Below are 115,343 nucleotides of genomic sequence, written 5' to 3'. Positions count from 1 at the left end.
AAAAACGAAATGTTGAATACAACCATCGCTGCCTTGCTTGGAGGCCCTGAAATGATCCTTGTTGGAGTTGCTGTTTTATTATTGTTCGGCGGCAAAAAAATCCCTGAACTAATGAAAGGATTAGGTAAAGGCATAAAAGAATTTAAAGCCGGGCAAGAAGAAGAAAAACCAGAAGTACCAAAACAAGCTTAATAAAGCCGTTCGTAATTCAGATTTTACTGGTATTCAGCATAAGTTTAACCCATTTGTAAGGATTTTCCTTACCATACGACTAACGTAATATGAAAAAGTTAAAATTATTGATGATACCATTTATGGCACTTGCGTTAAACGCATGTAGCCAGGGCAAGCCTACGGGTACAAAAATGGAAAATAAAACCAGCTTGTATCCAGAAGCTAAACCTGCAGCCGATTGGAAAAAACTCCTTTCGGCCAATGCCTACGAAATTATGGTGAACAGCGGAACAGAAACGCCATACAAAAACCCTTATTGGAATAACCATAAAAAAGGAGTTTATGTGAGCGCGGCTACAGGTAAACCCTTATTTTCTTCAGAAACAAAATTTGAATCGGGAACAGGATGGCCTAGTTTTTTTAAACCGATTGATCCGAAAGCAATTAAAATTGTAACCGATAAATCGGATGGTATGGTACGGGATGAAGTGGTTGAAGCCAGCACCGGTTTGCATTTAGGGCATGTATTTGATGATGGACCAGCGCCAACGGGTAAAAGATACTGCATGAATTCTTATGCTTTAAAGTTTATCCCTTCCAAATAAGCTGCCATGATGAGGAAATACAATACGTGGTTACTTGGACTTGTTTTTCTGAGTGCCTGTGCCAATGGCCAAAACCGTAAAAGTGAAAATGCTTTTGCAAAATTACCAATCGCTAAACCAGATGAAAAAGTTGCCACCTTTGCAGGAGGCTGTTTTTGGGCACTTGCCGAAGGACTTAGCGAGCTTAAAGGAGTTAATGAAGTAGTATCAGGTTATGCAGGCGGCACGGTTAAGAACCCTAGTTATGAAGAAGTTTGTAGCGACAATACCGGGCATGCAGAAGCTGTACAGGTATATTACAACCCAAAACTGGTTAGCTATGCTGAACTGGCAGAGTCATTTTTTTATGCACATGATCCTACTACGCTGAACAGGCAAGGGCCTGATGAAGGTGAAGATTACCGCTCCATTGCATTTTACCGCACACCAGAAGAAGAAAAAGAATTAAAAACAGCAATTGCAAAGGTGAATGCAAGTCATCACTATGCCGATCCGATTGTGACGACCGTAACACCGATAAAAATTTTTTATCCGGCAGAAAATTACCATCAGGACTATTTTAAGTTACATCCGGGTAATTCTTATATTCAAGGTGTATCGGCACCAAAAGTGATGAAGCTCAGAAAAAACAGAAAGGCCTATCTAAAACCTGAATATCAAAAGTAAAATTTTATAATCCTGAATAGTAATCGTAACCTTGTTCTGCCCAGTAATCCCTTGGTCTGCTATTGCTAAAACTCATCGTTCCGATTCTTTTCAGGTTTTTAATGCCATACTTAACAGGAACAATCAACCTTAGCGGTGCGCCATGATCGATACTAATCGGTTTTCCATTCATTTCATAAGCCAATATTGTTTGCGGGTGCATGATGCTTTCTCGCTCAAGGCCTACATAATAAGCTCCGTTTGGTGTTTCCAATCCCATATATTGTTTTTTGGCTTCCTCTTCAAGCTTAAAATGTGCTAAAAAATCACTGAGTTTTACACCGGCCCAGTGTTGTATCTCATCCCAGCCCTCCACGCATTTAAAATCGTAAACAATTTCTGTTTTGGGCAATGCTTTTATTGCCTCCAGGCTGATATACTGGTTAGTTTTGTTTTTAAATTTTACCGTGAGTTTCCAATCATCTGCATCAAAATTTTCATCATCTTCAATACCAATTAAGCTGTTTACCCTTGGCGTTTTAGCGGCATCAGCTACAGGATACGTTTTAACGAGGTGTTTGTTGCTGAAAAAATTGCGGAAAAAGAGTTCTGTTTTATTCAATGCCCTACGCAAAGGAGCACGCGTGCCACCAGTAATGCCAGGTGTTTCTTCGGGAGCAGCTAATAGCCATTTCCAGCTGGCAACAGCACCAAGACTCATTGCGCCGAATGCTCCAAATGAAATAAAGGTACGTCTTTTGATCTTCTGCTCAACCGTTAATGGAGCCTTAACTTTCTTGTTAGCGTTTGCTTTCATCTTTATTCTCGGTTTTTTCAGTTATTACTGGTTCGTGTTTAAGTTGAGGCTTTTCTTCTATTACTTCAAATCCCGCTATAACAGCCCTAAAGTTATTCCATCCGGCAAGTGCTACCTGAACAATGTGGATGATAAAGAAAAATACATAGCCAATTGTTAAGGCGAAATGCAGAATCCTGGCGAAATGATAACCACCACATAACCAGCAAAGCCAATAAAACTGTATCGGTTTATATATGGCTAAACCTGTGGCTACTGAACCCATACCCATTAATATAATTGAAGTATAGGCTATGCGCTGTGCGGCATTGTATTTTTTTTGCGGCGGAACAGTTTTACGGATATGAAGATCGTGAAGGAGGACCTGCCAGGCTTCTTTAAACGTGTTTTTGTTGGGTAATAACGCTTTCCAGGCACCCGAAAAAATAGTGTAAAGGATGTAAAGTAAACCATTTATGAAAAAGAACCACATAAAGAGAAAATGGAAAGCCATTCCTTCGGCCAACCGACTCGAAATGTGAAAATAATCGTAAAACCACTACAGGGAAAAATTTAATTAAACTGTAGCCAAAAATTGAAATGCCATAGGCATCATTGGCCCAATAAATAAAAAGTCCGCTCCAGATCATCACTGCCAGAACAGGAAAATTAACCCAATGCGTCCACCGCATTAAAAGCGAGTGTTTTTCTTTAATTACTTTCATGGTGGCAGTTTTTTAGTTGATAAACGCAATAGCCTCTCATTTGGATTTATTGGTTAATGTGTTACTATCCAGATATTTTAATCTGGTTGCAGCGGTAATCTTGCCTGTTTTATTCTCCTGCAAAAAGGCTATGAGTTCTGTAGGTTGTTGTCCGCTCAATTTATTGATTTGTACAGAGCCTACGCTTTTTCCTTCCAATGCAAAGGTTTCAAACTGAGAAACTATTTGTACATGGCTTAGTGTTAGTCCTTTATTTTCGCCTTTTAAAATCCGATTGCTTGCTTTTGCCAACACCAAAGCTACAGCGAGCGAGTAACCGTCGGTTGGTTGATCTGTATTATAATTCAATGTAAATTTATCTTTGTCACTTTCACTTAGTGCCACCGCCAAATTGCCTGTTGATGGATTTGCCAGGGCGGTTTTAATACTATTGCGAAACGTATTTTCTTCTGAGCCAATAAATTCTTTACTTCCGTTTACCACAACCTGGGGTGTGTACACAGTTTTAAGCTTTAACCAGTTTGCATACTGGTTTTGCCGTGCAGAGAATTTTGAGCTGCTAAAACTATCTTTCCAGCCTAGCCTGTCCCAATAATCTACATGAAAAGCCAATAAATACACTGGCTTGTTTTGGCTTTCTTTTTCAATCTGTGCTAATAGTGCATCGGCCGGAGGGCAGCTTGAGCAGCCTTCTGAAGTAAAGAGTTCTACAACTGCAAAACCTCCTTTTTCAGGTGAATTTAGATTGGTTTTTTGATCGGCAACAAAAGCAACACTGAGGAAGCCTAGTACCAAAAGAGGCAATGCTATTTTTCTGATCATGGTTATTAATTTGAGTCTTAGTCGTATTTAATACCAAAGCCTTACAAAAAAATAAAAAATAATATGTAAGGATGTTTCCTATCGCGCGACTAACCTATTAAGCACTATATTTATATAAGATACGTAAAAAATGCAAAACGAAACAGATAAAGTCCCTTTACCCAAAAGCAGACATTCAGATCCGCTTATTTGGGTAGAAAAATATGCCGATTATCTTTATGGATTTGCCATGGCAAGGTTAAGGGATGAAGAGGTAGCCAAAGATTTGGTGCAGGATACCTTTTTGGCTGCTTTGCAGCGTTTAGATCGTTTTGAAGGAAATAGCGAGGAGAAAACATGGTTAACAGCGATCCTTAAAAACAAAATTGCTGATTTTTACCGTAAGCAATCCACGGGCAGACTGAGTGATTTAAAAATAACGGATGCCGAAGGGGAGCAGCAAGAGTTTTTTGATCCTGAAACAGGGCACTGGACTGAAAGAAACTATCCCAGGGCATTTGGTTTGGAGGTGGATGATCCGTTGATGATGAAAGAGCTGGGCAGCATTTTAAATGAATGTTTAGCCAAACTTCCGGGCTTATGGTTTTCTGTATTTTCGATGAAACACATGGATGATCTGGCTTCTGAGCTGATTTGTACCGAACTAAAACTCACGGCTGCAAACTTTTGGGTAATTATGCACCGTACAAAACTTAACCTGAGGGCTTGCCTTCAAAAAAACTGGAACTGATATGACGAGCGCGCTAAAAAATATTATTTATAACTGTAAACAGGCTACTTTTTTGATTGAGAAAAGAATTTCAGGCAAAATTACAGCTGCTGAAACACTACAATTGCATTTACACCTGGCCGGTTGTTCGGTTTGCAAAGTTTATCAAAAACAAAGTATATTGATTAACAGGGTGTTTGCAGGCTTTGAAAACGCTGATTTTAAACTGGACGAAGCCTTTAAAAAGACTTTAACAGAGCAGATCGAAAAAGAAATGAATAAAAATTAATTTTTCTTGTAAGGTAATGGCTATCGCATCGACTAAGGGATAAACAAAACACAAAAACATGAAAAATCAAATCTTAAAATCAGCAGCAAAATTGTTTATGGCCACTCTAGTTGTAACCAGTCTTTCATTACCAGGTTTCGCTTCGGTTAACAGTCCGTTACAAGAAAAAATGTCTAAAATGAAACAAGGTAAAATGGACGGCAAGAAAATGGACGGCAAGAAAATGGACAAGATGGACAAAATGAAATCCGATTCAATGAAAAAAGCCAAAATGGAAAAATCAAAAATGGCTAAAGGGAAAATGTCGAAAAGTAAAATGTAAAGAAAACCGGGCAGGGGGCTTAATCCCCTGCCTTTTATTAAATAAATATAAAAATGAAAAGAATTGTACTATTTGTTGGCTTAATTGCTGCATTATCCTTTCAGGTAAAGGCTCAAAAGGGTTTAAAAGAAGGCGATAAAGCCCCGATGTTTACGGGTGTTGATCAAAATGGCAAAACGGTAAGTTTAAAAAGTGCATTAAAGGCACATCAATCTGTGGTTTTGTTCTTCTATCGCGGGCAATGGTGTCCATATTGCAATAAGCACATTAAAGAGCTACAGGATTCGTTGAGTTTATTGAGCAATAAAGATGCTTATGTTATTGGAGTTACACCAGAAACCAAAGAAAACATCGATAAAACAATTAAAAATACAAGTGCTGGCTTTTCTATCCTCCAGGATAAAAACGATGAAATTATGAAAGCCTACAATGTTAATTTTATGATGGATGAGGCTACCTTTACTAAGTACAAGGGTTACGGGATAGATTTAGATGCCAATAATGGCAACAACCGCCATACTTTACCGGTGCCAGCAACCTATATCATAGACCGCTCCGGAAAAATTAAATATGTTCATTTCGATCCGAATTATCAAAAACGGGCTTCTGTAAAACTGTTGCTTTCGAAGCTTTAGGTTGATTTGGTTTCAGACTCTATAGACTTTCGACTTCGCTACCATGGATAGGTTTCAATAAAGCGGTCGCCATTGTTGTTACGAAGCAATCTTAAAGTACACGCTAGTAGCGATCGTTTTAAGATTGCTTTCTAGGCTGAAAAAGCCTTCTCGCAATAACAATACCGATAGGATATCCATTTCCTTAAAATCATGTCACTCATATTGATTTTTTATACCATAAATTACCCCTCAGGATGACAATTACGATGTTTACCCTGAGGGCTGAGGTAAGAAGGCGAAGCGTAAAGGCGTAAAACGGGAGGCCATTAAGCAATTGTATAAAACTTCCGCTCCAAAATAAATCCTTCTCTTGCTTTAGCAACTTTTTATGCGTTTCTTCTAAATCGCTGAAATTTACCTGCGTTCGCCAATTTGCTGCCGCCACATGGAATAATACAATCCTTTTTTCTCCAACAACTCGTTGTGGCTACCTGTTTCTGATACTTTTCCTTTTTCGAGTACGTAAATCTTATCCGCGTGCATAATAGTTGATAGTCGGTGCGCAATAAGAATGGTCATTTGCTCTCTTCTATCTGAAATTTCTCGGATGGTTGCTGATATTTCTTCTTCAGTGAGCGAATCGAGAGCCGAGGTAGCTTCATCGAAAATGAGTAAACGTGGTTTTCTTAATAAAGCCCTTGCAATAGAAATCCGCTGTTTTTCTCCACCTGAAAGTTTCATTCCATTTTCGCCTAGCACGGTATCAATACCCTGGGCGGCTTTGGCAATAAGCGCGGTTGCAGATGCTTTTCTTAATGCTTCGATAATATCTTCTTCACTGGCAGTCGGATTTACAAATCGCATATTATCCCTGATTGATCCGGCGTAAAGCTGTGTATCCTGGGTAACAAAACCAATCTGACGGCGCAAAGGGTTATAACGGATGCGTTTAGAACTGGTTTCATTGAAAAGTATTTCGCCTTCAACAGGGAGGTAAAGCCCTACTAAAAGTTTTACCAAAGTTGATTTACCCGAACCTGAAGGACCAACAAAAGCGGCTGTTTCACCGTTTTGAATTTCAAAAGAAATATCATCAATGGCATTGTAACCAGCAGTTTTGTGTCTGAAAACAACATTTTTAAATTCCAGTCTTTTTAATGCATCAATTTCTACTGCATTTTCGGGGCGTGTTTCTATTGGCTTTTGCATTAAACTATCAAAGGTTTTAAGCGAAGCATCGGCCTCTCTGTATAGAATAATCATATTGCCAAGATCTTGTAGCGGAGTAAAAATTGCGGTGGAAATAAACTGCATCGCAATTAATTCTCCTGTGCTCAGTATTTTTCGAAAAATAAGCCAGAGCAGAATGAAAAGCACTGATTGTTTTAATAAGTTGAGCAAATTACCCTGGAGAAAGGATAACATGCTTACTTTTTTGGCTTTTAGCATTTCAAGATCGAAAATTTTTAAGGTTTGTACATTTAACCGCCTGATTTCGGCAAAGGTTAAGCCCAAACTTTTTACCAGTTCGATATTGCGCAAACTTTCGGTAATTACACCTGCCTGTTTATCTGCCTGTCGGTTTATAGAACGTTGAATGGCTTTTATTTTTTTAGAAAGCAACCCGGTTAAAGAGCCCAATACCAATACCCCTACAAAAAATACGGGCACTAAAAGCCAGTTTTTGTTTAAACTATACCACAGTAAAAAACCGATACCAACCAATGAAGAAAAAAGGATATTAATAAAAGCATTGATGAAACGCTCGGCATCGGTTTTTACCTTTTGTAAAACTGAAAGCGTGGTTCCGCTGCGGCTTTCTTCAAATTCCTGAAAGGAGAGGCGCAGGGTTTGTTTCAAGCCATCGTTAAAAATATTCATGCCAAAACGGGCAACAGCTTTACGGGTGGTAAATTCCTGCACGGAGCGGCAAAGCCTGGCCACAAGCGCAATAGCGAGCGCAATAAGCAACCAGTAAAAAACTTCACTAATTAATTTACGCTCGCCCAAATGGTGTTTGTTGGTAGAATAATCGTCGATAATTTTTCCAAAGATAATGGGATCCAGCAGGCTTAAAAGTTGTGCTGCAGCAGCAAGTAAGAGCGAAAAGATAATAAGTTTTTGGTGAGGCTTTAAGTATTTTAAAAGTATTTTCATTTTTTGGAGGAATGCAACAGGTGGTTGGGCAATTATTAAACGTTAAGGACTTGTAATAGTTTGAAGAAGATTTCACCAGGTTAATGCATCGATGCATGCAGGATACAGCAGGATGGTTAGGCGGCAGTCTTTCTATATATTACCGCTAATTAAACCAGCTGATGGACAACAATTGCAGCAAAATTTAACCAAATATATTTCAGAACTATGAAAAGCATCCACTTTGTTGTATTTACACATCCTATGCGCTTAAAATTATCGCTTTTGTAATAACAGGCCTGCTAATTTATGGCTTTAACAACCTGGAATAATAATAATTTATTAATAACGGCATGTGCGTAATCAAAAAACATTTTAATCTATCAATACTATTTGTTGCATTCTTTAGCATTCAAACTGCTTTTGCACAAATCAACAGGGAAGCACTGGTAACACGGCATACCGTTTTAATTAAAAAAATAGATTCCCTTTCTTCCTTATCCGTAGGAAATGGGCGATTTGCTTTTACTGTTGATGCGACAGGACTACAAACTTTTCCGGAGCGTTATACCAAGGGCGTTCCATTGGGTACGGAGTCGCAATGGGGCTGGGGATCTTACAAAAATGAAGGAAACTTCAACATTAGTGAGGCTTATAAATATTACGATCAATATGGACGTAAAATACCATATACAGTACAATTAAACACGCCGCTTAGGGCTAAGGAAGCCTCTAATTATTTCCGTCAGAATGTGCATCGCCTTCAGTTGGGCAATATTGGTTTCGACCTGGTTAAAAAGAACGGTCAACCGGCTAAAGCAAGCGACATTAAAAATATCAATCAAAGTTTAAATCCCTGGACAGGCGAAATTAAAAGCAGCTTTACCCTGGAGGGAGTGCCTGTTGAAGTAATTACAGTTGGGCATCAGGATTTTGATCTCATCAGCGCATCTGTTTCATCACCCTTAATTGGCGCAGGGCGATTAAAAATAGAATCCGTTACCCCGCATCTACCGGAGAATGGGCTGATGTTGGTAACCATTGGGCAAATGATGATAAACATGTTTCGCAAGTGCTGGCACAAAGTACTGATGGAGCAATTATTAAAAGGGATATTGATTCTGCAATATATTACACATCTTTTTCTTGGAAGGGTAAAGCACAACTGGCCCAAAAACAAGCGCATTATTTTACCATTACACCCAATAAAACTGATCGGGTATTTACTTTTAGCTGCCTTTTCTCTCAACAGAAAAATAGAACAGCAGTTGTTTCTTTTGTACAAGCCCGGCAGAACAGCAGGACTAAATGGAAAGCTTTTTGGTTGAGTGGTGCCGCAGTTGATTTTAGCGGAAGTATTGATAAACGTGCATTTGAACTTGAGAGAAGGATTATCTTATCTGAATACCTTACCAAAATACAATGTTCGGGTGATTTTCCTCCCAGGAAACGGGTTTAACCTATAACAGTTGGTTTGGTAAACCTCACCTCGAAATGCACTGGTGGCATGGAGTACACTTTGCGCTTTGGGGAAGGCCCGAGCTGTTGAAACGTAGTACTGATTGGTATTTTAAAGCGGCAGCAAATGCCAGGAAAATTGCACACAATCAAGGCTTTGATGGTTTACGCTGGCAAAAAATGACCGATCATAACGGTAATGAAAGTCCATCTTCCATTGGTGCAATGCTAATTTGGCAACAGCCGCACTTCATCACCTTTGCCGAACTTGAATACCGTGCAAAACATGATAAAAAAGTATTGGAGAAATATAAAACCCTGGTATTTGAAACAGCAGATTTTATGGCCTCTTTTGCGCATTATGACGTAGAAAAAGGCTGTTATATACTCGGACCAGGTTTAATTCCTGCACAAGAACGTTTTAAAGCCGAAACAACCTTTAATCCAACTTATGAACTGGCCTACTGGCAATGGGGGTTAGAAACTGCACAACAATGGCGCGAACGTTTAGGAATGCCAAGAAACTCAAAATGGGATGATGTAATGGCAAAACTTGCCAAGCTGCCAGTACAAAACGGAGTATACCTGGCAGCCGAAAGTGCGCCTGATTCTTATACCAATCCCGAATATAAAACAGATCATCCATCCGTATTGGGCACCTTTGGCATGCTACCAGAAACCGATCTACTTGATAAAGTAACCATGCGTAAAACCTTCGATTTGGTTTGGAAAAACTGGAGTTGGAATGATACCTGGGGTTGGGATTTCCCGATGACGGCCATGACGGCCACACGATTAGGCATGCCCGATAAAGCAATTGATGCCTTGATGATGCCTGTACAAACCAATACTTATCTTATAAACGGCCACAATTATCAGGATGATCGCCTGCGCATCTATTTACCAGGGAACGGTGGTTTACTTACTGCTATAGCTTTAATGTGTGCCGGCTGGGATGGAAATACTACAACCAATCCAGGATTCCCGAAAGATGGAACATGGAAAGTGAAATGGGAAGGCTTTAAGAAGATGATGTAAAGCGATAGTTGGTCTGGAAACTTACGTCATTCTCGTGCAGGCGGGAATCTTAATGCGGAAATTACCTGCCAAGGCATTACGATTCCCAATCAAGTTTGGACGATGGCGTTTAGTTCCCTCTTACGTCATTCTCGCGCAGGCGGAAATCTTAATGCGGAAATTACCTGCTGCGGCATTAAGATTCCCAATCGAGTTGGGAATGACGATGGAGTTTTCAGTCGACTCTTACGTCATTCTCGCGCAGGCGGGAATCTTAATGCGGAAATTACCTGCTACGGCATTACGATTCCCAATCGAGTTGTGAATGACGATGTCGTTTTGGTTAAAATAATCCTTCGTCAAATTATTCTTATTTTCTGGTAAAATCATCCATTAACTTCATGGTAATCAGTGCATCTTCGCCACTGCATGGGTTTTCTCCTTTGTTTAAAAAATAATCAACCACTTTTTCAATCATTGGCTGTTGTACATGTTGCAAAGGTTCAAAAGTGAACTCCTCTGTACGATCAGTAGTGACGATAACTTTATTACCAAACATTGGGAAACTAATACGCCCTTTTGAACCATAAATTTCACAACTATCAGCTTGATCTGCAGGCGCAACAGAGAAACACCAGGTACCACTAAAAACAATTCCATTTTCGAAAAGAATATTACCTGCAACGAGGTCATCAACCTCCGTATTTTGCTGCTGTTTAGTGGCAATGCCGACAGCATTTTTAACTGCGCCGAAATAATAAGTCATTAAATCTAACTGGTGCGGGGCCAGATCATGGAATAAACCTCCCCCCGAAATTGCCGGATTGATCCGCCAGTTATCTTCCGTTTTAGCAATAAGGGCAGGGTTAGGCGGCTGAAGCATTTTTAACCTGGCCAGGCGGACATCTCCAATGCTATTTTCATTTAGCAGAGCTTTAACTTTTAAAAACATTGGTTGTGCACGGCGATAATGGGCCACACAAAGTTTCACTTTCAGCTGGTTGGCTGCATCCGTCATACGCTGCGCCGAAGCAGCATCCAAAGTCATTGGTTTTTCTACATATACAGGTTTGCCAGCTTTTAAGGCTGCAATGGTGTAAGCTTCGTGCTGTAATTGAGGTGTGGCAATATAAACGGCATTTACTTCAGGGTCGTTTATTAAATCGGAAGCATCATCATACCATTTAGCAACTTTATGGCGACTGGCATAATCGGCGGCTTTAGCACCATCCCGTCGCATTACTGCTACCAGTTTAGAATTGGCCACTTTGTTAAATGCAGGGCCGCTTTTTACTTCCGTTACATCGCCACAGCCAATAATGCCCCATTTAATTTCTTCATTTTTTACCTGTTATAAAAGCTTTGAATTTAGAAAATATTGTTCGAAATATGATTCAGAAAGTTCTATAAAAAGAAAAGGAATTCAATTGCGATTGATCCCTAATCAACTAACCAAACAAATGAATTCCGGAAACCGACGCCGGAATATCTATAAACGATAGGATATAAATATTGTTTGGCAGGATAATCAGTATTTTGAAAAATATTTATTTACCAAAAATCTCAATCCATTTTAAAATCCTGCGCAAATGCCCATGTTACCATAGCATCAAGATTTACTGGCCTTAACTGTTCGCCTTCATTACTAAGGGTATAGGTTACGAAAGGAGGCACTACATTTGTGCTTCACGGATCACCAGGTTATCTTCCTGCATTTGTTTAAGGTGTTGAATCAACATTTTCTCAGTAATGGCTGGAATAAGCTTTTTCAGTTCGCTATATCTTTTGGTGCCGCTTAAAAGGTGAAATAATATAATCGGTTTCCAATGACCGCCAATTTTGCTCATTACAAAACTTACCGGACAGGACGCTTTGCTACTTTTTTTGTTGGCGTTTAATGTCGAATTTTCTTTAATGGCTGTCATGATACATACTTTGGGGTAAGTGCTTGTATAAAAGTAAGTACAAATATACCTTTGCTTATACATTAAAACACCATAAATCATGAAAATAATTATAACAGGCTCACTAGGTAATATTAGCAGGCCATTAGCTGCTACATTAATTTCTAAAGGGCAAAAAGTAACTGTAATTAGCAGTAATCCAGAAAAATCTGCTGAGATAACCCAATTAGGGGCACAGGCGGCCATAGGATCGGTAAGCGATGAGAATTTTCTTATCGATACTTTTAAGGGAGCGGATTTAGTTTACCTGATGGTTCCACCAGATTTTTCGGTAAATGATTTCCGGGCCTACATTAAAAGTATTGGCCAACACTATGCTAATGCAGTTAAAACAGCAGGGGTAAATAAAGTAGTTTTATTAAGCAGTATTGGTGCCCATTTAGCTCATGGTACCGGACCGATAGCAGGTTTGCATGATGTGGAGCAGATTTTTAGCGGATTAGAAAATCTTGATGTGTTAACACTTCGTCCTGGATTTTTTTACAATAACTTTTATGCAAACATCGATCTGATTAAACATATGGGCATTATCGGATCTAATTATGAAGCAGATCAATCCATTGTATTGGTGGATCCAAAAGATATTGCTGCGGCTGCGGCTGAAAAAATAGCAGAGGGTTTTAACGGAAGGAGCATCCTTTATATTGCCAGCGATAAACGTAAACTTAAAGAAGTTGCTTCAGCAATTGGTACAGCCATTGGAAAGGCAGATTTGCCATGGGTTGCTTTTGATGATAAACAGGCTTATGACGGAATGGTTGGCGCGGGTTTACCCTCAGAAATTGCTAAAAACTATGTTGAAATGGGAAATGCAATTAGCAGCGGCATATTATGGGAAGATTTTGAAGCTAGGAATATTACCCCAGAAGGAAAAATTAAGTTGGAAGATTTTGCAGCACAATTTGCGCTTGCCTATAATAGCTAAGTAAGTAATTAAAAAAATCATCCACCAATGCTTTTATTAGTGGATGATTTTTTGACATTAAGGGTTTTTAGTCAACGAGATATCATCTACATTACACATAGCATTGGCCAAACCATCCGCTATAAATCCGATTTCTACACTACCACCTTTAACCCTTATGTTTTCTACACTAAAGTTTTGCCAGGCAGCATTTTCCTTTTTGATAATATAATTAAAAGCTTTTCCATCACTTAAGGCATAGATTTCCAATTGATTAAAACCCTTGCTGTTCTTTATTTTTGCACTAAGCGTGTAAATTCCATCTTCCAGTTTAACATAAGGGGAGGAAGTAATATTTTGAAACACTTTACGCTTAAAATTAATCTTATCACTAATGTTCAGGCTTTTTTCGCCGATTACCATTTTTCTGTCGTTTTCAGTATTAAAATAATTTAAAACCGGAGAACTTGTACTGTCAAGTGAGATTTTATTTCCACTTTCTATTGTGGTTAGCCAGCCCGTTAATTGCTCCTGCACTGGTTTAAAAGTACTTGGAATGTGCCGTCTATCGGCTTCAAAGCTTCCATTTTTAACATAATTATTGTCTTTACCAACTGTCCATTTTCCACTTACAGCATCCAGGTTCCATGAGCTGAGCGAATTAAAATAAGGAGTTTCGCCATCAAAAGAAATCGGGCACCATTGGTTGTAGCCCAAACCATTACTGGCAAAATTAGCCCACCTATCGCCACAGTAAATTACGGTTTCCTGCTGGTTGCCTTTTACGGTAACAAAAAAACCAGTTTGCGAAACATGCGCATAATCCTGATCAGCGCCTTTCATTACCAGCATTTTATTGGTGGGTAAGTAGGGGCCTTTAATGTGATCGGCCACCAAATAATAAGCATGCGAGGCATCCCATCCATAAATATTGGAGGCGCACATGTAATATTTATTGTTGTATTTAAACATGCAATTTCCTTCCCTGCTTTCGCCTGCAAAAACCTGGATACAATCTAAAAGGTTTACCTTCCCATCTATTACGCCAATTTCTGATACATAAATTTTGTTTCGTCCTCTACCGTAAGAATAAATGAGATAAGATTTTCCGCTATCATCATCGGTAAATACAGTTTGATCACCAGTGTTCGATGTTCCGATCATTTTTTCCATGCTAATTTCCTGATGCCATTTAAATGTTCCGGCAGGAGAATCAGCAGTTGCAATAAGCACGCGACTGCCATGTTGAACAAACATGGCATATTGTTTTAAAGCTTTAATGTAGGCCACACCTAAGCGGCCAACCCAGGTTTTGCCAGCTTTGTTTATGCTATCTTTTTTTAACACATCCGCTTCGAATGTCCAGATTACTAAATCTGTTGAGCTATAGCAAGTTACTGATTCAAATGCATTTTTAGGTTGCGTAATAAATGGTGTATTGCGATAAATATCTGCTTCGGCATAATGTACACCGTACCAATAATATTTTTTAATTCCCGTTTTAGGATCTGCAAATTTAAATATCCCACCTCCCTGGCTGTAAATAGATTTACCATCTTTGGTATTCCAGAAAATATCATTTTTTATATTGGTGGATTGGGCAATTGCCTGATTGCTGATGCACGAAATTATGTTGATGAAGAATAGCGCAGCGAGGTAAAAGGATAATTCAGGGTTTGGTTTTTTCATTCTTTTAAACTTGGGCGTTTAATTTATTTGGTTAATGGTTTTACTGCACAAGATACATTTCTATCCTATAATCTTTAATTGTTTTAGGTAACAAAATAGGGCTATTAATGAGCGAAGAGTTGTGGATGTTTGATGAGGAGCAGGTTGAAAAAAAGAAAAGGGATTCAATTTGAGATTGATCCCTAATCAACTAACCAAACAAATGTATTCCGGAAACCACGCCGGAATCATGATATAAACGAAAGCACCATCAGATTGTTTTTGCAAACCTGAGATTATTTAATTTTTTTTTAGAAAGAAAAATACAGCGGCTTACCAGAAATTACTTTTGCTTTTTTAGCTTTGTACTATGCAAAATCTTTCCAAGAAGCTTCAGATTGATCTCATCGAACTTAAGGCTAAATACGCCTTCATTATGGATGAACTTGATGCTACTTTTGCAGATGCCTACCTTTCAAAATCGCTGGCAAAACAACGGCTGGCCGAGCAAATGATGCTCGAAATGGAAAGGATACTGAGTGAACATACCGGTGAGCACGAAAATTAACCTGATCATAATGAATATAAAGTTATCCGCTATTGTACTGTTGGCAATTTGCCTTTTAGGTAGTTGTTCGCCGAAACTTGCACCCACTTCAGCGGCTAAAAATAGCAGTGCCTTACGCATCATGACGTATAACCTGCACCATTGCAACCCGCCATCAAAAGAAAAAGAAGGTACTATTGATGTAGATGCCATTGCTAAAGTAATTGCATTGCAAAAACCTGATCTGGTTGCGCTACAGGAGGTTGATGTAAATACAAAAAGATCAGGTAGTATTAACGAAGCGGTTTTGCTGGCCACCAGGTTAAAGATGAATTTTTATTTTGGCAAAGCGATAAACCATGATGGAGGTGAATACGGCGTAGCCATTTTATCACGGTTTCCGTTATCGGCGCAAAAAACTTTTATGTTGCCTAAAAATAGCAATGTTAAAGCAGAACAAAGAGTGTTGGCAATGGTAACTGCCGAAATAGAAAAAGGTGTGTTTATCAGATTTGCATCTACCCATCTTGATGCGCAGCGGGCAGAAGAAAACCGCATTTTACAAGCTAAAGTAATTAATCGTTTAACGGAAAAAGAAACTTTACCACTTATTGTTGCCGGAGATCTTAATGCCGATCCCAGTTCAGAAAGTATTAAAATATTCGACCAGGCTTTCACCAGAACCTGTAGCGATTGTGGTTTTACAATTCCGGTAAACAATCCTGATAAAACCATCGATCATATTGGCTTTAAAAAAGGAAATCCCTTTAATGTAATCTCACACACCGTAATTCCTGAACGTTATGCTTCCGATCATTTGCCGGTTGTTGCTGTATTGGAATTAAAGCGGCTTTAAGTTAATTGCTTTACTTTTTAAAAGATTTGGGAATACTGAATGTGCGCTTTTTATCGGCATCTTTGAAATCTACTTCCATAAAATAATGCTTTTGTTTAATGATGTACTGATCAATAAACCATAAAATATCAGGAAGATTTTCTGTCATAGGTGAACCTGCTATTTCATGCCCCATATCTTGCACATACTGAAAGTAATAAGGATAGTTATTCTCTTTAAAAACACGCGCAAGATATTTCGATCCAAAAAAGCCGCGGTTAAGCAGTCTTACTTTATTATAAGGCACAAGTTTATCAGCCGTGCCATGAAAAAGCATGGTAGGGGCCGGAGGTATGGCATATTTTGGTGCGCCTTTATAACTTAAAATAGCCCCTGCAAAAGAAATTACGCCCTTGTATTGGAATTTAAGGGGAAGTTTTGCTGCAAGTAAGCTGGCATTCCGTTTATTGTAATCGGCATTTAAAGCTGTAATGGCCCCCGCGCTTGAGCCCGAAAGGATAATCATTGCAGTATCTATACCGAGTGTTTTGGCATTTTTAATCAGGTAATTGGTCGCATTAAAAACGTCGGTTGTTGCGGTATCAATTGCCGATTTTAAGCTTGAGGTATTAAACGCCGTAGGAAATTTTTTGCCCTTAAGCCCGAGCCTGTAATCAACAGAAACTACTTTGTAATTGTGCTCAATTAAGGTATTAAAGTATTGATCGAATAATTTACTGTCTCTACGGCCCGTTACAAAGCCGCCACCAAATACAAATAACACCGTTGGTTTCGGCTCATTTAGTTCGCCACGATAATAAATATCCAACTTGAGTGTATTCGAATCCGTTTGAGAAAAAATTTTGGTTTCTACATGGTATTTTTTATCCTTTAAAACAATCTGTCCTTTTGAGGGTAGCCAACAGAATAAAAACAGCAAAAAAAGAATATTTAGCGGGTATATTTTGGTTTTGGGCATCATCTATTTACATCAATTGTTCGCTAATTAGCCAAAAAAATGGTTGGCTATGAATTTCTAAGCTAATTTATTGCATTTTCCATTGCCGTACAATTGATTTAACAATCTAATTTTAAACAAGCCGTATATTCTGCCTTTTTAATACTCGTAAATTAATACCTATTGATTTGATCAGATTGAAATAGCCTTTTAGTGCAAGTTGAGTAGTTTTGATTATTTTTATCTCTATAAATATCACTATGAAAAAAGTACTGCTGGCTATCTTAATCGTGCTCATTTGTATATTTAATGTACATCTGGCAAGCGCATTGCAGAAAAAGAAATTTAAGGTGATCGCTTTTTATACTGCTAAAAGTGATTTAGCACACATCAGTTTTGTGCACGAAGCCAATGCCTGGTTTCCTTTAATGGCTAAGAAATACCACTTCGAGTACGATTCTACCTCCAACTGGGAAAATTTAAACACGAAATTTCTGGCTGATTACCAGGTAGTGTTGTTTTTAGATACCCGGCCGGAAAAGCAAGAACAACGTGAGGCTTTTCAGCAATATATGGAAAATGGCGGCGCTTGGATGGGCTTTCATTTTGCTGCCTTTAGTTTAAACAATTCGGCTATACCACAAAACTGGGATTGGTACCACAATTATTTTTTAGGCTCTGGAGAATATGGTAGCAATACCTGGCGACCTACTTCTGCGGTTTTAAAGGTTGGGTTAAATCATCCGGTAACATCAGGCTTGCCTAAACTATTTAAGTCCCAGCCCAATGAATGGTACCGCTGGACAAACGATTTACGCAAAAATCCAGCTATTGATATCCTGTTATCCATCGATTCTACAAGTTTTCCGCTTGGCACAGGGCCCAAGCAAAGCGAAATCTGGCATGGAGGCTTTTATCCCGTAGTTTGGAGCAACAAAAAATTTAAAATGATTTATATAAACATGGGCCACAACGATATGGATTACGAGCATAAATATGGCAGTACCAATAAATCACTTTCTTCTTCTTTCGGAAATCCTGATCAGGATAAATTATTAATTAATGCGCTTTTGTGGCTGGGTACTGGTAAAAAACATTAAAAAATTGGGTTGTGAATTAGGCATTCTTCTTTCTTTTACTAGTAATTTTTTTAGTTAAAAGATTGACGAAACTCAATAGGCGAGAGGTTGGTTTTTGTTTTAAACAATTTACTGAACGATTGAAGGTGTTCGAACCCCAGTTGGTAAGCAATTTCGCTCACAGATAAATTGGTTGTAGAAAGTTTTTCTTTCGCCAGTTCAATCAGTTTATGATGCAGGTGCTGTTGCGTATTCTGCCCGGTAAGAGATTTGAGCAGGCCGCTCAGGTAGCCTGGCGAAATATTTAAATTATCAGCAATGTAAGTTACACTAGGCAATCCTTTTTCGCTAAGCAAACCACTGTTAAAATAACCATCAAGCAAATTTTCCAGTTTAATCAGTATTTCGTGATTTGCAATTTTACGGGTAATAAACTGGCGTTGGTAATACCTTTCCGAATACGTTAGCAACAGCTCCAGCTGCGCAATAATTACGTTCTGACTAAAACGATCGATATTGGCATGGTACTCTTGCTCAATGTTGATGGCGAGTGCATTGAGTATGGTTTCTTCTTTATCTGATAAGTAAAGTGCCTCATTAACAGAGTAATTAAAAAATTCGTATTGTTTTATGGATTTAGCAAGTGTGGTATTCCATAAAAAATCCGGGTGGATCAGGATCATCCATCCTTCGGGGTGCTGGTTTTCGCTTCCTTTTTCATATTCTACCCCAAATACCTGCCCTGGGGACATAAAGAACAGTACACCCTCATCAAAATCACTGGCCTGCTGGCCATATTTAAATTTGGCATTTTTTACTCTTTTCATCGCAATCGAATAAAAATTAAAAATCATGCTAAAAGAACCTTCGGCCATGGGCCGCTTAAGGTCTTCCATATGCACCACACTAATGAGCGGGTGTGCCGGTTTAGGCAAACCCGCTGCACGTTGATATTCGGTAATGCTACTGAAACGAAAAAGCTGTTGGTTGTTCATAACGTTAATAAAGTTCGTAATTTTTAGGGTAAGCTTCAGCAAACGCTGTCAATTTTATCCTTATATAATCAATCTGCAACTAATTTCTAGTTAAGGATGCGCCAACATTTACTATAAATTACCGAATGCAGGTTTCATTTATTTTGTATAAATGCCATTCTCAATATCGGCCATTAGTGTTGGTTGTGAAGGGTGCCAGTTCAATTGATCCTGCGTCCATTTACTCGATGCAGGGCAATCTATCGCAGCCATGTGTGCAAACCAGCCAAAGTGTTCGGCAGCTGCTTCTTCGGGTATTGATACTGCCGGGATATTGAGTTGTTTACCAATTGCTTCAGCTATATCTTTTACCGTAATGGCTTCTTCAGCCAATGCATGAAAGCGCACGCCCGGTGTAGTGTTTTCTAAAGCAAGGCGGAATAAACGGGCTGCATCAAGGCGGTGTACAGCATTCCATCGGTTAAGTCCGTTGCCAATATAGGCAGAAACTCCTTTTTCGCGGGCAATATTAACCAATATAGGAATAAACCCATGTAAATCATCCTCGCCATGTACCGATGGAGATAAGCGCATAACTGATGCAAGTATACCCTTTGCAGCTAAAGCATCTGCAGCCTGTTCAGAAGCCCTTGGCCAGGCAGGATTAAATGGAGGAATAATATCTTCTGTAGCCAATTTACCCTGACTTACCAGTGCGCTACCTGAAGTTACGATAAGTTGGCGTTGCGTACCTGCAAGTACTTCGCCAATGGTTTCGATGGCTTTTTCATCTATCTTGCAAACTTCTGCAAACCTGGTGAAATCGTGGATAAAGCCGGCATGAATTACGGCATCTACCAAAGCAGAACCACTTTTTAAGCTTTCAAGATCTTCTAAATCACCTCGGTGAACTTCTGCACCGGCAGCAAGCAATTTTTGAGCAGATGCATCTGACCGGGCCAAACCCAATACCTGATGACCGTTTTTAATTAATTCCTGCACAACGGCAGTACCAATGAAGCCTGTAGCTCCTGTAACAAATACACGCATGATTATTTTTTCTTTTGTTGATACAAATATCAACACCATTTAGGCACAGCATTTATCCAAATCTGAGTTTGGTTTAGCCAAAACCACTTTATTAAAAATAACGCAGTAGATCATTTGCCTCTAACCAACTCATGCAACCGGAATTTACAACTGAATTGATTTGTTGATATAAAGTATAATTACACCCACTACAGATTTTCTCCAGATTTACTTTTTATTATTGCGTTAGATATATTAATGTAAATGCATTACATAGCCGATCAATTACTAACCAGGGTAGCAACATTTGTAGAAGACCGTTTAAGAAACAGACTTTCGCAAAAAATGTATTTCCACAATCTAGACCATACTTTACTGGTGGTTAAGGGGGTGGAGGAGATCAGCCGGCACGTTGGGCTTTCGGCGGCCGACCGCCTGGTGGTGGTGCTTGCAGCTTATTTACACGATTTAGGTTATACCGAAAAATATATTGGGCATGAGGAAGCCAGTGCAGCTATTGCGGCCCAATTTCTTACAGAAAATAATTTTGATCAGGACAGGATTGAACTCGTGGGCGAATGCATTATGGCTACGCGTTTTCCGCAATACCCTAAAAATGAACTCGAAATGGTGATCTGTGATGCAGATTTTTACCATTTTTCTTTACCTACTTACCAGGATTATGCCGATAGATTAAAAGCAGAATGGGAAGAAAACCTAAGTTTGGTGTATCCGCAAACTACCTGGGATGCATTAAACCTGGAAATGCTCAGCAGGCACGAATATTTTACCCCTTACGGCAAAAAAACTTTGCAAGAAAGGAAAATGTTGAATATTAATAAACTAACCGAACGGATTGGTTAAGCTTTACTTTAAAATTTGGGCATAATTTAATAATTTACACCATGAAAATTTTGGTTGTTGAAGATGAACAAGCACTTTACGAAAGTATTCTGACCTATTTTACCGGTGAGGGTAATATTTGTGAGCTTGCAACCAACTTTGCTTCCGCATCAGAAAAAATTGCCCTTTACCATTACGATTGTATTTTGTTAGACCTCGGCTTGCCTGATGGGGAAGGGCTTGAACTGTTGACACAATTGAAAAGTATTAATAAAAAAGATGGAGTTCTGATTATTTCGGCAAGGCACTCGCTTGATGACCGTTTGGCCGGACTTGATTTAGGTGCTGATGATTACCTGGTAAAACCTTTCCACCTTTCGGAGTTAAAAGCACGGGTAAGCGCAATTGTTAGAAGAAAAAATTTCGATGGCAATAACCTCATTATCTTCAATGAAATTAAGGTTGATGTTGCTGCAATGAAAACAACCGTAAATGAGCAAGCTGTTGTTTTAACTAAAAAAGAGTTCGATTTATTGGTGTATTTTCTTTCCAACAAAAACAAAGTGGTTACCAAAAATGCAATGGCCGAACACCTTTGGGGCGATGAGATGGACCTGTCAGATGATTTCGACTTTATTTATACCCACGTAAAAAATTTAAAAAAGAAGCTCAGCGAGGCTGGTGCAAAAGATTACCTGCGTTCGGTTTACGGTATCGGTTATAAATTTAGCAGCCAATGAAACTCGCTACCCGTTACAACAGGGTAAACATCATCACTTCCATTATCGTGCTGATTATTACCGGAATTATTTATTACCTCGTTATCCACCTTATTTTAACCAACAAACTGGATAAAGACCTTGCCGTTGAAGAAAACGAAATCAGGCAGTACACCAATACTTATAAAAAGCTTCCGCTTCCTGCCAGTTATCTCGATCAGCAGGTTGCTTACAGCAAGCCAAAGGGCGATACAACCGATGTGCGCGAATTTAACTTTACCACTTATTTTAATGCCAAGGAAAAAGAATACGAGCCGGGCAGAAGCCTGATCACCACCGTAAACCTTGATGGAAAAACGGTGATTGTAACCATAACAAAATCGCGTGTCGAATCAGAAGATCTGGTGCGGATTATCTTATTAATTACCATTGGCATAACCGTATTGCTTCTTTTTTCGCTCTTGCTGATTAACCGTTTGGTACTGAACAGACTTTGGAAACCCTTTTACGTTGTGCTTAACCGCATGAAAGCTTTTGAGGTTGCCCGTATGGATGATATTATTGAAGAACCAACGCGGATTGATGAATTTAACGAACTCAATAAATCGGTAAATGCAATGGCCAGGAAAGTGAAACAGGATTATAAAGAACTGAAAAGTTTTACCGATAATGCCTCACATGAAATGATGACACCCCTGGCCGTAATCAATTCGAAACTGGATTCGCTCCTGCAAACAGAATCTTTTACCGAGCAGCAGGGAGCGTTACTGCAAGATATTTACCAGGCCACAGGCAGGCTTTCCAGGTTGCACCAATCTTTATTGCTTTTGGCGAGGATTGAAAATAACTTAATAGCTGACCTTCAGGAAATCGACTTAAAAGAAATGATTGAAGCAAAAATCCGTCAGTTTCATGAACTTTTTGGTAGAGACGGTTTAATTGTAACCCTAAATTTAACTGAACGGAAGGTAACCATGAGCCGCTACCTGGCCGATATTTTATTAAACAACATTTTTAGCAACGCCTTAAGGCATAATATTAATGGCGGCAGGATAGAAGTTGAATTAACGCAAGAAATATTTACCGTATCCAATACCGGTAAAACCTTAAATATTCAAAACCGCATGTTCGATCGATTTTCAAAGTCGACAGAATCTGAAGGAATGGGACTTGGATTGGCCATTAGTAAACAGATCTGCAATCTTTACGGGTTCGATATCGAATATAGCCATAAAGAAAACCTGCATATTTTTTCAATTAATTTAGGATAAGGCACTTCACTACAGAATTGCTACATAATTGCCTTATAGTTTTGATTAATAATTAAAACTACATCATGCTCAGAATATCCCTCTTTGTCTTGTTATTTACCATTACAACATCAATTTGTTCCGCACAGGTGATTGATTCTGTAGCAAAACTTCCAGCTGATTCTGCTGGAAGATGGTATGCCGGAAATCCGATTGCAAAAACCAAATTCAGGCCAGTTGTTTTTATTGCCCCGGTGGTATTAATGGGTTATGGTTTTGCAGCAGTTTACGATCATGGCCCACTTAAGCAGCTTGATGTTAGCACCAGGGCCGAATTGCAGGAAGACCACCCACTTTTTGCCGCCCATGTTGATGATTATTTGCAACTGGCGCCGGCTGCGGCAGTGTATGCCCTTAATTTATCGGGTATAAAAGGCAAGCACAATCTTTTCGATGCCTCTATGCTCTACCTAACCTCGGCTGCAATTATGGGCGTTTCTACCCATTTTGTAAAACAAGGAGTAGGCAGGGAGCGGCCAGATGATTCAGGCACAAACTCTTTCCCTTCAGGCCATACCGCCTCTGCGTTTATGGCGGCAGAATTTCTTCATCAAGAGTATAAAGATGTTAACCCATGGATTAGTTATGCAGGTTATTTTGTAGCCACTGCAACAGGAACATTAAGGATGTACAACAACAAACACTGGTTTAGCGATGTGGTAGCCGGAGCGGGCTTCGGTATTGCCTCTACAAAAATTGCTTACCTGATTTATCCCTACATGAAAAGCCTTTTTACAACAAAAAAAGAAGGCAATGTTACATTAATGCCTTTTCATCAGCCCGGCAGTACCGGATTAATGCTTTCAGGAAGGTTTTAGCTGATTAAAAACCACAAAAAGAATTCAGGTTATGCCCTAAAAAAAATACCACATCGCATTTTATAATGATGCCCCCGCTTTTTATAATGATGCCCCTGCTTTTTATAATGATGCCCCCGCTTTTTATAATAATGCCCATCATTATATCAAATGTGCCCTAAAAAGATAACTACAGAATTACTTCATAATTGGATATTAACTTAGCCATATACAACAGTTGAAATCAAAATCTGCTCAAGATTAAAAATAACAATGAACATGATCTATAAACTGCGCTTTACCATTTTGCTGGTTGTTATAGCCACTGCGGTTAGGGCGCAAGTACCCGTTAAAAGCCTTGATTATTATTTAGGTGAGGCTAAAGCATCCAGTGCGGTATTAAAAGATTATGAAAACCAAAGTAAAAGTGCCGGTATCGATAGCCTTATTGTTCGTGCAACCGCAAAACCTCAGGTTACCGGCAATGGCAATGGCTTATATGCGCCAATAGTACGGGGTTATGGCTATGATGAAGTACTAAGCAATGGCCAGGCCCTCGAAGCCATGCTCACTGTAAATTATGATCTTTTAAATAAAAAACGAATCAATAACCAGTTACAAGGCATTAAAATTCAAAGCGATTCGATAAAGTATGCAGGGCAACTTTCGCTGTTCGATTTAAACAGATCAATTGTAGACCAATACATTACCGCTTTTGCCAGTCAGCAACAGGTAGATTTTAACCGTGAAGTGGTTATGCTGTTAAATCGGGAAGAAAAACTACTAAAAACCCTAACCAGGAGCAATATCTATAAGCAATCAGAATACCTTACCTTTCTGGTTACCCTTCAGCAACAGCAACTTAGCCTTAAGCAGGCAGAACTGCAGTTTAAAAATGATTATGCAACGCTTAATTACCTCGCTGGCATAGCCGATACCACACAAGCCACCCTTGCCGAACCTAAACTTGAACGCGAAGCATTTGCCGGAAACAAAAGTTTTTTTACCAAACGCTTCGAACTCGATAGCCTCAAAAATATCAATCTCAAAAACGGAATCGACCTAAATTATAAGCCAAAGCTGGGTATTTATGCCAACGGTGGTTACAGCTCATCCCTGGTGCTACAACCCTATAAAAATTTTGGCACAAGTGTGGGTTTTACATTTTCGGTTCCAATTTATGATGGCCACCAAAAAAAAATGCAGTACAATAAACTGGCGCTTTCAGCCAATACCGTTGCAGGCTACAGAAATTTTTTTAGTAAACAGCAAAGCCAGCAAATTAACCTCATTAGGCAGCAGATTATCCAAACAAATGCTCTTTTTGATAAAATAAATGAGCAAATCCGCTTTAGTAAAGGCCTTATCGATGTGGATAGTAAATTGCTCCATACAGGCGATTTAAAGGTATCAGATTTTATCATTGCCATTAACAATTACCTTTCTGCCCAAAACTTATTGCAACAAACAAATATCAACCGATTGAAACTGATTAATCAATTTAATTACTGGAACAGATAATGACGCGAAAATATTTAAAATTAATTTTTAGTGCATTGGCTGTACTTTCCTTTTTTTCGGCCTGCCGTAACGATGATTCTGCCGCCGATACCGATGAGCCATCTCCCGTAACACCTGTGCAGATAACCAACCCAAAAGATAGCTCCATTGCTCAGTTTGTAGAACTTACCGCTGTATCAGCCTACCTTGAAAAAAGTTTTGTAAAAGCAAACATCAATGGATACGTGCAGCGCACAAATGCAAAAACAGGAGAGCAGGTTGGAAACGGAACCTTACTGTTTACGCTCATTACAAAAGAAGCCCGATCTATCGGCAATAGCGTAAACCAACTCGATCCTGGCTTTAAATTTTCAGGTGTTTCCAATATCCGCTCGGGCCAGGCCGGCACCATTGTACAGGTAAACCATCAAAATGGCGATTATGTACAGGATGGCGAAGCATTGGCCACCATCAGCAACCGCAACAGCCTCGTGTTTTTACTCGATCTTCCTTACGAATTGAATCAGATTATCTTAAGGAATAAAACAGTTGATATACAGCTGCCTGACGGGAAAAAACTAACCGGAGCAGTTTCTGGCACCATGCCATCGGTAGATTCGCTTGCCCAAACCCAGCGTTACATCATTGAAATAGCTTCGGCAAAAGATATTCCACAAGGGTTAATTGCCAAAGTGAGGTTATTAAAGTTTAACCATGTAAACGCACAGGTATTGCCAAAATCGGCCGTATTATCAAACGAAACAGAAGACGAATTTTGGGTGATGAAAATGATCAATGATTCTACTGCCGTAAAAGTAAATGTAAAAAAAGGGATAGAAACCAATGCATTAGTTGAGGTAATAGCACCCAGGTTTATAAAAACCGACCGCATTATTAAAACCGGAAACTATGGCATTGCCGATACAGCCAGGGTTAAAATACAGAAATAGCCATGAATAAATTCTTTATTTCCCATAAAAATCCCATCCTGGCCGTACTCATTATCATTATTGTTGGTGGTATTTATTCATTTCAGCAGCTTAAAACAGGTCTTTTTCCCGAAATTACCTTCCCTAAAATAAAAATCATTGCCGATGCAGAACTTCAGCCGGTAGATAAAATGGTGGTTACTGTAACCCGGCCACTCGAAAACGCCGTAAAACAGGTACCCGATCTGCAATTGGTAAGAAGTACCACCAGCCGCGGCAGTTGTGAGCTTTCTGCGTTTATGAATCCAGGTGCAGATATTGATCTCAGTCAACAAAGGATTGAATCGCAGATTGCCAAAATTTCTGCAACCTTGCCCCCTGGAGTAAATATTTCAGTAGAAAAAATGAATCCTTCTATACTTCCCGTGAGCGGATACAGTTTAGAAAGCCATAACTATTCACCTGTCGAACTTAAAAAAATAGCTACCTACACAGTAAAACCCTTTCTTTCTCAGGTAGATGGTGTTTCAGAAATCCGCGTAATTGGTGGCAAAACGAAAGAATACTGGTTAACACTCGATGTACAAAAGATGCAGTCGCTTGGCATTTCGCCAGATCAGGTTACCGCTGCCCTTTCGCAAACCAATTTTATTAAATCAAACGGTTACCTATCCGATCATAATTTCCTTTATTTATCGGTAACCGATGCCACCGTAAAAACGAAAAGCGATCTGGAAGAACTGGTGCTCACCAGAAAAGGAAACAGAACCATCCGAATAGTAGATGTGGCCAAAGTGGATATTCAGCAAAGTGTAGAGTATACCCGCATTAACGCAAACGGAAAAGACGGGATACTCATCGCCGTAATTAAACAGCCAAATGCAAACCTGGTTGATCTTTCTGCAGAAATGGCCGCAAAGGTTAAACAGCTTAAAAAGATTCTTCCGGCAGGGGTGAGCCTTAAACCATACTATGTACAGGCCGATTTTGTAAACGAATCGGTTAAAAGTGTGCGCGATAGTTTATTAATCGGCCTTGCCCTGGCCATTGTAGTGGCCATTATTTTTTTGCGCTCGCTAAAGGCCAGTGCCACCATACTCATCACCATCCCAATTACGCTCTGCCTTACCGTAATTGTGCTTTATTTTGTGGGTTACTCCTTAAATATCATGACTCTTGGGGCCATTGCAGCGGCCATCGGATTAATTATCGACGATGCAATTGTAGTAGTAGAACAGATTCACCGTACACACGAGGAACACCCAAATGAGCCAACTGCACCGCTAATTAGCAAAGCGATTGGTTATCTTTTTCCGGCTATGCTCGGCTCATCCACCAGTACCATAGTTATTTTTGTGCCTTTCGTACTGATGACGGGTGTTGCAGGGTCATATTTCCAGGTAATGACCAATACAATGATTATTGCACTCGTATGCTCATTTTTTGTAACCTGGATCGGCTTGCCCGTAATTTATTTACTGCTAACTAAAAATTCGCATCAAAATGCATCTGGTAAAGCAGTTATTGTACATGAGGTAAAGGCTCAAAACTGGGTTCGTTATTTTATCCAAAGGCCCTATATTTCTTATGGTTTTCTCCTGTTGCTTGTTGCATCCATCATTCTGATATACCCAAGGTTGCAAACCGGGTTTTTACCCGAAATGGACGAGGGCAGTATTGTGCTCGATTATGCATCGCCTCCGGGTACATCGTTAGAAGAAACCGATAGGATGCTAAGGGAAGTGGAGAAAGAAATGGTGAAAATTCCGGATGTACAAGCCTATTCGAGAAGGACAGGCACACAAATGGGGTTTTTCATCACCGAACCCAATACCGGAGATTATCTAATCCAGTTGAAGCCAAACCGTAAAAAAAGTACCGATGAGGTAATTTCCGAAATAAGAACACATATTGAGCACACTCAACCTGCGCTGGTTGTCGATTTTGGTCAGGTAATAGGCGATATGCTCGGCGATTTAATGAGCTCAACAAAGCCTGTTGAAATTAAGGTTTTTGGTATCGACCAGCAGAAATTGCAGCAATTGGCTAAACAGGTAGCAGGTCTGGTTTCGAAGGTGAGCGGCACAGCAGATGTTTTTGATGGCATTATCCTTTCAGGGCCAACAGTAAATATTCAGCCTAACTTTACCATGCTTGCCCAATATGGCATTACGCCGCTTTCTTTCCAGGCACAGGTGCAAACCGCTATGCAGGGCAATATCATTGGCGATTTATATGATAAACAGCAACTTTCTCCCATCCGGATGGTATATCCCGGAAGCAGGGTTTTTGGTGTATCGGATATTTCATCACTTAAAATATTTCTTCCCAATGGTGTGGCTGTGCCGATTCAGAATCTCGCCAAGGTTGATCTTCAACCGGGTAATGCCGAGGTAGAAAGGGAAAACCTGCAAACCATCGGAGCCATTTCTGCAAGGCTGGATAAAAGGGACCTTGGGAGTGTAATGAGAGATATTAAATTGGCAGTTAACAGCAAAGTGAACCTCCCATCAGGTTACCATATTGAGTATGGTGGTGCTTATAAAGAGCAGCAACAATCCTTTTCCGAACTCTTAACCATTTTAATAGCTTCAAGCTTGCTGGTTTTCAGTGTAATTCTTTTCCTTTTCAGGGATTTTAAGATTGCCTTCCTAATTCTGTTGATTGCTGTATTAGGCATTTCAGGCAGCTATATAGCCCTTTTACTTACAGGTACACCTTTGAATGTTGGCAGTTATACCGGTCTGATTATGATTGTTGGAATTATTGGGGAAAACGCCGTGTTTACCTTTTTGCAGTTTAAAGAATCATTAGATGAAAAAAATATGGATGATGCAATTACTTTCGCCATTTCTACGCGGTTAAGGCCAAAACTAATGACGGCTTTAGGGGCAATTATTGCTTTATTGCCGTTGGCCCTCGGTATAGGAGCAGGCGCACAGTTGCACCAGCCATTGGCCATTGCCGTTATAGGAGGCTTCATTGTTGCGTTGCCACTTTTGTTAATAGTGCTTCCGAGTTTAATCAGGAAGATTTACAGCAAAAAAGAGATTAAATAAGAGGGCTTCGACTGCGCACAGGCAGATAATTAGCGGGTATCTTAGTGATTTGTGGGGTGTAGAAGCTGGGGGCGATCGGTCATCATACCGGATGTATGAAACGCAATGCATCGTTTTTTTAACCACAAAGAACACAAAGGGAAGGCGCAAAGAACACAAAGCTGGGTGGGTATTCGGGTACGCTGGCATTAACAGCCTTTAGTAAAGCGGTCGTTATTGCGCGGTACGAAGCAATCCTAAAGCACACGCTAGTAGCGATCGTTGTAAGATTGCTTCGTCGGCTGAAAAAGCCTTCTCGCAATGACGATAATATTGGGTATTCATTTAAAATCTTGTCACTCCTATTGATTTTTATACAATAAATTAACCCTCAGAGATGACACAATTAAGGGATTAAAATCTATGAATTCTCCGTGCTTTCTGTGTTTCCGTGGCAAACATAAAAAAAACACATTAAGTAGCTGTGGTTAACTCATGACTAAGATCCTGAAACAAGTTCAGGAAGACGCATGAGATGACGGTAGACACATGAGGGCTCAGGATGAAATCACGAGAATAAGTAATGCGTATATAAAACATAATAGATTTTCCGTGCTTTTTGTGTTTCCGTGGCAAATGCAATAAAAAACACCTTAAGTAGCTGTGGTTAACTCATGATTAAGATCCTGAAACGAGTTCAGGAAGATGCATGAGATGAAGGTGGACGCATCAATGCTTACTATGAACCACCTTATTTAATCGCTCCAAAAGCAGCAAAGTAACCGTTTTTGTGCAGAATTTCGGTTACTGTAAAGCCAACTTTGTGCAATAGGCTCAATTGGTAGTTAAGCGAGCGCGGAGTATCCTCATAAGCAATATAATCAAATACCTTTTGTCTGTATTCGGGCCCGCCAAGAGTTTCCAGGTATGCGCCATATTGTTTACGGAAAAGCTGATCAACCAGTGGCGAATCATGGGCAATAAGATCAGAAATCCAGATGCTTCCACCAGGTTTTAAAGCCCGGTAAATTTTGGTAAACATGAGTTCCCAATCGGCATTACTACGCAAATGGTGAAATGCTGCCGCAGAAAGTATAATGTCGAAATGCTCCTCAGGCAAGTTTAAATTAAGCATATCATCCTGTATCAAGTTTACCCGGCCAGTAGTTTGTGCCAGTATCCGTTCTTTAGCTTTTTCAAGCATTGGCAGGCTCAGATCGTTTAATGTGCAGTTAAGATTTGCAATTTTACTCAGCATCTTTAAGGTATAATTACCCGCTCCACAGCCAATATCGAGTAACTCCTTTGCTTCAGGATTAATATATTTTGCAGCCTCTGTGCAAAGTTCCATGGTTAAGGGTGCATCAATAGTGGTTTGCTGTCCGGTTTCCAGATTAGAAAAGCGTTCAACATCCTCATCAAAGCGGCTTCTAATTTCTTCAATGGTTGCTTTTTGGGTGTCATGTGGATTCATAAAATATTTTTTTGTTAAAGTTAACATCACTCATCATATTTGTAAAATATCAATTTATGCATATATTGATACTTATTAGGTATTATAAAACATGGAACTCCGACATCTCTTATATTTTAAAACCGTAGCCGAAGAGCTTCATTTCACCAAAGCGGCTAACAAACTTTTCATTTCACAGCCTCCGTTAAGTCGCCAGATAAAAGAATTAGAAGAAGAACTCAGCGTTAGGTTGTTTGAACGGAACAACAAGCAGGTAACTTTAACCAATGCTGGCAAATACTTTAAAGACGAGGTTGATGCCCTGTTTTCTAAATTAGCCGAAAGCAAAGAAATTGTGCGCCAAATTCATGGAGGATTAAGCGGCGAACTTAAAATCGGTTACATCAGTTCTGTATACCAATCGCACATGGCCGAAATCTTAAAATCCATGCAAATCGCTTTTCCTTATTTAAAAACAAGTCTGTTCGAAGTGCCTACGCTTACCCAAATCAAAGCCCTGGAAGAAGGGAAATTAGATGCCGGAATTTTGCGCGCACCCGTATTATCAGAAAAATTAAAGGTCGAATCTTTGTTTTTTGATCCCTTTGTAGTGGTTATTCCTTTTAGAGATGAAAAACTTGGCGAAATTGAAGCACTTGGAGATTTCCTTAAAAACCGTCCGTTTATTTTTTTTAATAAAGATTATGCTCCCCAGTATAATGAAAAGCTGATGGAAATCTGTCAGAGGCTGGGTTTCCGACCGGATATTACCCACGAAGCCAATAATGTACATTCTATATTGCAACTGGTTGAGGCCGGGCTTGGCGTATCTATTTTACCGCTTTCATTAAAAAAGCAGTATAGCGGTATGAAAATCTCCTTTGTAGAACTTCATGGAATTCCGGTTAATACCGAGGTTGTACTTGCTTACAAGGCATCTAATAAAAATCCTGCTCTGAAATGGTTTATAGAACATTATTTACGTGATTAAAAAGATCTATAACAAGTTTTACCCGGTTTTAAGGTAAATAATTACATAAACATATTGTATAAGAAAGAAATTTCTCACAGAAACGTAATTTACCAAAATACCGGTAGGGAAAAGAAATAAAAGATATAATATTGCAGTTCCAGACCGTTTAAAAGCGTAAATCAGCGTATTATAGTTTGTTTTTTATCCGATATGAATATTGTTAATTTAATTAAAACGAATCTCGCGGTACTCTGCTGCGCAGCATTACTATTTCCTGTTACAGCCATTGCTCAGCAAAAGGAACAAAAAAGAATACAACAATCCACTCAGGTGTTATCCGGTTTCGGAAAAATGAAAGAGTCTATTCCCTCCAAATTGCTTGAGCTAACCCAGGGTATTGTTGTTGTACCGAAGCTCATTAATGCTGGTTTTGTGGTAGGTGGTAAACGAGGGAGAGGTATTGCAATGGTGAAAAGAGCAGATGGAAGCTGGAGCAATCCTGTATTTGTAACCATTACAGGTGGCAGTATCGGCCTCCAGGCAGGAGTACAATCAACCGAACTTGTGCTGGTTTTTACGCATGCCAATAGTTTAACTTCCATTAAGCAAAGTAGTTTTACACTTGGTGGCGATCTTTCTGTTGCAGCCGGGCCTTTGGGGCGGAGTTCTGCCGTAAATACCGATTATAAGCTCGATGCAGAGGTTTATTCCTATTCCCGTAGTAAGGGCCTTTTTGCAGGCCTGTCAGTTAATGGTGCATCACTGGAAATTGATGCTGCTGCAAATGCAACCGTTTATGGAAAAGATATGGATGTAGCGCAGATTTTTGCCTCTCAGGGAGATCCTGATGATGAAATAGGAAAGCTTAAAGCTACCCTGATCCAAATGAAATAACACCACCAATTTGGTAAAGTGAGTTTGATTTTTGCAACGTTAAATCTTGAAAACATGAAAAAAACTATGTTAATTTTATTACTTGCAATGGCTGGTTTTTCTGGTTATGCACAAACTTACCAGGCAATTACCAGTAAGAATAAAACTTACCTCGAAACACTAAAAGGTGTGAGTTATACCTATAAAGATGGCGTGGTAACTTTAAAAAATAACGGCAAGTATGATTTGGGTACTGTGAGTGTAATCGCATCTTCAAAGGTCGACAGCACTTTGTTCGGCATTGCTTTATTTGAGGAAGGGCTCGAAAAAGGGGCTACCGTTAAAGCCGAGGTTTATTTTACAGTTGGCATTGGCAAAGCTAGTCATGATGTTGCTTTAAAACAGGTTAATCAGAAAGCACTCGTTTTGTCGTTTGATAAAGCTACCCGGGCCATAAAATGATTTAACCTTAATTGTTAAGCTGCGGCGAGCAAAAATTCTGCATTTTATCGTTATTCCTCTGTGGATAATCTACATTAAATTCATATAGCCTAAATTTTATTAGGTATATGGTTGTTACATTGCAAAACCAACCAGGTAAACCTGTTTCTTGTATTCACGCGGTGATAAACCTGTAATTTTTTTAAAGGATTTAGAAAAGTAAGAAAGCGATTCGAAGCCTGTTTGAATGGCAATTTCAGAATATGTTAACTGGCTTGTGGCCAACAGATGCTGCGCGCGCTCAATACGCTTGCCAAGGATGTAATTTACCGGTCGTTCACCTGTAAAAGCTTTAAACTGCCTTGAAAAATAATCGGGATGCTGGTTAACGCGTGATGCCAGTGCGGTTACAGATAGTTCTTCGTGCAGGTTAACCAGGATATGGCCAATTGTTTCAGCAATTTTTAGCGGCGCATGATGCATTCCATGTGCCTGATGCTGCTGGCCCTTTAAAAAACGGCCCATTAGCTGTAATAAAATGCCCTGAGTTTCGAAATAACTGGCCAGGTTTTGCCTGTTGTTAAGTTCTTGGTATTCTTTATAATAAATATTTTTTTCGTATACCTTAGGGTCGTCAGACCTGTTGATCCCGCGACCGGGATTAATTTCCAGAAGCCTTTTAAAAAGATCAATATCCATCGAAGTTGCCTTTACTTTTGTAAGTGCCCGCCGCTGTGCAAAAAGGGAAACCCCATCTGCAGATTCTTCAAAAAACTGAACGAAATACTGACTTAAATAATCTTTACACTTCAGATTACACAGCGTAAAGCTTGGGATAATGTATAAATATCCTGGTTCAAGTGTCAATACATCGCTTTGATCCGAAACTTCGCCCAAACCGTTATCTATATAATAAATCCGATAGTAGGGGCTGATTACATTTTTGTAATCCCACTTCGAGGTCAGTTTTACATAATCTACATTCAGCAGGGAAAAAGTGTTCTGCAATATTCTTTTGATCATTAGTTAAATGTCGGATTTTTACAACAAAAAGTCTAATTTTTCCAATTTTAGCACGGATGAGTTACCTAGCTTTGGTAAAGTTAACCAAATATAAAGCCAGGTTGCGAATGCGATTTTGATCTGTTATTCAATACCAAACTTCAAAAAATAAAAAAAAACTGTCTGCCTTACCATTAGGCAGTTACCCGGCTACCTGTTATTAATAACCTTAAAAAAACCGAAACCATAATATTTAACTAACCAGGAAATGAAAAAAACATTATTATTCAGCTTTACGCTTGCGTTTTTGGCATTGAGGCAGCCTTGCACAACAAAAAGAGACAAAGGTAGAACAGGGGAAATTTAAACCTACTGACGAATCTTTAAAACAGTATAAGTATCCGGAATGGTTCCGTGATGCGAAATTCGGAATATGGTCTCATTGGGGCCCGCAGGCAGTTCCGAGGCGGGGAGATTGGTATGCAAGAAATATGTATATACAGGGCAGCGATCAAAATAAGTACCATGTGGCCACTTATGGTACGCCTTCCAAGTTTGGTTATAAAGATATTATTCCATTATGGAAAGCAGAAAAATGGAATCCTGATCAATTGATGGCACTTTATAAAAAAGCCGGCGCAAAATATTTTGTATCCATGGGCTCCCATCATGATAATTTCTTTTTATGGAACTCAAAAATCCATAAGTGGAATTCGGTAAATATGGGGCCACATAAAGATGTTGTAGGATTATGGCAAAAAGCTGCTCAAAAAGAAGGTCTTCGCTTTGGTGTTTCCGAGCACCTTGCGGCTAGTTTTAACTGGTTTCAGGCCAGTCATGGTGCAGATAAAGATGGCCAGTTTGCGGGTGTTCCTTATGATGGGCGTAATCCTCAGTATGCCGACCTTTATCATTTGCCTGCCGATTCCAGCAATGTTCAGGAATGGCTCACAAACAATGCTGGCTGGCACAAAAAATGGTTGGAAAATGTAACCGAACTCATTGATTTGTATCATCCTGATTTGCTTTACTCAGATAGTAAACTTCCTTTTGAAGATACCGGAAGAAATATGTTAGCGCATTTTTACAACCAGGATATCGCAAAAAATAAAGGTAAACTCGAAGCTGTTTATACCCCTAAAGAACCTTCAGAAGGTAAGTGGGCACAAGATGTAGAACGTGGTGTGTTGGATTCTATCAGCGAGTTTCCATGGCAAACAGATACTTCCATTGGAGATTGGTATTACCGAACAGGGCAACGTTACAGAAGCGCAAATGAAATTGCCCAGTTACTGATTGATATTGTAAGCAAAAACGGTAATTTATTAATTAATGTGGTGCAAACCCCAGAGGGAGACCTCGAGCCGGATGTGGTAAAAATTGTAACTGAAATTGGCGAATGGACCAAACTAAACGGAGAAGGTATTTATGGTACAAGGCCATGGAAAATATATGGGGAAGGACCATCAACCATTAAATCCAATCAAAAGAAAGGGCGTTTTGGCGGCTTAACTGATACCCGCGAATACCTGTCCAGTGATATCAGGTACACCACCAAAAACGGCAACCTATTTGCTTTTTGCTTAAATATTCCTCAGGGAGAGATTAGGATGAATTTACTTGGAGCAAAATCCAAATACCTGGATCGTGCTATTGCCTCTGTTAGCCTGCTTGGCAGCAATAAAAAGTTAAAATGGGTGCAAGAGGATGATGCGCTTGTGATTATCAAACCAGCAGATTATCCAGCGTGGCAGGTAACAGGTTTCAAAATTGAATTTAAAAAATAGGTGTAATAACCATAATCTCTTTCCAAACAAATGAAAACCAAAAACATCGGTGTGGCGGTAATACTAATTACCTCCCTATTTTTTCTATGGGGTTTTGCCCATAACCTCGACCCAATATTAATACCGCATTTAAAACGCTCTTTTACCCTCACAACCGTTCAGGCAACCCTTGTAGATTCGGCTGTTTTTATTGCTTATTTCATTATGGCACTGCCAGCGGGTATAATCATGAAAAAATATGGCTATAAAACAGGAATCATTATCGGGTTGCTGATCTTTTCTACAGGGTGTTATCTTTTTTTGCCAGCTGCCGCCGTACAGTCGTATACATTTTTTTTAATGGCACTTTTTATTATCGCCTGTGGCCTTACTATATTGGAAACAGCAGCAAATCCATACATTTCTTTAGTTGGGCCACCAGAAACTTCTACTTTCAGGTTAAACCTGGCACAGTCATTCAATGGTTTAGCTGCTTCATTGGCACCAATTATTGGGGGTAAACTGATTTTACTTAAAGGTGTTCCAGATAGCGAACTTGCAAAAATGACTCCTGCTTTAAAAGCATCAACACTGGCCTCAGAGGCAGCTTCTGTTCAAGTTCCGTATTTTGTACTCGGCAGTATTCTCTTAATTCTGGCTATTGTTTTCTTTTTCATTAAACTGCCGGATATCCGCACAAAAGTGGAAGGAACTGCCCAAAAAAGTTTCTGGAGCGTGTTTAGGCATAGCCAGTTATCGTGGGGAATTGTGGCGCAGTTTTTTTATGTAGGTGCACAAGTTTCTGTTTTTAGTCTATTTATCCTTTATGCTACAAAATCTGCAGGTATTTCCGAAGAAAAAGCCACCTATTACCTGGGTATCTGTGGTTTTGCCTTTTTAACAGGCAGATTTTTCACCACTTTCTTAATGCGCTTTTTCCGGGCCCATAACCTGCTGGCCATTTACGCTTTTGTTAGTTTACTGTTGTGCGAAGTGGCCATTATAGGCACTGGCATGGTAACCATATATGCGGTAATAGCCATCTGCTTTTTTATGTCGGTAATGTTCCCAACCATATTTTCTTTGGGTATAAAAGGGCTCGAATCCGATACTGAATTAGGCAGCAGTCTTATCATTATGTCGATAGTAGGAGGGGCCGTTCTGCCAAGAATTTTCGGGTATTTAAGTGATGAAACCGGAAATATACAAAACGGCTATTACGTACCTATGGTATGTTTTGCGGTTATCGTGCTATTTGGCTTAAAAGGGCACAGGAGTAAAGGAAAAAGTGCAATTAACGAACCCTCACAAATTTTATAAAAAATGAAAAGATATTGTTTAGCACTTGATCTGATCGATGATCCTGATCTGATTGCAGAATATGAAGCCTACCACGTCAATGGTTGGCCTGAAATTAAGGAAAGTATTATAAGTGCAGGGATTATTGATATGGAAATATACCGCATTTCCAACAGGCTTTTTATGATAATGGAAGTTGGAGAAGATTTTAGTTTTGAAGGAAAAGCCGCCATGGATGCAGCAAATCCAAAGGTACAGGAATGGGAAGCACTGATGTGGAAATATCAGCAGGCACTGCCACTGGCCAGGCCCGGTGAAAAATGGCTGTTGATGAAAAATATTTTTCAATTAAAAAGTGAGGTGTTATGAAACAGCAAAACGGGCAAACTAATAACAGGCAGGGTGATTGCATTTTACCAGCTGTTATTTTCGGAACCAGCAGTTTAGGGAACCTTTACCAGGCAATTGCTGATGAGGTTAAGTTGGAAATTGTGGAGCAATGTGTAAAATCATCAGCACCATTAACAGTTTTTGATACCGCCGGGAAATATGGCGCAGGTTTGGCTTTGGAATCGCTGGGTAAATGCCTTGCTAAATTAAAAGTCGATCCCGAAAAGGTAATCATCAGCAATAAGCTAGGTTGGTACAGGATGCCGCTTGTAACCCCCGAGCCAACTTTCGAGCCCGGTATCTGGAAAAATATTCAACACGATGCTGTACAAATAATTAGTTATGAGGGCATTATGAAATGCTTTGAACAGGGAAATAGTTTATTGGGAGATTATAGTGCCCAAATGGTATCGGTACATGATCCTGATGAATACCTGTTTACAGGCAATAATGAGGCAGAATACAAAGAAAGATATCAACACATTTTAGGTGCTTACAGGGCCCTGGCTGAATTGAAAGATGAAGGACTGGTAACCTCGGTAGGCGTAGGTGCAAAAGATTGGAAAGTAATCGAAATGATTGCCAGGGATGTTGATCTGGATTGGGTTATGATTGCGAATAGTTTAACAGTTAAGTCGCATCCAAAAGCTTTGATAAAATTCGTAGAAAATTTAGGTAAGAAAAACATAAAAGTGATTAATTCTGCTGTTTTTAATGGTGGGTTTTTAACCGGTGGTGATTTTTATAACTATCAAAAGGTTGATTACGAAAGCGTTGCAGGTAGAACATTGCTGAACTGGAGGAAAGATTTTTTTTATGTATGCAATAAGTTTGATGTGCTGCCGGCAGAAGCCTGTTTTAATTTTTCATACCGTTTCCCCGGTGTGGCCAGTATTGCATTAAATACCACCAGGCCCGATAAAGTAGCGGTGAATGTTGCACTTGCATCAAAAGCCCTTCCTGCTGAATTCTGGTATGAAATGGAAAACCTTGGATTAATTGAACTTCAAATTTTAAACCTTTAATGAAAGCACTGATCTGTAAATCCCCGGGTGAATTTAACTATGTAGAAAAAGATTTACCTGCTGTAAAAGAAAATAATGTGCTGCTTAAAATGAAGAGGCTAGGAATCTGTGGTACGGATTATCATGCTTTTGAAGGTACACAGCCCTTTTTTGCCTATCCTAGGATATTAGGGCACGAAATTGCGGCAGAAGTTGTTGAAACTGCAAGTCAAAATAATTTTAAGCCAGGTGATCTGGTTACCATCAGTCCATATTTTTCATGTGGCCATTGTATTGCCTGCCGAAATGGTAAATCAAACTGTTGCGTAAATATAAAAGTTTTCGGCGTACATATTGATGGTGCCATGCAGGAGTATATTTCAGTTCCGGCTGATGCTGTTGTGGCCGGGCAAGGCCTTTCTGTTGATGAACTTGCACTCGTTGAGCCTTTGGCTATTGGTGCACATGGTGTTGGCCTCGCCGATACTAAGAAAGAAGAAACCGTACTTATTATTGGTGCCGGACCAATCGGCTTGGGAACAATTGCATTTGCAAAAATTGCGGGTGCCAGGGTTATTGTTGCTGATGTAAATGATAACAGATTGGCTTTTTGCAGTGATCAACTGGGCGTTGAACATGTAATTAATCCCATTAAAATAGATGTATTTGCCCGGCTCAAAGAAATTTCAAATGGCGATATGGCCACCGTGGTAATCGATTGTACGGGCAATTTAAATGCAATTAATGGCAGTTTCAGGTTTTTAGCGCATGGTGGCAAGTTTATTATGATAGGCCTTCAAAAAGGAACAATTGAGGTTGTACATCCAGAATTTCATAAAAGGGAAGCCATGCTGATGAGCAGCAGGAATGCATTGCCTAAAGATTTTGCCCATGTAATAGATTGCATTAAACAAGGACTGGTTAAACCTTTGGATTTTATTTCCCATAGGCTTAATCTGAATGCGGTTAAGGATCAATTTAGTCAGTTGGCAGGAGATCATTCGGTAATAAAAGCACTGATTGATTTTGATTAAGCAATAATTTTAAAGCGGAAAGTTCTGGGAATCCTTTTACTTTCCGCTTCTGTTCATTTCTTTTAATTTCCCGTTCCGGTATCTAGTAATTTTATTTACTATTATGAAAGTGCAAGGCAAACTCCATCCAAAATGCCTGATTTTTCATAATAAGCTATACTTAATATCGTTAAAATCGACAGCTAAATAGTTTTTCTGAAATAATACATCCCTTATTTGATGTATTATTAATGAGGGCAATTGTTACTGCTGCTTTCTTAATGAATCTTTTGCTCTTTTTTTGAAAAATCCACGGAGCAGAAAATTGCTTTGTACTGCTTCCAGGTCTTCATCTAATTTTTTGCTGCTTTTTTCGAGGTTTAACATAATTGTTCTAACCTGCTCTGCAGTTTTCTGATCGTTTAACAAAAGCCCTGCGGCGTTATCAGATGTTTTTAGTTTTGCAGAGGCAGCGTCAAGATTTGCTGCTAAACTTGAAGCCGATTCAACCGATTTTTGTAGAGTGGCAGCAGAACGTTCCAGCTTTTTAAACACAGCAGTATCCGTCAGCATTTTATCCATGAGTCCATTTTTAGTATTTAGTGTTCTTCCAAAACGGCCAAGGAGTTCGGCACTTTGCGCTGTTGCTATGGAAGTTTTATTAAGGTTTGCAACCATCGATTTAAAGTTTTTGGCAAGTTCTTCATCCGATAATAAAGCTCCGGCAGCACCTTTTCCATCAATCAGATTTCTGGACAGTATTTTAAAGTCGCCAGTAACATCAACCAGGTTTTTGTTGTTCACCTGTAAGGTTTTCATAATATCATCGGTAGAAAGTGCAGAATTAACTTTTAGCATGTCACCATCTTCAACAAAAGGGAATTTTGGGTTTCCTCCGGTAATTACTACAATTTTATTTCCAATCAGTCCATCTGCACCAATGCTCGCGCCAGCATCTTTATGTATGTATTTATGAATATCTTCCTCCACACTTAGGTATACCTTTACCTGTGAAGTGCCAAAAAATTCAATTTTCTTAATTGTACCTATTTTTACCCCCGAAAACCAAACATTATTGCCTTTTTTTAGTCCCTGTATATCGTTAAAAACAACAGTTAGGGTAAAACTTTTAACAAAAGTTTTTTTCTGGCTGCCCAGGGTAAATATTCCCAATACAAAAATCAGGATGCCAATAGCGATGAAAATTCCTACTGTTACTTTTTTTCTGTTTTCATTCATGGTTATTGTATAAAGTTGTAATCAAAAAATGGTTGTGCCTGCTGATCTCCCGAATTAAAAACCTGCTCAAAAGAACCCTGTCTTTCAAAATTCCGTTCAATTAACATGGCTACCCTGTTGCCAACTTCTTTGGCACAGGTAAGATCGTGGGTAATAATAATTGCGCTGGTATGGTAACGTTCCTGAACATCGTTAATGAGTTTATTAATCTCACGTGAGGTTATCGGGTCTAGGCCGGCAGTAGGTTCATCATAAAGCATAATTTCAGGTCTTAAAATTAATGTCCGTGCAATGCCTATGCGTTTCCGCTGTCCGCCAGAAAGTTCAGAAGGCATTTGGTTAATGGTTTGCGAAAGTCCTACAGCATCCAGCATTTCCTCTACAGAATTATTTACTTCCTGTTTGCTTAGGTCTTTCCGGTTGCGTACCAAAGGAAATTCAAGGTTTTCTCTAACGGTCATACTATCATAAAGGGCACTGTTCTGGAAAGAAAAGCCAACCCTTAGTCTGAGTGCCAAAAGTTCTTTATAAGAAATTTCATCCACTACCTGGTTCAGCACACTCACCAGTCCCGAATCGGGTTTAAGCAAGCCGATAATAATTTTAATCAATACTGATTTACCCGTTCCGGATTTACCCAAAACCACCAGGTTTTCACCTTTGTATACATCGAGTGAAGCATTTTCGAGTACAGTATAGCTGCCAAAGGATTTGTTTAGCCCTTTAATTTCAATAACCTTTTCTACACTTTCATCTGTAAACTGTTTTTCTTTCATAAATGCGGGCTTATGTATTAAATAAACTAAAAATTTGCACGCATACTACTTCCTCAACAAAGATTAGAAACATGGCGGTAACCACCGAAGAATTGGCTGCTTTACCTACACCTTCGGTACCTTTAGAAGAATGATAGCCCTGGTAACAACCTACAATGGCTATTGTGAAGCCAAAAAGTATAGCTTTAACCGTTGAGGCAATAATATCAAGATAAGTAATGCTTTCGAGTGCACTTTGAAAAAATGTAGTTGCACTTGTTCCTTCATTTACCGAAACATTAAGCAGCGCACCTAACATACCCACCATTGCGGTGTAAAAAGTGAGGATAGGCATGGTAATCGTAGCTGCCAAAACACGTGTACTCACCAAAAACTTAAATGGATTGGTTGCAGAAACTTCCATCGCATCAATCTGTTCGCTCACCTTCATCGAACCCAGTTCGGCCCCAATGCTAGAACCTACCTTTCCTGCAGCAATTAACCCGGTAAGGAGTGGAGCAAGTGTTCGCAGTAAGGCTATACCAACCAACGAAGGTAGCCATGAGGTTGCGCCAAACTCTGAAAGTGATGGCCTTGATTGTTTTGTAAATACCAGGCCGGTAATGAAGCCGGTTGTAGAAATAAGCAAGGCAGAGCGGTAACCAATTTCATAACATTGCCTTACCAGTTCTTTCAGCTCGTAGGGTGGAAGAAAGGCTTCCCTGAAAAAACGGCCAATGAATTTAAAAACTTCATAAAGGGAAATGAACCAAGCTGCAAACCGCCCGACAGGTTTCAGCTCGTTGTGATTGGCATTTAGCTCTTTTTCTGTTGCCATTGTTTTTCGGTTCGTATTTTCATTGCTTCAATCAATATTTTGTGTGCTTTTTTATTAAATTTTTATGCTAAACCGATAGGTAAAAGCTTAGTATCTTAAGCTATACAGAAAAGTGTGCAAATTGTTTGGTTTTAAACCTGTTAGTTTTGTTTAAATCTTTAAAAATCTGCTTTTAGCCCACGAATGTGAAAGCTTTCGCTATGTTTCAGGATTGTTAGGTGGATGTTTAAGGAGATTGTTGTGATGATGTTTAAGGCGATTGTTGTGCTGAATTTGAAGCAATCTTTTTAGCAGTGTATCTAAACAGGGTCGTCATTCCTGTGCATGCGGGAATCGTAATGCTTTCGCTCCGCTCGGGCTTGCCTCGGTTAGCCACCGAAGGACTCTTACCTTTTTCTTGATAAAAAGGTAACCAAAAATCAAGGCTTGGAACTGATGTCGGATAAATTCGTTAAAGCTTTTTGGTCGTCAGCACAAGTTCCGCCGAAGGGGGCGGAAAGTGTGTGCTGCCTCAATTCTGTGATAGAGGAAAAGGTATTGATAAAGCTTTAACGTTTTCTCCTTCCATCATTTCCTATGCCGGATTGCAGGGAGGAGATAGCGAGGTGCAAATAACCAATTTGTTGAGAAACTCCTCCGGATGTTATATTCTTAGGTCCGCTGAGGGAACGCATAAAGTCGTCATCTCGACCGCAGTGGAGAGATCTTTGGATTTGCTATCAACATAAATCCTTAATTACGAGGCTGGGGAAGAGCGAGCCGAAGCAATCTTTGTAATTGTATTTAACACGGTCGTCATTCTCGCGCATGCGGGAATCTTAAAGCATTGGCTATGTTCTATAAAATATTTAACCTCTATCCTAAGATTTCGCCTCCACAATCTTAAAACTTTAGCTGCCAGCGAGCACTTTAATATTGCTTCGTGCCCCGCAATAACGGCCGCTTTAATCAAGCCTTTCAATGGTAGCGTAGTCGAAGAACTATTATTTTTTTCTTGGCTGATCTTCAAGGTAGAAAATCATTTTGCCTCCATTGGTAAGTATTTGATGAGTAACCTGATTTTTATCGAAAGTTTTGCCGTTTATTTCAATTTTTCCTATATATATAGACTTATCACTCTTTTTTAACGCCTCAATGGTTAATTTCCTACCATTATTGAATGATATTATAGCATTTTTGAATAAAGGACTGGTTAACTGGTAATTTGCTGAAACAGGATCAACAGGGTAAAATCCCAGTGCTGCAAATACATACCAGGCCGACATCTGCCCCGCATCATCATTTCCGCTTAATCCGCCAGCACCATCGCTATATTCTTCGGCTAAAATGCGCGAAACCTGCAATTGTGTTTTCCATGGCGAAGAGGTGTAATTATATAAAAAAGGAATCTGATGGCCAGGCTCGTTTCCATGCCAATATTCTTTTTTATCAAAGAGCGAATCGAGTTCATTTTCCAGCTTTTTACTCCCGCCCATTAATTTAATTAAGCCGGGCATATCATGCGGAACATAAAAAGTATATTGCCTAGGTGTTCCTTCTGTAATATAAGGCTCGCGGTGATCGGGATAGAAAGGCGCATACCACCCGCCATCAGCATATCGTCCGCAAACCATTCCAACCTTCTGATTAAACACATTCTGGTAATTGAGTGATCGTTTCGCGAGTTGGAGGTAATCGCTTTTTTTGCCTAAATCTTTCGCAATAGTCGATAATGCATAATCATCGTAGGCATATTCCAAAGTTCTGCTTACTTGCTCTTTTTTATGAAAGGCATTCGGAATACTATCTTCCATCGGGATATAACCATATTTTAAATAGCTATTTATCCCTCTTCTGCCTTTTCCATTCAAATAATCAGCAGAATCGGGCATGTTAAAAGCATTTTGCCTCATTAAGCGGTAAGCTTTCTGAATATTATAATTGCGGATGCCTTTATTGTATGCTGAAGCAATAAATGCAGTGGCATGATCGCCAATCATTGCCGCGGTATAGCTGTTCCAGCAGGGAAATATAGGCATCCAACCACCTTGTTGCCCTTTAAGTACCATGGAGTTTACTAAACTATTTGCTAAATCTGGTTTTAGTAACTCAATTAACGGCAATTGCGCACGGTAGATGTCCCACATGGAAAAATCATCATAATAATTGCCCTCTTTAATGGAATTGTTCTGGTATTTTGCAGCAAATTGTGGATATTTTCCATCAACATCATTGTATAAACGCGGGTGTTGCATGGCGTGATAGAGCGCGGTATAAAATATTTTTTTGCCTTTTTCATTGTCGTCAGAAATACGTACCTGTGACAAGGATTTTTCCCAACTCTGATTGGTTTGTGCCAAAACAGCATCAAAACTTTCATTTTTTATTTCCTGCTCCAGGTTAGCTTTAGCAGCGGCGATGCTTGTGAACGAAGTACCTGAATAAATGAGTAATTGTTCGCCTTTTTGAAGTTTAAAACCTGCATAAGCTCCAATATCATTTTTATTACTGATGTTTTGCTGGTTGAAGATATTACCCTCAGCGTAAACCCCTGCAGATGTAAATGTTTTTTTTATGCGGATGAAAAAATAACCACTAAAACCTGCCGGTTCTCCCCATCCCTGATAAATGCGGTGCACAGGATTGTAGCCCGAAATCTCACCTTTTTTTGCATCAACCTGGATAAAGCCCTTGTTTTGATCGCTGTTTGGACTCACTAAAATATAAACGCTATCTGTTTTTAAGGCCGTAATACGCATCACTCCACATCGTAAGCTGGCCGTAAGTTCGGTAAGCAATTGTTGCCTTGGTAGTTGCAGTTTGTAGTAGGATGGGGTAGCCACTTCGTTTTCATGAACATAATCTTCGGCGTATTGTGTAGCGTTGGTTTTAAGTTGACCAGAAATGGGCATAATGGTAAAACTTCCATAATCCTGAGTGCAGGATCCACTTATCCAATGGGTTGCGCGAAAACCGTAAAATTTTTTGTTGTTGTAGTAATAGGGGGCAAGACATTTTTTTTCGGTGAGCTGGGTTTGGGGCGTCCACTGTGTCATACTAAAGGGTGGTGCAACAGCTGGAATGGTATTGGCGAGGCGTTCGGTTTTATCTTCAACATGCTGACTGGCCAGCGTAGTGCTGGCCGATGTACCTGAAAAAGGCTGCACATAAGGAATTAAGCTTTTTTGCTGCGCATTTATGGTATTAATGGCCCCAGTGGTAAAAAAGACCATTAAACACACAAAAATTCTCGCTGTATTTTTATGTTTTTGAGCTTTATATTTTATATCAGTTAACAACATATGGAAATGTGAATATAAACTTTTGTTATTGAAGCACCTTTACTGATTCTTTATCATTAAGGGGTAATTTGATGTTTTTTATGGAAACCTTTTCCGTTTTTTTCAGAATCACCTGGTGGCGGTTTTCTCCTTTTTCAACCTGTAAATTATCAAGATTGATTGAGGTAACATCATCGAAAATTACTGCTGGTCTGAAATCTGTTGTTTTATAGTTCAGTTTAATGTTTTTAAAGGAGATGCCTTTGGCGTGGCGAATGTAAAAACCCCAGGCCGGCAACTCACCAAACATGGTAAATTCAGGGTATCCGGCTTCATTTTCCACTACACTATCCAGTTGATCAATAGGAATATTGGCTGTTTTTTCTGAAGCACCACCGCCGTAAGTAATTTCAATATCTTCGAGCACTATATCTTCTACCAGATGGCCTGGAATTCCTGTAATGGAAGCGGGCAGCAAATTGTGCGGCGGTACTTTAGGCAATGGCCCTTCAAGCGGGTAACCTGCATCAGGCTTAACATCCGGAATATCTGCCTTTACTTTCGCAATGCGGACATTTTTAATGCTGCTATACTGGCTGGTTTTATTCCGATGGCCTAAACGGATAAAAATAGCGTTTCCTGTGTATTTTGCTGTAACGCCTTCAATATCTACATTATCGATAAAACCACCATCAACAGCTTCGAGCGCAATGGCCGAACGGTAGGTATTGTAAACGGTAATATTTCTTACTTTTATATTTTTAAAGCCTCCATAGGAACCTGTTCCGAGTTTAAAACCACTGGCACTGGAGCGGATGGTACAATTTGATACCGATACATTTTCGCAAATACCTGGGCTTCCTTCTGATTTTAAGCAAATGCCATCATCAGCCGCATCGATATTGCAATTGGTGATGTTTACGTTTTTGCTGTTTACAATATCAATACCATCATTATTCCAATAAGCGGTACTTTCTACGGTAACACTATCTATATTGAGGCGGTTGCAGTTTACAAAATCCTGCACCCAGCCCGCACTGTTTTTTAGGGTTACATTTTTTACGGTTATATCTTCACAATTGGAAAAAGCGATTAACCTGGGGCGGTTATTTTCTGATGGCCTCTTTATTTTCCAGGTTTCATCCTCCAGTAGGCCCTGGTGCAGGCACAATAACAGGTTTTTTACCACTTCGGCACCACGACCATTAATCGTTCCTTTGCCTGTTATGGCAATATTGTGTTGTGCTTTGGCCGAAATAAGTGCCTTTGCATTGTTTTTACCATAATCTAACCGGTTGGTACTGCCTAAAAGTTCTGCACCTTCGGAAAGATAAAGTGCTACGTTCGATTTCATTTCAATTGGCCCGGTAACAAACTGCCCTGAAGGGATAAATACACGTCCTCCTGCCTTTGCAGCTGCATTTATGGTTTGCTGAATGGCTTTGCTATTTGAGAATTGCAGACCTGCTTTTGCACCAAAATCAACAATGTTGAATGATTTGTTTTGTGCTTCTGCATTTGAAAAAAACACTGATAAAATAAATAAACAGGGAAGGATTTTCATAATTGTGTTTCATTTTTTTATTGATAGGCTTTTTGCATTAGGCTACGGTACTTTTTGTGCATTAAAATGGCTGTTGTAACCGGGTTACCTTCAGTTTTTGTTGAATAATCTTTTCTCTGGTTTACCCATTTCCATTCCCATTTGCTTACTTCTTCATTAAACTGTTTAATTTCGATTGCCTTTTGCTGATTAATTGCCGTTGTTGCATATTTGAAAAAAAGTTCCCATCTGGGTTTATAAAAATCACTTAATAAACCGCTCCATTGCCTGCAGGCATATTCATTTAACGGACTTTTCTCATCACCCCATAAAGTGATCAAATCTTTGGCATTCATTTCGTAAAGTGCTTTTTCTGCCGGGTTGTTTCCCCAGGCTCTGGCTTGATTTATCCATGGGCCTAGCAAAAAATCTTTTCGGGTAGCCAATAACCTGTCCAAATCATCAATCAGTTGTATAAATTTTAAACTTTCTGTTTTAAAAGCAGCCATATCATTTTTTTGGTAGGCCGTTACAAAATTGCGCTGTAAATGCAGGGCATAATTTGCCATAGTTTGCCGGGTTATATCCACCACATCGTATTGAAATCCATCGCTATTTAGGCAAGCTGGAGCAGCTTTTATCAACTCATCCCAGGCGGGCAGCAAGTCGCGTTCGTTGTAATTTAATGTTGTTTTTGCCCAACGGGTAAGTGAATCAAGCGTTGGGCGGGCCTGGATGATTGATTCTGCACCATCTCTGATGTATTTATCGGCCGGTACATTGTAAACTGTTTTTCTTAATATCTGCCAGGCTTTTTGTGCATTGATATTATTATTGCCATATCGGTTTACTACAAAATTGGGTAACCATGTTTTTAAATCTATCGGTTTCGATTGCCAAACATTGGCCATCATCAGTTCATATAAAACCGGATTTTGTTCAATTCCTTCCATGGTGAGGCCAATTCCTTTCATTTTACCACTTTGTGGATCATTTAAAGCTTCGGCAGGTGCATTTGCCACTACATCCATCCGGCCAAATAGATTAGTATTTCCGCCAAAATTGTGCAACATGTTCCAAATCCAGGGTTTACCATAAAAACCTGAAGTTCGTTTCCAAACGGGTTCAATTTCAGTGGCTAAATCCAGTAGTATCATTTTATCATCGGGTACGGCTTTTAAAAGGGCTTCTGTTTGAGGTGCTTTCCAAAATTTTCGATCACTGTAAAATAACCAGCCTTGCATTACCCAAATTGCTTTTGGATCTGCCTGACTCATGCCATCGTATATTCTTGCGCTTAATTTACCTAAAAAGTCGGGCTCAGCAGATGGTGGTTCGTTTTCGTTAAAGGTATCGGCAGAGTAAAGGTGATCGGTACCGAGCAATGCCGTTTGTTTTTGAAGAAATTTTTTACCTATTGCGGCAAACATTGGATCTTCAGAATCGAGGATATAAGTATCTGCGAAACCGTTTGTCCAGTTGGTGGCTTTTAGTTTTGCAGTGGGAAATTTATTTTTAAATGCCGCCGGTACATGTCCGGTAAATGCCGGTAGTACGGGTTTCATGCCCATTGAACGCTGTCTGGCTAAAATTTTCTTTTGCAATTCGAAGTGGCTTTTCATCCATGTGAGCGGGAGTGGTCCGCCCCAACCATCAATATTGCCCATCCAAAACCAAGAAAAATAAGCCGGACCTGTAAAAAAATCCTTTAGGTCGTTATCAGAAAAGCCCATTTCTTTATACACCAAATACCAGGTATACTCTTCTCCGGTAATGGCTAAAGGCATATTAATGCCATGGAGTGCCATCCAGTCTATTTCTTTTTCCCAACGGGGCCAGTCCCACCAGCTCATGCTATAATTAAAAGTGCAATAATTAAGGTAATAGCGGTATTCGTAAGGCGTAGATTTTCTGATTTTGTCTTTTACAACTGGTAAATTTTGGGGTAAATTTAGGTTTGTACCGTTCCAGGTTACCTGGCAATGGGCGTATTCGGTTAAATAGTAGTAAAATGCCGAAGCAATAGCCACACCACTGCTTCCACGTAATATAATGGTATTTTTTTTGCTTTCAATTTCAAAAACATCCAAACCTTTTTCCGCAGCTATACTTTGTGTTTCAAAAGCCTGGTATTTATTGGGTAAAACTCGTTTAATGAGTTCGTTTGAGGCTTTAAGGTAATCTTGTGCACCTGCTTTAGCACATAATAAGGTTAAAAGTGATGCGAAAAGGAATATTTTGAATTTCATCTGGTTATTTTGTTTGTTTCGATATTCAGCGTTAGGATTTAGCGTAAAATATATCATCTTTCATTATCCCGGCTAAGTTTCAGATTTTTCTTGCATTGCTTAAACCTTTAAAAACCATTTTCTATCATAAAGGAATTTTAATTGGGCTAGTTGAATAAGGAGAACGCCAAACCATAAACCCGCCTGTTGCCAAGCCAAAGGAATGTATGTGATCAGCCCGCCAAAAATAAACTGTGAGCTAGATTCGAAATTGAACAGGCCATGGGCACAAACGTAAATTAAAATCGAGTTTGTACCTATCCAAATAAATGGCATGCTCCATTTTTGAAAGCCCTTAACATCGATAATAAAGTAAAATAGGGCAAATAAAACCATACTTAAACCGCCAGCCACTAACACGAAAGAACTGGTCCACATGTTTTTATTGATTGGGAAAGCCGGATGCCACATGATGCCTAGCAGAACAAGTGTTAGGCCTGCCAATAGCAGGTAAAATGTCTTTTTTATGGGTAAAAGGTGGTTGTTTTTTGCGTTTAAGAATGATCCTGTAAACACACCGAGTAGTGCTGATGCAATGGCCGGAATGGTGCTCAATAAGCCTTCAGGATCGTAAACCACGCGGTGAAGTTTTCCTGGTAACCATAATCGGTCTACATAAGCAGCCAGATTACCTTCGGGCGTTAAAATACCTTTGCCAAAGCCAGGTACTGGTATGGTAATCATTAAAATATAATATCCGATTAAAATTCCGGCAAACCACAATATCTGTTTCTTTTGCGAAGTGTTGAGGTAAATTAATGCGGCGAAAAATGTAGATAAGGCGATTCGGGCAAGCACGCTGGCAAAACGGGTGTTTGTGTATCCATGGCCCTGCAATAAGCCATTCACCACCATGCCAAGCATGATTAAAATCAATGTTCGTTTAATCAGTGCATAATAAATTCCTTTTGCAGCGGTTTTTTTATTGTTACCGGAGTTTAAATATTTTTCATATGAAAAAGGCATAGAGACACCTGAAATAAAGATGAAAAGTGGAAAAATAAGATCATAAAAGGTAAAACCATTCCAAACTGTGTGGTGCAGCTGATTGCTGATGCCTACCAAAATCCGTTCAAAAAATGACAGGCTGTTATTGGTGGCGATTATCCAGTTGCTGGGGTTTCTGGTTAAAGCGTGATCGACCATTACACCATTGGCCAATCCATGGAAAATGCCTTCTCCACTGATGATCCAAAACATGTCAAAACCGCGTAAAGCATCTAATGAAAGAAGCCTTTTCTTTTTTGGAAGCAGATTTTGTTGTACTGGTTCGGTATTGGTCATAATATTTATTAAAATCTAATGATCGGCAATGTTAACTTCTTTCCTCAACATTGTTAAAGGAGGGAAACAGTAATTATTTTTTAAGTACCGTATTATAGATGATTTCTCCTTCATCGTTAATGGTTTGTACTCTGATTAAATCTTTACTTACCGAAAAGAGCATAAAGCCATATACAGAGGCTACCATTTGTGCATCATCAATGAGTTTTACAGGCGTTTTTTCTGAAGCTGCTCCTGAAATAAAATGATGCGTTTTTCCGGCGGGCTTAATGTATTGCAAGCTGTGTTCGTGCCCGGTAAGGTATACATCTACGCCACAACGATCGAACAGTGATTTAAGTGAATTGCGGATTGCTTTTGTATCATATCCATCTGTACGGCTGCCCCCGGTATACATGGGATGATGGCCCACAACAATTTTCCATCGGATACTTGGATCGGGATCACTTAATGTTTTAATGAGCCAGCGCTTTTGTTGGGTGGTATCCTGGCCTTTTACATTGGGGCCATACTCTGCGTTTTTGTAAAATTCGGGGATCAATGGGTTGGTATCAATAAAAGCAATGAGAACCTGATTGTTGGGATCGCCATTGATGGGAAATTTTTTTGCATAATAGCGTGAAGGCATTTTCCACCTTCTGCTGATTTTAGAATAGGCAACCTGTGCATCTGGATTGGATTTATAATCGTGGTTGCCCAATACCGGATACCAATCCCACTGCAAAGAAAATGCAGTATAAATATCTTCAAATGAATATTTAAAAAGCGGGTCGTGCTCACTGATTACGCCGCTTGGGTAAAAGTTATCTCCGGTAGAAATGATAAACTGCGCTTTTACATCGGCTGCGGTTACTCCCATTTGCTGGGCTACCTGTTTTTGGTGGTCGGCACCGTTACGGCCCCAATCGCCCATGGCAATAAAGTTAAGCGATGAAGCTTCTTTGGTTAATATTTTTGTTGGGGGAGTGGCTTCAGATGGTGTTTTTAGCAATACCTGAGCTTGTGAAAAGCAATAGTTAAATAGGAGAATGAATAAAAGTAAATGTTTCCTCATGGAAAATTGTTTAATGTTTTGGTAAATCATCGGTAAAAAGATGAAAAATTAAAAATTTCTCTGGCTGTTACCCCAGAGAAATTTTTGTTGCACTCACCGCAGATTAGTTGTAACCAGGGTTTTGTACCAGGGTATTGTTTGTTGCTATTGCAGTACTTGGAATTGGGAAAATGCGGCGGTAAGTATCGGTGTTTGTTTTAGATAAACCGTAAGTGTTCTCAAATTTTCCAAATCTGATCATATCATTGCGGTGCCAGCACTCCCAGGCAAATTCTTTAGAACGCTCATTGTAAAGCGCATCCAAAGTTAAGGTACCCAATGCTGCAGAAGTTGTGCGGTTGCTTCTTACACTGTTTACCAAGCCTAATGCGGTTGCACCCAATGTTGGCGTACCACCTCTAAATATGGCTTCTGCTTTCATTAAAATGATATCTGAATAGCGGAACAATGGCATGTCGTTATTTTGATTTCTGTTTGTTGGATTGGTATAATCGGCTATAAATTTAATGTTTCGGTAGCCGGTGTTCCAGGCAATTTCATCTTTGCCTAAATCGTATGCATTTGCACCTAAACGCGAACTGCTTAACGGACTTAAGTTTAACTGATAAGTTAACGTACCTGCAGGAGTGCCACCGGTATAAAACTGATCATAGCCTAAATTAGTGGTGCTCACCAATATCGGGCTTCCATCTGGCCAGTACTGTGCGCCGGTAAGCCATTGTTTGTTTCTGATATCATTTGCATCGGTAAAATTTGCATAAAATTCAGTAGTGGTCATTCTTGGTCCGCTTGGTTTATTGTTTGATAAGCCTCCGCCACTGCTTTGGTTCATCACCGGGTTGGTAAATGTGCCGGGTGTAGAGCCAGAGTACTGATAACGAATACCAAGGTTACGGTTTAAATCGTAACGGGCCATAAACATATTGCCTGATGAGGTTGAGGCATCAAAAGGGATTGCAAAAATGAATTCCTTTTGTGATGGGCCATTGGTTGGATAAAACATTTGCAGATAGCTAGACATGGGCTCTATGCTGTATAAACCTGAGCTGATCATCTGATCGCAGGCCGCTATACAATCGTCATAACGTGCTGTACCTGTATAAACGGCAGCATTTAAGTACATTTTCGCCAATATAGAATAGGCCAGGTATTTGGTAGGTAAACCATAGGTTGCCACGCCGGTAGTCGATTTTAAATAGGGGATAGCTGCTTTTAGTTCGCTTTCTACATAGTTAAATACCTGTACGCGTGTAGCATTTGTTTTTAACGCTGTTGCACCATATAGGGTATCTAACGGAACGTTTCCATATAAATCCATCATCATAAAGTACGAGAGGGCGCGCATGGTTTTTAATTCTGCAAGGTTGGTGTTTTTTGCTGCTCCAGCCGGTGCAGATTGGCCGATAATGGAAATGGTTTGATTGGCTGTACCTATAATATTAGTGAGGTAACTCCAGCCTGCTGCAACCCAGGCGTTATCTTTTGTCCAGGTGTGGCGGTGCAGTTCAAGGTATTTGTTTCCATCAATCCAATCGGAAGCAAAAATTGGCAGTACCGATTCATCTGTTGATGAACTTTGTAAAAAGAAGTAGGTTGTGGCATAATCGCTTCTTAAATTGATGTATACCGCCCCGGATGCCGATGTTAACTGTGCGGCTGTTTGAGGATAAGTTTCTGGTGTAAGCTCGGATGTAACTGGTACCTCTATTTTTTGACAGGAGGTAAATATTAATGCTCCGGTTAGTGCAAATAATATTCCAAATAATATCTTTTTCATGTCTTTAAATTTTGTGTTTAAAATGATGCGTTAACACCGAATAAAAAAGTACGTGTTTTAGGGTAGAAGTTATTGTAATCTATACCCGGGGCAGCACCTCCCTGGTTAATCTCAGGGTCGATCCCTTTATAACCAGTAATGGTAAATAAATTGTTGGTTGATACATATAACCTAACATTACTTACATACTTAATTGCGTTTTTAAAATTGTAGCCTAAGGTTGCATTATCCAAACGCACGTAAGAACCACTTTCTATATAACGGTCTGAGTAGAATGAGTTTCTTGTATCTGATACTTTATCATCAGCAGCACTGTTTAATATGTTATTTACTGCTGCGCCTGCTGTGTAAGATAAATCTGCTTTGGTAGCGTTAAATATCTTATTGCCAAATGTTCCTCTTAAAAAGATGTTCAGCTCAAATGCTTTGTACTTAAAGGTATTGCTCCAGCCCATTAATATTTTTGGCTGTGCATTGCCCTGGTAAAAATAATCGGTTCCAATGCTTGGTGTAGTTGTGGTAGAGCCATCGCGTTTGTAAAACAATGAGTTGCCACTCGCATCTTTACCTGCATATTTTAATGTGAAAAACTGGCCAAGTGGGTAACCAACTTTCAGAATTTGTAAAGTAGCATTGGTTTGTCCCGGTCCTTCAGGATCTGAGTAACGCACAGAATCTGCATTGGAGATTGGACCTTGCAAACTGGTAATTTTGTTTTTATTGTAGGCCATGTTAATGCTGCTTATCCATGAAAAACTTTTGGTAGCAACTGGCGATACATTAATACTTACTTCGATACCTTTATTGTTGATGCTGCCACCATTTGCAAATAACTGACCGCCTGGTACAAGTGCTTGTGGTACACTGTATTTGAAGAGCATGCCATTGGTATTTTTATCATACACATCTACACTACCGGTAATTTTGTTATTTAAGATCCCGAAATCAACACCAAGGTTTTTGGTTGATGTTCTTTCCCATTTCAAATCAGGGTTTGCACCTTGTATTGGCGCATATGCAGCGGCCTGAACGCCATTGTTATAATACGTACCGCTAATGCCATAAATTAACTGGCCATAATAAGCACCAATACCTGATGAGTTTCCGGTAACACCATAACTGGCACGGATTTTTAAATCACTCACAAATGATTGTCCTTTCATAAAATCCTCTTCGATAACCCTCCAGGCTAAACCAACAGATGGGAAATAACCCCATTGGTTATTTTTTCCAAATGCAGAGCTTCCGTCACGTCTGATTGAACCCTGTAAAAAGTATTTACTCTTGTAGTTGTAATTTAACCTGAAGAAGTCTGAGATCAACAAAATTCTTTGGTAAGTAAGGTCATTCCCTAAATTAATGCGGTAAGATGGAATGGCATATGGATTACCGAGTGTAAGGTTTTGATAGCCAACAAAATCTGTAGGGAAGTTTGTACTTGAGGTTTGAAAACCATCACCTACAATATTATCCTGATAACTATAACCCAATACTGCATTTAGGGTATGGTCGCCCAATTTTTTATCCCAGGTTAAAAAGGTTTCCAATATTTTATTGGTGTTTTCAAAATTACTTCTTAAAGCCGAACCATTGGTGCCGAATACACTACCAATTAAGGTATGCGCTATGCCGATACCTGGATCGGGGTTATTGTAAAAGTTCGATGTTGGGTATTTTCCGAAATAACTGCCATAAAATTCGCCATGTGCGGCAGTAGTTTTCTGGTAAGACAGATTTAGGTTATAGGTAAAACCGAAAGGGAGTTTTACTTCGGTGTTAAAACCACCGATTAACACGTTGTACTTTGTTTCGTCTTGCGCATTGTTGGCAATGGCTAAAGGATTAAAATATCCGGTATTATTCAGGTTTTCGAAATAACTTCCGTCTGCATTAAGAATAGGCGAAACCGGCAAGCGTTTAGCCGCTTGTAACAATACAATATTCTGTAGCGGCTCGTTGATTGATTTGCTAGTAGAATTTGACAGGTTTAAGCTAAATTTTACTTTATCATTAAATGCGTACTGATCTATATTTAACCGGCCAATGATGCGGTTTAATGAGCTCTGGCTTAAAATACCTTCTTTATTAAAGTAGTTTAAACTTGCACTGTAGTTGCTGTGATCGGTACCACCACTAAATGAAAGGTTATGGTTTTGTGAGTATGCTGTAGAGCGCTCAATGGCTTTCATCCAATCTACATTTTCACCTTTATCATCATTTGGCGAAAAAGCAACTTTGTTAGCAGTAAGGAATGCCCTTAACTGATCGGCATTCATTAAATCAAGCTGGTTACTTACTTTTTCGGCAGCCACATAACCGCTGTAACTTAACTGCGGTATGCCCGATTTACCACGTTTAGTAGTTACTATAATTACACCACTTGCTGCCCGGTTACCATAAATGGCTGTTGCTGCGGCATCTTTTAATACATCAATTGTGGCAATATCTGCAGGTGCAATTGCTGCAATATCTGCTCCAGGTACACCATCAATTACATAAAAAGGTGCTCCCGGACTGTTAATGGTAGAGGCACCACGTAAAATAACTGCCGCCGGCTTGTTTGGATCGCCACTGGAGCTAATATTCAGCCCCGGAACTTTACCCTGCAATAACTGACCAACATCTGCTATGGCTCCTTTATTTAAATCTTCAGGCTTAACTGAAGTAATGGCACTCGAAAGTCCTTTGCGGGAGCCTTTACCGTATCCAACCACCACCACATCTGTAAGTGATGTATTGGCTTCGCTTATGGTTACTTTATAGTTAGCGGCTGCTCCTATGGTAATTTCCTTAGCCTCGTAACCCATAAAGGTAAACACCAGTTTATCTCCGTTTTTTGCTGTAATGCTAAAAGCACCGTTATCTCCGGTAGCTGTAATTTTGTTGGTGCCCTTTACCGAAACAGAGGCCCCTATAACAGGCAGGTTTCTGGTATCCAATAAATTTCCGGTAATTTTTCGTTCGTTCTGGGCATAGGCCGCATTGAACGCCTGGCTGATGAGTAAAAACAGCAAAAAGATGCTGCCATACTTTAAGCTTGCACATTTAAATCTCATGATTTTAGTAAATTTAAGTTCATAAATGGTTTTAATTTGGTTATATATTGTTTTTGAGATAGAATGTTAAAATTTAATTGTAGCGGGTAGGTATTTAGCTACAAGAGCTTTATAGTAAGGCTCCAGTTCGGCCCAGCTTTTTTGGTTCGGGTTTTTAGAGTACAGATCGTAAGGGTTAAACAGGTTAACCCATTTAAACATTTCATGGTCTTTCTCGCTCATCAGGTGGTTGTATGCGTTTTCCCTGTGTTGCGAATAAAAGGAATGGTAACGGAGCATGTATAATCCTGGCTCAGGCAGGTAAGGTTTCATCATGTGGTATACGTATTCATCGTGGCCCCACGACATGTCTACATTATCCAAACCACAATTTTGCGTGTATACGCCTAATTTGGTTTGATAAGTTTCGTTGTTAATATCAGGGTTCTGGCTAAAAAACTCCGGGTAAACAATTTTATCCGAATAGGCACAACCCACCGGGAAGGTATCGCCCACAACTGCCCATTGCGGTTCTCCAAATAAACAAAGTACTTTACCCATATCGTGAATTAAGCCCACAAGCACCATCCAATCGGGGTGTCCATCATTTCTAATGGCTTCTGATGTTTGTAATAAATGCTGCATCTGATCAAGATCTGTATCGGGGTCAGAATCATCTACCAGTTTATTCAGAAAATCAAAAGCACTCCAGATTGGCATTTCCTGTTTATCGAACTTTAAGTAATCTGCTTTTTTCTGTTTTACAAAATCGTAGGTTTGGTAAGTATGGTTAAGTCTGTAAAATTCTTTTACACTGTCCTTTTCAGTTTCTTCGTAGTTTCTAAACTGTTCTTCTTTTTTTTCTGCATTGATGTTTTTAGGGTCGGGGTAACGGATCAAAATATCCTCTTCCCATTGATCAAGGTTTTGTAATGGATTTTGATCATCCATCGAAGCTGGATTTTGGTTTCTCATAAGGCAAGAAATTGATTTGGTTAAAAATTTTTGTTGGTTCGTAGGTTAAAGTTGAGTTTTTGAAAGCTTAAACTTTTATTTTTTGCCAATTTTATTTACGTAAACGATTAAGTAAAATCTTATTTAGGCTTGTATAATTTGGGTTAATTTGTTTAAATTTAATAGGTTATAGTAAGTATTGATTGCAAGGGTGCTACTTTCTGCCTAAAACACCTGAGCCTGAAATGCGCAAAAGAAAAAAAATAAACGTTCTTGTTACGATTATTTTATATTTTCGTTTGTAGCAGGATACTTTTTCTTAGTCAAAATGGTATTGTAATGCTGTAACCAAATAGCTTGTTATGAACATCGAATTGCCTGGCTTACCTGGTAACTTTTGTTTTTGATAGATATGCTGGTGAAGAAAATGGATAGTGCTGTCGATTCAATAATAAATCATTGCCGATAGCATTAATTCCGTTTAAAAAAATTAACTAACAAACTTAAAACATGGCGGAAACAGTAAATATTAAGCGGTTGGCTCAGGAGTTGAATATTTCTATAGCCACCGTATCAAAAGCGCTTAACGACAGTTACGAAATCAGTTTAAAAACCAAAAACAGGGTGTGGACGCTGGCAAAGGAACTGAACTACACGCCAAACCCCGCGGCAAGTAACCTGAGGAGCCATAAAACCAAAACTGTTGCCGTGGTTATTCCCTGTGTAGCCAATAACTTTTTTTCCTTATCTATAAAAGGGATTGAAGAAATTGCCCGTCAGTATGGGTACCATGTCCTTATTTACCAAACGCACGAAAATATTGAAGCAGAAGTGGCTTTTACCAATAGTTTATTAAGCGGCCGGGTTGATGGAATACTTACATCAGTATCAAGCAGCGAATATAACAGTGAATATTATACCAACCTGGTAAAGAAAATTCCGTTGGTGTTTTTCGACCGGGTTTACGAAAACCTCGATGCTGTAAAAGTCACTACTGATGATTACGAAATTGCTTTTGAGGCTACAGTACATTTAATTGAATGCGGTTGTACCAAAATTGCTTATTTATATGGGCTAGAAAACCTTCCGGCAGGGAAGGCGAGGTTTGCAGGTTATGCTGATGCTTTAAAAGCACACCAGTTGGAGGTTAGCGAACAGCTTGTTGTTAAATACAGCGATGATGAAGAAACCAACCTGCAGCAAATTAAAACGTTACTCCAGGTACACCAGCCTGATGCATTGTTCTCATCCATTGAAGAATTTATTATTCCTGCTTATTGTGCCTGTAAAGAATTAGGCTTACAAATTCCTTCTGCTGTTAAAATACTGAGCTTTTCTAACCTTAGTACGGCTCCATTATTAAATCCCTCACTTACTACAATTACCCAACCGGCCTTCGAAATTGGCCGTGAAGCTGCAAAGTGCCTGTTTAAAATTCTTCATAACAAACAACTGGATGATGAACAGAATATTGTGCTAAAGTCAATGCTGATCAAACGCGACTCTACTGCTTGTTAGCGTTATTTAGGAACAGCTATTTAAGCTGGCCACGCGAAAACGTTTACGTAATTAAATAATAGAATTAAGCCTGCAACTTTGGGTTTTTTTCTGACTTTTAAAAAAACCAAATATAAAAAGATCTTTATGAACCATTTGTCAGCATTCGATTATGCCGTTTTTTTGATGTATTTTATTATTGTTTCGGCATATGGCTTTTGGGTTTATCGGAGTAAGAAGAAAAAACGTACGGATACCAAAGATTATTTTTTGGCTGAAGGTTCACTAACCTGGTGGGCAATAGGGGCATCAATTATTGCATCTAATATTTCTGCGGAGCACTTTATAGGCATGTCGGGCTCGGGCTTTGCCATGGGGCTTGCCATTGCCAGTTACGAATGGATGGCCGCCGCTACCTTAATTATTGTGGCGGTATTTTTTCTTCCCATTTATATTAAGAATAAAATTTACACCATGCCGCAGTTTCTATCTAACCGGTATAACAATACGGTAAGTACACTAATGGCTGTTTTTTGGTTGCTTGTTTATGTGTTTGTAAATTTAACCTCAATATTTTTTCTTGGCGCTATTGCAATAGAAACCATTACCGGGGTTCCTTTTAACATCTGTATTATATTTCTGGCTATTTTTTCGGCCATTATTACGCTTGGCGGCATGAAAGTAATTGGTTATACGGATGTAATACAGGTTTTTGTGCTGGTTGCAGGAGGCTTGATTACCTGTTACATGGCGCTTAAGCTGGTATCAGAAAAGTTGGATGCCCCCAGTGTTTTTGCTGCCCTTCCTCTACTTCGCAGTGAAGCATCGGATCACTTCCACATGATATTTGCTAAAGGGGATAAGTTTTATCATGAACTGCCGGGCATTGCCGTTTTGGTTGGTGGCCTTTGGATTAATAATTTAAATTACTGGGGTTGCAACCAGTATATTGTTCAGCGCGCTTTGGGTGCCGATTTAAAAACGGGCCGTAGTGGATTAATCTTTGCTGCCTTTTTAAAATTATTGATTCCGGTAATTGTGGTTATTCCGGGCATTGCAGCTTATGTGCTGTATCAACGTGGTTATTTCCATTCGGAGATGTTGGATGCTGCCGGAACGGTAAAACCCGATCATGCTTACCCGGTGTTGATGAATTTGCTGCCTGCAGGGATTAAAGGACTTGCTTTTGCAGCCCTTACAGCAGCTATTGTTGCTTCGCTGGCGGGAAAATGCAACAGCATAGCCACTATTTTTACTTTAGATATTTATAAGAAATTTATTAAACCCGAAGCTTCAGAAACGCAAATGGTTTCGGTAGGCAGATGGTCGGTAGTGGTGGCCTCATTAATTGCCATAGTTATTGCGCCTGCCTTGCGCAGTTTCGACCAGGTTTACCAGTTTATACAGGAATATGTAGGCTTTATTTCGCCTGGCGTATTTGCTATTTTTTTACTGGGCTTTTTCTGGAAAAAAACCACTTCGCGTGCAGCACTCACCGCGGCTTTGTTAACCATTCCTTTATCTACCTTATTTAAGTTTTTACCAACGTTAACTGGTGGGGCCATTGCCGAAATTCCTTTTCTAAACCGGATGTCGTGGGTGTTTATGATTATCCTGGTATTAATGGTTATTGTTACCCTTACTGACCCTAAGAGTAAAGATAATCCTCAGGGCCTTGAAATTGATAGTAGCATGTTTAAGGTTACGCCTGCATTTACCATTGCCTCTGTAATTATTTGTGGTATACTGGCTGCACTTTATACCGTTTTCTGGTAATCAAATTATGTTTTACAACAATATCCCTAACAAACTCAGATGAAAATTAACATACTAATTTTTGCTGCTCTGCTGCTCTCTTTTACAGCAATGGCACAAAATAAAACCTACAATATAAAAAACTATGGTGCAGTTGGCGATGGCAAAACGAATGATGCTGCTGCCATTCAAAAAGCGATTGATGCCTGTACAGCAGCTGGCGGCGGACAGGTAATTGTACCTGCTGGGCATGTATTTTTAACGGGTCCTTTTAATTTAAAATCATTTATTGATTTAAGGGTTGAGGGTGGTGCTAAACTTTTGGCCAGTCCGGATGAAAAACTTTATACCAAAAGTGCTTTTAAAGAAAATAAAGGTGAGGGAACGATCTGGATTGGCGGCGAAAAACTCGAACAGGTAAGCATTAGCGGCACAGGAGTAATTGATGGTAACGGGATATCTTTTATGGGTGAGGAACTGAGCGATTCGTATGTGCTGAAACCTTTTAATGTTGTAGATCCCAGACCGCATTTGCTTACTTTAATCGGCTGTAATAAACTGAATATCGATGGGGTAACTTTTCAAAACTCTGCTTATTGGACGGTTCATCTGGTTGGTTGTAATGATGTATCCATCTCCAATATTACCTTATTGAACAGCATCAAAATCCGCAATAGCGACGGCATTGACCTCGATCACAGTAAAAATGTAAGGATTAACAATTGTTACATCGAATCTGGTGATGATTGTATCTGCCTTAAAAACCGACGTGAATATGAAGAGTATGGTGCCTGCGAAAATATTGTGATTAGCAACTGTACCATGACTTCCAGTTCGTGCGCCATTAAAATTGGTTCAGAAAATATGGACCGCATCAGTAATGTGCTGATTAATAACTGCAACATCAGAAAAAGTAACCGGGGTATAGGCATTCAAAACCGTGATGAAGGAACGGTAAGTAATGTGGTTTTTTCTAATTTGCTTATCGAATCGAAACTTTTCTCGGATGTATGGTGGGGCAAGGCCGAACCCATTTACATAACAGCTTACCCCCGTGCCACCAGCAATAACAAAGATGCAGGCTGGCGATTACCCAAAGGACAAACCCAAGGTAAGGTAGGGGCTGTTAAAAATATTTATTTCAGTAATATCCGCTGTACCGGAGAAAGTGGGGTATATATTAGTGGAGAAAGTAAAGATAAAATTGCTGAAATTTATTTCGATCAGGTGAGTGTGCATCTCGATAAAACCACAAATGAGGCTGGTGGAATTTACGACCGCAGACCTAGTAATGTTGAGGGGTTGGTTAAAAGTGCTATTGCCGGGTTTTATTTCGAAAATACCGGATACATTAGTGTGCTGAACAGCAATGTTGCCTGGGGAACCAATAAACCGGATTATGCAGGGAAAGCTTTGGAACAGAAAAATGTAAGTAAAATTAGAATCGTAAATTTTAATGAATCGACTGTTGAGAAGTAAATATGGTTATAACGTTTTCTCCTTCCATCATTTCCTATGCCGGAAAGCAGGGAGCAGATAGCATAATATTCAAATAGCGAGGTGTAGGGAATGCGTTAAATTCGTCATTGCGAGGCAGGGAATGAGCGAGCCGAAGCAATCTTTCTAGTAAGTTTTTAACACGGTCGTCATTCCCGCGCATGCGGGAATCGTAATGCGGTTGCTGTTTTTCGCTTTGCTCGGGCTTGCCATTCTCGCAGTCTTGCCTCGGTTCGCCGCCACCGAGGGGGCTCTTACCTTTTTCTTGATAAAAAGGTAACCAAAAATCAAGGCTTGGAACTGATGTCGGATAAATTCGTTAAAGCTTTTTGGTCGTCAGCACAAGTTCCGCCGAAGGGGGCGGAAAGTGTGTGCTGCCTTAATGCAACTATGGAAGGAAAGGTAATGATAAAGCTTTAACGCTTTCTCCTTCCATCATTTCCTATGCCGGATAGCAGGGAGGAGATAGCAAGGAGGAGATAGCGAGGTTTAAATAGCAAGGTGCAAATAGCATGATGCAGGGACTGCGTTAAATTCGTCATTGCGAGGCAGGGAATGAGCGAGCCGAAGCAATCTTTCTAGCAAGTTTTTAACACGGTCGTCATTCTCTCGCATGCGGGAATCTTAATGCGGTTGCAATTTTTGCCCTTGGCTCGGGCTTGCCTCGGCTCACCGCCGCCGAGGGGGCTCTTACCCTTTTCTTGATAAAAAGGTAACCAAAAATCAAGGCTTGGAACTGATGTCGGATAAATTCGTTAAAGCTTTTTGGTCGTCAGCACAAGTTCCGCCGAAGGGGGCGGAAAGTGTGTGCTGCCTTAATGCAACTATGGAAGGAAAGGTAATGATAAAGCTTTAACGCTTTCTCCTTCCATCATTTCCTATGCCATATAGCAGGGAGGAGATAGCAAGGAGGAGATAGCGAGGTTTAAATAGCAAGGTGCAAATAGCATGATGCAGGGACTGCGTTAAATTCGTCATTGCGAGGCAGGGAATGAGCGAGCCGAAGCAATCTTTCTAGCAAGTTTTTAACACGGTCGTCATTCTCTCGCATGCGGGAATCTTAATGCGGTTGCAATTTTTGCCCTTGGCTCGGGCTTGCCTCGGCTCACCGCCGCCGAGGGGGCTCTTACCTTTTTCTTGATAAAAAGGTAACCAACCTGAGCACAGCGAAAGCATGACTACCTATAAAAATAACAAACAATAAGGCATAACTGAAAGGCTTGGAACTGATGTCGGATAAATTCGTTAAAGCTTTTTGGTCGTCAGCACAAGTTCCGCCGAAGGGGGCGGAAAGTGTGTGCTGCCTTAATGCTATTATAAAGAAAAAGGTATTGATAAAGCTTTAACGTTTTATCCTTCCATCATTTCCTATGCCGGATAGCAGGGAGGAGATAGCGAGTTTCAAATGGCGAAGCGCAGATTCAGGCATGTGTAAATTGATTATTCTAAAACTATGAGGAAACGCATAAATTCGTCATCTCGACCGTAGTGGAGAGATCTTTGGATTAGCTATCACCAAGTTTCTACAACGGTCGCAGTAGACAGTTCTGAAGTCGCAGTAGGTAGTTCTGAAGTCGCAGTAGATAGTTCTGAAGTCGCAGTAGATAGTTCTGAAGTCGCAGTAGGTAGTTCTGAAGTCGCAGTAGATAGTTCTGAAGTCGCAGTAGATAGTTCTGAAGTCGCAGTTGATAGTTCTGAAGTCGCAGTAGGTAGTTCTGAAGTCGCAGTAGATAGTTCTGAAGTCGCAGTAGATAGTTCTGAAGTCGCAGTAGATAGTTCTGAAGTCGCAGTAGATAGTTCTGAAGTCGCAGTAGATAGTTCTGAAGTCGCAGTTGACAGTTCTATAGTCGCAGTTGATAGTTCTATAGTCGCAGTAGATAGTTCTATAGTCGCAGTAGATAGTTCTATAGTCGCAGTAGATAGTTCTGAAGTCGCAGTTGATAGTTCTGAAGTCGCAGTTGATAGTTCTGAAGTCGCAGTTGACCCTTCGGGTCTGTTCAATAAACTGTGTCGTTGATTAAAGCTTATCAGTCGGGCCAGCTATGTAAAAAATCACTGTTTTTACTTAAACGTTTACGCAAATAAATACCCTAAAATTAAGTTAAAGGCTTACTTTTTTTAACAACTTCGCTTTATCATTTACTGATTGATAACAGCTTATAGCTTTTGATCGGTAATGTGAACTAGCCAAATTTTGTCGTAATCTGCTTAGAATATGGTTGCATCTGGCCAGAAATGTATTAACTAAAATATAGTAAAGTGAGAGAAAAAAGGTTGTCTATAACCGACATTGCCAGGCAATTGGGAACTTCGACTACAACAGTTTCATTTGTTATCAATGGTAAGGCCAGGGAAAAAAATATCAGTCAGCTACTGATTGATAGGGTTGAGCAATTGGTAACTGAACTTAATTATCATCCTAATGCTTTGGCCAAAAGTTTCCGTACGGGTAAAACAATGACGATCGGCTTTATTGTAGACGAGATTTCTCAACCTTTTTTCTCCGGAATTGCAAAATATATCGACGAAAAAGCATCTGCATTTGGCTATAATATCCTCTTCAGCAGTACCAAAAACAGTAAAAAAAGAGGCGGAGAAGTTTTGCAGGTGTTTAATGAACGCCATGTTGATGCTTTTATCATTGCTTTACCCCACGGACTCGAAAAAGAGGTGCGTGCAGTAATTGCCAGTGATATACCGGTGATACTTTTCGATCGCTACATCCCTGGTTTCGAAAGTGATTATGTATTGATTGATAATGAAAACAGTGCAGCCAACGCAACCAGACATCTGATTGATAACGGCTTTGGTAAAATTGCTTTTGTAACGATAGAAACTGATCAGTCGCAGATGTTAGACCGTACCAAAGGTTACGAAAAAGCCATACATGAAGCTGGATTAACACCCATTATTAAAAAGATTAATTACCAGGGTAAAACAGAAAGTGTTGCCGAAATCATCGATTTTCTTAAACAACACAACGAGATAGATGCCATTGTTTTTTCATGCAATTACCTCACAATGGATGGTTTGGATGCCATAGGGCAACTTAAGCTTAAAATTGGTGAAGATATTGCCATGGTATCGTTCGATGACCTGGAATTGTTAAAATATTTTGTTCCGGCAATAACGGCAATCGCCCAGCCCCTTGAGCAAATTGCAGATAAGATTATGGAAATTTTGATGTACCGCTTAACTGATAATTTCAATAAGAATAGAATTAAGGCAGTTTTAACCACGCAGTTAGAAATACGCGATTCATCGTTGCCTAAAATTTCATCAGCAGGTATTGCGCTCAAGTCTGCAATAATTCAATGATCAATTAAAATAGGATAGCGGTTATGAGAGGAGATAAACAGATGTCAGAAACGATAAATGTACTGGTACACCTGCCCGATTTTGGCATTATAGATTTACCCATAGCTTATACCTTAAATACCGATCACAAATGGCCGGGAGTAAGTATCGCAAATTGTAAAATCTTACTAGATGATGAAAACCTCCCCGAATGGCTTTTTACAACAACATTTAGCATTGCCTATACCTTACTGGCTGATGGTATTGCCTACATGGTATCAGTAAGTACCGATCGGCAAAGTACAAACCGTTCCCATGAAACAATGCTGAGTATCGTATCTTCTTACATTAAATTAAATGAAGATAAGATGGCTTTAAATCGGCAAATGGCACATGTGGAACAGGCTTAATTTATTTTCTTAAACAACTGATGAACACAAAGTATAAAAAATTAGTGCAAACTTGGCGTTGGTACGGGCCAAACGATCCGGTTACCTTACAGGATGTTAAACAGGCGGGTGCCACGGGTATTGTTACGGCATTGCACCACATTCAACATGGAGAAATTTGGCCCCTGGCGGATATTGAGGAACGGAAATCGATTATTGAAGCTTCAGGCCTAAGCTGGTCGGTAGTAGAAAGTGTACCCGTGCATGAGGCTGTTAAAACCGGGAGGGCCGATAGGGATAAATTTATTGAAAACTATAAAACATCGCTTAAAAACCTTGCTGCCTGCGGTATTAAAACAGTATGTTATAATTTTATGCCTGTGTTGGATTGGACCCGCACCCAGCTTGATTTTGAAATGAAAGATGGTTCTAAGGCATTGTATTTTAATTGGATAGACCTGGCGGTTTTTGATCTCTATATCCTTAAAAGAGCAGGTGCCGATGCAGATTACCCGCGCTCAGTTTTAGCACGTGCAGAAACCAAATACGCCACTTTAAACCAACAGCAATTAACCGATTTAAGGATAAATGTGCTGATGGGGATTCCCAATGAAAAGGAAATTGAACTCGAAACGCTCCGCAACAGCATCAGCGAATATAAAGCAATCGGATTTAAAGGTTTGAGGGAAAACCTGGTTTATTTTTTATCCTCAATAGCAGAAGTATGTACCAATGAAGGTATTAAAATGACCATTCATCCTGATGATCCGCCTTACCCGATTTTAGGTTTACCAAGAATTGCCAGTACGATTGATGATTTCAATTATATCATGCAACAGGTAAATAAGCCATTTAATGGGGTGTGTTTTTGTACAGGTTCGTTAGGTGCAGGCGTGGATAATAATGCTTTGGAAATTTTTAAGGCAGTAAAAGAACGTGTTTACTTTGCGCACCTGCGTAATGTAACCAAAGACGAGGACGGCAGTTTTTATGAAGCCGATCATTTAGGTGGCGATGTAAATATGTATGCAATTATGAAAGCCCTTACTGAAGAAAATGCATTGCGTGATACCAGCATTCCTTTCAGGCCCGACCATGGGCACCAGATGTTGGATGACCTGGCCAAACAAAGTAACCCTGGCTATTCAGCCATAGGCCGATTGCGCGGTTTGGCAGAGCTGCGTGGCCTCGAACTTGGCATTACAGGAAATTATTAGCCGTAAATGTGTAATTTTTAGGGTTGGAAATCACATTTTCAATAGTTATGCGAATTTTATCTCGTACCGGAAGATTTTTTTTAAAAAATTTAAATAGATTTTGACTTCGAATTGGATTAAGCATAACTTTCGCAAATCTCGGTACTCATTAAAATTTGCGGTACCAACACAATTTATATCTATGTAAATTTATATTTATAAATACTAAACATAAATTAGCTTTCTTTTGCAATATTTTATACTTTTATAACTCATTATTTTAATCTCAAACAGGTGTAAGGGCATTTTTAACTCCTATTTTCACTGATCTTTTCCTTCTGATAAATGGTGAGAATGTTGATGCGTTTTTGGAAGTTTAGTTATGGCATCATCTTACTGTTTTGTATGTAAAACCCAGCATAACTGAACATTATATTGCAAAGGCATTAACCATTCTCCATTATAAAAAAGTTTTTTAAGCATTAATTTCTAAGGTAAGTACTTGTAATATTTATAAACTTTGTTTAGTTTAGCTAAACAAATTCCATTTTTGGAATAAATAACCTAACCAAACAACACACAAAGCATTCGTAAATGAAAAAGCAAACGTTATTTTTTATTCTATTTTTAGTCAGTTTCTCTCTGTTTGCAGATGTTCGCCTGCCAAACATTTTGAGCAGCAATATGGTATTGCAACAAAAAACTACCACCAAACTGTGGGGTTGGGCTTCGCCAAATGAAAAAGTTAAAATTACCACTTCGTGGAACAATGCCACGGTAGAAGTTATAGCCGGTGGTAATGCAAACTGGCAAACAGAACTGCAAACGCCACAGGCGGGCGGCCCATATAGCATCACTTTCCAGGGGCAGAACAAAATAACACTCGAAAATATTTTTATTGGCGAAGTATGGGTTTGCAGCGGACAATCCAACATGGAGTGGAACTACAACTCGGGTATTAAGAGTATTAAAGACGAGTTTGATCAACTTGCTAAATTAAATATCAAGTTATTTAATATTCCTAAAACCACTTCCAATACTATGCAGGATAATTGTGAGGGTACCTGGACGGTTTGCGACAGCAACACCATTAAGAAATTTAGTGCAGTAGGTTTTTATTTTGGCAAGCAGCTTAATCAGGATTTAAATGTACCCATTGGTTTAATCAGCAGCAATTGGGGTGGTACACCTGCTGAAGTTTGGACACCGGATACCCTGGTAGAAAATAACACTGCGTTAAAGGAGGCAGCCGCAAAAAATGTACAATCGCAATGGTGGCCCGTAAACCCGGGTTTTACTTATAATGCAATGATTGCGCCAATTGTAAATTTCAATATCGCAGGCACTATATGGTACCAGGGAGAAAGTAACCGGGAAACATCAGGCACGTACAGCGAGCTTATCAATACAATGGTAGGGGCGTGGCGCAAAGCGTGGAAAAATGATTTCCCTTTTTATTATGTTCAAATAGCACCTTTTAAATACGATAAATATAATGTTGGTGCACTGGTAAGAGAAGCTCAGACTAAAAACCTGGCTTTACCAAAAACCGGAATGGTTGTAATTTCCGATCTTGTTAGCGATACGCTAAGCATTCACCCTACAAATAAAAAAGATGTTGGTACCCGCCTTGCCAATCTTGCCTTGGCAGAAACCTATCAGTTAAATAAGGCTGGATATAAAAGCCCACTTTTTAAATCTTTTGGTGTGAATAAAAGTAACGTATTAATCGATTTTAATTATGCCGAAAGTGGCTTGGTGTTAAAAGGAGAAACGCCAAAAGAGCTTTTTATAGCTGGTATCGATCAAAAATTTTATCCTGCGAAAATTAAGATTAAAGGCAATACCATTCAGGTATACAGCGACTTTGTTAAAAAGCCTATTGCGGTGCGTTATCAATTTAGCAATGCAGGGATAGGGAATTTGTTTGCTAAATCGGGCTTACCTGTTGCTCCGTTCCGTACAGATAACTGGGAAATTGATACCTCGAAAATTAAGAAATAGCAACTTCATGTTAATGCGCAGCATATTCCCCCTGTAAGCTGCAAATAACGAATTAAAGCAACCATTTAATAAACCAAATTACCTTACCTAAAATCCCTTAATGGAAACGTAGACAAAATAAATAGAAGTACATAGCTACTTTAAATTCACTTTAATCGTATGACTAAATTAGATAATATTGGCAACGTTGGCGAAGAAATTACTTATGAGGAATATATTTCTGCCCTGCAAACTGTTAAAAAATTCCATTACCAAGTGGAAACACAAGCAGAAAAAATTGCTAACGAAAAATTATCAATTCAAGTGCTCGAAACACCTGTTGATGATTTGCATTTCTCTTCAAGGGTAAAAAAAGTTTTCTCGAAATTAGACATTAAACTGGTTAAAGATATTATGAATTACGGGCTTCCTAAACTTAAAATCAACCGTAATTTAGGAACCAAATCAATAAAAGAAATTAAAGAAGTATTGCTTCACCACAATCTTAAATTATAATCAGTAGCTCATGCACAGGCCCGTTGGTGATATTGTGCAATGAGAAATGCCAAAAAATAGTCCCTGGTTTCAGGCGGTACCGGTTAGTAATTGCTTCTACTTTCCGGTACCAAATAAACCAACAGGTAAAACAAATGTGGATCGAAATCACACCTGTTGGTAAAGTGGGCTTGCCTGCAGATATCGGCAATGCCGCTGTATTTTTGGCTTCTGATGATTCATCTTTTATAGTTGGTACCGAAATTCTTTCGGATGGCGGTGTTACCAATATCAGTTTGATGAAATAGATTTTCAATATGAAATCAATAGCAGAATTTCGAAAGTAAACCTTCATGCGGATAGTTTGAAGGTTTATTTTTTTTATTGTAATTATCTTATTCGTAGCTTCTTGTACCTGTGTGCTAAACATAATTGGTAATAAATTGTTATCAGATTATTAGCTGAAAGTTGTTATGCAGGAAAAAAAAGAGCAAAATAATTTTGAGAAAAGGTTCAAAGAATGTGATGATAAATTCAACACGATATTTAAGCTTACCAGTGTTGCTTCAAAAATCATCAGGTCTGATCTTACCATTTTAAAGGTAAATAAAGCCCTTTGCGAACTTTTAGATTATCCACCAGAAGAAATCGAAGGAACAAAAATTCTTGATCACGCTTGTGAAGAATATATCCCTCACTGGCATCGCCTCCAGGAAGAAATCTGGTCTAACCAGGTGCCGTTTTTTAAACTCCAGGCCTGCCTTTACCGAAAAGACAGGAGCCGTGTTTGGGTTGATGTAACCACTATACTTTATACTGATCAGGGAGAAACTTTTGGTTTTACTGTACTTGATGATATTTCGGGGTTAAAGCACCTGGAAGAGAGTCAAAAACGCCTAAATGTTGCACTTAAATATACTGATACCGCCATTTGGGAACTGAATGTGGATACAAAAGAGGTTTTCCGTTCTCCTGACCATGATAAAATTTTCGGTTACCAAAACAGGAAGCCGAAATGGAAGCTTGAAAACTATTACCCGCACATTATGCCCGAAGATTTACCTGTATTTGAAGAAGCCCTGGCGAATATTCAGGTTAATGGTGGTATAGATGTGCAACTCAGGGTAAAAAGGGTTGATGGCGTGCTCCAATGGTTAAATATTAAGGGTAAAACCGAAAATGATGAGCAAGGTAGGGCTGTGAAGGTGATCGGAGTTATTAATGACATTACGAAAGACAAAATTGCGGAACGGCATAAGGATGACTTTATTAGTATTGCCAGCCATGAGCTTAAAACCCCTGTTACCAGTTTAAAGGGTTCATTGCAAATGTTGCAGCGTGATACCGATCATCAATCGAGCCGTACCAAGCAATTGGTTGCTCAGGCCAGTAGGGGTATAAACCGGATATCGTTGATTATTGACGACTTGCTTAATGCAGGTAAAAACTACAGAGACCAGGTAAAACTCCGTAAAACGAGCTTTAACCTGTTTGAGCTGGCCCGAGAAATAGCTGAACTTTTTACCTCAGAGGATTTTCCTGCGGTAAGTGTTATAGGCAAGGAAAACATTAAAATTCATGCAGATTCAGAACGGATTGGCCGCGTAATTACCAATTTAATCAGTAATGCAATTAAATATGCTCCTGCAACTACAGAGATTAGAGTTGAGCTTATTGACACGGATACTGCTGTTGAAGTTTCGGTTGTTGACCAGGGACCGGGAATTGTTGCTGAGAAAATTCCTTTGTTGTTCGATCGTTATTATCAGGCAGATGAGCAGCAAAATCAATATTCGGGTTTAGGGCTGGGTTTGTTTATTTCAGCCAATATTATCCGTAAACATGGGGGAGAAATTGGTGTTGATAGTGTACCTGAGGAGTATACACGGTTTTGGTTTAGCCTGCCGAAGATGATCTAAATTTGTTGCAAGGCAATTAAGCATAATAAGAGCAGATTATCCAATGCGCAGCAATAAAATGATCGGGATGATTATCTTTAAATGGCAGATTATTTAAAACGAATTGATCAATTGGGAATGATTTAATGTAGAAACAGCGAAACAATTGGTTAGCATTTTTTTGCAAACTACAGGTGGCCGCTTTATGTTAACACAATATGGAACAAACGTCGATACAGAAGAAACTCCCATGGATAGCCGCTTTGGCAATGTTTATGCAATCTCTTGATGGTACCATTCTTAACACCGCACTGCCTTCTATCGCGGCCGATTTACATAAACCACCACTCACTCTTCAAAGTATCATTATTAGTTATGTGCTGGTATTGGCATTGCTTATTCCGCTTAGCGGCTGGTTATCAGATCGTTTTGGGTCGAAAAATGTATTTGTAATCGCGATTGCAATTTTTACGGTGGGTTCGTTGTGCTGTGCCCTGTCGCAATCATTAACAGCTTTAATCGTATCCAGGGTAATCCAGGCAATTGGCGGCTCCATGATGGTTCCTGTTTCTCGACTGGCTATTTTGTATACTTATGAAAAAGAGAAACTGTTAGGGGTAATTAATTTTATTACGATACCTGGCTTGGTTGGGCCAATTATTGGTCCTACGCTTGGCGGGTGGCTGGTAGAAATTGCTTCCTGGCATTGGATCTTTATTATTAATATCCCGATAGGCATATTCGGAATTTACTATGCTGCCAAAAATATGCCGCAATATAAACGCCCTGAAGATGGATTTGACTTTTTGGGCATGCTGTTATTTGGCGGTTCGTTGCTGCTGCTTACGCTGGGTATAGAATTAGGTACGCACGATATTATTCATGAATCGATTTTATTATCGGTTTTTGCAACAAGCTTTGTGCTAATGAACCTGTATTATTTTCATTTTAAGCGGCTTAAAGAAAGGGCATTGATTAACCTGAGTCTTATCCGGATAAAAACGCTAAGAATTGGTGTATTTGGCAATCTTTTAACACGTTTAGGAATCGGTGGTATGCCGCTGCTGCTGCCACTTTTGTTTCAGCTTGGCTTAAAGCAATCTGCAATGACCTCGGGCATTATGTTAATTCCGGTGGCATTAACATCGGTAATTATAAAATCGTGGGTTGTACCCATTGTTAAAAAACTGGGTTATAAAAACACGCTGATCATCAATACCATGATAATAGCTATCGTAATTGGCTTGTTTTCATTGGTAGATGCACATACAAAACTTGCAAACCTAATCCCCCTTTTGGTAATTTATGGCGCGGTAAACAGCATCCAGCTTACCAGTATGAATACAATATCTTTATCGGCACTTGATAATGAAACTGCAAGCAGCGGCAACAGTTTATTGCTTGTAATGCAACAATTATCAATGAGTTTGGGTATTTCGGTAGGTGCTTTTTTACTGGCAAAATACAGCGATAAATCATGGTTGCAAACCGAAAATGTTTTTATCGCTTTTAAATATACATTTTTAACATTGGCCTGTATCACCGCAGTTACGAGCTTAATTTTTTTAAGGTTAGATAAAACTGCCGGCGAAAACCTTTCTGGCCATCACTAAATATTTAAGTTAATCTTTATTGATTTAAGCGTCGATTGAATTTTGTAATCTTCTATGGAATATATATGTGACGTTTAATCGCTTATCATTTTATTCCATTTAATTGTAAAGCTATTTAAGCTCGTTTGAAACGAACGCAAGCATCTACAGCAATCAAAACTATAATACAATTCACAAATCTCTCCATTACTTATTAGCGTTGGTTCGGCGCATCCTTCCAAATTGCCACTCATTGCACACTTTGAAGTCGGTATAATTTAACAATTTAATAATCTTACTGGATAATACTGCTTACATCAAAAAGACATCTTTGTGCGATTTCGTTAGTTCACAAATATCCCAAAAACCAAACACTTACTATTTATTAATTATGCTCATGACAGGAATTTATACGCTTAATTTTCGCTTGTCGCCACCTTTATTTCTGAAAGTTATGTTTTCAGTTGTACTCTTGATGGTGTCGATAGCTGTATTCGCACAACAACCGGGGAGATCAATCTCTGGCCGGATTACCGATGAAACCGACCAGCCATTAATTGGTGCTACGGTAAAAGAACAGGGTACTTCCAATGCTGTTTCAACCGGTGCCAAAGGTGAATTTAAAATCAATGCTGTAAAAGGCAAAACATTGGAGGTTTCGTTTATCGGTTACAAAACAAAACTGATAGCAGCAAATGCCGATGTGCTGAATATTAAACTAGAACCCGATGCCTCTACCATGGATGAGGTTTTGGTTGTTGGTTATGGTAAACAGACCAAAAAAGACGTTACAGGTGCGGTTACACAGCTTGATGAAAAAAACTTCAGACAGGGTGTTGTTACTTCTGCAGATAATTTATTGCAGGGTAAAATTGCCGGTGTAAGGGTGGTTGCAGGCAGTGGCGAACCTGGCGGAGGTGTTGATGTAACCATCCGCGGGGTAGGTTCTATCCGTAGCGGTAGTACGCCACTATTTGTTGTAGATGGAGTTCCTTTAACCAATGATGATGTAAGCCCTGGTGGCTCGAACGTTGGTTTCGGTTCTTCTAAAGCAAAAAACCCGTTAAACTTTTTAAATACCAGTGATATCGAATCCATTTCGGTATTAAAAGATGCTTCTGCAGCAGCCATTTACGGTGCACGTGGATCAAACGGTGTGGTTATTGTAACCACTAAAAAAGGAATAAAAGGCGAGGGAACTTTTACTTACGATTCTTACCTTGGTCTTTCTACGGTTGCCCATAAACTCGACATTTTGAGTGCAGACGAATACCGCAATGCGGTTAAAGACAAAGCTTTTGATCATGGCGGCAATACCGACTGGCAGGATGTAATTTACCGTCAGGCTAAAACGCTAAACAATGCAGTATCATTTTCAAAAGCCACAGCAACTGGTAACTATTATGTTTCTGCTGCACAAATGGACCAGGAAGGTATTGTAAAGAATAGCGAATTCAGACGTACTTCGGCAAGGATTAATGCTTCTGAGTCGTTTTTAGATGATAAACGCCTTAAAATTGGCATCAACTTAACCGGAAGCGAAACCCGCGACGATGGCGTACCAACCAGTGATGATGGTGGTTCTAATGGTCAGTTGATTATCCAGGCATTAATGTCTAACCCAACCCGTTCGGTGTTCGATGAAAATGGAAATTTTACCAACTTTAAAGCAAACGCAAACTACAATCCGGCTTATCTTTTGGATATTTACCGCGACCGTACCCGCACATTGAGGGTATTGGGAAACCTGGATTTATCGTTCAGAATTTTAAAAGGACTTGAGTATAAGTTTAACTTAGGGCTTGATCGTTCTGTGGGCGAAAGAAATACCACTATTTTTCCTAATACAACTGATTTAAACCCTATAGGTAAGTACATCCAGGCCAACTTAGATTCGAAAAGTACGTTGATGGAGCATTACCTGAATTACAGTTTGTTAACAGGAAAGCACAAACTTGAAGCTATCGGCGGTTTCTCTTATCAGAAATTCGAAAGGGGAGGAAGTAGCTTTAACCTTGATGGAATAGCAGCAAAGGGCAATGGTATTTTACCTGAAAATAACCCTGGCTACGCCGGAAAGCAGACTGGTGTTTTCGGTTTTGCGCAGATTAATGAGCTGCAATCGTTTTTTTCGAGGGTAAATTATGCTTACGACAATAAATACCTGGTAACAGCATCTGTGCGTGCAGATGGTTCTACGCGTTTCGGTGCAAATAATAAATACGGTTATTTCCCATCGTTCGCATTGGGTTGGAACATGGCACAGGAAGATTTCTTTAAAAAGATTCCTTTTCTTAACGAGCTTAAGTTAAGGGCAAGCTGGGGCCAAACGGGTAATCAGGAAGTACAGAATAAGCTTACGCAGGCCAGCTACGCACTGTCTGCAGGCGATGGGTATTATTTATATAACGACCTGGCATTGGTTAACGGCATTTCTGTAACCAGAACACCTAATCCAGATTTGAAATGGGAGGTGGTTACCCAATACAACGTGGGGCTTGATTTTGAACTTTTTAAAGGCAAATTTTACGGTACGTTAGATTATTTTAACAAAACCACAACCGATGCAATTCTAAATATTCCTTCACAGGTATTAAGTCCAACATCAACTGTTTGGGTAAATATTGATGGAAAGATTATTAATAAAGGATTTGAATTTATGTTGGGTTCGAAAGTAATCAACACAGGAAAATTTAACTGGAATGTAGATGTTAACGGTGCAACCCTAAACAATAAAATAAAAGATCTTCCGGTTTCAGAAATTCTTTCAGGTACCATTTCCGGTCCGGGCCTTTCTGGAGTAACTGCAAATATTTAACAGAAGTGGTTATGCAGCGGGTTCGTTTTACCTGTTGGAACATATGGGCTTTGACAGTAAAGGGGCAAATATTTTTAAGGATGTAAACAGCGATGGTATAATTGATAACAAAGACCGTGTAATTTTTCAGGGCGCGATTCCAACGTTTACTTATGGCTTGAATAGCCGAGATGACTTACCAGAACTTCGATTTCTCGTTCTCATTCATCGGGCAAACAGGAGGTTACCTGGTTAACAATACTGGTTTAAATGCGTTAAATATCAATAACCTTGCTTCAGATCGGAATGTGGCCAAACAATACTTCGAATCAGGTGCCAATCCTGCTAATCCTCCTCAGTTATCTTCTTTGTACCTGGAGAAATCTGATTTTATCAGGCTTAATTCTGTGCGTTTGGGTTATAACATTAAGCTTAAAAAACTGAGCTGGTTACAAGGACTTGGTGTATACGTTACCGGCCAAAATTTATTTACCATCACCAACTATAGTGGTTACGATCCTTTAAATCAACAGCCCGAAAGCAACCGGCGGTAACCAATCGCTGGGTATTGATTATACCAGTTACCCAACTGCAAGAACATTTATTTTTGGTGCTACCCTAAAATTATAACAATGAAAACATATCAATTATTAAAAACAAAAAATATCATATTCCTGGTTACAGCGCTCATTTTTACCAGCTGTACCAAATTGGATGAAAAGGTACTCGATGAAGTTTTAGGCAATAATGCGCAAAGCCCTGCAGGTGCTTTAGCGGCTGCTTACGACCGTTTAGGCGATGGTACTTTTGTAGATCATGGTGCTGTATTTTCATTACAGGAATATACCACTGATGAAGCTATATTGGCTACACGTGGAAGTGATTGGGGCGATGGTGGTAAATGGCGTTCAATGCACGAGTTTACATGGGCATCAGACAATCCTATTGTAACCGATAACTGGAACATGCTTACCAACGGGATTACCAGATCGTTAACAGCAATTAAACAGGTTACCGAAAGCAGCATACCGCAAAGAACACTGTTTTTAGCAGAAGCCAAAGGTTTGCTAGCCTTTTATACTTATACCACGCTTGATCTTTTCGGGCAGGCACCTTACCGTGATCCAATGGATGAAAAAGCTCCGCTTGAGATGAAACAGGCAGCAACCGAGATTGATAATTTGATTTTACAGGTTGAGGCACTCATTCCTGATCTGGCCACTTTGGGGCAGCAATCTACCCATAACGGAAGGTTTACAAAAGAAGCTGCTTATGGGTTGCTTGCCAATATGTACCTTAACAGGGCGGTGTTTAAAGATCGTTATGCGGCCTCATTTAACTTTAATGAAAAATCGGTAAACACAAGCGAAACTGATATGGATAAGGTAATCAGTTATACTTCGTTGTTGATCAATTCGAGCAAGTTTAGTTTGTTGAGCAACTATTTCGACAATTTTGCTATTAAAAACTCCGGTGGTTCGGAACTGATTTTTGTAGTAACGCAGAAAATCGATTACATCCATAATGGCTCCAATTCTTTTGCCTATGTATGTGTAGAGCGTAACCAGAAGCCATCACCGTTAAACCGGGGAACCAATGCAGCCTGTATCAGTCCTGAATTTTATGCCAGCTGGGATGGTAACCATGAAGACCCAAGGTTTGAAAGAAAATACCAATATGCAGATGGTACCTGGTTTATGAACAACGGACCGGGTAGTGTGCCCGCAACGGATCTTGTTCCTAACAGCAGCCCGGGTGTGCCCTGGTTCCACTTTAACAGGGGGATTATGGTTGGCCAGCAATACGGACCAAAACTTACCTCTACAAATACATTTGAAATGACTTCGGATGGAAGAATCAAAGTATCTGAGCTGGTAATGGAGAAAAGTACCTCAACAAAGATGGATTTTACCCCTGCACTTAACTTTTCGAAACCAACGCAGGCTGTTTTTGCACAAAACGAGATCAATAGGGGGGCACGCTGTTTCAAATACGAATTCGATCCTGAAGAAGGTAACGGAAGTAGCAATGTAGATATTCCATTAATCCGCTTGGGTGCAATTTATACAATGCGTGCTGAAGCTTATTTCCGCAAAGGACTAACTACCGAAGCATTGGCTGATATCAACAGGTTGCGTACTTCCAGAACACGGGAAGCGCTTTATGGTAATGCACCTGGTGTTGCCATACCATCGCTTAATGAGGCTATACTATATAAGGAAATTGCTTTCGAAACCTACTGGGAATTATTAAGGCGGCCACAAATGATCCGTTTTGGTAAGTTTGAGCAACCATTTAGCGCGAAACCTACCACACAGCCATTCAGAAGAATTTTTCCGATTCCGCAGGCTACGCTTGATGTAACAAAATCAATTAAGCAAAACCAAGGTTATTAACCGATACATATTACATTTTCGATATTGTTATTGAATAAAAAAGAAAATTTATCATTTAAAACTCAGTATCCTTAACATAATGAGCCTGCAAATCATCGATTTGCAGGCTTTTTTGGTTTTAATGATTTAAAAATTCATGGCTAACCCTCTTCTGATATAATAGATAAGGAATTACTTGCATTTAATCTTCAGTAAATGCACATCAAAGTAATTTTAGGAATAATTAATTTGTTTAATGAATGTAAAGATGCACGAAAATGATGGTATGTGTTTTTTTTGTTACAAAACGTAGAGTAATTGTATGAATAAATACTATTTTTGATTGCTCTTCTACCTATTCCTGATCAATAAATATTTTATCTTATAAATGAAGGTTGCGGGCATTCCATATGCAAGTTTAACGGATGATGATCTGATATATCACCTTAAAAAGGATGATCATTCTGCTTTTACGGAAATTTTTAACCGTTACAGCAATCTTTTGTATGCACATGCTTTTAATAAACTCCGTGATGAGGGCGATGCGAGAGATGTTGTACAGGAAATGTTTATGAAAATCTGGCATAAACGTGATTCTATAGAACAGGGGAACAATTTATCGGGCTATTTATTTATTGCTTTAAGAAACGGAATTTTTAATCTGATTAAACATAAAAACCTGGTAAATACTTATGCCGCACAGTTTTCTAAAGCCAATGATGATAGTGGTATCTATACGGATACCCTGGTTAGAGAAAAGCAGTTTGCAGCAATGATCGCGGCAGAAATTGCCAATTTACCACCCCGTATGCGGACCGTTTTTGAATTGCGCAGAAATGAAAATCTTTCTAATAAAGAGGTTGCAGCCAGGTTGGGTATAACCGAATCAACCGTGGCCGATCAAATGAAAAAGGCGCTCCGCATCTTAAAAAACAAAATCGGACCAGCAATAATCGTCCTTTATTACCTTAATGTTAAATAAATTTTAATTTCATATCCCCATTCCATTGGCTACGGTTGTATTACTTATAATCAACACGTAATAAGCTGAAATGGAAGCGCAGAAATTCAATGAGGTTTTAGATCGATATATTGCCGGAAATGCCACACCTGAAGAGGAAGCCTGGTTAGAATCTGCCTATATCAATTTAAACAATAAGCATCTTCCTGAATATACTGAGCCTTTTCTCGAAAGCGGTTCGCAACAGATTTGGCAGGGTGTGTATGCGGCTACCAAACCCGCAAAAAAGTTAAAACTGCATATTTTAATATATGTTGCAGCAGCTTTGGCGGTTATTTCTCTGATAAGTATTGTGGTTTATAAGCAAAACGTTCGCACTTCTAATTTAGCGAGTCTTTCTCCTGAAAAGGATATTAAAGCGGGCAAAAATAAAGCTGTTTTAACGTTGGCTAATGGTACGCGCATCAATCTTGAGCAGATCCGCGAAGGTCATCTTGCCAGTCAGAATGGGATCGAAATTTCTAAAACAGCAGATGGTCAGATTATTTATAAGATACCTGAAAACAAAGTCGAAACCGACGAAACAGCCTACAATACGATTGAAACCCCTGCCGGAGGGCAATACCAGCTCTACCTGCCTGATGGAACAAAAGTGTGGCTAAATGCTTCATCATCATTAACTTATTCTACTTCTCCTGATGCGCTAAGAAATGTTAAACTCAATGGAGAGGCATATTTTGAGGTGAGTAAAATACTTGAAAAAGGAAAAAGGATTCCTTTTGTGGTGGAAAGTAAAAATCAAAAAATTGAAGTGCTGGGTACACATTTTAATGTGAATGCATATGCAGATGAAGCTGTTACGAAAACAACCCTGCTTGAGGGAAGTGTAAAAGTTAACGATGGTTTTATGTTAAAACCCGGTGAGCAGGCAATTGGTAACCATGAAAACGTTAAAGTGCTAAACGTAAATGCCGAAGACTTTATAGATTGGAAAAACGGTGATTTTATTCTTGAACACAACGATTTTAGGTCGGTTATGCGCAAAATTGCCCGCTGGTATGATGTGGAAATTGTTTATAGTGAGGATGCACCAAGAAAATTAAACCTAGGGGGCTGGATATCCAGGTCGAAAAATATCTCTTCTATTCTTAGTGTGATGGAAGAAACAGGAAAAGTTCACTTTAAAATTGAAGGAAGGAGGATCACGGTAACCAAATAAAAAAGCGTGGTTCTAAAAAATGAAAAAACCAGAAGTGGTGGAACACCTCTGGTCAAAGATTTTTAGCGCCCTATATCAATCGACTGACTATACAACTTAAAAACCAAACAAATGTACAAATTTTACCCAAACAAACTGGGTGGGTCGCCAGACCATATCCAAAAAATTCTGCTGATTATGCGTGTGACTACGTTTCTGTTATTGGCTGCAATGATGCAAGTGAGTGCAACAACTCTTGCTCAAAGAATAACGATTAATCAGAAAAACGCAACGCTTACAGCTATATTCAAATCAATCAGAACCCAAACCGGCTATGATTTTATCTATGATCAGGATCTGATTTCCAAATCTTTACCGGTAAGTGTCAACTTAAAAAATGTTGAGCTTAAAGAGGCTTTAGCACGCACACTGGCCAATCAATCTTTATCTTTTACTATTGAAAACAAAATAATAGTTATACAGGAAAAGACCTTAATAGATAAGGTAACCGGCTATTTTGATAACATTACGGTAACAGGTATTGTGGTTGATGAAAAAGGGCTGCCATTACCCGGCGTAATTGTGAAGGTAAAAGGTACCACCAGAAATACCGTTAGCGGAAACAATGGTAAATTTTATATTTCAGCTACTGATGATAATCCGACATTGATTTTATCGTACGTGGGTTATAAAACCATAGAAATTACTGCTACATCAACACTTACTGTAAACATGGTGTTGGATCCGGCAAGATTGGATGAAGTTATGGTAATTGGCTATGGAACAACTACCCGCAGGTTAAGCACCGGTTCACAATCCGGCATCAGTGCAAAAGATATCGGCAACCAACCTATCACAAATGTTTTGCAGGCCATGGCCGCGCGGATGGCTGGGGTAACAGTAACCCAAACCAATGGTTTGCCGGGTGCAGGTATTAATATTCAAATTCGCGGCGCAAATGCCATTGGCTTAAATGGGGTAAAAGCAAACCGTCCGTTATACATAATTGACGGAGTGCCTTTTTTATCTGAACCCATTAATACGGCTGCTTTTGCTTCAAGTCAATCTGGTGCGGCGTTGCCATCCGCAGAGGGTAATACCAGCCCAATGAATACCATAAACCCATCAGATATTGAAAGCATAGAAGTATTAAAAGATGCGGATGCTACAGCAATATATGGCTCGAGGGGAGCAAATGGTGTAGTGCTGATTACCACTAAAAAAGGGAAACCGGGCAGAACCAAATTTGATGTAAATGCATCAACCGGGGTTTCCAATGTTTCGCATTTTGTAGAAACAGTTGGCACTGAACAATATTTAGCTCTGCGTAGAAAAGCTTTCGCCAACAATACCACCAATCCGGCTACGCCATCAGCAACAACTGCACCCGACCTGTTGGTTTGGGATCAGAACGGCTATACCGATTTTCAAAAGGAAATGCTTGGCAATACCGCTCAAACACATGATGTTAATGCAAGTCTTTCGGGTGGAGACAATAGCACAAATTTTTTCATCAGCGGAACATACCATAAAGAGGGGAATGTATTTCCTGGTGACCAAGGCTACCAGCGTGGTGGTATGAAAGTTAATTTAAATCATTCATCATTGGATCAGCGTTTTAACTTATCTTTTAATGCCATTTACTCTGCAGATAAAAATACAATTTCTACAACTGATTTAGCAACATGGGCCTACAGTTTGCCGCCAAACTTTCCGCTGTACAAAGCTGATGGCAGCCTAAACTGGGAAGGTTCGATCAATAATCCATTAGGATATTTAAAACAGGCTAACGATAACCGCAGTTCTAATTTATTAACTAACCTGGCTCTGAAATATACTATTTTAAAAGGCCTTGATGTAAGAGCAAGTTTAGGGTATAGTAAAACAGATTTAAATCAGGTTGTAACCAGGCCACTTTCTTCTTTAAACCCCGATTTTGCACCCACTTCAGGTACAGCAAATTACACTTACAACTACACCAATAATTACATTGCAGAGCCTCAGGTTACTTATACCAATAAGATATGGAAAGGTACTTTAAATGCGCTTGTTGGAGGAACCTATCAGTTCAAAAAATCCAGGTTACCATACAGTACAAGTGCTTCCGGATTTCTTTCTGATGATTTTTTAAGAACGGTGACGGCTGCAACCACAGTAACCACAACCAGTAGCTCTGTTGATTATAAATATGCTTCTTTATTTGGGCGTTTAAATTATAACGTAGCTGATAAGTATATTCTTAATGTTAACTTTAGAAGAGACGGTTCATCAAGATTTGGGCCCAACAATAAATACGGCAACTTTGGTTCGGTAGGTGCTGCCTGGATCTTCTCTGAAGAAAGCTTTCTAAAAGATAAATTAAGCTGGTTCAGTTTTGGAAAACTTAGGGGCAGTTATGGCGTAATAGGGAGCGATGACATTGATAACTATGGTTATTTGGATACTTATACCAATTCTGGCTATGTTTACGCGGGTTCAACCGGTCTTAATCCATCGCGTTTACCTAACCCGGATTATAAATGGGAGGAAACTAAAAAACTGGATATAGGGCTTGATCTTGCATTCTTTAATGACCGTTTGTCGTTAAGTGGTTCATATTACCGTAACCGTACAAGCAACCAGTTAATTAATTTAACAACAAGTGCGCAAACAGGCTTTACAGGGTACCAGAGCAATTTACCTGCAACTGTTCAAAACTCAGGCTGGGAGCTGTCTTTAACGAGTACAAATATCCGTAAAAAAGATTTCTCGTGGACATCCTCCTTCAATATCAGTCAGAATCATAATAAATTGCTGTCGTTTCCTGGCATCGAAAAATCATCTTATTTTACCACCTATGTGGTTGGTAATCCAATCAGTTCTTATTATCTGTATCAGTATGCAGGGATTAATCCGGCCACCAATTTGCCTTCATTTACTGATTTTAATGGTGTTGGCGGCATTAATAATCCTACAGGCGGCTTTGCCTCAACTGGCAGGGGCGACCGTTACTATGCAGGTACGGCTTACCCCAAATTTAGTGGAGGGCTTACCAATGCATTGAACTATAAAAAACTGACGCTTGATTTCACATTTCAATTTGTAAAACAAAAGGGCAGAAGTTTGCTGGCCTCATCTTTTTATCCCCCTGGATTCTTTAGCAATGCCGCTTTAAGTGTAGTAAATGATTATCTGGCCTTGGGTGCTCAGGATTATCTGGTAACCGCAGGTACAAGGGGAGCAGCGGGTTCTGCAGCTTACCTGGCCTATAGCTACTATACAGCTTCTGACGCTTCTTTAGTAGATGCTTCATTTATCAGGTTAAAAAATGTGAACCTGTCATATTCCTTACCAACAAAATGGATTTCAAAAAGAGAGGGAACAAGCATCCGTGTTTATGCACAGGGCCAAAACCTTTTTACGATAACCAATTATGAAGGCTTTGATCCCGAATCTCAGGGTGTGGCAACGCCACCGCTACGCACGCTGGTAGCTGGTTTACAACTTACCTTTTAAATCTTAATCATCATGTTAAAATCAAAATACAACATCATAAAATACGTTCTCGTTGTTTTAGTGATTACAGTATCAGGGTGTAAAAAGCTTATCGATATTGAAGAACCTCTCAATCAGGTTACAACCGACCAGGTTTTTTCTTCTGATAAGCTGGCAACAAGTGCACGATCAGGTATGTTCAGCAGCCTTTCTCAAATGAGCACGCAATCGATAAATGTTACACTTTACAGCTCATTGCAAGCCGATGATCTATTGTACCTTTCTACAGTTGCCGGGCTGCAAGAATATAACAACAACAGCTACAATGTGCTTAGTACAGGCCAATCAGCGCTATTTTCAGAATGGTATTCGATAATTTACCGGGCAAATGCAATTATTTTGGGTTTGGAAAATTCTACTGGCACAAGTGTGGCCATTAAAAAGCAGTACATAGCAGAGGCTAAATTTGTTAGGGCTTACTGTTACTTTAACCTTGTTAATACTTTCGGCGATGTACCACTTGTATTGGTTACAGATCCAACAATTACCGCCTTCCAGCCAAGAGAAACTTCGGCAAATGTTTATGCTAAAATTATTGCTGACCTTAACGATGCAAAGAATGATCTTTTGAGCAATTACTCAGCAACCACAGGCGATAGGATAGGCGTAAACAGGTTTGTAGCTACTGCCTTGCTGGCCAGGGTATATATGTTTACTGGCGACTATGCGCTGGCAGAAACGAATGCATCTGAAGTGATCGCATCAAGCCTTTACAGTTTAATACCAAGGGCAACAATGGGAACTGCTTTGTTTATTAAAAATAGTGCAGAAAGCATTTGGCAAACCCCTCCGCCTATAACCGCCCTTAACCAATACACCAATGAGGCAGCAACATTTATTCCTGCTACCACAACAGCAGTAACAAGTTTTGCATACCGTATTGATCCACGTTTTACAGCACTTTTTGAAAATACTGATTTAAGGCGCATTAACTGGATGAACCATACCACGTTTTCAGGCGCAGTTTATTCCATTCCCTTTAAGTATAAGTACCGTACGCAGGCATTGGCATTAGCGGCAGGTGTTACAGAATATCAAACCGTAATCCGGCTGGCCGAATTGTATTTAATCCGTGCAGAGGCAAGAGCAAGAATTGGATCTAATTTAACCGGAGCCTTGGCAGATCTGAATACCATCCGTTCAAGAGCTGCGGCAACCGAAAGTGTTGCTACAACACCTGTTGCTTTACTGGCCGATATTGCTCTGGAAAACCGAAAAGAATTTTTTTGTGAGCAGGCATTCCGTTGGTTCAACTTAAAACGTACCGGGGAAGCCGATGCCGTATTAAGCGCAATAAAAGCAGGTTATAAACCTACTGCCAAGCTTTTACCCATTCCGCAAGTGGCTATTGACGCCAATTTTAATTTAACACAAAACCCAGGTTATTAAACACAAATGAACAATAAAAATCAATTTAAGGTCAGGTATTTTTACCTGGCCTTAGCCATCGGTATGCTCGGGGCAACTGTACAATCATGCAGTATTTTAAGAAAAAAGAAGACCCCTGTTCCTGTTGTTATTGCAACAAAGCCAAAGGCAGATTCACTTAAAAATCCTATAAAACCATATAGCGAGGTTATAACCGCAAAGGCCGTAAGCCAAAAAGGTTTATTTACCGTTCATAAAATTGCTGATAAATACTTTTTTGAAATTCCGAACAAACTGCTGAAAAAAGAGATTTTAGCCGTAAACCGATTAAGTAAATCAACGCCTGGAGCAGGAAACTATGCTGGCGAGCAGGTAGGGGCACGTATTGTTTATTGGGAATTAGGCCCTGGTAATAAACTGTTTTTAAAAGTTTCTGCCACGGTGAGTATTGCCGATTCTACCGATATGATTTCTAAAGCTGTAGCGAGTTCTAACCTCAATCCCATTATGGCTGCCTTTCCCATTAAAGCAAAAGGTAAAGATTCATCATCTGTCGTGATTGATGTAACCGATTTTCTGATCAGCGAAACCCCTTTGCTCTCTTTTGATGGCGAAAACAAAAAAGCTTATAACCTGGGTGCCCAAATGGCCGATCGCTCTTATATAGAAAGCGTTAAAAGTTTTCCAATCAATACAGAGGTTAAAAGTATCCGCACTTATATGGCTGTTGGCGGAAGATTGCCTGCTGCCAGTGAGGCTGGTGCGGTAACACTCGGAATGAATACCTCTTTCGTGATGCTTCCTGAAAATCCGATGAGAAAAAGAATGTTTGATGCCCGTGTTGGTTTCTTTGCCAGCGTAAACATACGATATAAAGATGATCAGCAAAAAGTAGAGCAGGAAGCCTTTATTCACCGCTGGAGATTAGAGCCGAAAGATGAAGACTTGGAGCGATTTAAAAGGGGCGAATTGGTTGAGCCTAAAAAACAAATTGTTTATTATATCGATCCGGCAACGCCAAAAAAATGGAGACCTTTTTTGATTGCTGGTGTTAACGACTGGCAGAAAGCTTTTGAGCAGGCAGGCTTTAAAAATGCGATTGTAGGTAAGGAATGGCCGGAAGCCGATACAACCATGAGTTTGGATGATGCCCGTTTCTCAGTAATCCGTTACTTCGCTTCTCCACAGCAAAATGCTTACGGGCCAAATATCGCCGACCCACGCACGGGTGAAATCCTGGAAAGCCATATTGGTTGGTACCACAACGTGATGAATTTAGTACACCGTTGGTATATGATCCAGGCAGGTGCGGTTGATCCGAGGGCACGCAAAAATAAATTTGATGATGAACTCATGGGGCAGCTTATACGTTTCGTGTCCTCTCATGAGATAGGCCACACACTCGGATTACGCCATAACATGGGTGCCAGCAATACGGTTCCGGTTGAAAAACTCAGGGATAAAAAATGGGTAGAGGCTCATGGTCATACCCCTTCAATTATGGATTACGCCCGCTTTCACTACGTTGTTCTCAACCTGAAGATCATGTGAGTGAATCAGGAATTTTTCCACGGATTAACGAATACGATAAATGGGCAATCCAATGGGGTTATAAACCAATTTTTGGAACTGCAAATGCCGATGAGGATAAGAAAATCTTAAATAAAATAACCATTGACAGTCTTGCCTCGAACAAAAGACTTTGGTTTGGCGGGGAAGGCAGAGATTTTGATCCCCGATCAGCAGGCAGAAGATCTGGGAGATGATGCTATAAAAGCAAGTCAATACGGTATTAAAAATTTAAAACGCATTGTACCCCAGCTCATTTATTGGACCAGGGAAGATGGTCAGGATTATTCTGCACTCAAAGAAATGTACAAAGAATCAGTAGAGCAACTTTCACGTTATACTTACCACGTAGTTAAAAGCCTTGGAGGAGTAACCGTAACTGAAAAAACCTATGATCAGCCGGGTTCTGTGTTTGCGCCAGTAAGCCTGGCCAAGCAAAAAGAGGCGATAAAATTCATCAATGATGAAATTTTTACTACGCCTAAATGGTTGCTGAATGAACAGATTTTGAACAAAATAGATCCAAAATATGCTTTTGGTGAAGTAGAATCTCTGCAGCAGGGAGTTGTAGCATCGGTTACTTCACAAAGCCGCCTTTATAGGTTAATGATTGCACAGCGCGATTATGGCAAAGGTAGCTACTCTCCTCAGCAATGGTTAAACGACCTAAAAAATGGGATTTTTGCTGAGCTTAAAACAGGCAAACCGATTGATTCTTACAGAAGAACTTTACAAAAAATGTATGTTGGCAGTATCATTACGATGTTTAACAAAAGGTTTGCGTTACAGGGTTCTGTAGATAACATCCTTGCCGGAGTTACGCCTACCGAAATTCTGCTTTATTCGAATGTTAAGCCCCTGGCACTTGCTCACTTGAAAGATCTTAAAAAAGATATTGTAGCCGCAATTGGCAGAACCGGAGATGCTGACAGCAAAATCCACCTGCTTTATTTAAAGCATATGATTGATAAGATTCTTACCGAATCTCCGATTCCCGGTTTAAATTATTAAAGCTAATGTTAAGAAAAATCAATAAAATATTACTCCTACTGACATTGATGTTAAGATGTTCCGGTGTTTATGCGCAAGAATTTGCGCATATCACAGGGAATGTTTCAGGCCTTGGCAATGGCAAAGTGCATCTATCTTATGAAATGGATGATGTGGTTTATAAAGATTCTGTACAGGGGAAAGCTGGTGTATTCGAAATTAAAGTGCCTTTAAAAGAGACGGCCATATGTACACTATCCACCTCAGTTAATCAGCAGATTAAAATAGTTATACTCGAAAAAAAGCCGGTTTCTGTTTCAGGAGATATTAATAAGTTTTACGACCTCAACATCTTGGGTGCGAGTGAAAACGATATTTTTAATCAATATAAAAACAGTCTTTCAGCAGCTGCTTTTAAAAGGCCTGAAAAAACCGGCAATCATGACGAAGATGTAGCAGAACTTAAAAAGTATGCAGCAAAGTATCAGCTGTTAAAAGATACTGTGCTCAATCATTTCATAGCGGCTCATCCTGAACGTGTAAGTGCGGCAATCGCTATTTTAGATATGTATGTTACTTATCCCAACCGTACTAAGGCCGCTGCGGCTTATCAGAAATTAGCTGATAAAACGCAGCAAGGCTTTTATGGGAAAAAGATAAAAGAATTTATGGATGCTGTAGAGATCACCGGCGTTGGCAAAATGGCTCCTGAATTTGCTTTAAAAAACAATGAAGGGAAGTTATTTTCAATTTCGGATTTTAAAGGGAAATATGTGCTCATCGATTTCTGGGCTAGCTGGTGCGGGCCCTGCAGATTGGAAAATCCAAACCTGGTAAAAGCATTCGAAAAATTTGGTCCACATGGATTTACAATAGTGGGCCTATCAATGGATAGTTCAAAGGAAAGTTGGTTAACTGCGGTAAAAACAGATAGTCTCAGCTGGATACAGTTAAACGATCCAAAATCAACCTCGGGTAAAACTGCGGGAATTTATGGTGTGAAAAGCTTGCCAGCAAATTTCCTGCTTAACCCTGCCGGAAAAATTATTGCCAGAAATTTAAGAGGTGAGGCACTGGAAAAAAAGCTCAGCAGCATATTTAAACTATAGATGCTGATTAGTTAGCAAATAAAAGCAAAACAACTGAGTAGAAGCAGTTGATTAGTTCGTGATAATAGATGACGATGCAGGATGATGGATGTCTCCTGCATTTTTTTATCCAATCGTATACCTAATTTAATTAAACAAATGATTACCAAAAAAACACTGATCTGTTCCATTCGGATATTTCTCATCTGGATGGTTGGATTATTAAATGCTTCAGCTCAATCTAACCCTATAGCTGTTTACTTAACATTGAAAAATGTAAATGTAGTAGATGTAGAAAAGGGAAGAGTGGATACAGGAATGACAGTTATCATAAAAAATGACCGTATTGAATCTATTTTCCCTGCAAAACGGAACCACTTAAAAGGTAAAGTGATTGATCTTGGGCACAAATTCCTGGTTCCGGGGTTGATAGATTCACATGCGCATTTAACCAACGTTAGTGGCTCTCCAGTGAAGAGCGGGCATACGCGTATTCGAATTATCTGCTAAAACACGGCATCACCACAATTAGAGATCCGGCAGCAAACGGTTCTGTTTTAAAAGAGGTGCAACAACAGGTAAACAATGATTTGCGTGTTGGAGCTGATGTTTATTATGCCGCTTTTATGGCCGGAGACTGGTATTACAACAGGGGTATTGGTTTGAGAAAAGAGCCATATCATCCTTGGGAACAATTGGTAATGCCCGGAACAAATTTAGACAGTGCAATGAAAGCAGCCAAAAGTTTTGGTGCTACAGGGGTAAAACTTTATCATTCTTTTAATGCCGTATTTTTAAAGAAAGTAGTTTTTGCCGCAAAGCGAAACAAGCTGCTGGTTTGGGGGCATGCCATGTTGTACCCTGCAAAACCGCTCGAAGTTGTTCGTTCAGGAGTTGAGGTAATTTCTCATGCCAGCATGCTCGCTTACCTAATAGATGACCCTAAACTGGGTTACAGAAAAGTACCCCAAGCCTATAAAGACAGTGTTGGTGCAGCAATTGATGTGCATGAATTGGCCAAAGCAATGAAAAAAGGAAACGTAATTTTAGATGCCACGCTTTCTGTTTCAGAAGTTAAAGAGCAGTGGATTTTCGACCTTGTTAAAAAACTTCATTTATTGGGTGTTAAAATCTCAGCCGGAACCGATAAAATTACCGTTTTGGAAAACCCATATCCGCACCTGATTGATGAGTTAAATTATTTTGTAAATGATTGTGATTTTACGCCAGCAGAAGCACTGGCCGCAGCCACAATGATCTCAGCTGAAACTATCGGTCAGCAGAAAAACATTGGAAGTATTAAAAAAGGCAAAAAGGCAGATTTGTTAGTGTTGACTGAAAATCCCTTAAAAAATATTAATGCATTAAAAAAGCAAGAGATGATAATTAAGCACGGTAAAATAATTTTTTAATGTAAAGGACTTACGGAATTTAAAGTTGCATAAGCTTACGTGTTGGTATGGAGAATATTACCGGTGGAAAATAAAAATCTTTACTTCAAGAAAGAAAATTGATGAGCATTCCCCGGTAATTATACTTTGGGATAATACTGCCAGTAATAAAGCAGGCGCTTTGGTATTTTTTACTGTGGATGGAGAGAATCTTATCATTTGGTTATATTGATGATTTCTGCAACAACTGATTGATAAATCAATTTAGCTAAATGGGTAGAGTTTAAACTCAAACTCACCTCATAATGGCTCAATTAATTATTCCTGATGAAGGGTTGCGTAGGTATTACACTTTGATTGATGATTCTGATTACGTGCCAATGCAACTTTCCCATTAAATCAGCTTTGCCGAAAACCCTCACCTGAACCTGTATGCCTTTAAAGGTGGTGGAAATTTCGAGAAAATCATTTTCTATTTCAAGATTGGCCAAAGCGGTTTTAAATCGCTTCAGTATGGCTTTGTTAAAAAGCTCGGTGTCATTTGGCAAGTAGAGAGTTTTCATATCCAAATATAAGTTAAATTGTAGTTTTACGAATACAATATGCCGTATATTTGACATTAGTCAAATAAAATTTTTCCAAGTGTTTATTTTATGTCATAAATACAGGTTAAATCAGAATATTTTAAATTTATAAATCCTCAAATGCCTGATTACCCGACGATTGCACAGCCGTATGTTTTTTGCCTTTTTAAAAGTCATTGTAAATGAAAAGGTTGCCTCTGCTATACGTTAGGCAACCCATTTTGTTATCTGTTTAGCTTACTGTTTATTGCCCTTAGAAATGCTCTGGTTTTTCGAATTTTTGTTATGATCAGCTTTGCCCGATATAATTATTACAACATTCGATTCGTATTCCGTTGCTGTCTAAATTGTAAAAAAGAACCGATTAAAAACAAGATAAAGAGCACCAAAAGTGTTTGACCGATAATTGCATCTGATGGAGCTTTTGCTAAAGGATGACCAACAGGTACACGCGTAAAAGTTTCGTTTAACAGTTGGAACGAGCGACAAGAAAAAACTAAACGAAAGCAGAAAGTTTTCAAAAAAACGTGCCCTGATGTTTCCCTTCTTCTTATAATAAAGATAATAGGCGATTAAGATTAACACCACAATAAACAGCGAAAAAATATGACCTGGATTAAAACCACCATGTTTTGATAGGCCCAGGGCGGTTAAAGACGTGATAAGTGTTAAATAAAAATAAATTTTGCCGCTAAGCTTGTCCAGGTCAATTTTACCATTTTTAATAAAGCCTGTAACTGCAGATCCAATCGCGATAACGCCGATTACTGTGTGAAAAATTCCTAAACTTGATAGTGCCATTTTTTTAATGTTAAATTAATTGATGGCACAAAGTTGCTGTACTTAACAGGAAAGTGTTTTGTTGGTTAGCCCAATTTTTTGGTATTTTGGTTCAGAGCCGCAATTATAGAACCTTAACAGTTGTATTTTTCAACCGAAAGCCTGTTGGCGAAATCCCATATTTATCATGAAAACTTTTGGTGAAGTTAGACAGCTCATTAAAACCGCAATTAAAAGCGATATCAGTAATTCGTTCTTCAGAAACCAGAAGCAGTTCGGCCGCCTTTTCCAATCGCTTGTTCTTTATATAATTAGCGGGAGAGTCATTATATAGTTTTTTAAATTCCCTTTTAAAGGAAGATACACTCAAATTGGTTTGCTCTGCCAGTTCCACAACACCAACCTGCGAAAATAAGTTAGCTTCTATAATTTGCTTAAATGTATAAGTTATAGGCGAAAAAAGTTGGGATAAAATGACCTGTATGGTTTCGGCTTCACGAGTTTGCGACAACAATAAAATAATTTCCTTCAGCTTTAAGATTAAAATTTCCTCATTTGCTAGAGCACGGGTTCTCAAAATAAAACAAAAGACCCTCAATATATTTCTGAATCAAAAAATCATTATTGATTATTCTGCTGGTTTGATTGGTGATTTTTTGACTCTGCTGAAATATTAAAGGAAGTTCCCTTTGGTAAATTTTTTTTAATATCTCCGGATGGAAAGTTACAATTACAATTTCGCCGTCACTTTTATTGGCATCGCTTATCTGTTTACCAGAATTTATACAGTTGAGCAGCAGCGCATGGTTTGTAGGAATATTGAGATGGCTTTCATCAAACTGAAATCTTGTAGTACCTTTTAGTATATATAAGAAGCAGGCCCGGTCTGCAACGGGAAAAGAAAATTCAAAAGGCGGTTTCAGGTCAACTTTTTGAATGAATGTCTGGCCAAATAAATCAATTTTTCTATAGTCTGTAACCATTAAATATTTTCGAAGTAAATAGCTTTTAAGTGTATAATAATTGTTGCTTACCGTATAGTCAAATGTAGCAAATTTTTGAGCGTGTTAAAGTTGTTCTCTTTATTAGTTAAGTGCTAGTTACGGGGAAATTTAATTTAACCACAGATAAAAAGGATGCACACAGATATAAAAATCCGTGTTTATCTGTGTCCATCTGTGGTTAAAAACGCTAAACTTAATAATATGGTTCGCATCTTGATAATACGCTGCATTCTCCAGAAAAAAATAAGCGTTGATTAGCTATATTTACATAAAACCAAACATTAACTAAATTAATCCAACCACGCCCTAAGTTATGTGGTATAATATATGTCAAAGCCACTACGCTCAGCCTTAATCTGCGACCAAAAAATCTTCAATATGGTTAAAATGTTATGCTTTGGTTTTCTAATAATCTGCTGTTATTTTAGCGGCTTTGCACAATCATCGGGGCAAAATAGGGTTGCCATAAATACAATAAATGCCGCATTACAGAATGTGCAAAGCGATACTGCAAGGCTCCGTCTTCTGCATGCCAAGGGAAATTTTTATATGATTGCCTTTGGCCAAAACCGCATGGCAGTTAAAAACCTTGATAGTGCCTACATGGCTTATAATAAGGCGAAAAATTTAGGTATAAAATTACGCATTGATTCTACCTTCGGTAGGATACCCTAGTGTGTTAAAACTTGGAGAGGTGATGATGCGAAAAGGCGATACCACGCAAGGCATGCGAATGATCCATGAAGTAATTTCTTTTTACCACCACAATGGCAATCAAAACAGGGAAGCAGAGGCACTTCATTTAATGTATAAGTGTTTGGCACAAATCGACCGGGCAAGGGCTATTAAAGGATTTGAACAGGTATTAAATTTACGTAGGAAGCTTGGACAAAATGATTTAGCCATAAATGCAGGTTACAACATTGTGGTGCTGGTTTTTGGTACGGGCGACATTGTTAAGGCCGATAACATCTGTTCTGCATTAATTACCGAATTTAAATCAAAAAAGAACACCAAACTAGATATGCTCTATATCCACTCCGCAATGATATGCCGCTACAGAGGTAACCTCGATAAAGCATTGGAGCGCACACTGGATGGGATGCACTGGATTAATAAAACACAGGGAAAATCGCCCCTGCGAAAGCTTCTGAGCTGTATGGCGAATTCGGTCAGATTTATCAGGAATTGGGACAGGTAGAACCCAGCGTAGCATGGTACCGTAAAACGATTGAAGTTAGGGAAAAACTTTCCCTTGATCGCCGTTTAATTTTGAGAACAGCAGGTTTTATGATCCAGGGGCTTATCAAACTTGGCCGAACCAAGGAAGGTTTGCATTATTTTCATGGATTGATTAAAAGAAATCCTCCTGCAAATTCAGAACAAGAGGCAATTATTGCACAAATTAAAGCTTATTGTTATGATGCCCTTAAGCGTTACGACCTTGCAGAATACTATTTCAAAGAGATGTTAAGGCTCGCCCCGGCCGATATGGACGAAGAATTGTTAACCCTTTCAAAGCTTGATGTAGCCCAGTTTTACATCCGTCAAAAGAAATTCGCCCAGGCCCGCCTTTTAATCGCTGGTGAGGTTAATGCGCAAAAAACTTTATCCATAAATAAGGATGTTTATCTGGCAATATTCAAAATAGATTCTGCCCAGGGGCATATGAAAGAGGCTATAACAAACTATCAAAGGTATAAATCCATAAATGATTCAATTTTTAATGAAACAAAAAGCAGGCAGATAGAAGAGCTACAAATAAAGTATGCAACCGAACAACGTGAGAGCGACATCAGTTCGCTGAAAAAAGATAGTTTGTTGCAGAATGAAAAAATTAAACAGGCCAACAGTACACGTAACCTCACCCTTATAGCCATTGGTTTACTGTTAATTATCATTGTACTTTTATACAATTCGTACCGGATCAACCAGAAAAAGACCAAGGAAATTGACCTTAAAAATGCTTCTTTAAATACGCTTTTGGAGGAGAAAGACACACTTTTAGCAGAGAAAGAATGGTTGATTAAAGAGGTGCACCACCGCGTTAAAAATAACCTGCAGATTGTGATGGGTTTACTCCAGCGCCAATCATCTTTTATCAATAACAAAGAAGCATTGGATGCAATTCAGAATAGTGAACAACGCATGCATTCTATCGCACTGATTCACCAGAAGCTCTATCAGAGCGAAGATTTTTAAATCGGTAAACATGGTTGATTATATTGCCGAGATGATAGGTTACTTGCAGGAAAGTTTCGGTTTGGATAGCCAGATTTCTTTTTGATAAACAGGTTGATGAAATCGATTTCGACATCGCAACCGCAGTTCCATTAGGTTTAATTCTTAACGAAGCCATTACTAATGCCATTAAATATGCTTTTAAGGCAAAGCCAGGTGGCCGTATTGATATCCAACTCAAACAAACCGGCGAAGAAACATTTTGCCTGCAAACTTCGGATGATGGCAGGGGTTTGCCCGAATGATCTGGAGCCGGCTGAAATCCATTCGATGGGTTTTAACCTGATAAGAGGTTTAAGCAAACAGTTAAACGGCAAACTTGAGGTAGAAAATCAGGATGGATTAACCCTGATCATAAATTTTAAGTGCCAGGCCCGTTTACATTGAGCCAACGATATTTCGTTGCGGCACAACGTTAATTCGTTGTTTTAAAACTAAGAGATTGTTGCCATACCAACCTCAAATTCAGAAATCAAATTAATGAAGCGTTAATTTTAACGGAATAATTCTTGTTATTGCCCTTACAACCATAATGTGTATCTTCATATCATCAATAACGTTTAGCTCATGAGTAAAAAAATACTTATCGTAGAGGATGAATTTGTAATTGCCGATGTTTTAAGCAATTTCCTGCAATCTGCAGGCTACCAGGTTTGCGGATTGGCGGATAGTGTTCCGGAAGCCCTTGATATGATTGAGCAGCACCAGCCGGATTTAATTTTACTCGATATTTATTTAAAAGGCAAATTAACAGGAATCGACCTAGCCCATCGTTTAAGTGAAGATGGCTTACCATTCGTTTACATATCTGCAAATTCAAACCAAAAAGTATTACAAGATGCAAAAATTACCAATCCATATGGGTTTGTAGTTAAGCCATTTCGCGAAAAAGATGTACTGATTGCTATTGATATTGCTTATTATCGCCATCAGCAGCAGCTTCAACAATCTGCAACACAACATGCATCGCTACAGAAAAAAGCAGCACAGATTTTGGTTTCTGAAGAAAGCTGGGTGAATAAACTGCTTGCAATTGCGAAGTATTTGCAGCCCTATATCCCTTTCGAATTTTTATCGATCGGCCTTCGGCAGGAAGATGCAGATGATTTTTACGAACTGAGTTTTTCCAGGATCGGTTTTGATGATTATCAGGTCATCACTGTACACGAACTGATGGTAATTACCAATTGCAAGCTACATGAACTTGCACAATTAAAAGCAAAAGACAGGGCCGACATACTGGCCACCTGGTATGATGAAGATGAATTGCAACAGCAACTTTCAGTGCCATCATTAAAAAAGGTTTTGGTAAAAAAATATCATTTAAAATCCCATCTGTCACTGCCGATCATCCTGGCCAATAAAAAAACATGTTATTTTAATTTTTACAGCAGGAGGGCAGATGCCTACCAGGGCGAACATTTATTGGTCTGTAATCAGATTATGCATATTCTGTCGGGTTTTTTAAATGGCATGTTTTACCAGTCTGGTAGCCCTATAGTAGATCATACAGCGGGGTTTACACCTTACCAACCTGTCGAAATTAAAGATAAGGATAATTTATTCCAGGGAATTATAGGGCGCAGCCATTTGCTTTTGAGCGTATTCGATCAGGTAACTCAAGTAGCAGGTGCAGATTCTGCTGTTCTTATCCATGGAGAAAGTGGAACAGGAAAGGAGAAAATAGCTGAACGGATCCACGCATTATCGAGCCGGAAAGACAAGCCGTTTATTCGCATTAATTGTGCGGTGCTGCCTGCAACCCTTATAGATTCAGAACTTTTTGGTCATGAAAAAGGTGCTTTTACCGGAGCGCATGAGCGTAAAATCGGAAAGTTTGAGCAAGCCCATACCGGAACCATATTTTTGGATGAAATTGGCGAATTACCGCTTGAGTCGCAGTCGAAGCTTTTGCGTGTGCTACAGGAAAAAGAAATTGAGCGTATTGGTGGGCGTGGTCCGATTAAAATAAATGTTAGGGTAATAGCCGCCACTAACCGTAAATTGGATATTGAGGTTGCCGAAGGCCGTTTCAGGCTGGATCTTTATTACCGGATTAATGTATTTCCTATCCTTATGCCAGCACTTCGTGAGCGTAAAGAAGATATTGCAGCCCTTGCTACCCACTTTCTTAAAATATATGCCAGAAAAACCGGTAAAACAGTTACAGCAATTGCTCCGGCTGTGATTAGCCTAATGGAGCAATACCAATGGCCCGGAAACATTCGCGAACTGGAGAATTTAATCGAAAGAAATGTGCTCTTAACCAGGGAAGAAATCATCAGTACAATGGTATTGCCCACTTCAACAGGATCGGGGGAACGTTTTGTACCCGCTAGCCTTGGAATCGGCACCATGCAGGATGGAGAACGTACACATATTCTTTCTGCGCTAAAAAAATGCAATGGAAAAATATGGGGAGAAGATGGTGCTGCCCGGTTGCTTGACCTTCCGCCCACCACGCTGAATTCGAAAATGAAAAAACTTGGTATCCGAAAAGATTATGGATTTTAAACACTTGCTAAAATTTTAACGTTGCCGTACTGCCCGTCATCAGGATATTTTTTCCAGGCCCGGCTTCTTTAAGAAAATCACCTGCCATAAACCAGGTCAGTTCTTGCCGTAAAGAAAAGTATTTACTAACCGTAAAACTGAATTCGGCTCCCAGCTGACCACCAATTTTTTTAGAAGTTCCGGCAGAAGATGGATAAATTAGCCGCCCGTTTTACCGCATAAAGCCCGTCTTCTCTACTCATGCGGTAAAAAAGATCGTAATCGATGGCGAAGGCCATTTTTTTATTTAAGGATAACTCTAAATAGGGGTGTGCATCAATAAGATTATAAGGACCTATTAATGCCGCCAGCCCAAAGTACGCACCTTTTGGAAACAAAGGGTTAAAAGTATTGAGTTTTCCATCACCTTTTTTCTTGTCTCCGCTTATAATTTCAGTTTTCAATCCCAGCTTTGGCTTTGCATAGGTGTTGTTAAATGAATAGGAGAGGTTGGCCGATAATGTCCATGCAGCAATCTCGTTGCCATTAAATTTTCCAAACTGATATAAGCTTTCAATATCATACTGAAAGGGGGAGGAACTGCGCCAAAGCCTGCCACCTATCGAATGACGCTTCTCTTTTCCTTTGCCCTCATTAAAGGTTGCAGCATTTTTATCGATGCCAAGATAATATACATCCAGATTTCCAAGGAGAGGAACCTTGTTTATAACGGCGTAAGCTCCCCAAAGTTTGGTGCCCCTGTTAAAAACATCATCAAAAATTTCTGGTTTGGCGTTTACATAATAACCGTAAAATGCATCAAGTTTAACATCTTTGGCAGAAAACATTCCCTTTACTGCATCAAAAGATTGCCTGTTATTAGGAGCTTCACGAACGGCAATCAATCGTTGAGAACCGTAAGATAATTCCTGGCGGCCAAATCTAAAAACCAATGCATCCTTATTTGTCGTTGATGAGAAATCGATAAAACCCTGGTGCATTTCCAACGGATTTTGGTCAACAGGTGAAGGTGTTTCTACCTCGCCGCTGGCCATACTGCTTTGTAATTGCACAAATGCCCGCCAGTGTTTGCCTGCATGGAAATCCAAATGACCTAACAGCCTGCTTAAAATAAATCCGTCTTTATCTACCGGAGCTTCGCCCCAATCCTGGTTTTTAAACTTAAAATATTGGTACCTCACCTCACCACCAAAACTTAAATAGGTGGATTTATCTTTATTTAACGGACTAAACTTTAGCTTATCGTACCAGTTTTTAGCAGAATCCGAAACTCCGATTGCATAGTTCTCATCAAACCTTGATGATTTGAAAGCATTTTCTTGTGCTTTTGCTGAGTAGCAAACACAAATAATAAACAGGGAGAGTATATATTTCACGATCTTATTTTCCTACCCAATAACCAAACTCATGCCCGATAAGCATTAATGGCCTGGAACCATTATTTTCAATTTCCAAGGTTAATTGAACCGCTACATTTCGATGTTCAGTAAAATATTTTACGAAATAGCGCTGTTTTGTACGTGCTGTATTCTATCAGGAGCTTATAGCCCTGTAGCTCAATAAAATTTAATTGAGATGAGCTTTTTTTGTCATTTTATCAGCCATTCCTTCCAATGTTTTTAACTACGCTAAATCATTCTGGTAACGCTATATCGTTGCCGCAAGCTTAAAGTACAACGAAATAGCGCTAATAAATAGGTTCGTTTATTTTTTAAATACCTGTTAATCAGTTTTTTAATATTTAGGCCAGGCTTTTGCCTTTCATCAGGCTGTAACCAAAAACCGTAACAAGATGAAGAATGCTCCCTCGAACACAATTGTATTTATCACAGGTGCTTTTGTAACCAATGATTGCTGGAAAGAATGGACGGAATATTTTCTGCAAATGGAATTTAAGGTGTTGGCCCCTGCATGGCCCCATAAAGATGCACCTGCATGCACATTGCGCCAGCGACAGCCTGATGCTCAAATAGCTAGCCAGCGTTTGGCAAGCCTTACCGAATACTTTTCGCAAATTATTGCTCAATTGGATGAAATGCCAATCCTTATCGGCCATTCAATGGGTGGCCTGATTGCCCAGCTATTACTTCAAAAGGGTCAGGCCAGTGCCGCAATTGCCATCCATTCGCTGCAACCCCAGGGTGTTTTTACATTTAAATATAGTTTTTATAAGGCCGGGTGGAAAGCACTTGGCTTTTTTACAAATCCCAATAAAAGTTACCTGATGTCGTTTTCAGCCTGGCAATATGCCTTTACCAATGGTATGGATTATGACGCCCAAAAAGAGGCTTATTACAGCTATCTCGCTCCAGAATCCAAGCTGCTGATCAGGGATGCAACCACCACAGCTGCCAAAATTGATTTCGCCAACCCGCACCAGCCTTTGCTTTTTATTTCGGGCAGTGAAGATCGGTTTATTCCAGCCTCGCTCAATTATACCAACTACCAAAAGTACACGCACCAAAGTTCGATAACAGCATACAAAGAATTTCCAGGCAGAAACCATTTTGTACTCGGCCAGCCCGGGTGGAAAGAAATTGCAGATTATATTTCCGGTTGGCTATCAAATCTTAAATCTTAAAACGATGAAAACAATTAGTAAAATAAACCGCATTTTTTTCTTTCTGCTCTTGTTATCTTATAGCTTAAAAAGCTATGGTCAGGAAAAAGCAGATCTGATTATTTACAATGCAAAAATTACCACCATGGCCAAAACTGGTGAATTTAAGCAGGCCATAGCGGTAAAAAAAGGGATTATTCTGGCTACAGGCACTAATGCCAATATCCTTAAAGCTTATAAAACCAGTGGTTCTAAACTTTATAATGCTGCGGGTAAAACAATCATTCCGGGAATAAACGATTCACATATCCATGCGATCAGGGAAGGACTAAATTTTAACATGGAACTTCGCTGGGATGGGGTAAAAACACTTAAAAGAGCAATGGAAATGCTTAAAGAGCAGGCCGCAAGAACTCCTGAAGGTGCGTGGATTAAAGTTGTAGGCGGCTGGAATGAGTTTCAGTTTGAAGAAAAGCGTCAGCCCACCATCGACGAAATTAATACTGCTGTGCCTGATAAGCCTGTATTGATTACTTACCTGTATGGGAAGGCTTTTGTGAACAAGAAAGGGATAGAATTACTCGGTTATGATAAGAACACCATCTACCCCGGAAGCCTGGTTGAACTCGACCAAAGCGGAACACCCACCAGGCATGCCTTCTACGCCAAAGAAACCCCAATGGCAATTTACAAAACACTCGCCCTTACCGGGAAACTAAATGACCAGGAGCGGATTAATAGCTCGGCACACTTTTACAGAGAATTAAACCGGTTCGGAATTACCAGTGTAATAGATGCGGCGGGTGGTGCCCAAAACTATGATGCCGATTACCAGGCCTCTCTCGCGCTTGCAAAGGCTGGACAACTCACGGTACGCACCGCATATTATTTATTTGCACAGCAAAAAGGGCAGGAATTTACTGACTATGAAAAATGGATAGGCCAGACACATCCAAACAAAAACGACCACCTATTAATGGCCAATGGTTATGCAATGGAAGGTGCCGGCGAGAACCTGATTGCTTCCGGAGCAGATTTTGAAAATTTTTTGGAACCCCGAATCGAGCTATCTCCTGAAATGGAAAAAGACCTGGAACCGATTATCAGATTGCTTGTTAAAAACCGATGGCCCTTTCGCCTCCATGCAACCTATGGCGAATCTATTGCACGCATGTTAACGGTTTTTGAAAAAGTTAACCGCGATACGCCTTTTAATGGTTTGCGGTGGTTTTTTGATCATGCAGAAACCATAAGTGACGATGAACTTATAAGGGTTAAAGCATTGGGAGGAGGTATAGCAGTTCAGTTTAGGATGTATTACCAGGGAGAGTTGTATCAAAAAATGTATGGGCAGCCCAAAACGCAGCTGCCACCAATTAAAAAGATGCTGGCACTGGGTATCCCGGTAGGGATGGGTACCGATGCACCAAGAATTTCTACCTACAATCCATGGATGGCACTGCATTGGTTAATTACGGGTAAAACCATCGGCGGTATGCAGTTTTGGCCTAAAAATCAGGTACTGGATAAATTTACCGCACTAAAATTATATACCTCAGGAAGTGCCTGGTTTTCGGGCGAACAACACTTAAAAGGTAAACTTGTTAAAGGCATGTATGCTGATATGGTAATGCTCTCAGATGATTATTTCTCTTCAAATCCAGATCAAATGAAAAAAATCACCGCTTTGTTAACAGTGGTTAATGGCAAGGTTGTATACGCTTCAGGGCCATTTAAAAAAGACTGCCCACCTATTGATCCGGTTATTCCTGCCTGGTCGCCTGTAAAATACTTCGGTGGTTATCAAAAATAAATTAGTTAAACAATTGTAAATCAATTCAATATGAAAAATATTTTTTTAGGATCTGCATGTACCTTTCTGTGGTTACTTGCATTAAGCTTTAGCGTATTTGCACAAATGCCCCAGCCCCCAATAGTACCTATATGGGATGCCAACAAGGTAACCCTTGGCCTCGAAAAATTGGATAATGATATTTATGCCATAATCCCCACAACAGCAAAAACAGAAACCAGTAAAGGGATTCCGCAGGCAACCACCGGTGGTTTTGTAATAGGCGATAAGGGCGTATTGTTAATTGAAGTGATGATGACCAGGGGGCTTTTTGAGCAGCAACTCAAACTTATACGCTCTGTAACCGATAAACCCATCATTTATGCGGTGAATACGAGTGATCACGGCGACCATTGTTTTAGCAATTACCTACTTGATAAAAAGACGGTTATCATCCAAAACGATTTTGCCAAAGAAAACTTATCTAAAAACTATCCGGGGATAAAATCTTTTATGGTTGGCTTGTTTGGAGCTGGCAGGGGCATTGAAGACAGCGAATACCGTCCGGCAGATATCACCATTCCGAAAGGAGGGAAGCTTGAGGTGGATATGGGTGAAGGAAAAATTGTGCAATTGCTTAATATTTCGCCTGCCCAATCGATGGCTGATCTATTTGTTTGGATGCCCAATCAAAAAATTTTCTGGGCTGGTAATCCATTTATTGCAGAAAGCCCGGCAATTCCCTGGTTGTTTGATGGCGTTTTTCTTGAGCCCAGCGTCAATTTAAATAAAGTTTACGATTTTTTACCTGATGATGCCATCATTATTCCCGGGCATGGCCGCATCACCAATAAGGCTGGTATTAAATTTACCATTGATTATGTAAACGAGCTTCAAAAGGAAGTAACAGCCGCCGTAAAAAAAGGACTCACACTTGAGCAAACCAAAAAAGAAGTAACAATGAAAGCGTACGATAAAGGCTATGTACTTTTTAACTGGCTGCATTACAATTTTAACCTGCCCAATGCCTATAAAGACATCAAAAAAAAATAATCAACCATAAATTCTAAACAAACATGAAAACTATTTCTAATTTAAACAGCGCAATGCTCATGCTGCTTTTTACAGCACTTTCACTAAACTTGTATGCCGCAGTTGTGCCGGCGAATCCTCCTGCTAATTTTAAGCATCAATATGCCAGCGTAAATGGCGTAAAACTCCATTATGTTATTGGTGGAAAAGGCGAACCATTGCTGCTTATCCATGGTTTCGGTCAAAACTGGTTTATGTGGAACAGACTCTTGCCCGAACTTTCCAAACACTTTACCGTAATTGCTCCAGATATGCGCGGTGTTGGCGAATCAGGAAAAACGGCTGCAGGTTACGATAAAAAGAATATGGCTAAAGATATGCACGAGCTAATGATTAAACTTGGCTATAAAAACGTAAATGTTGTTGGGCATGATATTGGCCTGATGGTTGGATATGCTTATGCTGCCCAGTTTCCGAAAGAAGTAAAAAAACTGGCTCTCCTTGATGCATTGTTGCCGGGTATAGAGCCTGTTTGGTCGCAAGTGAAATCTCAGGCATGGTGGTTCGGTTTTTTTGCACAACCAAATTCTGGTAAACTCGTTTCTGGTAAAGTGGGTTTGTTTTTTACAGATTTTTGGCCAACAGTTGGTTTTAAAAAGAATGCATTTAGCGCAGCTGAAACTGCCGAGTTTATTCGGGCCTATTCAGTTTATGGCGCAACAACAGGTGCTTTCCATTGGTTTGGAGCCTTTAATCAGGATGCAAAAGACAATTTGGAATTAGCTAAAACCAAACTCTCCATGCCAGTACTGGCCATGGGTTCCGATCATTTTGCTGCACCTTTCTTAGCTACCCATGTTCGGCTTGTAGCAAACCAGGTTACCGAATCCATAATTAAAGATTCAGGGCATTGGATAGTACAGGAAAATACGCCTCAGGTAAAAAAGGATTTGCTTTCATTTTTGCTGCGTTAATTAGTTTATAAAAAATAAGTGTTCCAAATCAATTTTTTGGGCATTTATTATTAAATTATAAAACCTATAAAACCCTTTGAATTAAGGTTTTACAACCAAATCATCACTTACATTGTTTATGGAATTACAATTAAAAAATAAAAAAGCGTTAATTACCGGGTCTACAGCCGGAATTGGTTTTGCAACGGCACTTCAGTTGGCAAAAGAAGGTGCTGAAGTAATTGTTAACGGACGCACCGAAGAGCGGGTTGCCCAGGCTGTAGCCAAAATTAAAAACGAAAGTGGAAATGAACTTGTGAGTGGTATCGCTGCTGATTTCGGCGACATTAACGCTGTTAATAATTTAATTGCACAGTTACAGCATATCGACATCCTCATCAATAATGTAGCTATTTTTGAACCCAAAGCTTTTGCAGATATTACCGATGAAGATTGGCTGCGTTTTTATGAAATTAACGTAATGACCGGAATTCGTTTATCACGCGCATACTTTGATAAAATGCTAAAAAAAGGATGGGGGAGGATCATTTTTATTTCCAGCGAGTCTGCAATACAGATTCCTGAAGAAATGATTCATTACGGAATGACAAAAACCGCACAACTTGCAATTAGCAGAGGCCTCGCAGAATTAACCAAAGGTACGGCGGTTACCGTAAATGCGGTGTTGCCTGGTCCAACCCTTTCAGAAGGTGTTGGTGGTTTCATTGAAAACCTGGCCAAAGCGCAAAATAAAACGACAAAACAGGTAGAAGCAGATTTTTTTATAACAACCAGGCCAACCTCCATTATCCAGCGTTTTCTAAGTGTTGAGGAAATTGCAAACATGGTTACCTATCTGGCAAGCCCATTATCATCGGCCACAAATGGCGCAACCATCCGTGCAGAGGGAGGATTATTAAAAGGAATAATTTAGCTAGTTAATGTTTATTGTAAGGTATTTGATAATTACCGTTTAATCACTTGATATTGAAGTGATTTAATTTATTGACATTCAGTAATTAAATAAAAAAAGGAATGATTTTCTATCCATTCCTTTTTATGTGAAGCCGAAAGGAGGTGAATTTATTGGTTTATGTAATTGTGAATCAGTTTCTTATGTTATTTACCAGCTTTCTAGGACCAAATACTGAATTTTATTTTTTTGAGTACAATTCTTATTTAAAAATAGAGAAATGATTAAATATTAAAAATCATAGGTGAGTTTGATACCAAATAAACATAGGTTAACTCCACCAAACTGTTTTAAAAATTATTGTATCCGTGGCTGGTGGTCTGCCATCACCCATTCGTTGTGTTTACAGTTTTTGCAATCGGTTTCTTGGCCTTTACTAATCGTTTCTACTTTTCCACAAAAGCTACAGGCATATTTCCCATCCTGAGTTATTATAGTTGATGCCGTGTTAAATGCCTTAGGCAAAATAGGGTAACCCCGGCTTCACCTCACTGTCGGGAAAAAAGAATATGCTTACGCAGCCCGAAGTTTCTAATATTGCGGTTTTCACCTGCCCCAAATGGGATACGCCCTGCTGTCGGAGCTCTGAGAAAAATTCGTCCTGAGCCAGGGTTTCTTTACGAAATTCGTTGACTGAAAACATACCTTCTTCTATAAAATATGTAGCTTTTCCTTCAACCAGATCATCAAAGCCCTTGCTTTTTGCCATTAAATAAGTGGTTAGCCTATAGGCGCTAACAATAATTGCAAAAATCGCTACAGGTACCATTAGCCCGATTTCTTTGTAAAACATTGGATCACCTGCTGCGGATCCAAGGCTAATGATCACCACCATTTCAAATACCGACAATTGTCTAACCCCTCGCTTACCCAGAAGCCTAAGCCCGATAAGGATGATAAAATACATCAGTATGGTGCGGATGGCTATCTCAACAAGAAATCCCCATTTTTCCTCTCCAACCATAATCTTGGTCCAATCTATATCCTGCATGATTTGAGTTTTGACTATAAATGTGGCTAAAGTAAACTAAAATATTTAATATGATTATGCCTCTAATGTTGCATGATAAAAGATAGGTAGAAAAGTTTTACTCGCAGCACAAATACTATGGCAAAAAATATCCTTCATACAGTTTTCTTTAATCCGTTGTTCATTTAGGCTTCTTCAAGTTCAAAAATGAATGTTGATCCCTTTCCAGGTTCGCTTTCAAGGGTAATTGAAGAACCGTGGAGTTCAATAATAGTAGATACCAGGTATAAACCTATGCCAAATCCAGGAATGAGCCTGGTGTGTTCGCTTTCAATCCGATGGAATTTTTTGAACAAATTCTTTTGATCCGCTGGCGAAATTCCTATCCCCTGATCGCAAACACTTACACGGATTTTCTTATTTGCCGTCAGGCATGATATAGTGATGTCTCCTCCACTAGGGCTATACTTCTGTGCATTGCTGACCAAATTGGTCAATATCATCGAAATTTTCTCCCGGTCAGCAAATGCCGTAAGCGTTGTTTCACCATGGTAGAAAAAATGATGCTTAGGACTTGCTATGGCTGCGTCTTCCATTATATCGGAGATTAGCGCCGGTAGGTCGAACGGTGATTTTTCAATATGGATATGCCCGCCCTCTAACCTCGAAATGTGAAGGAAACTACTAATCATGCTTTCCATTTTTTTGCTCTGCTCTGCTGCTTTATCCAGGGCTTTTCGAAGGAAATCAGGATTTTCTATTTTTGCCTGTGCAATCTGGATGTAAGATTTTAATGAGGTCAAAGGTGTTTTAAGCTCATGACTAACAAAACCCACGAACTCTTCTTTTTCTTTTCTGCCAGTTTTTTGTCGGTGATATCTCTTGCAATTTTGGATACCCCTATCACTTCCCCAGCACTGTTTTTGATTGGTGATATTGTAAGCGACACACTAACAAGGGCGCCGTCTTTTTTCAACCGTTGGGTTTCAAAATGATCTACACGGATCCCTTTACGCAACTGGGCCAATATTTTAGGCTCTTCTTCTAGGCGTTCCGGAGGGATGATCTTTAGAATAGATTCGCCGATCATCTCACCGGCATTGTATCCGAAAATACGTTCTGCTGAAGCGTTCCAGCTTGTAACCACACCGTTCAGGTCCTTTGCTTACAATTGCATCATCTGAGGATTCAATGATTGCGATAAGCCTGCGGGCGTCTACTTCGGCTTTCCTGTTAAAGGTTAGATCCCGCGCGATTTTCGATATCCCGATAACGATACCAGAAGCATCGTATATAGGAGAAATCGTAAGCGAAACATCAATCAGGGATCCATCTTTGCCGAGCCTTTGGGTCTCAAAATGGTCAATCCGGATTCCATTTTTTAACTGTGTAAGGATCATCTGTTCCTCGTCTTGCCTTTCAGGTGGAATCAGCCTTAAAATCGGTGTTCCGATTATTTCTTTTGTACTATAGCCGAAAATCCGCTGTGCAGAATTGTTCCAGCTGGTAACAATTCCGTTAAGGTCCTTACTGATAATCGCATCATCTGATGATGCCACAATTGAACTCAGGACTGCACTTTTTTCATCTGCACGCTGAAGTAAGCTGATCAGTTTGCGGAGTTCTGCATGATCTAGTTTTAGCTCAGTTTCATGTTCTTGGTAGGCCCTGAATTTATCTATTACCTGTTTAGTTTCGTTCATCTACAGATCAATTTTACACAAGATAGGAATATAATTACCATTGTGGAAAAGGGTAGGCGGCAATGGATTTTAAACAGAAGTAAAAAATAACTCGAGCTGAACACTGACGCAGGGAAATATGTTAACTAATCAGTAAGAAATAAAAGGCAAACCACTTATTTGGCAGATCAAAACAAAATGGAGATAACTGTGGGTGTTTTCTAACTTAAATAGCAGATAATCATTTGTTTGCATGTTGTGGGATATTTGACCATAATAAAAATACCGCCTGACAAGTGGCTGAAGCGTTCCGATGGAGAAGTTATGGCTGAACCATTCTTGCTGCCTTAACCATGTATTGTGTGTTTTTTCGGGTAAAAACACGGTAAATTCTAATTTTTCAATTTGCCATACATTTTAGAATTAGCAATCTGAAGCTGTTAAAGATTTTAGATGGTGATTTTCGTTTTCCTTTGGATGATTCAACCAATAATAGAAACCACGGTTGCTTAACCGAAACACCCAAGATCATTCAACTAAAAATATTCTTCTATGCTTCTTTAGTAATTCTAATAGCTCCCATCTCCGTTATAATAAACGACGAAAGCATTTTTATTTCTGATGATTCTATATTTTCGGTAAAAATCCATAAAACTTTCCTAACCTTGGTATGGTTGTAGGATTATGCAAATTTCATCCCTATCCACCACAGTACGGCCAGTAAAAAAACTATACCATTATCAGGAAAATGATATTGAAACCCTCTTCGAAAAACTAAGCGGTAGTAATAAAAGTCGTTTGCTATATCAATTGGCCACTGGCGGTGGTAAAACGGTTATTTTCTCGCAGATAGCAGACAGGTATATTCAAAAGTACGGCAGAAAAGTTATTGTACTTACCCATAGACGTGAATTGTGCCGGCAGACATGCGCAGGCATTAAAAACTTCTGGCGTGCAAAACAAGGTGGTAAATAGTGCTGTTAAGAGGGTGGCTAAAAAAGACAGTTATGCCTGCTATGTAGGTATGGTTGAAACGCTAAAGAACCGTATACACGATGGATTGATTGATACGGAAAATGTGGGCCTTGTTATTGTGGATGAAGCACATCATAATTCATTTCATAAACTGCTTGGAAAATTCCCCAACGCATCCATTATCGGGGTAACAGCTACGCCTTTTTCGGCGGATGCGAATCTCCCTATGCATAGGTATTATGATGAACTCATTGTAGGTGAACCTATTGGTGCGCTTATTGAACAGGGCTTTTTGGCAAAACCAAAAACCTATGGTTATGATGTAGAGCTCAATACGTTAACAAGGGGCTTGCACGGAGATTTTACAGTGGCCAGTTCTGATGAGCTTTATGCCTCTCCAGCTATGCTAGAGCTTTTGCTCCATGCTTACAGGGAACATGCTATAGGTAAAAAAACATTGATTTTTAACAACGGAATCTTTACCTCCCGTAAAGTGTTAGAAGTTTTTACTAAGCGCAGGTTATGCCATTAGGCACCTCGACAATAAAACTGATGTTTCTGAACGTGAAGAAATTTTAAAGTGGTTTAAAAAAACGAAAGGAGCCATTCTAACCTCAGTATCGATTTTGACAACTGGTTTTGATGAGCCAACGGTTCAGTCGGTGATTTTAAACCGGGCAACAACCTCCATTACGCTTTACCACCAGATGATAGGCAGAGGGGCGAGGCGCTTGCCGGGAAAAAAAACATTCAATATTATCGATCTGGGTAACAATACCGAGCGGTTTGGAGATTGGGATGCACCTTTAGACTGGAAACATATTTTTGAAAATCCAGAAATTTATCACCAGGTTTTGAACAAAGCGGCAGAAGACATTCATCAGATGCCCGCGGAAATGAGGAGCAAATTTCCTAATAGTGCCGGTATCGCATTTGATGTACTCGCTGCCTACCAGCTTATTCTTGAAAAGGGTGAAAAAGCAAAAACGGTTCTTAGGGATTCAATACGGCAACATGCGATGATGTGTGCAGATAATTCAGATACGGTGAGCCAGGCACTTGAACTATCTTCGGAGCTGGATAAAGAGATTAATTGGAGAATAAAACAATATGTAAAATGCTTGGGCACAGTAACAAAAAATTATGTGAAATGGCTGGGTGAGGATTATAGGAACCGGCTTACGGTATTGATTGAAAAAATCATGTCCAGAAGGGCAATGATGCTTACAGCAGTATGACCTTTCTGATGAAATAAGCACCTGTTAAATTTTCATTACAGTTATATGCAGCAGCTCAAAGTCATATCAGAAACAATCTTATCAGTAGCTACCCAACGTGGCGTTGAAAAAAGTACCTGTCCATCCGAAATCGCACGGATGCTTTTTCCTGATGACTGGCGTAAACATATGAAAGAAGTGCTCAATATCGCTATCGATCTCCAAAACCATGGAAAAATAGTAATTACACAAAAAGGCATCCCTATTGATGTGGGGCATATTAAGGGGCCTGTTCGCATTAAGATCGAGAGCACTTAAGTTAAAGTTTTACGATAAACAACAAGCAGGCGAATCGGTTGTACCATTTTTCTAATTTGTGGAGTTTATATTGACTGCATCGTTTCAGCCACCGTTTTTCATTGATGGGATGCTTATCTTCACACATGATTTTGGTTACTTTAGACTTTTGGAGATAATTTAGTAATTATGCCCCCATTTTGCCAAACCCTAGTTACCAATAATAAATGATTTGCCTACAATTGCTTTTCTAATTTCAAAATCTTTTCTTTAATTTCATTTTCCGTTAATTCTGTTTTTATGTTCGATTTTAACAGATTTTCAAGTGCTACAATTTGCGCTTTTATTAATGCTTTTTCAGAATTTACCTTTTCATCAACATTAATACCTGTATGCTCCCAATTCGTTTTTGTGACCTCATTTTTTTCAAACTGATATTGGGATGAACAACTGATATTTTTTGCCAATGAAAAATACTTTTGCAGGATTTGCTGCTCCGTAGGTTTTATCTCCAATTACCTTTGCAATTTTATTTTGCTGTAAATTATAAGCTAATGCTTCAGCGGCAGAAATTGTATTACTGTTTACGATGAGGTATACAGGTTTTTCTAAATACTTTTTTTGCCATTTACTTTTTTCTAATGTGTACTTCTCTTCGGTTTTATTATTATACCTCGTGTAAATCTCACTCAATTTAATTCTTTCATTAAAAAAATAACTTAAAAATAGCCTTACCATTTTGCCATCACCGCCTCGATTGCTCCTTAAATCTATAATCAAAGCATTTGTATTTGAAACAAAATTCATTGTAGCATCTAAAATTTGTTCAGCAGATTTATTTCCTTCGGGAAATCCGGTATATTCAATATAACCAATGTTTCCATCTAATCTCATCACTTTATCAAAACCATAATTCCATTGTTTGTTAATAGCATCGTATTTTTTTAGCAATTCCTTTTCATTAATTACTTTCTTGCTTCTTTACCCGGACGGTATAATACATTGAAATGCAAATCATTTCCGTTTTTTGTTAAATATTTTGAAAGAGATTTTGCAAATTCTGCATCAGAAAGATTGTCAAAAGTTTTAAGATCTATCTCTGATTTTAATTTTTTAGAAAGCTGATCTGCAACATCTTCAAAAATGTAATATTCATTAATTTTATCTGCTATTTCCGATATTTGTTTATTACGTTCTGTAAAATCCTGGGCGTTCGCTTTTAAGTTGAAGCAGATTGCAACGTAGATTAACAATAGATTTTAAATACTTTTTTCATTTCTTAGACTTTACAATTAGTAATTATTTTATTTAATGTGTTTTCGAGTGAATTAATCTCATCCAACGACAAACCATTTAGTGCCGTTGCTCTATTTAGTTTCGCAATTGGGTTTATTAATTCGAGCGTTTTTTTTCCTTTATCGGTTATTTCAAGATTAAATTTCCTTCTATCTTCTTGATGAATGGTTCTATTTAGATAATCTTTTTTGACCATTAATTCTATCATTCTCGTGATGGATGCATTATCCTTAAATACAAGATTTGCCAATTCATTTTGAGAAATTTTGTCATCCTTGTTAAGGATTATTAAGACTAGACATTGATCTATTGTAATATCTTTTACAATTTTTGAGATATTCCTTTGTGATATTTTTCGATACTCCTTAATTGCTTGTTCAATCAAATAAAGTACGGTTGCTGTTGGGTTTTTGTTTATCATATCAATTATGTTGATACAAATATAATTGATATATCAATAAAAACTAATAAACTGATTTTTTTAAGAGTTTTTTGATTATGCACTGATCCTCATCTCGTCTTTGCGTCTTACTAATACGAATGCTAACAACTTATAAATGGATCTAACCATAAAAAGCGCATCTTTCGATAAGCTTTAATCAGTAAAGTCAATCCGCATAAATTCGAACCTTTTTGAGCATTGTGAAGCGATATTAATTTTTGTAAAAGTGGTGAAGAATAAGTTTGTAGGATAGTATAGGAGAAAGAAACTATCATAAGTATCAATTTTATTGTTTCTTAAAAATCTTCTCTCTATGGTTCAGTCCCCCAATCTTTCATAGCGTAAATAATAGGTGTTAAGGTATCGGCATAAGGCTCGAGATGATAAGAAATTTTAACGGGGTAATCTTCAACAATTACCCTTTTAATTAGTTTGTGCTGTTCAAGATCTTTGAGCTCCTTAGCCAATACTTTTGGGGTTAATCCAGGAATACTTTCCTGGATGTCGGTAAATCGGTTGTTACCTACGCCCACCGAAATGATGATTGGTAATTTCCATTTTCCATTAATAACTTCAAGCGTATCCCTTACTGGTTTCACCGTATTGAGACATTCGCAGTAAACTTTTTTCTTTGCCATAAACAATTTAAAATTGCTTTCCTTTGGGAAAGTACTATACAAAGGAAAGTAATATTTCATTAATTTTGTTGCAGTAATTCTAAAAAAAATGTAATTATGAACATAGGAATTATCGGTACCGGTGCAATAGGCGGTACAATTGCAAAAAAAATGACAGCAGCTAGGCACGGGTGAAAGTAAATAATTCGGGTGATGCTGAAAAATTAAATGCCCGTGCAGAAGAATTAGGTGTCGCAAGTGCAACTTTAAATGATGTAGTAAAAGACGTAGATGTGATTATCATATCAGTGCCAACGGTTGCAATTCCAACTTTGCCCAAAGATTTATTTAAAAATATTCCAGCGCATGTAATTGTGGTTGATACATCAAATTACTATCCTTTCCGTGATTCAGATATTGAAGAGATTAGAAACGGAAAAGTGGAAAGTGTTTGGGTATCTGAACAGTTGGGGAGGCCCGTAATCAAGGCTTTCAATAATTTACTGGCAGAAACATTGGCTAACGGAGGAAAAAGACCCGGTGCAAAAGATAGAATACGCAATGGCTATTGCGGGTGATGATACAGCGGCCAAAAAAATAATTTCAGGCTTAATTAATGATGCCGGTTATGATACAGTTGACTCGGGGTGCTTTCTGAATCCTGGAGACATCAGCCAGGAACACCAGCTTACTGTACCGAACTCAATGCAGAAGAATTAAAACAGGCGCTTTCTGATGGAGAAAAAGAAAAAGCACCTTCTTTAAGAGATAAGGCTATCGTTGATCTTTCTTCTTTACCATCATACCCAAATCATCCAGATGTAGTAAAATATAACAGGGAATTGTTTCAAAAAAATCCTAAGTCTGTTTAAGGCAAATCCATTATAGAAAATATCTTCCCATTACGACCTGGGAAAGATCTATTTTAAAAAAACTTTGGAAACTCAATTTAAAAGCGGTCAAAAACGAAATATCTAGGAATGATTTTAATATGTGTTCAGGTATTGGGGACAAGGAGGGGGTAAGAAGTAAAAATGTTCATTATTGCCTACTTTTGTATCAATAGCTTCTTTCTATCCAATATTGAACTTTTCCCGTAGAATTTCCGCCACTTTGCCATCAGGATTTATAGGGTGCACCAGTTTGGGCTTAACCTTTCGGTAAGTGATGGACACCCTTCTTTCCCTATGTTTGATCGCACCGTTTACCTGGTCTTTTTTTCAGGGTGGTATGCCATGGCTCCACTTTTTGCGCGCATCGTCCTGCATAAGGTAAAGGGAGCGTCTGGGTATCTCCACATCGATAACCTCAAGGTTGTTCCCTCTGATAAACCGCATAATACATCCGCTTCCAAGGTTTACCCCGCAGATCTGGTTTTCGTAATAAGCCCTGTCTTTATGATCTTTTATGCCCTCTCCCGGAACATATTCGTTTATGATAACCTGGTCTGGCTCTTCGAGCAGTATTTTTTGTTGCACAATTTCTTTCGATAACTGATAAATCTGCGGTGGGATTTCGATTGGGAAAGGGATCAGGTTGTAAGGTTTCTCCAGTTCGTTGCGGTAGCCGTAATATTGCAACCGCCTTGTATAATCTATAGTCCAGGTCTGGCTGTCAATTTCTGCCATTAATTGATTTTCTCTTGCTTCGTCAATAAAGTCGTGGTATAAAAATAGGCCGGGTACATTCGTTTCCATCTTTGAACAACAACTTTTTGCATGTTTGTGTTCTAAGCATTTGTAATTCCCTTTATTAGCAATAATGTAGTTTAGTCTGGTTCGCAATGCTGACGAAGCTGTTTTGGCCCTTGTGGCCAAATATAGGCTGTTGTTTGTTTTTTCCATCCAAGAGATTTATAAAACCGATCGGCCCCTGGGGCAGCACTAAGATTGACAAAATGATAGTTTTTTAGTTGATCATTTAATGCATTTACTAAGTATTTTCCCAATCCCTGGCCCTGATAGTCTGGATCTACAATGATATCTGCCAGCATTGCATGATACCTCCCATCTCCAACTACACGTCCAAAAGCGATGAGCCGCTCCCGGTCATAAATGAAAATAGTGGTTGTGCTGATTATAAATGCATTTCTGATTTCCTCTGCGATCCGGTGCTTCCAGTTTACCTTTTGGAACAAACTAAGTACTTCTTGCCAGTTAACAGTATCCAGATTGGGATCCAGGAGGTAGGTGTATGCTATTTTCTGTGTTGTTTCACCCATTATAAATCTGTATTGATGTGATATGAAATAATGGAAACCAGAGTGAGTTCAAAAAGGTTTTGACAGGTGGAAAATATTGGGTACCGAAAATTCCTTGGGCACTGCAGACATCTGTTGTTTGAACTACCATTGGATCATACTTGCCGGAGATCTTTTCAATGTCACACATATAATAGTGATGGCCAAGGGTGCCGCTTCATCGACAACTCGGATCAAAAGAATAGGCACTGGTAACAGCGCCTATTCTTAAGGTAAAAATGGAAATATATTGTTCTTCTATTTTGATTTATTTCGTTAACCAAGTGTCTTTTAAAGGATCATCAGACCCGCCAAACTGAGTATCAATCGCCTTTTTAAAGTTCTGTGTATTATAGGCTGATTCTGTGGCCATGTACATCCATCTGCGTGGCAGTACACCGTTGGCTGTTCCAATTCCGGCACCTCCGCTTAACAACGCCGGTATTCCAGTACGGCGATAGTTATAAAAAGCTTCCCAACCAGAGTTGTTAAACATGGCCATGTATTTTTGAGTTAAAATCTGATTTAAACCTATGTTATTATCTCCCGCATAATTTATTTTAGCTAAAAATTCAGAGATATTTACAGTGGCGGTTCCCCAGGCGGAACCTTGCTTTAAACCAGTCGGATTAATTTTTACATCTGTAGATCCAAT

The 115,343-nt window shown here is 39.3% G+C and carries 107 protein-coding genes and 1 pseudogene (1 of these 108 only partly in view); 69 read left to right on the top strand and 39 right to left on the bottom strand.

Annotated features, from left to right (window positions below):
• The first annotated feature begins 9 nt into the window (after positions 1-9).
• The 3 genes from AC0IWE_RS05085 to msrA all read left to right on the top strand — a co-directional run bounded on the left by AC0IWE_RS05085 (position 10) and on the right by msrA (position 1,445).
• Positions 10-192, top strand: a complete 183-nt coding sequence (locus tag AC0IWE_RS05085; protein WP_055905682.1) for a Sec-independent protein translocase subunit TatA/TatB — start codon at positions 10-12, stop codon at positions 190-192.
• An 89-nt stretch (positions 193-281) separates the two neighbouring features.
• On the top strand, positions 282-779 hold the full coding sequence (gene msrB / locus AC0IWE_RS05080) for a peptide-methionine (R)-S-oxide reductase MsrB (protein WP_082458667.1): 498 nt from the start codon (positions 282-284) through the stop codon (positions 777-779).
• Positions 780-785: 6 nt separating this feature from the next.
• Complete coding sequence (msrA, locus tag AC0IWE_RS05075) at positions 786-1,445, top strand: peptide-methionine (S)-S-oxide reductase MsrA (RefSeq protein ID WP_471792196.1); 660 nt, start codon at positions 786-788, stop codon at positions 1,443-1,445.
• A 4-nt stretch (positions 1,446-1,449) separates the two neighbouring features.
• On the opposite strand, the gene AC0IWE_RS05070 is transcribed toward msrA, so the two are convergent.
• The 3 genes from AC0IWE_RS05070 to AC0IWE_RS05060 form a co-directional block, all read right to left on the bottom strand.
• Positions 1,450-2,241 carry a molybdopterin-dependent oxidoreductase gene (locus tag AC0IWE_RS05070; RefSeq protein WP_471792195.1) on the bottom strand — a complete coding sequence of 264 codons (792 nt, stop codon included), beginning with the start codon at positions 2,239-2,241 and terminating at the stop codon, positions 1,450-1,452.
• Positions 2,225-2,713 carry a cytochrome b/b6 domain-containing protein gene (locus AC0IWE_RS05065; protein ID WP_471792194.1) on the bottom strand — a complete coding sequence of 163 codons (489 nt, stop codon included), beginning with the start codon at positions 2,711-2,713 and terminating at the stop codon, positions 2,225-2,227. Before AC0IWE_RS05065 ends, AC0IWE_RS05070 begins: the two co-directional genes overlap by 17 nt.
• Positions 2,714-2,981: 268 nt before the next feature.
• On the bottom strand, positions 2,982-3,767 hold the full coding sequence (locus AC0IWE_RS05060) for a DUF1223 domain-containing protein (protein WP_471792193.1): 786 nt from the start codon (positions 3,765-3,767) through the stop codon (positions 2,982-2,984).
• 130 nt (positions 3,768-3,897) lie between these two features.
• Here AC0IWE_RS05060 and AC0IWE_RS05055 point away from each other — a divergent pair, with 130 nt between their 5' ends.
• The 4 genes from AC0IWE_RS05055 to AC0IWE_RS05040 are packed head-to-tail and all read left to right on the top strand — an operon-like array spanning position 3,898 to position 5,722.
• Entirely contained in the window at positions 3,898-4,497 is a 600-nt protein-coding gene (locus AC0IWE_RS05055; protein ID WP_471792192.1) for a sigma-70 family RNA polymerase sigma factor, read from the top strand.
• Between the two features lies 1 nt (position 4,498).
• Entirely contained in the window at positions 4,499-4,765 is a 267-nt protein-coding gene (locus AC0IWE_RS05050) for a zf-HC2 domain-containing protein (protein WP_471792191.1), read from the top strand.
• 58 nt (positions 4,766-4,823) lie between these two features.
• On the top strand, positions 4,824-5,087 hold the full coding sequence (locus tag AC0IWE_RS05045; protein ID WP_471792190.1) for a hypothetical protein: 264 nt from the start codon (positions 4,824-4,826) through the stop codon (positions 5,085-5,087).
• Positions 5,088-5,140: 53 nt separating this feature from the next.
• Positions 5,141-5,722: a peroxiredoxin-like family protein gene (locus tag AC0IWE_RS05040; RefSeq protein WP_471792189.1), complete on the top strand. Its 582-nt coding sequence runs from the start codon at positions 5,141-5,143 to the stop codon at positions 5,720-5,722.
• Between the two features lie 396 nt (positions 5,723-6,118).
• Here AC0IWE_RS05040 and AC0IWE_RS05035 read toward each other — a convergent pair whose 3' ends face one another.
• Entirely contained in the window at positions 6,119-7,861 is a 1,743-nt protein-coding gene (locus AC0IWE_RS05035) for an ABC transporter ATP-binding protein (protein ID WP_471792188.1), read from the bottom strand.
• Between the two features lie 332 nt (positions 7,862-8,193).
• Between AC0IWE_RS05035 and AC0IWE_RS05030 the strand changes: the two genes are divergently transcribed.
• Positions 8,194-9,168: a hypothetical protein gene (locus AC0IWE_RS05030; RefSeq protein ID WP_471792187.1), complete on the top strand. Its 975-nt coding sequence runs from the start codon at positions 8,194-8,196 to the stop codon at positions 9,166-9,168.
• 166 nt (positions 9,169-9,334) lie between these two features.
• Positions 9,335-10,336: a hypothetical protein gene (locus AC0IWE_RS05025; RefSeq protein ID WP_471792186.1), complete on the top strand. Its 1,002-nt coding sequence runs from the start codon at positions 9,335-9,337 to the stop codon at positions 10,334-10,336.
• A 349-nt stretch (positions 10,337-10,685) separates the two neighbouring features.
• On the opposite strand, the gene AC0IWE_RS05020 is transcribed toward AC0IWE_RS05025, so the two are convergent.
• Together AC0IWE_RS05020 and AC0IWE_RS05015 are read right to left on the bottom strand one after the other, a co-directional pair.
• On the bottom strand, positions 10,686-11,636 hold the full coding sequence (locus AC0IWE_RS05020) for a Gfo/Idh/MocA family protein (protein ID WP_471792409.1): 951 nt from the start codon (positions 11,634-11,636) through the stop codon (positions 10,686-10,688).
• A gap of 352 nt (positions 11,637-11,988) precedes the next feature.
• Positions 11,989-12,240 (bottom strand): winged helix-turn-helix transcriptional regulator, encoded by a 252-nt coding sequence (locus tag AC0IWE_RS05015; RefSeq protein ID WP_471792185.1) that lies wholly within the window; start codon positions 12,238-12,240, stop codon positions 11,989-11,991.
• Positions 12,241-12,319: 79 nt separating this feature from the next.
• On the opposite strand from AC0IWE_RS05015, the gene AC0IWE_RS05010 reads away from it, so the two are divergent.
• On the top strand, positions 12,320-13,204 hold the full coding sequence (locus tag AC0IWE_RS05010) for an NAD(P)H-binding protein (RefSeq protein ID WP_471792184.1): 885 nt from the start codon (positions 12,320-12,322) through the stop codon (positions 13,202-13,204).
• Between the two features lie 57 nt (positions 13,205-13,261).
• On the opposite strand, the gene AC0IWE_RS05005 is transcribed toward AC0IWE_RS05010, so the two are convergent.
• On the bottom strand, positions 13,262-14,872 hold the full coding sequence (locus AC0IWE_RS05005; RefSeq protein ID WP_471792183.1) for a family 43 glycosylhydrolase: 1,611 nt from the start codon (positions 14,870-14,872) through the stop codon (positions 13,262-13,264).
• A 349-nt stretch (positions 14,873-15,221) separates the two neighbouring features.
• Between AC0IWE_RS05005 and AC0IWE_RS05000 the strand changes: the two genes are divergently transcribed.
• Positions 15,222-15,419 carry a hypothetical protein gene (locus tag AC0IWE_RS05000; RefSeq protein ID WP_471792182.1) on the top strand — a complete coding sequence of 66 codons (198 nt, stop codon included), beginning with the start codon at positions 15,222-15,224 and terminating at the stop codon, positions 15,417-15,419.
• 10 nt (positions 15,420-15,429) lie between these two features.
• Positions 15,430-16,254, top strand: a complete 825-nt coding sequence (locus AC0IWE_RS04995; protein WP_471792181.1) for an endonuclease/exonuclease/phosphatase family protein — start codon at positions 15,430-15,432, stop codon at positions 16,252-16,254.
• Positions 16,255-16,264: 10 nt separating this feature from the next.
• On the opposite strand, the gene AC0IWE_RS04990 is transcribed toward AC0IWE_RS04995, so the two are convergent.
• Positions 16,265-17,215 carry an alpha/beta hydrolase gene (locus tag AC0IWE_RS04990; RefSeq protein ID WP_471792180.1) on the bottom strand — a complete coding sequence of 317 codons (951 nt, stop codon included), beginning with the start codon at positions 17,213-17,215 and terminating at the stop codon, positions 16,265-16,267.
• 236 nt (positions 17,216-17,451) lie between these two features.
• Between AC0IWE_RS04990 and AC0IWE_RS04985 the strand changes: the two genes are divergently transcribed.
• Complete coding sequence (locus AC0IWE_RS04985; RefSeq protein ID WP_471792179.1) at positions 17,452-18,291, top strand: ThuA domain-containing protein; 840 nt, start codon at positions 17,452-17,454, stop codon at positions 18,289-18,291.
• A 50-nt stretch (positions 18,292-18,341) separates the two neighbouring features.
• Here AC0IWE_RS04985 and AC0IWE_RS04980 read toward each other — a convergent pair whose 3' ends face one another.
• Complete coding sequence (locus tag AC0IWE_RS04980) at positions 18,342-19,265, bottom strand: helix-turn-helix domain-containing protein (RefSeq protein ID WP_471792178.1); 924 nt, start codon at positions 19,263-19,265, stop codon at positions 18,342-18,344.
• A 138-nt stretch (positions 19,266-19,403) separates the two neighbouring features.
• Positions 19,404-20,294 (bottom strand): SDR family oxidoreductase, encoded by an 891-nt coding sequence (locus tag AC0IWE_RS04975; RefSeq protein ID WP_471792177.1) that lies wholly within the window; start codon positions 20,292-20,294, stop codon positions 19,404-19,406.
• A 243-nt stretch (positions 20,295-20,537) separates the two neighbouring features.
• Between AC0IWE_RS04975 and AC0IWE_RS04970 the strand changes: the two genes are divergently transcribed.
• The 7 genes from AC0IWE_RS04970 (at position 20,538) to AC0IWE_RS04940 (ending at position 29,430) form a co-directional block, all read left to right on the top strand.
• On the top strand, positions 20,538-21,137 hold the full coding sequence (locus AC0IWE_RS04970) for an HD domain-containing protein (RefSeq protein ID WP_471792176.1): 600 nt from the start codon (positions 20,538-20,540) through the stop codon (positions 21,135-21,137).
• Positions 21,138-21,178: 41 nt separating this feature from the next.
• Complete coding sequence (locus tag AC0IWE_RS04965) at positions 21,179-21,856, top strand: response regulator transcription factor (RefSeq protein WP_471792175.1); 678 nt, start codon at positions 21,179-21,181, stop codon at positions 21,854-21,856.
• The gene (locus AC0IWE_RS04960) at positions 21,853-23,106 is read left to right on the top strand and encodes a sensor histidine kinase (protein WP_055905610.1); all 1,254 of its coding nucleotides are present in this window, start codon (positions 21,853-21,855) and stop codon (positions 23,104-23,106) included. Before AC0IWE_RS04965 ends, AC0IWE_RS04960 begins: the two co-directional genes overlap by 4 nt.
• A 65-nt stretch (positions 23,107-23,171) precedes the next feature.
• A complete protein-coding gene (locus AC0IWE_RS04955; RefSeq protein WP_471792174.1) occupies positions 23,172-23,963 on the top strand; it encodes a phosphatase PAP2 family protein in 792 nt (263 codons plus the stop codon).
• Between the two features lie 252 nt (positions 23,964-24,215).
• Positions 24,216-25,463 carry a TolC family protein gene (locus tag AC0IWE_RS04950; RefSeq protein WP_471792173.1) on the top strand — a complete coding sequence of 416 codons (1,248 nt, stop codon included), beginning with the start codon at positions 24,216-24,218 and terminating at the stop codon, positions 25,461-25,463.
• Positions 25,463-26,392, top strand: a complete 930-nt coding sequence (locus tag AC0IWE_RS04945; RefSeq protein WP_471792172.1) for a hypothetical protein — start codon at positions 25,463-25,465, stop codon at positions 26,390-26,392. The genes AC0IWE_RS04950 and AC0IWE_RS04945 overlap by 1 nt, the downstream gene beginning before the upstream one ends.
• Positions 26,393-26,394: 2 nt before the next feature.
• Positions 26,395-29,430: an efflux RND transporter permease subunit gene (locus AC0IWE_RS04940; protein WP_471792171.1), complete on the top strand. Its 3,036-nt coding sequence runs from the start codon at positions 26,395-26,397 to the stop codon at positions 29,428-29,430.
• Between the two features lie 730 nt (positions 29,431-30,160).
• On the opposite strand, the gene AC0IWE_RS04935 is transcribed toward AC0IWE_RS04940, so the two are convergent.
• Positions 30,161-30,883, bottom strand: coding sequence for a class I SAM-dependent methyltransferase (locus AC0IWE_RS04935; protein ID WP_471792170.1), 723 nt, complete (start codon positions 30,881-30,883; stop codon positions 30,161-30,163).
• A gap of 91 nt (positions 30,884-30,974) precedes the next feature.
• On the opposite strand from AC0IWE_RS04935, the gene AC0IWE_RS04930 reads away from it, so the two are divergent.
• From AC0IWE_RS04930 to AC0IWE_RS04920, 3 genes are all read left to right on the top strand, one after another.
• Positions 30,975-31,853 carry a LysR family transcriptional regulator gene (locus AC0IWE_RS04930; RefSeq protein ID WP_471792169.1) on the top strand — a complete coding sequence of 293 codons (879 nt, stop codon included), beginning with the start codon at positions 30,975-30,977 and terminating at the stop codon, positions 31,851-31,853.
• Positions 31,854-32,045: 192 nt separating this feature from the next.
• Entirely contained in the window at positions 32,046-32,729 is a 684-nt protein-coding gene (locus tag AC0IWE_RS04925; protein ID WP_471792168.1) for a lipid-binding SYLF domain-containing protein, read from the top strand.
• 54 nt (positions 32,730-32,783) lie between these two features.
• Positions 32,784-33,170 (top strand): hypothetical protein, encoded by a 387-nt coding sequence (locus AC0IWE_RS04920; RefSeq protein ID WP_471792167.1) that lies wholly within the window; start codon positions 32,784-32,786, stop codon positions 33,168-33,170.
• A 114-nt stretch (positions 33,171-33,284) separates the two neighbouring features.
• Here AC0IWE_RS04920 and AC0IWE_RS04915 read toward each other — a convergent pair whose 3' ends face one another.
• Entirely contained in the window at positions 33,285-34,172 is an 888-nt protein-coding gene (locus AC0IWE_RS04915; RefSeq protein ID WP_055905578.1) for a helix-turn-helix domain-containing protein, read from the bottom strand.
• A 317-nt stretch (positions 34,173-34,489) separates the two neighbouring features.
• Between AC0IWE_RS04915 and AC0IWE_RS04910 the strand changes: the two are divergent.
• The 6 genes and pseudogenes from AC0IWE_RS04910 to AC0IWE_RS04885 all read left to right on the top strand — a co-directional run.
• Positions 34,490-35,560 (top strand): annotated as a pseudogene (locus AC0IWE_RS04910) (alpha-L-fucosidase); the annotation flags it as partial.
• On the top strand, positions 35,543-35,938 hold the full coding sequence (locus AC0IWE_RS04905; RefSeq protein ID WP_471792408.1) for an alpha-L-fucosidase C-terminal domain-containing protein: 396 nt from the start codon (positions 35,543-35,545) through the stop codon (positions 35,936-35,938). The pseudogene AC0IWE_RS04910 and the gene AC0IWE_RS04905, both read left to right, overlap by 18 nt.
• A gap of 30 nt (positions 35,939-35,968) precedes the next feature.
• The gene (fucP, locus tag AC0IWE_RS04900; RefSeq protein ID WP_471792166.1) at positions 35,969-37,237 is read left to right on the top strand and encodes an L-fucose:H+ symporter permease; all 1,269 of its coding nucleotides are present in this window, start codon (positions 35,969-35,971) and stop codon (positions 37,235-37,237) included.
• Between the two features lie 3 nt (positions 37,238-37,240).
• Positions 37,241-37,585: an L-rhamnose mutarotase gene (locus AC0IWE_RS04895; protein ID WP_471792165.1), complete on the top strand. Its 345-nt coding sequence runs from the start codon at positions 37,241-37,243 to the stop codon at positions 37,583-37,585.
• Positions 37,582-38,631, top strand: a complete 1,050-nt coding sequence (locus AC0IWE_RS04890; protein ID WP_471792164.1) for an aldo/keto reductase — start codon at positions 37,582-37,584, stop codon at positions 38,629-38,631. The genes AC0IWE_RS04895 and AC0IWE_RS04890 overlap by 4 nt, the downstream gene beginning before the upstream one ends.
• Positions 38,631-39,644, top strand: a complete 1,014-nt coding sequence (locus tag AC0IWE_RS04885) for a zinc-binding alcohol dehydrogenase family protein (RefSeq protein ID WP_471792163.1) — start codon at positions 38,631-38,633, stop codon at positions 39,642-39,644. The genes AC0IWE_RS04890 and AC0IWE_RS04885 overlap by 1 nt, the downstream gene beginning before the upstream one ends.
• Positions 39,645-39,887: 243 nt before the next feature.
• On the opposite strand, the gene AC0IWE_RS04880 is transcribed toward AC0IWE_RS04885, so the two are convergent.
• The 11 genes from AC0IWE_RS04880 to AC0IWE_RS04830 all read right to left on the bottom strand — a co-directional run bounded on the left by AC0IWE_RS04880 (position 39,888) and on the right by AC0IWE_RS04830 (position 57,671).
• Positions 39,888-40,862: an MlaD family protein gene (locus tag AC0IWE_RS04880; RefSeq protein WP_463496046.1), complete on the bottom strand. Its 975-nt coding sequence runs from the start codon at positions 40,860-40,862 to the stop codon at positions 39,888-39,890.
• A 2-nt stretch (positions 40,863-40,864) separates the two neighbouring features.
• Positions 40,865-41,638 (bottom strand): ABC transporter ATP-binding protein, encoded by a 774-nt coding sequence (locus AC0IWE_RS04875; RefSeq protein WP_471792162.1) that lies wholly within the window; start codon positions 41,636-41,638, stop codon positions 40,865-40,867.
• Between the two features lie 10 nt (positions 41,639-41,648).
• Entirely contained in the window at positions 41,649-42,455 is an 807-nt protein-coding gene (locus tag AC0IWE_RS04870; RefSeq protein WP_471792161.1) for an MlaE family ABC transporter permease, read from the bottom strand.
• 983 nt (positions 42,456-43,438) lie between these two features.
• On the bottom strand, positions 43,439-45,676 hold the full coding sequence (locus AC0IWE_RS04865; protein WP_471792407.1) for a GH92 family glycosyl hydrolase: 2,238 nt from the start codon (positions 45,674-45,676) through the stop codon (positions 43,439-43,441).
• Positions 45,677-45,761: 85 nt separating this feature from the next.
• Positions 45,762-47,279 (bottom strand): glycoside hydrolase family 28 protein, encoded by a 1,518-nt coding sequence (locus AC0IWE_RS04860; RefSeq protein ID WP_471792160.1) that lies wholly within the window; start codon positions 47,277-47,279, stop codon positions 45,762-45,764.
• Positions 47,280-47,296: 17 nt separating this feature from the next.
• Positions 47,297-49,507, bottom strand: coding sequence for an alpha-N-acetylglucosaminidase (locus tag AC0IWE_RS04855; protein WP_471792159.1), 2,211 nt, complete (start codon positions 49,505-49,507; stop codon positions 47,297-47,299).
• A 99-nt stretch (positions 49,508-49,606) separates the two neighbouring features.
• Positions 49,607-50,830, bottom strand: coding sequence for an acyltransferase family protein (locus AC0IWE_RS04850; protein ID WP_471792158.1), 1,224 nt, complete (start codon positions 50,828-50,830; stop codon positions 49,607-49,609).
• Positions 50,831-50,903: 73 nt separating this feature from the next.
• Positions 50,904-51,884: a metallophosphoesterase gene (locus tag AC0IWE_RS04845; RefSeq protein ID WP_471792157.1), complete on the bottom strand. Its 981-nt coding sequence runs from the start codon at positions 51,882-51,884 to the stop codon at positions 50,904-50,906.
• A gap of 103 nt (positions 51,885-51,987) precedes the next feature.
• The gene (locus tag AC0IWE_RS04840) at positions 51,988-53,661 is read right to left on the bottom strand and encodes a RagB/SusD family nutrient uptake outer membrane protein (protein WP_055905535.1); all 1,674 of its coding nucleotides are present in this window, start codon (positions 53,659-53,661) and stop codon (positions 51,988-51,990) included.
• Between the two features lie 17 nt (positions 53,662-53,678).
• Positions 53,679-56,717: a SusC/RagA family TonB-linked outer membrane protein gene (locus AC0IWE_RS04835; RefSeq protein WP_471792156.1), complete on the bottom strand. Its 3,039-nt coding sequence runs from the start codon at positions 56,715-56,717 to the stop codon at positions 53,679-53,681.
• A 66-nt stretch (positions 56,718-56,783) separates the two neighbouring features.
• Entirely contained in the window at positions 56,784-57,671 is an 888-nt protein-coding gene (locus tag AC0IWE_RS04830; RefSeq protein WP_055905533.1) for an inositol oxygenase family protein, read from the bottom strand.
• Between the two features lie 489 nt (positions 57,672-58,160).
• Between AC0IWE_RS04830 and AC0IWE_RS04825 the strand changes: the two genes are divergently transcribed.
• From AC0IWE_RS04825 to AC0IWE_RS04710, 24 genes are all read left to right on the top strand, one after another.
• Positions 58,161-59,168, top strand: coding sequence for a LacI family DNA-binding transcriptional regulator (locus tag AC0IWE_RS04825; RefSeq protein WP_463496028.1), 1,008 nt, complete (start codon positions 58,161-58,163; stop codon positions 59,166-59,168).
• Positions 59,169-59,294: 126 nt separating this feature from the next.
• On the top strand, positions 59,295-60,923 hold the full coding sequence (locus AC0IWE_RS04820; RefSeq protein WP_463496026.1) for a sodium/sugar symporter: 1,629 nt from the start codon (positions 59,295-59,297) through the stop codon (positions 60,921-60,923).
• A gap of 39 nt (positions 60,924-60,962) precedes the next feature.
• Positions 60,963-62,381 carry a glycoside hydrolase family 28 protein gene (locus AC0IWE_RS04815; protein ID WP_471792155.1) on the top strand — a complete coding sequence of 473 codons (1,419 nt, stop codon included), beginning with the start codon at positions 60,963-60,965 and terminating at the stop codon, positions 62,379-62,381.
• A gap of 2,277 nt (positions 62,382-64,658) precedes the next feature.
• Positions 64,659-65,717, top strand: a complete 1,059-nt coding sequence (locus tag AC0IWE_RS04810; RefSeq protein WP_471792154.1) for a LacI family DNA-binding transcriptional regulator — start codon at positions 64,659-64,661, stop codon at positions 65,715-65,717.
• Between the two features lie 23 nt (positions 65,718-65,740).
• Positions 65,741-66,106: a hypothetical protein gene (locus AC0IWE_RS04805; protein WP_471792153.1), complete on the top strand. Its 366-nt coding sequence runs from the start codon at positions 65,741-65,743 to the stop codon at positions 66,104-66,106.
• A gap of 20 nt (positions 66,107-66,126) precedes the next feature.
• Positions 66,127-67,302 (top strand): mannonate dehydratase, encoded by a 1,176-nt coding sequence (uxuA, locus tag AC0IWE_RS04800; RefSeq protein ID WP_471792152.1) that lies wholly within the window; start codon positions 66,127-66,129, stop codon positions 67,300-67,302.
• A 573-nt stretch (positions 67,303-67,875) separates the two neighbouring features.
• Entirely contained in the window at positions 67,876-69,285 is a 1,410-nt protein-coding gene (locus AC0IWE_RS04795; protein ID WP_471792151.1) for a sialate O-acetylesterase, read from the top strand.
• A 159-nt stretch (positions 69,286-69,444) separates the two neighbouring features.
• A complete protein-coding gene (locus AC0IWE_RS04790; RefSeq protein ID WP_471792150.1) occupies positions 69,445-69,780 on the top strand; it encodes a DNA-directed RNA polymerase subunit alpha C-terminal domain-containing protein in 336 nt (111 codons plus the stop codon).
• A 26-nt stretch (positions 69,781-69,806) separates the two neighbouring features.
• Positions 69,807-70,067 (top strand): SDR family oxidoreductase, encoded by a 261-nt coding sequence (locus AC0IWE_RS04785; RefSeq protein WP_471792406.1) that lies wholly within the window; start codon positions 69,807-69,809, stop codon positions 70,065-70,067.
• 165 nt (positions 70,068-70,232) lie between these two features.
• A complete protein-coding gene (locus AC0IWE_RS04780; RefSeq protein ID WP_471792149.1) occupies positions 70,233-71,678 on the top strand; it encodes a sensor histidine kinase in 1,446 nt (481 codons plus the stop codon).
• A 197-nt stretch (positions 71,679-71,875) separates the two neighbouring features.
• Positions 71,876-73,270 (top strand): DHA2 family efflux MFS transporter permease subunit, encoded by a 1,395-nt coding sequence (locus AC0IWE_RS04775; RefSeq protein ID WP_471792148.1) that lies wholly within the window; start codon positions 71,876-71,878, stop codon positions 73,268-73,270.
• A 376-nt stretch (positions 73,271-73,646) separates the two neighbouring features.
• Positions 73,647-76,067 carry a SusC/RagA family TonB-linked outer membrane protein gene (locus AC0IWE_RS04770; RefSeq protein ID WP_471792147.1) on the top strand — a complete coding sequence of 807 codons (2,421 nt, stop codon included), beginning with the start codon at positions 73,647-73,649 and terminating at the stop codon, positions 76,065-76,067.
• Positions 76,068-76,237: 170 nt separating this feature from the next.
• Positions 76,238-76,600 (top strand): hypothetical protein, encoded by a 363-nt coding sequence (locus tag AC0IWE_RS04765; protein ID WP_471792146.1) that lies wholly within the window; start codon positions 76,238-76,240, stop codon positions 76,598-76,600.
• Positions 76,601-76,678: 78 nt separating this feature from the next.
• The gene (locus AC0IWE_RS04760) at positions 76,679-78,442 is read left to right on the top strand and encodes a RagB/SusD family nutrient uptake outer membrane protein (protein ID WP_055905496.1); all 1,764 of its coding nucleotides are present in this window, start codon (positions 76,679-76,681) and stop codon (positions 78,440-78,442) included.
• Between the two features lie 367 nt (positions 78,443-78,809).
• Positions 78,810-79,403 carry an RNA polymerase sigma factor gene (locus AC0IWE_RS04755; protein ID WP_055905493.1) on the top strand — a complete coding sequence of 198 codons (594 nt, stop codon included), beginning with the start codon at positions 78,810-78,812 and terminating at the stop codon, positions 79,401-79,403.
• Between the two features lie 70 nt (positions 79,404-79,473).
• Positions 79,474-80,601 carry a FecR family protein gene (locus tag AC0IWE_RS04750; protein ID WP_471792145.1) on the top strand — a complete coding sequence of 376 codons (1,128 nt, stop codon included), beginning with the start codon at positions 79,474-79,476 and terminating at the stop codon, positions 80,599-80,601.
• Positions 80,602-80,712: 111 nt separating this feature from the next.
• The gene (locus AC0IWE_RS04745) at positions 80,713-84,075 is read left to right on the top strand and encodes a TonB-dependent receptor (RefSeq protein WP_471792144.1); all 3,363 of its coding nucleotides are present in this window, start codon (positions 80,713-80,715) and stop codon (positions 84,073-84,075) included.
• A gap of 12 nt (positions 84,076-84,087) precedes the next feature.
• Positions 84,088-85,503 carry a RagB/SusD family nutrient uptake outer membrane protein gene (locus tag AC0IWE_RS04740; RefSeq protein ID WP_471792143.1) on the top strand — a complete coding sequence of 472 codons (1,416 nt, stop codon included), beginning with the start codon at positions 84,088-84,090 and terminating at the stop codon, positions 85,501-85,503.
• 6 nt (positions 85,504-85,509) lie between these two features.
• Positions 85,510-87,033: a zinc-dependent metalloprotease gene (locus AC0IWE_RS04735; RefSeq protein WP_471792142.1), complete on the top strand. Its 1,524-nt coding sequence runs from the start codon at positions 85,510-85,512 to the stop codon at positions 87,031-87,033.
• On the top strand, positions 86,949-87,248 hold the full coding sequence (locus AC0IWE_RS04730; RefSeq protein WP_471792141.1) for a zinc-dependent metalloprotease: 300 nt from the start codon (positions 86,949-86,951) through the stop codon (positions 87,246-87,248). The genes AC0IWE_RS04735 and AC0IWE_RS04730 overlap by 85 nt, the downstream gene beginning before the upstream one ends.
• Complete coding sequence (locus AC0IWE_RS04725; RefSeq protein ID WP_471792140.1) at positions 87,166-88,062, top strand: zinc-dependent metalloprotease; 897 nt, start codon at positions 87,166-87,168, stop codon at positions 88,060-88,062. The genes AC0IWE_RS04730 and AC0IWE_RS04725 overlap by 83 nt, the downstream gene beginning before the upstream one ends.
• A 47-nt stretch (positions 88,063-88,109) precedes the next feature.
• Entirely contained in the window at positions 88,110-89,150 is a 1,041-nt protein-coding gene (locus AC0IWE_RS04720; protein ID WP_471792139.1) for a redoxin domain-containing protein, read from the top strand.
• A 138-nt stretch (positions 89,151-89,288) separates the two neighbouring features.
• A complete protein-coding gene (locus AC0IWE_RS04715; protein WP_471792138.1) occupies positions 89,289-89,639 on the top strand; it encodes a hypothetical protein in 351 nt (116 codons plus the stop codon).
• A complete protein-coding gene (locus tag AC0IWE_RS04710; RefSeq protein ID WP_471792405.1) occupies positions 89,633-90,541 on the top strand; it encodes an amidohydrolase family protein in 909 nt (302 codons plus the stop codon). The genes AC0IWE_RS04715 and AC0IWE_RS04710 overlap by 7 nt, the downstream gene beginning before the upstream one ends.
• A 293-nt stretch (positions 90,542-90,834) precedes the next feature.
• Here AC0IWE_RS04710 and AC0IWE_RS04705 read toward each other — a convergent pair whose 3' ends face one another.
• From AC0IWE_RS04705 to AC0IWE_RS04695, 3 genes are all read right to left on the bottom strand, one after another.
• On the bottom strand, positions 90,835-91,083 hold the full coding sequence (locus tag AC0IWE_RS04705) for a hypothetical protein (protein ID WP_055906948.1): 249 nt from the start codon (positions 91,081-91,083) through the stop codon (positions 90,835-90,837).
• A 925-nt stretch (positions 91,084-92,008) separates the two neighbouring features.
• Complete coding sequence (locus AC0IWE_RS04700) at positions 92,009-92,395, bottom strand: helix-turn-helix domain-containing protein (RefSeq protein WP_471792137.1); 387 nt, start codon at positions 92,393-92,395, stop codon at positions 92,009-92,011.
• Positions 92,396-92,435: 40 nt separating this feature from the next.
• On the bottom strand, positions 92,436-92,867 hold the full coding sequence (locus AC0IWE_RS04695) for a hypothetical protein (RefSeq protein WP_471792136.1): 432 nt from the start codon (positions 92,865-92,867) through the stop codon (positions 92,436-92,438).
• A 348-nt stretch (positions 92,868-93,215) separates the two neighbouring features.
• Here AC0IWE_RS04695 and AC0IWE_RS04690 point away from each other — a divergent pair, with 348 nt between their 5' ends.
• The 5 genes from AC0IWE_RS04690 to AC0IWE_RS04670 all read left to right on the top strand — a co-directional run bounded on the left by AC0IWE_RS04690 (position 93,216) and on the right by AC0IWE_RS04670 (position 97,643).
• Entirely contained in the window at positions 93,216-93,563 is a 348-nt protein-coding gene (locus AC0IWE_RS04690; RefSeq protein WP_471792135.1) for a hypothetical protein, read from the top strand.
• Positions 93,564-93,585: 22 nt separating this feature from the next.
• A complete protein-coding gene (locus AC0IWE_RS04685) occupies positions 93,586-94,089 on the top strand; it encodes a hypothetical protein (protein WP_471792134.1) in 504 nt (167 codons plus the stop codon).
• A complete protein-coding gene (locus AC0IWE_RS04680) occupies positions 94,077-95,090 on the top strand; it encodes a tetratricopeptide repeat protein (RefSeq protein ID WP_471792133.1) in 1,014 nt (337 codons plus the stop codon). The genes AC0IWE_RS04685 and AC0IWE_RS04680 overlap by 13 nt, the downstream gene beginning before the upstream one ends.
• 65 nt (positions 95,091-95,155) lie before the next feature.
• Positions 95,156-95,374, top strand: coding sequence for an ATP-binding protein (locus tag AC0IWE_RS04675; RefSeq protein WP_471792404.1), 219 nt, complete (start codon positions 95,156-95,158; stop codon positions 95,372-95,374).
• A 322-nt stretch (positions 95,375-95,696) separates the two neighbouring features.
• On the top strand, positions 95,697-97,643 hold the full coding sequence (locus AC0IWE_RS04670) for a sigma 54-interacting transcriptional regulator (RefSeq protein WP_471792132.1): 1,947 nt from the start codon (positions 95,697-95,699) through the stop codon (positions 97,641-97,643).
• Between the two features lie 170 nt (positions 97,644-97,813).
• Here AC0IWE_RS04670 and AC0IWE_RS04665 read toward each other — a convergent pair whose 3' ends face one another.
• A complete protein-coding gene (locus AC0IWE_RS04665; protein ID WP_471792131.1) occupies positions 97,814-99,019 on the bottom strand; it encodes an alginate export family protein in 1,206 nt (401 codons plus the stop codon).
• A 416-nt stretch (positions 99,020-99,435) separates the two neighbouring features.
• On the opposite strand from AC0IWE_RS04665, the gene AC0IWE_RS04660 reads away from it, so the two are divergent.
• From AC0IWE_RS04660 to AC0IWE_RS04640, 5 genes are all read left to right on the top strand, one after another.
• Positions 99,436-100,224 (top strand): alpha/beta hydrolase, encoded by a 789-nt coding sequence (locus tag AC0IWE_RS04660; RefSeq protein WP_471792130.1) that lies wholly within the window; start codon positions 99,436-99,438, stop codon positions 100,222-100,224.
• A 4-nt stretch (positions 100,225-100,228) separates the two neighbouring features.
• Entirely contained in the window at positions 100,229-102,016 is a 1,788-nt protein-coding gene (locus AC0IWE_RS04655) for an amidohydrolase (protein ID WP_471792129.1), read from the top strand.
• Positions 102,017-102,046: 30 nt separating this feature from the next.
• Positions 102,047-103,048: an MBL fold metallo-hydrolase gene (locus AC0IWE_RS04650; RefSeq protein WP_471792128.1), complete on the top strand. Its 1,002-nt coding sequence runs from the start codon at positions 102,047-102,049 to the stop codon at positions 103,046-103,048.
• A 23-nt stretch (positions 103,049-103,071) separates the two neighbouring features.
• A complete protein-coding gene (locus AC0IWE_RS04645; RefSeq protein ID WP_471792127.1) occupies positions 103,072-104,001 on the top strand; it encodes an alpha/beta fold hydrolase in 930 nt (309 codons plus the stop codon).
• Positions 104,002-104,119: 118 nt separating this feature from the next.
• Positions 104,120-104,914 carry an SDR family NAD(P)-dependent oxidoreductase gene (locus AC0IWE_RS04640; protein WP_471792126.1) on the top strand — a complete coding sequence of 265 codons (795 nt, stop codon included), beginning with the start codon at positions 104,120-104,122 and terminating at the stop codon, positions 104,912-104,914.
• 496 nt (positions 104,915-105,410) lie between these two features.
• Here AC0IWE_RS04640 and AC0IWE_RS04635 read toward each other — a convergent pair whose 3' ends face one another.
• From AC0IWE_RS04635 to AC0IWE_RS04620, 4 genes are all read right to left on the bottom strand, one after another.
• Positions 105,411-105,944, bottom strand: a complete 534-nt coding sequence (locus AC0IWE_RS04635; protein ID WP_471792125.1) for a DUF421 domain-containing protein — start codon at positions 105,942-105,944, stop codon at positions 105,411-105,413.
• Positions 105,945-106,108: 164 nt separating this feature from the next.
• Positions 106,109-106,726 carry a sensor histidine kinase gene (locus AC0IWE_RS04630; protein WP_471792124.1) on the bottom strand — a complete coding sequence of 206 codons (618 nt, stop codon included), beginning with the start codon at positions 106,724-106,726 and terminating at the stop codon, positions 106,109-106,111.
• Positions 106,723-107,070, bottom strand: a complete 348-nt coding sequence (locus AC0IWE_RS04625) for a PAS domain-containing protein (RefSeq protein ID WP_471792123.1) — start codon at positions 107,068-107,070, stop codon at positions 106,723-106,725. The genes AC0IWE_RS04630 and AC0IWE_RS04625 overlap by 4 nt, the downstream gene beginning before the upstream one ends.
• Positions 107,015-107,626: a PAS domain-containing protein gene (locus AC0IWE_RS04620; protein ID WP_471792122.1), complete on the bottom strand. Its 612-nt coding sequence runs from the start codon at positions 107,624-107,626 to the stop codon at positions 107,015-107,017. The genes AC0IWE_RS04625 and AC0IWE_RS04620 overlap by 56 nt, the downstream gene beginning before the upstream one ends.
• A 663-nt stretch (positions 107,627-108,289) precedes the next feature.
• Here AC0IWE_RS04620 and AC0IWE_RS04615 point away from each other — a divergent pair.
• From AC0IWE_RS04615 to AC0IWE_RS04600, 4 genes are read left to right on the top strand one after another with little or no spacing between them, the layout of a single operon-like run.
• Entirely contained in the window at positions 108,290-108,580 is a 291-nt protein-coding gene (locus tag AC0IWE_RS04615) for a DEAD/DEAH box helicase family protein (protein WP_471792121.1), read from the top strand.
• Entirely contained in the window at positions 108,558-109,112 is a 555-nt protein-coding gene (locus tag AC0IWE_RS04610) for a DEAD/DEAH box helicase (protein ID WP_471792120.1), read from the top strand. The genes AC0IWE_RS04615 and AC0IWE_RS04610 overlap by 23 nt, the downstream gene beginning before the upstream one ends.
• Entirely contained in the window at positions 109,108-109,818 is a 711-nt protein-coding gene (locus tag AC0IWE_RS04605; protein ID WP_471792403.1) for a DEAD/DEAH box helicase, read from the top strand. The genes AC0IWE_RS04610 and AC0IWE_RS04605 overlap by 5 nt, the downstream gene beginning before the upstream one ends.
• Positions 109,819-109,863: 45 nt before the next feature.
• Entirely contained in the window at positions 109,864-110,115 is a 252-nt protein-coding gene (locus AC0IWE_RS04600) for a DUF3253 domain-containing protein (RefSeq protein ID WP_471792119.1), read from the top strand.
• Positions 110,116-110,330: 215 nt separating this feature from the next.
• Here the strand turns inward: AC0IWE_RS04600 and AC0IWE_RS04595 are convergent, their stop codons facing one another.
• The 5 genes from AC0IWE_RS04595 to AC0IWE_RS04575 all read right to left on the bottom strand — a co-directional run bounded on the left by AC0IWE_RS04595 (position 110,331) and on the right by AC0IWE_RS04575 (position 112,530).
• On the bottom strand, positions 110,331-110,561 hold the full coding sequence (locus tag AC0IWE_RS04595; protein WP_471792118.1) for a hypothetical protein: 231 nt from the start codon (positions 110,559-110,561) through the stop codon (positions 110,331-110,333).
• The gene (locus tag AC0IWE_RS04590) at positions 110,521-111,045 is read right to left on the bottom strand and encodes a S41 family peptidase (protein ID WP_471792117.1); all 525 of its coding nucleotides are present in this window, start codon (positions 111,043-111,045) and stop codon (positions 110,521-110,523) included. Before AC0IWE_RS04590 ends, AC0IWE_RS04595 begins: the two co-directional genes overlap by 41 nt.
• A gap of 14 nt (positions 111,046-111,059) precedes the next feature.
• Entirely contained in the window at positions 111,060-111,347 is a 288-nt protein-coding gene (locus tag AC0IWE_RS04585; protein WP_471792116.1) for a hypothetical protein, read from the bottom strand.
• A 26-nt stretch (positions 111,348-111,373) separates the two neighbouring features.
• A complete protein-coding gene (locus AC0IWE_RS04580; RefSeq protein ID WP_471792115.1) occupies positions 111,374-111,811 on the bottom strand; it encodes a MarR family winged helix-turn-helix transcriptional regulator in 438 nt (145 codons plus the stop codon).
• Positions 111,812-112,143: 332 nt separating this feature from the next.
• A complete protein-coding gene (locus AC0IWE_RS04575; protein ID WP_471792114.1) occupies positions 112,144-112,530 on the bottom strand; it encodes a winged helix-turn-helix transcriptional regulator in 387 nt (128 codons plus the stop codon).
• A gap of 110 nt (positions 112,531-112,640) precedes the next feature.
• Between AC0IWE_RS04575 and AC0IWE_RS04570 the strand changes: the two genes are divergently transcribed.
• Both AC0IWE_RS04570 and AC0IWE_RS04565 read left to right on the top strand, forming a co-directional pair.
• Entirely contained in the window at positions 112,641-113,027 is a 387-nt protein-coding gene (locus AC0IWE_RS04570; protein ID WP_471792113.1) for an NADPH-dependent F420 reductase, read from the top strand.
• Between the two features lie 69 nt (positions 113,028-113,096).
• Positions 113,097-113,321, top strand: coding sequence for a hypothetical protein (locus tag AC0IWE_RS04565; protein ID WP_471792112.1), 225 nt, complete (start codon positions 113,097-113,099; stop codon positions 113,319-113,321).
• Positions 113,322-113,669: 348 nt separating this feature from the next.
• Here AC0IWE_RS04565 and AC0IWE_RS04560 read toward each other — a convergent pair whose 3' ends face one another.
• The 3 genes from AC0IWE_RS04560 to AC0IWE_RS04550 all read right to left on the bottom strand — a co-directional run.
• On the bottom strand, positions 113,670-114,146 hold the full coding sequence (locus AC0IWE_RS04560; RefSeq protein WP_471792111.1) for an alpha-ketoglutarate-dependent dioxygenase AlkB: 477 nt from the start codon (positions 114,144-114,146) through the stop codon (positions 113,670-113,672).
• A gap of 71 nt (positions 114,147-114,217) precedes the next feature.
• The gene (locus tag AC0IWE_RS04555) at positions 114,218-114,670 is read right to left on the bottom strand and encodes a GNAT family N-acetyltransferase (RefSeq protein ID WP_471792110.1); all 453 of its coding nucleotides are present in this window, start codon (positions 114,668-114,670) and stop codon (positions 114,218-114,220) included.
• 286 nt (positions 114,671-114,956) lie between these two features.
• A protein-coding gene (locus AC0IWE_RS04550; RefSeq protein WP_471792109.1) for a SusD/RagB family nutrient-binding outer membrane lipoprotein crosses the window boundary here: on the bottom strand, positions 114,957-115,343 show its final stretch. The gene runs 1,245 nt beyond the window's last position; 387 of the gene's 1,632 nt are visible here — the last part of the coding sequence; its start codon lies beyond the right edge, outside the window; it ends in the stop codon at positions 114,957-114,959.

Source organism: Pedobacter sp. AC402 (assembly GCF_979252805.1).
This window is presented reverse-complemented; position numbering and strand designations above follow the sequence as displayed.

Bases quoted from the DNA above. Each gene is read 5' to 3' on its own strand.
- AC0IWE_RS04815 (WP_471792155.1), top strand. From the start codon at position 60,963: ATGAAAATTAACATACTAATTTTTGCTGCTCTGCTGCTCTCTTTTACA.
- AC0IWE_RS04615 (WP_471792121.1), top strand. From the start codon at position 108,290: ATGCAAATTTCATCCCTATCCACCACAGTACGGCCAGTAAAAAAACTA.
- AC0IWE_RS04850 (WP_471792158.1), bottom strand. From the start codon at position 50,830: ATGACCAATACCGAACCAGTACAACAAAATCTGCTTCCAAAAAAGAAA.
- AC0IWE_RS04715 (WP_471792138.1), top strand. From the start codon at position 89,289: ATGATTACCAAAAAAACACTGATCTGTTCCATTCGGATATTTCTCATC.
- AC0IWE_RS04775 (WP_471792148.1), top strand. From the start codon at position 71,876: ATGGAACAAACGTCGATACAGAAGAAACTCCCATGGATAGCCGCTTTG.
- AC0IWE_RS04690 (WP_471792135.1), top strand. From the start codon at position 93,216: ATGTCAAAGCCACTACGCTCAGCCTTAATCTGCGACCAAAAAATCTTC.
- AC0IWE_RS04855 (WP_471792159.1), bottom strand. From the start codon at position 49,507: ATGAAATTCAAAATATTCCTTTTCGCATCACTTTTAACCTTATTATGT.
- AC0IWE_RS05055 (WP_471792192.1), top strand. From the start codon at position 3,898: ATGCAAAACGAAACAGATAAAGTCCCTTTACCCAAAAGCAGACATTCA.
- AC0IWE_RS04735 (WP_471792142.1), top strand. From the start codon at position 85,510: ATGAACAATAAAAATCAATTTAAGGTCAGGTATTTTTACCTGGCCTTA.
- AC0IWE_RS04655 (WP_471792129.1), top strand. From the start codon at position 100,229: ATGAAAACAATTAGTAAAATAAACCGCATTTTTTTCTTTCTGCTCTTG.
- AC0IWE_RS04970 (WP_471792176.1), top strand. From the start codon at position 20,538: ATGCATTACATAGCCGATCAATTACTAACCAGGGTAGCAACATTTGTA.
- AC0IWE_RS04560 (WP_471792111.1), bottom strand. From the start codon at position 114,146: ATGGAAACGAATGTACCCGGCCTATTTTTATACCACGACTTTATTGAC.
- AC0IWE_RS04805 (WP_471792153.1), top strand. From the start codon at position 65,741: ATGAGAGGAGATAAACAGATGTCAGAAACGATAAATGTACTGGTACAC.
- AC0IWE_RS05005 (WP_471792183.1), bottom strand. From the start codon at position 14,872: ATGAAAAAACCAAACCCTGAATTATCCTTTTACCTCGCTGCGCTATTC.
- AC0IWE_RS04670 (WP_471792132.1), top strand. From the start codon at position 95,697: ATGAGTAAAAAAATACTTATCGTAGAGGATGAATTTGTAATTGCCGAT.
- AC0IWE_RS05040 (WP_471792189.1), top strand. From the start codon at position 5,141: ATGAAAAGAATTGTACTATTTGTTGGCTTAATTGCTGCATTATCCTTT.
- AC0IWE_RS04845 (WP_471792157.1), bottom strand. From the start codon at position 51,884: ATGAGGAAACATTTACTTTTATTCATTCTCCTATTTAACTATTGCTTT.
- AC0IWE_RS04555 (WP_471792110.1), bottom strand. From the start codon at position 114,670: ATGGGTGAAACAACACAGAAAATAGCATACACCTACCTCCTGGATCCC.
- AC0IWE_RS05015 (WP_471792185.1), bottom strand. From the start codon at position 12,240: ATGACAGCCATTAAAGAAAATTCGACATTAAACGCCAACAAAAAAAGT.
- AC0IWE_RS05045 (WP_471792190.1), top strand. From the start codon at position 4,824: ATGAAAAATCAAATCTTAAAATCAGCAGCAAAATTGTTTATGGCCACT.
- AC0IWE_RS04635 (WP_471792125.1), bottom strand. From the start codon at position 105,944: ATGCAGGATATAGATTGGACCAAGATTATGGTTGGAGAGGAAAAATGG.
- AC0IWE_RS04640 (WP_471792126.1), top strand. From the start codon at position 104,120: ATGGAATTACAATTAAAAAATAAAAAAGCGTTAATTACCGGGTCTACA.
- AC0IWE_RS04650 (WP_471792128.1), top strand. From the start codon at position 102,047: ATGAAAAATATTTTTTTAGGATCTGCATGTACCTTTCTGTGGTTACTT.
- AC0IWE_RS04955 (WP_471792174.1), top strand. From the start codon at position 23,172: ATGCTCAGAATATCCCTCTTTGTCTTGTTATTTACCATTACAACATCA.
- AC0IWE_RS04750 (WP_471792145.1), top strand. From the start codon at position 79,474: ATGGAAGCGCAGAAATTCAATGAGGTTTTAGATCGATATATTGCCGGA.
- AC0IWE_RS05000 (WP_471792182.1), top strand. From the start codon at position 15,222: ATGCAAAATCTTTCCAAGAAGCTTCAGATTGATCTCATCGAACTTAAG.
- AC0IWE_RS04760 (WP_055905496.1), top strand. From the start codon at position 76,679: ATGAAAACATATCAATTATTAAAAACAAAAAATATCATATTCCTGGTT.
- AC0IWE_RS04795 (WP_471792151.1), top strand. From the start codon at position 67,876: ATGAAAAAGCAAACGTTATTTTTTATTCTATTTTTAGTCAGTTTCTCT.
- AC0IWE_RS04575 (WP_471792114.1), bottom strand. From the start codon at position 112,530: ATGAAATATTACTTTCCTTTGTATAGTACTTTCCCAAAGGAAAGCAAT.
- AC0IWE_RS05030 (WP_471792187.1), top strand. From the start codon at position 8,194: ATGTGCGTAATCAAAAAACATTTTAATCTATCAATACTATTTGTTGCA.
- AC0IWE_RS04660 (WP_471792130.1), top strand. From the start codon at position 99,436: ATGAAGAATGCTCCCTCGAACACAATTGTATTTATCACAGGTGCTTTT.
- AC0IWE_RS04780 (WP_471792149.1), top strand. From the start codon at position 70,233: ATGCAGGAAAAAAAAGAGCAAAATAATTTTGAGAAAAGGTTCAAAGAA.
- AC0IWE_RS04705 (WP_055906948.1), bottom strand. From the start codon at position 91,083: ATGAAAACTCTCTACTTGCCAAATGACACCGAGCTTTTTAACAAAGCC.
- AC0IWE_RS04945 (WP_471792172.1), top strand. From the start codon at position 25,463: ATGACGCGAAAATATTTAAAATTAATTTTTAGTGCATTGGCTGTACTT.
- uxuA (WP_471792152.1), top strand. From the start codon at position 66,127: ATGAACACAAAGTATAAAAAATTAGTGCAAACTTGGCGTTGGTACGGG.
- AC0IWE_RS04840 (WP_055905535.1), bottom strand. From the start codon at position 53,661: ATGAAAAAGATATTATTTGGAATATTATTTGCACTAACCGGAGCATTA.
- AC0IWE_RS05050 (WP_471792191.1), top strand. From the start codon at position 4,499: ATGACGAGCGCGCTAAAAAATATTATTTATAACTGTAAACAGGCTACT.
- AC0IWE_RS04975 (WP_471792177.1), bottom strand. From the start codon at position 20,294: ATGCGTGTATTTGTTACAGGAGCTACAGGCTTCATTGGTACTGCCGTT.
- AC0IWE_RS05035 (WP_471792188.1), bottom strand. From the start codon at position 7,861: ATGAAAATACTTTTAAAATACTTAAAGCCTCACCAAAAACTTATTATC.
- AC0IWE_RS04860 (WP_471792160.1), bottom strand. From the start codon at position 47,279: ATGAAAATCCTTCCCTGTTTATTTATTTTATCAGTGTTTTTTTCAAAT.
- AC0IWE_RS04935 (WP_471792170.1), bottom strand. From the start codon at position 30,883: ATGAATCCACATGACACCCAAAAAGCAACCATTGAAGAAATTAGAAGC.
- AC0IWE_RS04620 (WP_471792122.1), bottom strand. From the start codon at position 107,626: ATGAACGAAACTAAACAGGTAATAGATAAATTCAGGGCCTACCAAGAA.
- AC0IWE_RS05085 (WP_055905682.1), top strand. From the start codon at position 10: ATGTTGAATACAACCATCGCTGCCTTGCTTGGAGGCCCTGAAATGATC.
- AC0IWE_RS04695 (WP_471792136.1), bottom strand. From the start codon at position 92,867: ATGGTTACAGACTATAGAAAAATTGATTTATTTGGCCAGACATTCATT.
- AC0IWE_RS04835 (WP_471792156.1), bottom strand. From the start codon at position 56,717: ATGAGATTTAAATGTGCAAGCTTAAAGTATGGCAGCATCTTTTTGCTG.
- msrA (WP_471792196.1), top strand. From the start codon at position 786: ATGATGAGGAAATACAATACGTGGTTACTTGGACTTGTTTTTCTGAGT.
- AC0IWE_RS04730 (WP_471792141.1), top strand. From the start codon at position 86,949: ATGGGTAGAGGCTCATGGTCATACCCCTTCAATTATGGATTACGCCCG.
- AC0IWE_RS04990 (WP_471792180.1), bottom strand. From the start codon at position 17,215: ATGATGCCCAAAACCAAAATATACCCGCTAAATATTCTTTTTTTGCTG.
- AC0IWE_RS05060 (WP_471792193.1), bottom strand. From the start codon at position 3,767: ATGATCAGAAAAATAGCATTGCCTCTTTTGGTACTAGGCTTCCTCAGT.
- AC0IWE_RS04985 (WP_471792179.1), top strand. From the start codon at position 17,452: ATGAAAAAAGTACTGCTGGCTATCTTAATCGTGCTCATTTGTATATTT.
- AC0IWE_RS05025 (WP_471792186.1), top strand. From the start codon at position 9,335: ATGCACTGGTGGCATGGAGTACACTTTGCGCTTTGGGGAAGGCCCGAG.
- AC0IWE_RS04825 (WP_463496028.1), top strand. From the start codon at position 58,161: ATGGCGGAAACAGTAAATATTAAGCGGTTGGCTCAGGAGTTGAATATT.
- AC0IWE_RS04915 (WP_055905578.1), bottom strand. From the start codon at position 34,172: ATGATCAAAAGAATATTGCAGAACACTTTTTCCCTGCTGAATGTAGAT.
- AC0IWE_RS04980 (WP_471792178.1), bottom strand. From the start codon at position 19,265: ATGAACAACCAACAGCTTTTTCGTTTCAGTAGCATTACCGAATATCAA.
- AC0IWE_RS05010 (WP_471792184.1), top strand. From the start codon at position 12,320: ATGAAAATAATTATAACAGGCTCACTAGGTAATATTAGCAGGCCATTA.
- msrB (WP_082458667.1), top strand. From the start codon at position 282: ATGAAAAAGTTAAAATTATTGATGATACCATTTATGGCACTTGCGTTA.
- AC0IWE_RS04580 (WP_471792115.1), bottom strand. From the start codon at position 111,811: ATGATAAACAAAAACCCAACAGCAACCGTACTTTATTTGATTGAACAA.
- AC0IWE_RS04600 (WP_471792119.1), top strand. From the start codon at position 109,864: ATGCAGCAGCTCAAAGTCATATCAGAAACAATCTTATCAGTAGCTACC.
- AC0IWE_RS04930 (WP_471792169.1), top strand. From the start codon at position 30,975: ATGGAACTCCGACATCTCTTATATTTTAAAACCGTAGCCGAAGAGCTT.
- AC0IWE_RS04925 (WP_471792168.1), top strand. From the start codon at position 32,046: ATGAATATTGTTAATTTAATTAAAACGAATCTCGCGGTACTCTGCTGC.
- AC0IWE_RS04765 (WP_471792146.1), top strand. From the start codon at position 76,238: ATGACTTACCAGAACTTCGATTTCTCGTTCTCATTCATCGGGCAAACA.
- AC0IWE_RS05065 (WP_471792194.1), bottom strand. From the start codon at position 2,713: ATGTGGTTCTTTTTCATAAATGGTTTACTTTACATCCTTTACACTATT.
- AC0IWE_RS04995 (WP_471792181.1), top strand. From the start codon at position 15,430: ATGAATATAAAGTTATCCGCTATTGTACTGTTGGCAATTTGCCTTTTA.
- AC0IWE_RS04830 (WP_055905533.1), bottom strand. From the start codon at position 57,671: ATGAGAAACCAAAATCCAGCTTCGATGGATGATCAAAATCCATTACAA.
- AC0IWE_RS04685 (WP_471792134.1), top strand. From the start codon at position 93,586: ATGATGCGAAAAGGCGATACCACGCAAGGCATGCGAATGATCCATGAA.
- AC0IWE_RS04755 (WP_055905493.1), top strand. From the start codon at position 78,810: ATGAAGGTTGCGGGCATTCCATATGCAAGTTTAACGGATGATGATCTG.
- AC0IWE_RS04740 (WP_471792143.1), top strand. From the start codon at position 84,088: ATGTTAAAATCAAAATACAACATCATAAAATACGTTCTCGTTGTTTTA.
- AC0IWE_RS04645 (WP_471792127.1), top strand. From the start codon at position 103,072: ATGAAAACTATTTCTAATTTAAACAGCGCAATGCTCATGCTGCTTTTT.
- AC0IWE_RS04875 (WP_471792162.1), bottom strand. From the start codon at position 41,638: ATGAAAGAAAAACAGTTTACAGATGAAAGTGTAGAAAAGGTTATTGAA.
- AC0IWE_RS04885 (WP_471792163.1), top strand. From the start codon at position 38,631: ATGAAAGCACTGATCTGTAAATCCCCGGGTGAATTTAACTATGTAGAA.
- AC0IWE_RS04895 (WP_471792165.1), top strand. From the start codon at position 37,241: ATGAAAAGATATTGTTTAGCACTTGATCTGATCGATGATCCTGATCTG.
- AC0IWE_RS04790 (WP_471792150.1), top strand. From the start codon at position 69,445: ATGACTAAATTAGATAATATTGGCAACGTTGGCGAAGAAATTACTTAT.
- AC0IWE_RS05070 (WP_471792195.1), bottom strand. From the start codon at position 2,241: ATGAAAGCAAACGCTAACAAGAAAGTTAAGGCTCCATTAACGGTTGAG.
- AC0IWE_RS04960 (WP_055905610.1), top strand. From the start codon at position 21,853: ATGAAACTCGCTACCCGTTACAACAGGGTAAACATCATCACTTCCATT.
- AC0IWE_RS04965 (WP_471792175.1), top strand. From the start codon at position 21,179: ATGAAAATTTTGGTTGTTGAAGATGAACAAGCACTTTACGAAAGTATT.
- AC0IWE_RS04950 (WP_471792173.1), top strand. From the start codon at position 24,216: ATGAACATGATCTATAAACTGCGCTTTACCATTTTGCTGGTTGTTATA.
- AC0IWE_RS04890 (WP_471792164.1), top strand. From the start codon at position 37,582: ATGAAACAGCAAAACGGGCAAACTAATAACAGGCAGGGTGATTGCATT.
- AC0IWE_RS04870 (WP_471792161.1), bottom strand. From the start codon at position 42,455: ATGGCAACAGAAAAAGAGCTAAATGCCAATCACAACGAGCTGAAACCT.
- AC0IWE_RS04720 (WP_471792139.1), top strand. From the start codon at position 88,110: ATGTTAAGATGTTCCGGTGTTTATGCGCAAGAATTTGCGCATATCACA.
- AC0IWE_RS04820 (WP_463496026.1), top strand. From the start codon at position 59,295: ATGAACCATTTGTCAGCATTCGATTATGCCGTTTTTTTGATGTATTTT.
- AC0IWE_RS04745 (WP_471792144.1), top strand. From the start codon at position 80,713: ATGTACAAATTTTACCCAAACAAACTGGGTGGGTCGCCAGACCATATC.
- AC0IWE_RS04880 (WP_463496046.1), bottom strand. From the start codon at position 40,862: ATGAATGAAAACAGAAAAAAAGTAACAGTAGGAATTTTCATCGCTATT.
- fucP (WP_471792166.1), top strand. From the start codon at position 35,969: ATGAAAACCAAAAACATCGGTGTGGCGGTAATACTAATTACCTCCCTA.
- AC0IWE_RS04940 (WP_471792171.1), top strand. From the start codon at position 26,395: ATGAATAAATTCTTTATTTCCCATAAAAATCCCATCCTGGCCGTACTC.
- AC0IWE_RS04770 (WP_471792147.1), top strand. From the start codon at position 73,647: ATGACAGGAATTTATACGCTTAATTTTCGCTTGTCGCCACCTTTATTT.
- AC0IWE_RS04920 (WP_471792167.1), top strand. From the start codon at position 32,784: ATGAAAAAAACTATGTTAATTTTATTACTTGCAATGGCTGGTTTTTCT.